We start from the raw sequence: 82,897 nt of genomic DNA on the forward strand, positions 1-82,897 counted from the left end.
GGGGTTGAGCACCACCACGTCCGCCGGCACCAGTTCGCCGTCGGCGGTGATCACGCCGGTGGCGCGGCCGTTCGCGGTCTCGACCCGGGTCACCGTGGTGCCGTACCGGATCTGCACGCCGTGCTTCTCGGCCGCGCCGGCCATCGCCTTGGAGACCGCGTGGATGCCGCCGCGCGGGAAGTAGACCCCGGCCACCGAGTCCAGGTACGCGATGACCGTGTAGATGGCCAGCGCGTCGTGCGGGGCGAGGCCGGCGTACATCGCCTGGAAGGAGAAGATCCGCTGGGTACGCGGGTCCCGGAAAAATTGGTTGATCTTCGTCTGGAGTCGCCGGAAGGCCCCGCTGGCAAGCAGCTTGAGGAGGTTGCCGGTGATCAGGTCGGTCGGCGCATCCAGGTTGCGCTCGATGAAGTCGGCGCGCTCCAGGCGCCACAGCTCCCGCGCGTAGTCGACGAAACGCAGGTAGCCGTCGGCCTCGCGCGGCCCACAGACCCGGGAGATCTCCGCCGCCATCCGGGTGGTGTCGGTGAGCACGTCGAGGGTGGAACCGTCCGGGTAGTACGCCCGGTAGGCCGGGTCGACCGGGGTCAGGTCGAGCCAGTCGTCCAGCTCCTCACCGACCGCGCCGAGCGCCTCGGCGATCAGGTCGGGCATGGTGAGCACGGTCGGGCCGGTGTCGAACTCGTAGCCGTCGACCCCGAGACGGCCGGCCCGCCCACCCGGCACCGGCTCGCGTTCCAGCACTGTCACCTGCCGGCCGCTGCCGGCCAGGTGCAGCGCGCAGGCGAGCCCGCCCAGCCCGGCCCCGACGACCACCACCCGGTCCGTCCGTCCTGTCACCGTCCGCACGTGACCACCTCTTCCAGAAAGTCGCTCATCAGGCCCGCCGGCTGGTGGCGGCGGTGGCCAGCCCGGTCAGCGCGGTCCGCGCCGTCCGTTCCACTGGTGCGGCGTCGAGCGCGGCCAGTGCGTCACTCACCCGCTCGGCGATCATCCGCTCCACCCGGGCCACCGCGCCGGTCTCCTCGACCAGCTCGGCGAGCCGGTCGACCGGCCCGTCGCCGGCCCGATCCATCGCCCGGAGCTGGGCCGGCGTGGCCAGCTCCCGGGCCAGCATGAGCAGCGTGGTCGGTTTGCCGGTGCGGAGGTCGTCGCCGGCCGGCTTGCCGGTGTCGGCGGGATCGCCGTAGACGCCGAGCAGGTCGTCGCGGAGCTGGAACGCCTCGCCGACGGCAAGGCCATAGCGGGTGTACGCGGAGACCAGCGCGTCGTCGACAGGCACGCCGGCCAGGCAGGCCCCGAAGAGCAGTGGCCGCTGGACGGTGTAGCTGGCGGTCTTGTAGCGGGCCACCCGCAGCGCCCGGTTGACCGACCAGCTCGCCGGGTCGTTCTCGCCGAGCACGTCGAGATATTGCCCGGCGACCGTCTCCACCCGCATCTGGTCATAGCAGCGCCGCACTTCGAACAGCCGGGCCGACGGCACTGTGGCCTGGGCCAGCAACCGGTCGGCCCACACCATGCAGAGGTCACCGATGAGCACGGCGACGGCTTCGCCGAATCGGCCGGGATCACCCCGGTGGCCTGCGGCGATGTGCTGTTCGGCGATCGCGATGTGTGCGGTGGGCCGGCCCCGGCGGGTGGTGGACGCGTCCATCACGTCGTCGTGCACCAGGGCGAAGGTGTGCAGCAGCTCCAGCGCGGCCAGCGCGGGCAGGACGGGTGGTAGCGCCTCGGTGCCACCGACCGCCCCGCGCCACCCCCAGTAGGCGAACGTGGAGCGGATCCGCTTGCCGCCCACGAGGACTGCTTCCCTCGCGGCGGCGGCGAAGCGGCCCATCGAGATGTCGATCTCGGCGAGGGAGTCGACCTCGGCGGTGAGGAAGGTAGCCAGGGTCTCGTCGACCGCGGTGATCAGGTCATGGGTGTACGCGGCCAGAACGGCGCGGACCGGATCGTCACCGTCCCCCGGCCCCCGCTGCGCCACACGGGTCGCATTGCCCGCAACTGCGTCGTTGGCCATGCGACTGAGCGTACCCTAGGCTACGAGTTGCGTCGATTGGTGCGTCGATAAATTAAGGAGGGCCGGTGGACACTGATCTCACCGCTGCCTATGACCGGTGTCGTGAGCTGCACAAACGCCACGGCCGCACCTACTATCTCGCCACCCGGCTGCTCCCCGCTTGGAAACGACGACATGTCCACGCCCTCTACGGGTTCACGCGGTACGCCGACGAGATCGTCGACCGCACCGAGGACCTACCGCAGGTCGAGCGTGCCGCCCGCCTCGACGACTGGGCCAGCCGATTCGTGTCCGGCCTGCACGGTGCGTCGGTCGACGACCCGCTGCTGCCGGCCGTGCTGCACACCATCGCCGTCTTCGACCTCGACCGGGACGACTTTGCGTCGTTTCTGAAGAGCATGGCGATGGACCTGACAGTCACCTCGTACCCGACGTACGACCACCTGCTCGACTACATGGAGGGCTCGGCGGCGGTCATCGGCACCATGATGCTGCCGATCCTGGGCACCTCCGACCCGGTGGCGGCACGGGAGCCGGCACGGCAGCTCGGCTTCGCGTTTCAACTCACCAACTTCATCCGTGACGTCGCCGAGGACCTCGACCGGGGCCGCACCTACCTGCCGGACGAGGACATGGCGAAGTTCGGCGTCACCCGCGAGGAGCTGGCCGAGGCCTGCGCCCGGGGCCGCGGCACGCCCCGGACCCGCGAGCTGATCGAGTACGAGGTGACCCGCGCCCAGGCGCACTACGCCGCCGCCGCGCCGGGCATCACCATGCTGGCGCCAGCCTCGCAGGCCTGCATGCGCACCGCGTACGCGTTGTATGGCGGCATCCTCGACGAGGTGGCCGCGCAGGACTACGACGTCTTCACCCGGCGGGCCCTGGTGCCGCAGCGGCGACGGATGGCGGTGGCCGCACGGGCTCTGCTCACCTCGACCGGTACGCCGGTCACCATCCCCGGGCCGACGGTCCACCCGCAGACCCGGTGACCGCAAGCACCGCGATCGTGCTCCTCACCCGCGACCTGCGGGTGCACGACCACCCGGCGCTGGCCACCACCTGCGCGGCCTTCGACCGGGTGGTTCCGCTGTACGTGCTCGACCCGGCGCTGGCCGGCCTGTCGGCCAACCGCACCCGGTTTCTGCACCAGGCGCTCGCCGAACTGCGGGCCGAGCTGCGCGAGCGCGGTGGTGACCTGGTGGTACGCCACGGCGACCCGGTGGCCGAGACGATCCGGTTGGCCGGCGAGGTCGACGCCACCGCCGTCGCGCTCTCCGCCGATGTCAGCAACTACGCCCGGCGCCGCGAACGACGACTGCGCGCGGAGTGTGAGCGGCACCGGCTGCACCTGCGACTGTTTCCCGGGCTGACAGTGGTCGAGCCGGGCGCGTTGCGGCCCGGTGGCGGGGGCGACCACTACCGGGTGTTCAGCCCCTACCACCGGGCCTGGGCGGCCAGTCAGTGGCGTGCGGAGTTGGCCGCGCCGCACCGGGTGGAGCTGCCCGGCGGGGTGAGCGTGGGCAGCCTGCCGAAGCCGCCGGCCGGGGACTCACCGGACGCGGCGGTCGGCGGCGAGCGGGTTGCCCGGCAGCGGCTCACCGACTGGCTGCCCGACCTGGACCGCTACGACGATCAGCACGACGACATGGCCGGCGACGACACGTCCCGGCTCAGTCCGTACCTGCGGTTCGGCTGCGTGTCCCCTTTGGCGGTGGCCAACCGGGCCGGGGACCGGTCCGGGCCGTTCGTCCGGCAGATCTGCTGGCGGGACTTCTACTACCAGGTCACGGCGGCCTTCCCGGAGATCTCGACGTCGGCGTACCGGCGGGGCGCCACCGAACAGTGGCGCTACGACGACGACGCGTTGGCGGCCTGGGCCGAGGGTCGGACCGGCATGCCCATCGTCGACGCCGGGATGCGGCAGATGCGTACGCAGGGCTGGATGCACAACCGGGCCCGGCTGATCACCGCCGGCTACCTGACCAAGCACCTCGGGCAGGACTGGCGGCCCGGGGTGGCCGTCTTCTTCCGCTGGCTGCTCGACGGGGACGTGGCCAACAACTCCGGCAACTGGCAGTGGGTCGCCGGCACCGGCAACGACACCAAGCCGTACCGGGGGTTCAACCCGGTCCGGCAGGCCGAACGGTACGACCCGGACGGCGACTACGTGCGCCGGTGGGTGCCGGAGCTGGCGAAGGTGCAGGGCAAGGCCGTGCACCAACCGTGGCGACTGCCCGACGCGCTCCGCCAGACGCTCGGCTATCCGCCGCCGCTCTCGGTGCCGGGCACCGACCCCGTCTGGCTGCGCTGATCAGAGGCAGGAGTGCAACACCTCGGCCAGTTCGTCCACCCGGTCGTGCTCGGCGAGGTGCGCCGTGGCGTACCCGAAGGCGTAACCGCGCTCCGGGTCGGCCCACGCGCTGCTGCCGCCGATGCCGCCCATGCCCCAACTGCCGTCCGGCTCCCACTGCATGCCCAGCGTCCATCGGACCTGGCGGTCCAGCAGCAGGTCCGGCCCGTCGTACTGGACCCGGGTCGCCTCCGCCAACAGCTCGGGGCTGAGCAGACGGACTCCGTCCAGGACACCCCCGGCGAGCAGACCGGCGTAGAGCCGGGCCAGGCCGGAGGCGGTGGCGTGCAGGTTGACCGCGGGCATCTCCGCAGCACGCCAGAGCGGGCTGTTCAGCACGGCCAGGTCCAGCCCTCCGGCCGGGTTGCCCAGCGCTCGTGCCCGCAGCGATCCCGGCTCACCGAGCTTGCGGGCCGGCCACTGCGGGTCGCCGTAGCGCAGGTCGGCGCAGCGCCGCTGATCCGCGGCGGCCAGCCCGAAGCTGAGGTCGAGCTGCCACCGGTCGGCGATCTCCTCGGCCAGGAACCGGCCCACCGACCGCCCGTCGACCCGGCGAACCACCTCGCCCACCAGGTGCCCGTACGTCCAGGCGTGTTCCGCGGCCACCGAGCCCGGTGACCACTCGGGGTCGGCGGCGGCCAGGTCGCTGGTGAGGAGCGTCCAGTCGGCGATCGCGGTTGCCGGTCGGGGTGCCGGAAAGGCCGGCAGCCCGGCGGTGTGCGACAACACCTGACGCATGGTGGCGGGTGTGCGGAACTCGGGCCAGTACCGGTCGACGGGGGCGTCGAGGTCCACCTGCCCCCGGTCGACGAGCATCAGCAGGCAGAGCGCGGCCACCGGCTTGCCGACCGAGTAGACGTTGACGAGCGTGTCCGGCCGCCACGGCTCGCCGTCCGACCCGGCAGCGGTCCGGGTTCCGCCGATCAGGTCGACGACGGGCTGACCGTCGTACCAGATGACCAGGCCGGCACCGGTCTCCCGGCCGGACGTGAGCAGGTCGTGGAAGCAGTCCCGGACCGGTGCGAAGCGTGCGTGCATCCCGCCACGGTAGGCGTCCCGGACCGGTGAGGGTGCCGACTTTTCTCCGACCCCGGTGGTCGGGCTGGTGTCGCTGGGGGATGCTGTCGGGGTGGCAGAGCCGGAGCTGGTGGATGTTGTCGTGGTCGGGCTCGGGGTCGGCGGCGAGGAGGTGGCCGAGCGGCTCGCCGAGGCCGGCCTGAGCGTCGTCGGCATCGAACGGGATCTGGTCGGCGGGGAGTGCCCCTACTGGGGCTGCATCCCGAGCAAGATGATGATCAGGGCGGCCAACGCCCTGGCCGAGGCGCGCCGGGTCGACGGGCTGGCCGGGACGGCGCAGGTCCAACCGGACTGGGCGCCGGTGGCCAAGCGCATCCGCGAGGAGGCCACCGACACCTGGGACGACACGGTTGCCGCCGACCGGTTCACGGGCCTGGGCGGCCGGCTCGTCCGGGGTAGTGGCCGCCTCGACGGCCCTGGCCGGGTCCGCGTCGGCGACCAGGTGTTCCAGGCTCGGCACGGGGTCGTGCTGGGCACCGGGACCCGTCCGTCGGTGCCACCGATCGACGGCCTGGCCGACACTCCGTACTGGACCAACCACCAGGCGATCGAGGTCGAGGAGTTGCCGGAGTCGCTGCTGGTGCTCGGCGGCGGCGCGATCGGTCTGGAACTGGCACAGGTCTTCGCCCGCTTCGGGGTCCGGGTCACGGTGGTGGAGGCGCTCGACCGGGTGCTGGCCGTCGAGGAACCGGAGGCGTCCGAGGTCGCCGCCGCGGCGCTGCGCGCCGACGGCGTGGAGATCCACACCGGGGTACGCGCCGAGCGGGTCGAGCACGACGGCACCCGGTTCACACTGCGCGGCAGCGGCGGTTCGGCGTTCACCGCCGACCGTCTGCTGGTGGTGACCGGGCGCAAGGCCCACCTGACCGAGCTGGGGTTGGACACGATCGGCCTGGACGCCAGCCAGCGTTACCTGCCGGTCGACGACCGGTTGCACGTCACCGACCAGGTCTGGGCGGTCGGCGACATCACCGGCGAGGGCGCCTTCACGCACATCGCCATGTACCAGGCCGGGATCGTGATCGCCGACATTCTGGCCCGTGCCCGGCAGGCGAGTGCGGGGGCGGACGCCAGCGGGACCTCCAGCGTGGTCGGCGGTGCGATGGGCGCGTCCAGCTCGCTGGCCGCCAGCGGGTCGAGTGGGTCGGCCGGCACCGTCCCGCGAGCGGACTACCGTGCACTGCCCCGGGTGACCTTCACCGATCCCGAGGTCGGAGCGGTCGGGCTCACCGAGCAGCAGGCGCGCGAGCGTGGCATCAACGTGCAGGTCGGTTTCACCAAGCTGGGCAGCTCGACCCGGGGCTGGATCCACCGGGTCGGTGACGACGGCTTCATCAAGCTCGTCGCGGACGCCGACCAGGGTGTGCTGATCGGCGCGACCTCGGTCGGCCCGGCCGGCGGCGAGGTGCTCTCCGCGCTGGTCGTGGCGGTGCACGCGGCCGTGCCGCTGAGCCAGCTCCGGCACATGATCTACGCGTACCCGACCTTCCACCGGGCCATCGAGTCCGCGTTGCACGACCTGTCCTGACGCCCGCCCCGGTGGTCGATGTCGGAAGAATCCGGCAGCAAGCCAGCAAACGACGGGCACTTTGCTGTTCATTTCTTTCATCCTGGTGACGTACGATTGCGACCGTGACCAAGCGGTTGACTGAAGTTGCCAAGAAGGCGGGCGTCAGCGAGGCCACCGTCAGCCGGGTGCTCAACGGCCGCGACGGGGTCTCCGAGACGACCCGCACCGCCGTGCTGACCGCGCTGGACGTGCTGGGCTACGAGCGGCCGACCAAACTGCGCGGCGAGCGCGCCCGGTTGGTCGGGCTGGTGCTGCCCGAGTTGCAGAACCCGATCTTCCCGGCGCTGGCCGAGGTCGTCACCGGGACACTGGCGCAGCGCGGCTACACCCCCGCCCTCTGTGCCCGCACCATCGGCGGTGTCTCCGAGATGGACTACGTGGAGATGCTGCTCGACCACCAGGTCTCCGGCGTGATCTTCGCGGGTGGTTCGTACGCGCTCGCCGACGCCCGACACGACCACTACCGTCGGCTGACCGATCGGGGTCTTCCGGTCGTTCTGGTCAACGCAGGCGTGGCCGAGCTGGGCTTCCCCCGGGTCTCCACTGACGACGCCGTGGCGGTGGAGCAGGCGTACGGGCACCTGCGCTCGCTCGGGCACGAACGGATCGGGATGGTGCTCGGCCCGGAGGGGCATGTGCCGTCCCGGCGCAAACTGGACGCGATGATCCGGGCCGCCGGCTGGGACGAGGGTGACGCCGAGTGCGTCGAGCGTTCCAGCTTCTCCATGGAGGGCGCGCGGGTCGCCGCGACGAAACTGGTCGAGCGTGGCGTGACCGGCATCATCTGCGCCAGCGACGTGCTCGCGTTGGGCACGATCCGTGCGGCCCGGCGGCTGGGTCGCTCGGTGCCGGCCGACGTGTCGGTGGTGGGCTACGACGACTCCGCGTTCATGACCTGCACCGACCCGCCGTTGACCACGGTCCGGCAGCCGATCGAGACGATGGGGCAGGCCGCGGTGGATCTGCTGGTCACCCAGATTGAAGGCGCCGGCGTCCTGCACGACGAGTTGCTGTTCGAGCCCGAGCTGGTGGTACGCGGTTCCACCGCTCCCGCCCCGGGTCGCTAGGCACCACACCAGACGACGCTCCGGCCGTCGACCGCTCCATGCGGTCGGCGGCCGTTTTCGTCGTTGCCTGTCGGGAGCGGCATCGATCTCGCCGAATGACCCGCCATAAGGGACCAAAACCCGCATATCTGGCTGCTTTCAAGCGCTTGCCAACATCTGCCGTAATCGCGTCGTGTCCTTTCGGAACAGGGTCGATACCTTGCCGAAATGAGTCCCCCTCGCTACAGTGACTCCACTCACACCTGGCTCCGACGCAGCTACTGGGCGTCAGGTCGCATCACCGCAGATCAGCGAAGGTCATTGGAGACACCCGTTCCCGAAGGGATGGACAGATGTCCGTACCGCAATACCGAAAGGCTGCGGCGGTTGCGCTCGTGGCCGGCCTGGGGCTCAGCCTCACGGCATGCTCCACGAAGAGTGACGACAAGGACGCGACCGCAGGCGGCAAGGTCACCATCACTGTCGACTGCCAGCCGGTCGGTGCGCAGAAAGAGCTGCTGAAGAACTGGAACGACGACGTCGCCGAGTTCCAGAAGCAGAACCCGGACATCGTCATCAAGAGCGTCAGCGTCGGTGAGCAGTGCAACAACCCGCCGGACTTCACCGCCCGCCTCGCCGGCGGCACCGTCACTGACGTGTTCTACGGATACATGACCGATCTCCAGCAGGTGCTCGACTCCGGTCAGGCCATGGACATCACCTCCCAGGTCAGCAAGGACACGATCCCCACCTGGGACAGCGTCGACCCGGCACTCAAGGGCGTCTTCACCGACGGCGGCAAGCTCTACGCCGTTCCGGTGAAGAACTACTCGATGGGTCTGGTCTACAACAAGGTCCTGTTCCAGCAGGCCGGGCTCGACGTCAACAACCCGCCGAAGACCTGGGCCGACGTCCGGGCCGCCGCCAAGAAGATCTCCGCACTCGGCAACGGCATCGCGGGCTACTCGGAATACAGCGCCGGCAACACCGGCGGCTGGCACTTCACCTCCCTGCTCTACTCGCAGGGCGGCCAGGTGCTGACCCCGGACGGCAAGAAGGCCGACTTCAACAACGCCATGGGTAAGCAGGTCCTGCAGAACATCAAGGACATGCGGTACGGCGACAACAGCATGGGCGCCCGTCAGCTGCTCCAGTGGGGCGACCTGCTGACCAACGCCGGCGCGGGCAAGGTCGGCATGTTCATCGGCGCGCCGGACGCCACCCAGGCGATCGTCAGCCAGTTCCAGGGCAAGTTCCAGGACTGGGCGATGGCCCCGCTGCCCGGCCAGGACGGCAAGGCGTTGGGGACGCTCGGTGGTGGCGAGGGCTACTTCTTCAAGAAGGACCTCACCCCCGAGCAGGTCAAGGCCGGCCTGAAGTGGATCGCGTACCAGAAGCTCACCCCGGGCAAGGGTCAGTTCGACTACGTCCGGGCCAAGCCGCAGAACTACCCGGTCGGTCTGCCCCAGCCGCTGCTCTTCGCCAACGGCAGCGACGCGCAGAAGCAGGAGCTCGAGCTGCGCAAGGCGAACGCGAACGTCGATACCACCAACTTCGCTCTCTTCGAGGCGACCCCGGTGCCGATCAAGGGTGAGCCGCGCAACGCACAGGCGATCTACGCAGTGCTCGACGCCGCGATGTCCGGTGTGCTGACCAACCCGAACTCGAACATCGACGCCCTGCTCAAGACCGCCGAGGAGAAGGTCAACCAGCTCCTCACCGCGGAGAGCTGACCTGAGCGTGTGGGGGCCGGTACGCCGACCCGGCCCCCACACCACCCGCGCCGCATCGTCGACGTCACCGACTCACCCAGGAGTTGCCTTGGCGATCACCACCGTCCCGGAGACCCCCAGGAAACCGGGCCGCCCGCCGTCGCCGTACTCGGCGAGGCCGCAGCGTACGAGCCTCGGCCGAAAGGTACGGGACAACCTCACCGGGCACGCGTTCCTGATCGGCGCGGTGCTCTGCTTCGTCGTCTTCTCCTGGTACCCGATGGTCCGCGGCATCGTCATGAGCTTCCAGCGGACCCGGCGCGGCGAGACCACCTGGGTGGGTTGGGACAACTACTCCCGCATCATCGCCGACCCCAGCTTCTGGACGGCCTGGCAGAACACCTTCTACTTCACGGTGCTCGCGCTCGTCCTCGGGTACGCGGTGCCGTTCTTCGTGGCGATCCTGCTCAACGAGTTCCGCCACGCCAAGGGCTACCTGCGGATCCTGGTCTACCTGCCGGTGATGCTGCCGCCGGCCTCGGCGCTGTTCCTCTTCAAGTTCTACGCGTACGACCCCAGTGAGGCCGGGCTCTTCAACGCGATCCTCAAGGCGCTGCACCTGCCCACCTCGCAGTGGATGCAGTCGCCCGAGATGACGATGCCGGCGATGGTGGTCGCGTCGACCTGGATGAACATGGGCGGCGCCGTGCTGATCTACCTGGCGTCGTTGCAGAACATCCCCGGCGAGTTGTACGAGGCGGCGGAGCTCGACGGCGCCGGGATCTGGCGCCGGATCCGGCACGTGACGATCCCGCAGACCCGGCTGATCCTCGCGCTCCTGGCGATGTTGCAGATCGTCGCCACGATGCAGCTCTTCATCGAGCCCCTGATCCTGGCCAACGGCGCGGGCGCGGAGGACTCGGCGACCTCGGTGGCGTACCTCATCTACCAGCACGGGTTCTTCCAGAACGACCTCAACGGCGCCGCCGCCCTGGGCGTGATCATGCTCGTGGTGCTGGCCGGCTTCTCCGCCGTGTACGTGCGGCTGACTGCGAAACAGGACTAGGACGGCGAGGAATGGCACAGGATTCCGGAACCCGGACCCTCATCTCCCACTCCCAGCTGAGCCGGGGGCGCGGCAAGGTCATCTACTGGACGCTGCTGATCGTCGTCGTGGCAGGGTTCACGCTCGTCTTCCTCGGGCCGCTCTACTGGATGGTCACCGGCGCGCTCAAGTCCGGCCAGGAGATCGCGCAGACCCCACCCTCGCTGTTCCCGAAGGATCCCCAGCCGCAGAACTACATCGACGCGTGGAACAACCTGGCCCTCGCCAAGCTGCTGTTCAACACGTTCTACTACGCCATCGGCGCGGTGCTGTTCCAACTGGTCTTCGACAGCGCGGCAGCGTACTCGCTGTCCAAGCTCCGACCGATCTTCGGCAACACGATCCTCGCCCTGATGCTGGGAACTCTGATGATCCCGGCGATGGTCCTCATCGTCCCGCAGTACGTGACAGTGCTGGACCTGCCGATCCTGCACATCAACCTGCTGGACTCGCCGTTCGCGATCTGGCTGCCGATGGTCGCCAACGCGTTCAACATCTTCCTGCTGAAGCGGTTCTTCGACTCGATTCCCGAGGAGCTGATGGCGGCGGCCCTCATGGACGGGGCGTCGTCGCTGCGCACGCTCTGGTCGATCATCCTGCCGCTGTCGCGCCCCATCCTCGGCGTCGTGTCGATCTTCGCGGTGACGGCGGTGTGGAAGGACTTCCTCTGGCCGAAGCTGGTCATGCCCTCGCCCGAGACCCGGACGGTCAGCGTCGGCATCTACACCTTTGCCGGCGGCACACCGATGAACGTGGTGATCGCCGCGTCGGTCATCGCCGCGATCCCGACTGTCATCATCTTCCTGATCTTCCAACGGAACATCATGTCCGGTCTGACCACGGGCAGCATCAAGGGATAGCCACCAGCGCATCCTCCCGCGCGGCGAACAACGACCGTTCGCCCGACACATATCTTCCTCCGGCGAACACGCCGACGTACTGACGCAGAAAGCAGGTGCTCGTGTCCACAGCTGACAGAAGTCCGTGGTGGCGTGGAGCCGTGATCTACCAGGTGTATCCCCGGAGCTTCGCCGACGGTAACGGTGACGGCATCGGTGACATCGCCGGCATCCGGTCCCGGCTGAACCACCTGTCCGCGCTCGGCGTCGACGCGATCTGGTTCAGTCCCTGGTATCCCTCGCCGATGGCCGACGCCGGCTACGACGTGTCCGACTACCGCGACATCGACCCGGTCTTCGGCAGCCTGGCGGAGGCGGAGGCGCTGATCGCCGAAGCACACGCGCTGGGCATCCGGACCATCGTCGACGTGGTGCCGAACCACTGCTCCGACGCGCACCCCTGGTTCCAGGCGGCGCTCGCTGGCGGGCCCGGCGCGCCCGAGCGGGACCTGTTCTGGTTCCGGCCGGGCCGGGGCCCGAACGGGGACCAGCGGCCCACCGACTGGATCGGCGAGTTCGGCGGCGAGACCTGGACCCGCACCACCAATCCGGACGGCACCCCCGGTGACTGGTACCTGCACCTGTTCGCCCCGCAGCAGCCGGACTTCAACTGGGACCACCCCCGGGTACGCGCGGAATTCGAGGACATCCTGCGGTTCTGGTTCGACCGGGGCGTGGACGGCATCCGGATCGACTCGGCCGGGCTCCTGGTCAAGGACGGGGAGCTGCCCGAGGTCCGACCGGACCACCCGCACCCCTTCCACGACCTCGACGGGGTGCACGACATCTACCGGGGCTGGCGGCGGGTCGCCGACTCCTACCCCGGCGAGCGGGCCCTGATCGGTGAGGTGTGGCTGCCGGACCGGCAGCGGTTCGCCAATTACCTGCGCCCGGACGAGCTGCACGCCGCGTTCAACTTCGACTTCCTCGGCTGCGCCTGGGACGCCTCGGCGCTGCGGGAGAGCATCGACGGGACGCTGAGCGCGCACGCGCCGGTCGGCGCGCCGGCCACCTGGGTGCTCTCGAACCACGACGTTACCCGGCACGTCACCCGCTACGGTCGGGCGGACACCCGGTTCAGCTTCGCCGCCAAGCGCGAGGGCACCCCCACCGACCTTGAGCTGGGCACCCGCCGGGCCCGCGCCGCCGCGCTGCTCTCGCTGTCGCTGCCCGGCGCCGCCTACGTCTACCAGGGCGAGGAACTGGGCCTCTACGAGGTCGAGGACATCCCGTACGCGTTGCGTCAGGACCCGATGTGGGAACGGTCCGGCCGGGTCGACCCGGGTCGGGACGGCTGCCGCGTGCCGCTGCCGTGGGCCGGGGACGAGCCGCCCTTCGAGTTCAGCCCCGCCGGTGCCGCGGCGCCCTGGCTGCCCCAGCCTGCCGACTGGAAGGACCGGACGGCCAGTGCGCAGACCGGCGACTCCGCCTCGATGCTGGAGCTGTACCGGGCGGCGATCCGGGCTCGAAAGGCCGACCCGGCGCTCGGTGACGGTGAGCTGACCTGGCTGCCCGCCCCGGACGGGGTGCTCGCCTTCAGCCGTGGCGGTGGCTTCACCTGCCTCGTCAACCTGTCCGACACGCCGGTTCCGATGCCGGCCCAGGGGCGGTTGCTGCTGGCCAGCGGGCCACTCGACGACGGGTTGCTGCCGTCCGACACAGCGGTCTGGCTGCGTACCACCGAATCGGCGGACGGACCGCGAGTGGCGGACGGCCCGGCCTGACCTGACTCTGCTCGCCGTGGTGGCGCCGGCCCCTACCCCCCCCCCGCCCCACCCCCCCCCCCCCCCCCCCCCCCCCCACGCCACCAAAGGAAAGGAGAAACGAGGGGGAGACGCGCCACGCCGCACCGACACGGGGGGATCTGGCCTGCCTGACGAAAGGGAGAGCGCAGCTCATGGCCAACCACACCACCGGCACCCCGCACCACCGACACCCGACCCGGGCAGGGCTGGCCGCCATTGCCGCCACCCTGCTCGCCGCCACAACGGTGACCGCTCTCGCGGTCACCGGCACCGCAACGCCGGCCTCGGCAGCCGGACTGTCCCCCTTCGACATACCCAATCGAGGCGCCACCGTCCCGTTCATCGAGCAGGAGGCGGAGGAGGCAGCCCACAACGGCTCGAAGATCGGCCCGGACCGGCGCTACGGCACGCTGCCGTCCGAGGCGTCCGGCCGGGAGGCGGTCACCCTCGACGCCGTCGGCGAGTACGTCGAGTTCACCCTCACCGCGCCGGCCAACGCGGTCACCTTCCGGTACAGCCTGCCCGACAGCCCGTCCGGCACCGGCCGGGACGCCGCCATCGACCTGCGGGCCAACGGGTCGCTGCTGAAGTCGGTCCCGGTGACGTCGAGGTACGGCTGGTACTACGGCGGATACCCGTTCAACAACAACCCGGGTGACACCAACCCGCACCACTTCTACGACGAGACCCGGGCGATGTTCGGCAGCACCCAGCCGGCCGGCACGAAGATCCGCTTCCAGGTTTCCTCGACCGCCCAGTCGCCCACGTTCACCATCGACCTGGCCGACTTCGAGCTGGTCGCCCCCGCGATCACGAAGCCCGCCGGTGTGCTCGACGTGGTCACCGACTTCGGCGCCGACCCGAGCGGCGCGACCGACTCGACCGCCAGGTTCCAGGCGGCGGTCGACGCCGGCAAGGCCCAGGGCAGGGCCGTCTGGATCCCGACCGGGACCTTCACCCTCTGGGATCACGTGGTGGTCGACGGGGTGACACTGCGCGGCGCCGGGCCCTGGTATTCGGTGCTCGGTGGCCGGCACCCCACTGACCGGAACAGGTCCGTCGGCATCTACGGCAAGTACGTGCCCGGTGGCGGCTACACCGGGCCGGTCCGCGCGCACGAGGCGAACGGGCCGAGCCGTAACGTCACGCTGCGGGACTTCGCCATCATCGGCGACATCCGCGAGCGGATCGACGACGACCAGGTCAACGCCCTCGGCGGGGCGATGACCAACTCGGTGGTCGACAACCTCTGGCTGGAGAACACCAAGGTCGGGGCGTGGATGGACGGCCCGATGGACAACTTCACCATCCGCAACAGCCGGATCCTGGACCAGACCGCGGACGGGGTGAACTTCCACACCGGCGTCACCAACTCGACGGTGACCAACACGTTCGTCCGCAACACCGGCGACGACGCGTTGGCGATGTGGGCGCAGAGCGTGCCGAACGTCAACAACTCCTTCACCCACAACACCATCGGTGTGACCCTGCTGGCGAACCACCTGGTCAGCTACGGCGGTCGGGACATCAAGATCACCGACAACGTGACGGCCGACTCGCTGACCAACGGCGGGGGCATCCACGTGGCCAACCGCTACCCGGGTGTGCAGGGCGACACCGCGGTCCGGGGCACCTGGACGATCGCCCGGAACACGTTGATCCGTAACGGCAACTCGGACTACAACTGGAACTTCGGAGTCGGGGCGATCTGGTTCTCCGCACTCAACGAGGCGTTCCAGCAGGCCACCATCAACATCACCGACACCGACATCCTGGACAGCTCGTACGCCGCGCTGCACTGGATCGAGGGTCAGACCAGCGGCATCAACCTGAGCAACGTGCGGATCGACGGCGCCGGCACGTACGCGCTCCAGGTGCAGGCACCCAGTCAGGTGTCGTTCACGAACGTGCGCGCCACCAACATCGCGCAGAGCAACCCGATGCACAACTGCGTGGGCGGTGGCTTCCAGATCACCCAGGGCAGCGGCAACTCCGGCTGGTACACGCCCACCCCGTACTGCGGTCCGTGGCCGAACCCGCAGTGGGGCGGTGGACCCACCACCCCGCCGCCCACCACTTTGCCCCCGACGACCCCGCCCCCGACCACCCCGCCCCCGACCAGCGGAAACCTCGCCCTGAACCGACCGGCGACCGCGACCAGCACCAACCAGAGCTACACGGCGGGCAACGCTGTGGACGGCAACGCGGCCAGCTACTGGGAGAGCGCCAACAACGCCTTCCCCCAGTCGGTCACCGTCGACCTGGGCTCGGCCCGGCCCGTCGACCGGGTGGTGCTCAAGCTGCCCGCCGGCTGGGAACGCCGTACCCAGACGGTGTCGGTCCTCGGCTCCACCGACGGATCGTCGTACGCCACGCTGGCGTCGTCCGCCGGTCGGGTCTTCGACCCGGGCGCCGGCAACGCCGTGTCGATCGGGCTGTCCTCCGGCGACCGCCGCTACATCCGGGTCACCGTCACCGGCAACACCGGATGGCCGGCCGCGCAACTCAGCGAGGTCGAGGTGTACGGCGGCACCCCCACCACGCCGCCGCCCACCACACCGCCCCCGACCACGCCGCCCCCGACCACCCCGCCGCCCAGCGGCAACCTGGCGGCCGGGCGGCCGGTGACCGAGACCAGCCACTCCGACGTGTACGCCGCCGCCAACACTGTGGACGGCAACCCGAACACCTACTGGGAGAGCGCCAACAACGCCTTCCCGCAGTCGCTGACCGTGGACCTGGGCACCAACCGGACGGTGTCCCGGGTCGTGCTCAAGCTCCCACCGTCATCGGCCTGGCAGACGCGCACCCAGACACTGGCGGTGCTCGGCTCCACCAACGGCTCGACGTTCGCCACAGTGAAGGCGTCCGCCGGCTACACCTTCAACCCGGGCAGCGGCAACACGGTCACCGTGACCTTCACGGCGACCAGCCAGCGGTACCTGCGGCTGACCGTCACCGGCAACACCGGTTGGCCAGCAGGTCAGCTCAGCGAGTTCGAGGTCTATTCCAGCTAGGCCAGGTGCCCCCGCCCGCCCAGGGTGGGGGCACCCGGTCCGGGCGGTCCGGCGCAACGCAGCGCCGGCCACCCACCCCGTCCCCCAACCCGCACCGTCCCCCACCTGTCGCGGAACGACGGGCGTACCCCTGCACCCGTCGCCGGGCAACGCACCCACACCCACCCCCGAAAGAGGTGTAGCGACCCCATGTCCAGAAACGGCACCAGACGAGGCACGCCGCCGACCGGCGCGCCCACTCCCGTCCCCGGCACCACCCGCTCCGGCCGTCGGCGGCTGCTCTCCAGCGTGCTCGCCGGGATGCTCCTCGTCACCGCACCGGTCGTCACCCCCGCGGCGGCCAGCGCGGCACCAGTTTCCGACCCGGTCGCGGCCGCCGCCCGCGTCGCCATGCTCGCCGGGCTCTCCGCCACCATGACCGCCAGCAGCTACAACCAGAACTACGTGGCGAGCAACGCCAACGACGGCAACGCGTCGACCTACTGGGAGAGCGCCAACAACGCGTTCCCGCAGTGGATCCAGGCCGACCTGGGCGCCACGGTCAGCGTGGACCGGGTGGTGCTCAAGCTGCCGCCCGCGTCGGACTGGCAGACCCGCACCCAGACGCTGGCGGTGCTCGGCTCCACCAACGGCTCGACGTTCACCACACTGAAGGCGTCCGCCGGCTACACCTTCAACCCGGCCAGCGGCAACACCGCGACGGTCAGCTTCACCGCCGCCAGCACCCGCTACGTACGGGTGCAGGTCACCGGCAACACCGGTTGGCCGGCCGCCCAGCTCTCCGAGGTCGAGGTCTACGGTGCTGCCGGCAACACCGACACCCAGGCTCCGAGCGTCCCCGGCAACCTGGCGTACACCGAGCCGGCCAGTGGACAGATCCGGCTCACCTGGTCGGCGTCGACCGACAACGTCGGGGTGACCGGGTACGACGTCTACGCCAACGGCGCGCTGCGCGGCAGCGTCAACGGCTCGACGCTCACGTACACCGACAGCCAGTCGGCCAGCACGACGGTCTCGTACTACGTGCGGGCCAAGGACGCGGCCGGCAACCAGTCGGCGAACAGCAACACCGTGACCCGGACCGGCACCGGCAACCCGCCGACCGGTTCCAACCTGGCGATCGGCAAGCCGATCACCGCCTCCGGGTACGTGCACACGTTCGTGGCCACCAACGCCAACGACAACAACGTGGCCACCTACTGGGAGGGCAACGGCAACCCGAGCACGCTGACCGTGCAGCTCGGCGCGAACGCCAGCCTCAGCCAGGTCGTGGTGAAGCTCAACCCGGACTCGGCGTGGGGTGCGCGTACGCAGAACATCACAGTGCTCGGCCGGGACCAGGGCTCGTCGAGCTTCACCACCCTGGTCGGCGCGGCGAACTACACCTTCAACCCAGGCAGCGGCAACACGGTGACCATCCCGGTCTCCGGTGCCGCAGCCGACGTACGGCTCTCGATCGCCTCGAACACCGGCGCTCCGGCCGGGCAGGTGGCCGAGTTCCAGGTCTTCGGCACCCCCGCGCCGAACCCGGACCTGACCGTGACCGGCATGTCGTTCAGCCCGTCCGCACCCGTGGAGACCAGCACCATCACGCTCTCCGCGACAGTGCGTAACGCGGGCTCGGCGGCCTCCGGCGCGACGAACGTCAACTTCTACCTGGGTGCCACCCGGGTCGGCACCGCGTCGGTCGGCGGCCTGGCGGCCGGCGCCTCGACCACTGTCAGCGCCAGCATCGGCACCCGTGACTCGGGCAGCTACCCGCTCAGCGCGAAGGTGGACGAGTCGAACACCGTCGTCGAGTCCGACGACACCAACAACAGCTACTCCAACCCCAGCCCGCTGGTGGTCAGCCCGGTCGCCACGTCGGACCTGGTCGCCTCGTCGGTGGCCTGGTCGCCGGGCAACCCGTCGGCCGGCAACACGGTCACCTTCTCGGTGTCGGTGCGCAACGCCGGCAGTGTGGCGTCCGCGTCCGGCGCGCACGGCATCACGCTCACCGTGCTCAACGAGTCCGGCACCGTGGTCCGTACGCTGACCGGCTCGTACTCCGGCGTGATCAACGCCGGTGCCACGGTCGGCCCGATCAACCTGGGCACCTGGACCGCCGCGAACGGTAAGTACACCGTCCGGGTGGTGCTCGCCGCCGACGGCAACGAGCTGCCGGTCAAGCAGGCCAACAACACCAGTGACCGCCCGCTCTTCGTCGGTCGCGGCGCCAACATGCCGTACGACATGTACGAGGCCGAGGACGGCGCGGTCGGCGGCGGCGCCAGCGTCGTCGGGCCGAATCGGGAGGTCGGAGACCTGGCCGGCGAGGCGTCCGGTCGGCGGGCGGTGACCCTCAACTCGACCGGCAGCTACGTCGAGTTCACCACCCGGGCCAGCACTAACACGCTGGTCACCCGCTTCTCCATCCCGGACGCCCCGGGCGGCGGGGGGATCAACTCCACGCTGAACGTCTACGTCAACGGCACGTTCCACAAGGCCATCGACCTGACGTCCCGGTACGCCTGGCTCTACGGCAACGAGACCAGCCCGGGCAACTCGCCGAGCGCCGGCGGGCCGCGGCACATCTACGACGAAGCCAACGTCATGCTCAACTCCACCGTCCCGGCCGGCAGCAAGATCCGCCTCCAGAAGGACCCGGCCAACACCACCACGTACGCCATCGACTTCATCAACACGGAGCAGGTGGCGCCGATCGCCAACCCGGACCCGGCGCGCTACACCACGCCGACCGGCTTCACCCACCAGGACGTGCAGAACGCCCTGGACCGGGTGCGGATGGACACCACCGGCAACCTGATCGGGGTGTACCTGCCGGCCGGCAACTACTCCACCTCGTCGAAGTTCCAGGTGTACGGCAAGGCGGTGCAGGTGACCGGCGCCGGCCCCTGGTACACCCGGTTCAACGCTCCGTCGGGCCAGGACAACACCGACATCGGCTTCCGGGCCGAGAACTCGGCGGCGAACTCGTCCTTCAAGAACTTTGCCTACTTCGGCAACTACACCTCGCGGATCGACGGTCCGGGCAAGGTGTTCGACTTCTCCAACGTGTCGAACATCGTGATCGACAACATCTGGAACGAGCACATGGTGTGCCTCTACTGGGGCGCGAACACCGACTACATGACGATCAAGAACTCCCGGATCCGCAACATGTTCGCCGACGGCATCAACATGACCAACGGCAGCACCAACAACCTGGTCAGCAACAACGACGCCCGGGCCACCGGCGACGACAGCTTCGCGCTGTTCTCGGCGATCGACGCGGGCGGCGCCGACATGAAGGACAACATCTACGAGAACCTGACGTCGACCCTGACCTGGCGTGCCGCCGGTGTGGCCGTCTACGGCGGCTACGGCAACACGTTCCGCAACATCTACATCGCGGACACCCTTGTCTACTCGGGCATCACCATCAGCTCGCTCGACTTCGGCTACCCGATGAACGGCTTCGGTGCCAACCCGCCGACCCGGTTCGAGAACATCTCGATCGTGCGGGCCGGTGGGCACTTCTGGGGCTCGCAGACCTTCCCGGCGATCTGGGTCTTCTCCGCCTCGAAGGTGTTCCAGGGCATCCGGGTCAGCGACGTCGACATCGTCGATCCGACCTACAGCGGCATCATGTTCCAGACCAACTACGTCGGCGGGCAGCCGCAGAACCCGATCACCGACACGGTCTTCACGAACATCTCGATCAGCGGGGCCCGTAAGAGCGGTGACGCCTACGACGCGAAGTCCGGCTTCGCCATCTGGGCCAACCCGATGCCGGAGGCCGGGCAGGGGCCGGCCGTCGGGTCCGTCACCTTCAACAACCTGCGGCTGAGCAACAACGCGGTGGACATCCAGAACCCCACATCAACCTTCACCATCAACCGCAACTGATTCAGCTCGCACCGGGTGCCGCCGGGAGGGTCCCCTCTCCCGGCGGCATCGTGCCGTGTCGGCCAGCGCCGGCCGCGAACCGGGCCGCGCCGGCCGCCGCGTCCGTGGCCAGCGAGTCCATCCCGTACGCCAACTCGGTCGCCAGCGCCTCCGGCTCTCCTCGCCCGCTGCCGGCCAGCAGCGCGGCCCGGTCGTTGCGCAGGCAGGTCTGCGGGTGCCGGGCGATCGCCGCCGCCAACTCCTCGGCCGCGGCCCGCGCCTGGCCGGGTGGCACCAACCGATTGACCAACCCCATCGCGTACGCCTCATCGGCCGGCACCGGGCGGCCGGTGAGGATCAGGTCCATCGCCCGGCTCTCGCCGATCAACCGGGGTAGCCGGACCGTTCCGCCGTCGATCAGCGGCACTCCCCAGCGGCGGCAGAACACCCCGAGCGTCGCGTCGGACTCGGCGACCCGCAGGTCGCACCAGAGCGCCAACTCCAGGCCGCCCGCCACCGCGTACCCGGAGATCGCCGCGATCACCGGTTTGCTGAGTGTCATCCGGGTCGGGCCCATCGGCCCGTCCCCTTCCGGCTCGACCCGGTTGCCGCTCGGCGTGCCGATCGCCTTGAGGTCCGCGCCGGCGCAGAACGTGCCACCGGCGCCCCAGAGCACTGCCACCGCCGCGTCGGGGTCGGCCTCGAAGGCCCGGAAGGCGTCGGCCAGCGCCCGAGCCGTCGGCCCGTCGACGGCGTTGCGAGCCGCCACCCGATCCAGCACGACTGTCGTCACCGGCCCGGCACGCTCCACCCGTACACCCATCGACTCAGCATGCCCGTACCGTCCCGCACTCACAATCCCCGTCGATCTTGCGGCCGGCGGCCTGGTTCGACCAGGTCTGGGCGGTTTCCCGGGGCAGCAACCGCAAGATCGCGCTCAGTGACGAATTTGTCGTCCGAGACCGGTTTGCGACCCCCTTCGCCGGGAAGTCGGTACGGGTGCGAGCACTTTTGACGAAAGTTGAGCAGGCATCCAGCCTCGACCGGACGGGTGACCGGTTGCAGCGAGTGGTCCTGAGCACGCTGCGTCCGCGGCGGCTGCGGGACCTGCTGCACGGGGTGACCCTCGGGCATCCACTGCACCCGGCGATGGTGCAGGTGCCGGTCGGCGCCTGGATCAGCGCCGCGGTGCTGGACCTGATGCCCGGGCAACGCCGGCCCGCCACCGTGCTTGTCGGCCTGGGCACCGTCAGCGCGGTGCCGGCGGCGATCGCCGGGTTGAACGACTGGGCGGCACTCGCCCGTGACCAGCGCCGGGTCGGCCTGGTGCACGCCGCGGCCAACACCGTCGGCTTGACGCTGTACGCCGGGTCACTGGCCGCGCGGCTGTCCGGCCGGCACGGCGTCGGCCGCGCTCTCGGTTTCCTCGGGCTCTCCACCGTCAGCCTGGGGGCTTACATCGGGGGCCACCTTGCGTACAAGCAGGGGGCGCAGGTCAACCAGAGCATCTCCGAGTTGCACCGGATGACCGACGGCTGGCACTCGCTGGCCGACATGGCGACGCTGCCGCAGCGCACCCTGATCACCCGAGAGGTGGACGACGACATCTCCGTGATCCTCTACCGGCACGGTGACGAGGTGACCGTGATGTTGGAGCGCTGCCCGCACCAGAGCGGCCCGCTCGGCGAGGGTGAGGTGCAGGAGATCGACGGCCACGCCTGCGTGGTCTGCCCGTGGCACGGCAGCGCGTTCCGGCTCAACGGCGGCGAGGTCGTGCAGGGGCCGTCCGGCAACGACCAGCAGATCCTGCCCACCCGGATCCAGGACGGCGTGCTCCAGACCCGCCTGCCCTGACCCAGCGGCACGGTGGCCGCGGTTCGCCCGACCGCCACCGGCTCCGTGGGGTGTTACTCGGCGCCGATGCCCGCGTCGTCAAGCGGTGCCGCCTTGGACGCTGAAGTTCGCGCGGTCAAGGCGCTGCCGCTTTCGACGCTGATGCCTGTGAGTCATCTTGATGACTCACAGGCATCACGCATTCTGGAGACCTGGTCCTCGGCGCGGAACGCTACCGACCAGACCCGCCCCTGCTGGCTGCTGCGGCCAGCCGAGTTGTGGTCGGTCAAGGCGGTGCCGGGCGGGCGGCGAGCCAGCTCACGCCCGCCCGTGGGGATCAGGTGCGTCGGTGGCGGCCGACCGGAGGTCCGTCCGGTACGGAGTCCAAGCCGTGCCCGCCCCCGAACAACCCGCCCTCAGCGCCATCGCCGGCCCAACTGTCGTCACCACCCCAGCCCGATGCGCCGGCCCCCGCCCCGCCGCCGGTACCTGTCGCACCACCGGAGAGCGCCATCCCACCACCGGGGAACGCCGTGCTACCGGGAGGAGCCATCCCACTGCCGGCGGGCCACACCCCGCCGTCGCGAGGTGTCATCCCATCGCCGGTAGGTGTCATCCCGCCGCCGGTGGACGTCATCCCACCTCCGCGCGGTGTCATCCCGTCGCGTGGTGCGAAGACGTCGCCGCTGGGTGCCGTGCCGTTGGCCCGGCCCGCACTGCTGGTTCGGCCCGCGCCACCGATGCTTCGGGCCGCGCCTCCACGGGGCTTGCGGGAGGACGCGGCCAACCGGGGAGCCGCCCCGGCGGTCGCCGGGCGTCGGCGCAGGCCCAGCACCGCACCGATCTGTGCTCCGACGATGCTCGCCACGGCCAGGACGGCGGAGACCGCCAGCGGTCGATTCACCCGGTCGGCCGTGCCTGCTCGGGCTGCGCCGACGGTCATGGCGGGCGGCTGGCCCGCTGACTGCGTACCGCTGGGGGGTGCCGGGTCCACCCGCTCCGGTGCGGCACGTTCGGGCGCCGGCCGGGGCGCGGGCGGTTTGGGCGCCGCAGGCCGGCCGACCAGGCGGCCGCTGGCGTGCTGCCGGGCCCCCTGGTCGGCGGCCTCGGTGGGGAGTCGGAGCAGTTGGCCGGGGCGGATCCGGTCCGGGTCGTCGAGCTTGTTCAGCTTGGCGAGCTGTCGGTAGTCGCCGAACTCGTCCAGGTAACGCTCGGCCACCTCACCGAGGTAGTCGCCCCGCGCCACCCGGTACACCGGCGCGGCCTCGTTGTTTGCCGCTGAGCCGCCGAATGCGGCCCGCTCTGTCCCGGCCAAGCCGAGTGGCCCACTGCGGGCCAGCGGAGCCGCCGTGTCGGGTGTCGCAGCCGCGCGGGCCGGAGCGGCCAGGGCACTGGCGCCTCGTGCGCCGGTGTACGCCGGCGCGCCGTAGACCGCAGCGGCGCTGGCGGCGGCCGGGCTGGCGACGAGGATCAGCGCGACCGAGCCGACCAGCGCGGCGGCGGCCTTCTGCTGGCGGCCCATCCCGGGCAACTTCGGCGCCGGTCGGCGCAGGCTCTGTGCCCCCAACTCGACGAGGACGGAGAAGGCGAACGTGGCCCAGCCGAACCACCCGGCCACAGCCAGGGCGCGCAGGAAGAGTTGGCCGTCGTCCCGGCTGGTCAGCGCGGTGCCCACCTCGCTGATCGTGGGGAGGTGATCGGGCAGCGGGTTTCCGGCGAAGGCCAGCAGCGCGATCGGCGCGCCGACCAGCAGAGCGCACAGCACGGCCAGGGCGCCGATGCCGGTGAGGATCCGTCCGGTCCGTCGTACGACGGACCCACCCGATACGGGCATGGCTGCCTTCCTTCCTACGGTGTTGCGGTGATGGCTCGCGCGGTCGCCTCGCCGGTGACGGTGACGGTCTTCTCGGGAACGAACAGCCCGAGCATCGTGCGGTGATAGGTGATCGGGACGGTCACCCGGATCAGGGTCTCCCCGCCGACCACGGGGAAGCTCACGGTGTGGCCGGAGACGCCAGCGGCAGCCAGGTACCTGTCGACCGCCACGCGGGCCTCGGACTCCTTGATCCGCTTCGGTCCGCCCTCGATGGCGACGGCCCGGTCGATGGCCTGACCGCCGGTCCGGGCCGCCTCGGCAGCCAGGTTCTCGGCAGTCTGCAGGGTGCGTAGCTGCCCGGCGCCGTCGTAGGTGAGGCCGATGATGGCCAGTACGCCGAACATCGTCACCGCGAGGAAGATGCTCACCCGGCCGTGCTCACCGTGCGAGTCTGCCCGGGCCCGTTGCCCTGACCCGCCCAGAGTCCTGTCGGCGTTCATCAGACGCCACCCGCACTCGCGCCCGGCGCGGAACCCACGCCCACCGCCCCGGGCCCGAGAGCCCTGCTGCGGTAACGGTCCAGCGGCGAGGTGAATTTCGACTTGATCTGCTTCCCGGATGTCATGCCGGGCAGGATGTCGAGCGAGATGTCCTTGAAGGACACCTCACAGATGATCTCGACCGTCACCGTGGCGTTCTCACCGACCGCGCTGCTGAAGGCGACGTCGAAGGTGGTGCGCTCGCCGGCCACCGTGCCGCTGAACGTGGGTGCCAGCTCGTTGGTGCAGGCCAGGCCGTACCAGTCCAGCTGCTGCCGGGCGGCTTCGAGCGCGGCGGTCTCGGCGGTGCTCGAGCTTCGCGAGATCGAGGCGGCGCGCGCGGCGTCGTGCGCGGCGGCATCGATGGCCTCCGCAGCCAGCGCGGTGCGCCCGACCACGCCGGCCAGCACCATCAGCGCGATGAAGGCGGGCGCGAGCACCGCCACCTCGATGGAGACCGAGCCACGCTCGGCGGTGCGGTTCATGGTGTGGTCACCCTCTCCACCGTCCCGTGGGCGGTCTGCTGCACGGCGAAGTCCACGCCCGGCACCACCGACAGGGATCGGCCACGCACCGTGCAGGTCACCTCGGTGTCGTCGTTGAGGACGACGCAGTTCGGGCCGGTCTTGTCCCAACCCACCAGCCAGCCGCCGGCGGCCTTCAGGAAGCGGGTGGCGCTGTCCACCCCGGCGCCGTCCCTGGCCTGGTAGGTCCGCTGGGCGTTGACGCCGCTCTGGGCGGCGTTCAACGCTGTGGAGCGGGCGAGGAAGACGGCCGCGATCTGGATCGAGGCGAAGAGCAGCACCAGGATCAGCGGCATCATCACGGCCAGCTCCACCGGGTTGGCACCTCGCTCCCGGTCGCCGGCCGCGAGGTGGCGCCGGACGGCGCTGATCGCCCGGTGCCACCTCGGGAACGCGGCTCGGCACATGCCGGTTACTGCGGGTTCTTGTTGTTCGGGATGGCGTTCATCCAGTTGTTGGCCTTGGCCAGGGCCAGGCCGGTGACGACCGTCGCAATGAAGACCAGACCGAAGATGATCACGGCGGTGGGGACCGGGCTGTCACCGCGCTCACCGTCGCGGCGCAGCTCGGCAAGGCGCGTCGTCAGCGCGACGTGCAGATAGCTGAGGATGGACATGGCGTTCTCCTTCAGGGGATGGGGTCAGACACGGGCGATGAACGGATAGACGACGAAGCCGAGCAGCACGAAGACGAGCAGTGCGCCCGGAATGTCGAGTTTGCTGGTCACTCCCTCGGCGCGAGCGAGGTTGTCGGTGCGGATCTGGTCGCGCAGCGAGTCGGCCCGGCTGCGCAGGGTCTCGTGCACCTGTGCGCCCTCACTGCCAGAGGAGCGCATGATCGCGCCGACGTCCCCCAGCTCCGGAATGCCGATCTTGTCGGCGAGGTCGCGCAGCTCGTCCCAGGGCGCGTGCATCTGCATCTGGGCGATCCGCAGCGACTCCTGGAGGCGATCGAAGACCCAGCCGTCGCACACCGCCGCCGCGCGCTCCAGCGACTGCACCGGGCCGTGTGCGGCGGAGAGCTGCAACGCCACCAGATCGAGGTACGTGCAGACCGCCTGGCGGAACTCGTCCCGGGCGGCGTCGGCCTTGGTCACCACGGCACGGTGCGCCAGCAGCGCGCCCAGCAGTGTCAGGCCGAGACTGCCGAGCACCGGTATGACGATCGGGAACGAGACGCCGAGCACCAGCAGTGCCACCCCGAGCAGGGTCGGCGTGGCCAGCCCGATCAGCGCGGAGAGCAGCACCGACAGGGCGTACTGCTCGGGGGTCTGCCCGATCAGGGCGAGCTGCCGATGCGGCGGACGCAGCCAACGGGACAACCCGGTCAGCGAGTCCAGCCGGCGGGAGGCGGGAGTGGCGACCAGACCGCTGCCCGGCGGCTGGTGCAGTCGACGCAGCGCCGGCCCCAGCGCCGGGGTCGCCGGCACCAGCTCCCGGACCACCAGGAACACGCCCAGCCCGACCCCGGCACCACCACAAACCGCGATGGCCAACTGCCAGTTCACGATCACGGGACCCGCCCTTCGTTCGCGACTGCGGGGCTCCGCTGCGCTGCACTCCTCGCGCTCACGCAATCACCTCGCTCGGGTCGGGCGCCGGTAGGAACCGGGCCGGCCGCTGCGGCTGACTCATCGACCGCACCCAGGCCAGCAGGGCGATGAAGGCGGCACCGAGGACTGCCATCACCACCTGGCCGACCGGAGTGCCGTACGGCTTGATGTACTCGGTGTTGATCAGCCCGTACGCGAGGGTCGCCAGGGTCATTCCGGTGAGGAAGCGGACCGCGAACCGGGGCTGGGTGCGCTTGGCCTCGATCTCCCGGCGGGTGGCGACCTCGGCGGACGCCGCGCCGGCGATCGAACCGAGCACGTCACCCAGTCGTTCGCCCCGGTCGGACAGGTGCAGGATCAGCGCCGCGACCACCTGGTCGCAGACCGGGTCGGCGATCTCGTCGGCGAACGCCAGCAGCGCCGTGCGGGCCACCCAGCCGGCCTGCAGACGGGCGGCGAGCAGTCGCACCTCGTCCTCGACGCCGGGTGGCACGCTGCCGATCGTGCCGATGATCGACTGCTGGAGGCCCTGCCCGGTGTTGGACACGTCCTTGAGGCGTCGGGTCCACTCGCCGACCGCCTCGATCCGGGCGATCGCCCGCTGTTCGGCCTTACCCACCCCGAACAGCCACGGGGTGCCGGGCACCGCCACCGCCACCAGCAGACCCACCACCGGCAGCCCGGTCAGCAGGAACGCCAACGCGCCCGCGACCAGCGCGGCGATCAGCAGCGCCTGGTAGGACCGCTGCTCGGAGGGCGTGCTGCCGGGCCCACGCCACAGTCGATCGAGACCCGAACCGCCACCGGGGCGGGACCCGGGAGGCCGTCGGGTGCCGACGAGGGCCACCACGGCCAGCAGCAATCCGGCCACGCAGGCGGCCCCGGAGACCACCGCGATCAACTCCAGGCTCAGCATCAGGTCACCGCCGGGCCAGTCGGGTCTGCCGGGGTCGCCGCCAGGCGCCTGCGCCGGCCTCGATCCACCGGGTCAGCAGCCGTACGTCGTAACCCACCCGCAGCAACTGGTCACGCACCCGCTCCGGCAGGTGCCGGGGGACCGCACGACCGTCCGGCCCGGGCCCGAAGACCGTGGTGGTGGTGATCCGGCCGCCCTCGCCGGCGCCGATCACCTCCTCCACGTGGGAGACGAACCGGTGTTTACGCCCGCCGATCGCGGTCTCGTCCTCGACGGTGACGTAGACGATCAGGTCGAGGGCGTTGCCGGCCATCCGGCGGGCCTGGTCGACTGTCATCTCACGGCCGTGCGCCAACGCCAGCTCGACGATCCGTTCACCCACCCCGGCAGCGGTGCGGGCGTGGATGGTGCACATCGAGCCCCGGCTGGTGGTCATCGCCTGGAGCATCGGCACGATCTCGCGGGACCGCACCTCACCCACGATGATCCGCAGTACGCCCATCCGCAGCGACAACGGGATCAGGTCGGCGATGGTCACCTCACCGGCCGGGCGGCCGTCGAAGCCGCGCTCCCCATGGCCCTCCCGGGCCTCGAAGCTCATCACCGCCCGGTGCCGTTCCCGACGGCGGGCCGGCAACAGCTCCCGGCTCTCCTCCAGCAGCACGTACGGCTCGTCCTGCGGGATCTCGTTCATCAACGCCCGGATGATCGTGGTCTTCCCGGCGCCGGCCAACCCGGCGACCATGATGTTCAGTCCGGCGCGCATGGCCGCGCGGAGGAAGTCGCGCAGGAGCGGGTCGATCATCTCGTCCAGGTCGCCCCGGGCACCGGCCACGTCGTCGAGGCTCACGTCCAGGGTGTTGTGCTTGCGGATCACCGCGTACGGGCGGTGGCTGACCAGGAACACGGCGGCCAGCCGGCTGCCGTCGGGCAGTTGCAGGTCGAGGGTGGGCTTCACTGTGGACAGGGACCGCTCGGTCGCGCCCGCCCGGCGGGCCGCCGCCTGGAGGATCTCCACCAGCTCGGCGTCGCTGTCGGCGATCGGCTCGGCCCAGTCCACCCCGCCGCCGTGCCGGGTGATGCGCACCTGGTCGCAGCCGAGGATGTGCACCTCCTCGATGGTCTCGTCGACCAGCAGGGTCTGTAGCCGGCCGAGCCCGACCAGCTCGGCGGTCACCTGGTCGAGCAGCAGGCGTTCCTCACCGGCGGCCATCGGCGTGCCGGCCCGGCGCACGGAGTCGGCGTACGCGGCGACCACCCCGACGGCGAGCCGCGCCCGTTCGGTGTCCTCCTCGTCGACGGTGAACTCCCGGCCGCGCTGCCACAGGGTGAGCCGTTCGGTGAGTTCCCGGCGCAACTCCCGGACCACCTGGAAGTCCATTCGGGGCCGGGGTGCCGCCTCCGGCTGCGCCGTGGCCGCGGGCGGTGCCTGCGGCATCGGCCCGGCCTGCTGGTGTCGCCCGTTCGACGGGGCCAGTGGCGGCACGGTCGAGGTGACGCCCGGCGGCTGCTGGCGCGGGTCGGTGGAGACCGGCTCAAACCGCATCCGGCACCCCCTGCTGCACGGGCCACGCCAGCCGGGCCCGTCGCCGTTCCAGCAGCGCGCCGATCGGCACCTCCAGCGCGGCCGCCGCGCGCATCAGCGGCCGTCCGGCGCGGACGGTGCCGCCCAGGGCGAGCACCCCGGCGGTACGCGGGTCGTGCGGCAGCCGTGCGATCACCGGCAGTTTCAGGGCTCGGCTGATCTCGGTGCGCCCGTGCCCGTCGCCGACCAGCAGCAGCCGCAGGGTGCCCGGCGGAACCCGGTGCTCGGCGAAGTCCCGTTCGATGGCGGTGACCACCGCCCGGGTGCCGGAGAGGTCCGGCAGCTGCGCCCCGGTCACCAGCAGCACCACCGACGCGGCCCGCAGCACCGGCCACGGTGGCCCGGTGACGTGCAGCCGGCCGCAGTCGACCAGGACGTCATAGCCGGGGGTGCCACGGTCCAGCGCGTCGAAGTAGTCGGCGAAGCGCTGCCAGAGCGGGGTGACGCTGCCACCTTGGGCTGGGTCGACGAGCCCGGGCAGCAGCAGCCGTTCCCGACGGGGCGCGTCCAGGTCGACCAGCTGGGACCAGAACGCGGTTTCCAGGTTGCCGTCGCGCAGCTCCCCGACGGCCAGTTCCCCGATGCCGCGCGGGCCGTCCAGCTGACCGCCCAGGTAGCCGGCGAGGATGGAGCCGCCGGCCGGGTCGCATTCGGCGAGCACCAGCCGCCGGTGCCAGGCCAGCGCGCAGGCCAGCGCCGAGGTCGTGACGCCGGGCGAACCCTTCGCGGACACCAGCGCGATGATCGCCATGCTCAGGCCGCTTCGGTCAGCACGACGGCGAGCCGTTCCTGTGCGGCGAGCGCCACCACCGCCGGGACATCGCGGGTGGGCAGCGCCAGGTACAGGACCTTGTCGTCGTTCGCCGGGCTGACCATGTCGATCACGGTGGCCGTGAACCGGGTGCTCGCTGCGGCCGCGTCCCCGGTGGCGTTGCTGTCCGGCGTGCTGACCAGCAGGACCTTGTCACCGGGGTGCAGTTCGCGGGCCGGCACCTGGGCGGTCTTCAGACCGAGCGCGATCTGCTGTTGGCCGGGGCCGAGCAGCGGGTCGTCGGTGACCTGCCCCAGCGTGAGCAGGGTGCCCGGGACCAGCGCCACCGCGGCCCGTTTGCCGATCACCTCGTCGAGCCGGCCGGCCGGCACCGGGCGCAACCCCTGACCGCCGGCGACCTGCACGCTGACCAGGTCAGCGGCGCTGATCTCGCGGCCCACCTCCACCGGCCGGGCCACCGCGAGGTAGCTACCGGTGGCACGGACCGAGGTGACCGCGAACGCCGCGCCCAACCCACCCAGGGCGATCAGGAGTACGGCGAGACCCAGTAACCCCGGGCGGACCCGGCGCTGCCGGACCACAGTCGGTGGGGTGACCGGCGCGTCGACCGACCCGGTTCCGTTGCGCGTCGCGAGGCTCACTGCGTCATCTCCGTTCGCGGGGCTCGCACACTGGGCTCACTCACCGGGTCACCACCTGAAGCTCGTTGATCTGGATCTGCACGACGCCGCTGCGGCGGGTCACCAGGATTTCTCCGGTCTGGCCACCGCCGCGCCAGGTCACCTTCCAGTGCGTGGTGGCGCTGATCCGGTACTTGCCGGCCTTCTGGTAGCCGTTGTCGTAGCCGCAGGTCGGGGAAGTGCCGCCCGCACGCTCGCCGTCGCGCTTGTACTCGGTGCCCGCGCTGTAGCAGGTGACCGTCTCCTTGTTGCCCATGTCCCACACGGTCCGGTCGACCTTCGCCGTGATCTCGACGGTCACGTCCCGGTCGGTCGCCTTGGCGGTCAACGGGCCGAAGTAGTTCTCGCCCGGGTCCGCCCACATCCAGACCGGCAGACCGACCAGGCCGGGGCCGATGCCCTTGCGAGGTGCGACCTTCAGCGGTGCCGGCAGCAGCTTGATCGACGCAAGGGCGCGACGGGCGAGTTCCTCCGGGTTGGGTGGCGCGCCGTATCCGGGTGGCGGCTCGGCCCGTAGAACCATGTTCCGATTGCCCACGTCGGCGCCGCCGTTGCAGGTCTGCACGTACCACTGCTGACCCTCGGGTGCCTCGTTCTGCGGCGAGGCCAGCTTGTAGTAGCAGCCGTCGCCGCTGTTGAACCAGCCCTTGAACTCGTCGTAGCAGGGGATGGTCCGCCCGTCCCACCGGCAGACGCCGCCGCCACCGCCACCGCCGCCTTCGTCCCCACCGTCGTCACCGCCGCCGCCCGGGTCACCCGGGTTGCCGGGTTCGTCGTCCCACACGCTGCAGTCGGGCTGGTCCGGTGGGCAGCCGGCCCCCGGGTCGGCGCGCCCAGCGGCGGCGGCCGGTGGGGTCGCGCCGGCCACCAGCAGGAGCGCGAGGCCGATCCCGGCGAGCGCGCGCCAGGTGGCGCCAGCCCGACGCGTACGGGCCGGAGCGCCTCCTTCCTGCCACGTCAGCACGGCTGATCCCGGTGCGTCGCGCCATAGTTGATCAGCCAGCGGCCGTCGGGATACCGGGTGGCGGTGGCGGTGGAGAGGTGCTTGCCGCCCCCGCTGCCCGGGACCACGCGCTTGTCCTTCGCGTAGACCAGTCGGTAGCCGGTCGTGTCCAGGCAGTCCTGGATCTCCACGGTCGCCGGCTTCGCGTCGAGGCTGACCGCGGTCACGGTCGGGTCGGACTTCACCGTCCCGGTACGCATAGCGCCGTGCTCCTTAGCATCGCGAATGGACAATTGGACCCGACTGAGAAGTGGGTCGGCGAGATACCGGGCGAGTTCCGGCGCGCGTGGGTCACTGCGCCCACTCGCCGTTCGTGAGGCCGCGAGATAACCGGAGTACGCGTCGAGGGCCGCCTTTTCGGCAGCTCTCCGTTCTGCGTCGGGATCGGCCCGTTGTCCGTCTTCACGGGCTGCCGCCGGTCGTCCGACCGACTCCTGTCCGCTGGCGCAGGCGGTGACCGGCACCGCCGCTACGACCGCCAGCAGGCAGATTGCCGCTCGTCTGAGCTGCCGTCCGCGCACCGTCGAGCCTCCTCGTGGTCGCCCCGCGCGGTGTCGGTCCACCGCCGCCGGGCATGCGGAAGCGCGCCCGGATCAGCACATCCGGAGCCGTTCATTGCGCTTCTGCATTCACCGTTACGGATCTTCTACAAATGCAAGGTCCTGTGTCTTCCGGTTGTCGAGGTGAGGCTTGCGTCACACCCAAGGGGCGAGCATAGGCTGACGTTCGCCGATGCAACAGAGGTAATTCAAGTGAACACTCTCAGTGATGACAGGTGGTGGTGGCGGGTGTCCGCACTGCGCCCGAGGCAGTGGCCGAGCAAGGGTTCGTTGAAGATCGGGCGTCGTTGGGACGGGTGGCGTCCGGTACGTCCGGTCGCCGGTCCCGGGAGTAGGACATCGCGCCCTCATCCCGGCATCCCAGCGGAGTTGCCGACCCGTCCGGGGGTCACCTCGTCCGACGGGATGCCCACTCGGAGGCCGGTCGAGAGCGCCGTCCCACGGCCGCTCGGCAAGGTCGCTTTCTGCGCCATTCGCTACACCACAGCGATCGTTCCGTCACGATGCGTGTTCACCTTCGCGGGGGACCACCCGGGCGTCACGGACGCGGCATGGCGCTGACCGGCCCCCCGGCAGCCGTCCCGGGGCGCGAAAACCTACCCGATCGGAGCCCGGCCTCCCCACCGATCGGCGACACGACGAACCCCGCTGACCGGGAAGCGCCCCCTCCGGATCGTCGACCAGACGCGGAGCGCGTTCCTGCTGTGGCCCGCACCCGACTCGCGACAGTGCTCGCGATCCTCGCCATCGGTCCACTGATGCGGATGGCCGCGCTGCGCTACGCCGTACCCCCGGGCATGCCCAGCCGCACCGGCTGCGACGCGTGCGGCGCGCCGCTCGGCCTGACCCGGCCCTGGCCGGCGCTCGGCCCGGCGGCCCGGTGCGGTCGCTGCCGGGCGCGGGTCGGGCCGCCACCGGGCACCGTCGAGTTGGCGCTGCTCGCCGCTATGGTGCTGCTGGCCCTGGTCGGTCCGTCGGACGGGGCGCTCCCGGCGCTGGCCTGGTGGCTCGGCTGGACGATCCCGGCGGTCTTCGTCGACCTGGCCGTGCACCGGCTGCCGGACCGGCTCACCCTGCCGGCGGCTGCCGGGACCTGGCTCCTGCTCGGCGTCGCCGCGCTCGACGCCGAGCCGGGGCACTGGCTGAGAGCCGTCATCGGCGGCGCGGGACTGGCGCTGTTCTTCGCCAGCACCACGTTGCTGCTCGGCCGTCGCGGCTTCGGGCTGGGCGACGCCAAGCTGGCGCTCAGTGTGGGAGCACTGCTCGGCTGGTACGGCTGGCCGGTGCTGCTCCTCGGGTTGCTGCTCGCCTTCGGGCTGTCCGCCCTGGTGAGTCTGGCTCTGCTCGCCACGCGGCGTGCCCGCTGGAGCACGCACCTGCCGTTCGGCCCGTTCCTGCTCCTCGGCACGGTAGGTGCCCTCGCACTGGCACTCTGACCGGGTCAGGGGCGGGAGCGGCTCGCCAGTTTGGGGACCGGGCTGTCGGCGCGGTCGGCTCGGCGGCGCAGCACCTCGGCGGTGGGTCGGGCCAGCAGCGGGGTTGCCACCACGACGACCAGGGCCCCGAACAGCACGCCCGCGACCACGTCGTGCGGGTAGTGCACTCCCACGAAGACCCGGGAGAAGGCGCCGAGCGCGGCCAGCGGCAGCGCGATCAGACCGAGCCGGCGGGAGAGCAGCAGCGTGGTGACCGCCAGCGCGCCGGCGACGGTGGCGTGGTTGCTGGGAAACGACCAGTCACCAGGGGGTGGGCAGGCACCCGCGATGATCGCCCGCCCGATCGTCCGGCAGGGGCGGTCCTCGTCCACCACGGTCTTGAAGAATTCGCTGCCCACGTACGCCAGGAGGGCCGGCACCGGCGCGATCAGCGCGAGTGCCCGGTCGTGCGGGCCGCCGCCGCGGCGGCTCAGCGCGGCCATCAGCAGCAGCACGCCGAGCAGCAGGATCACCCCCTCGGTGGCGTGTCCGACGAACCATTGCACCGGTTCTGGGCTGCGGGCGGCGGCGTCGACGACGTCGTCGTACCACTCAGCGCTGATCTCCGGAACGTCCATGCTGCCGTTGTGGACCATGCATCACCTCACTCCACGTTCATACCTTGTTCACCTTGGGGACACCCTAGGAACCGGCAGAGGGCATGGCAGCCGTCGAAGGTCAGGTCGGCTTCATGACCTTCGTCCAGGATTCGTTCAGCCGGCTCTGCTTGGCTGGTCAAGGACGTCGGCATCCACAGGAGGCTTCGTGCACACCAGTTCGGCCACCGACCAACCGCCGCCCGCTACCGGGGCGGCGGACGACGTGACCTGGCAGATTCGGCGTACGGAGGCCGATCTGGACCGGCTCGGCGAGACCGAATCGATCTTCGCGTTGGGTAACGGGTGGGTCGGTTGGCGTGGTGTGCTCGACGAGGGCGCACCCTGCGGGATGCCGGGCAGTTACGTCAACGGTCTGCACGAGCGGCGGGAGCTGACCTACCCCGAGGACGGGTACGCGTTCCCGCAGGCCAGCGACACCGCCATCAGTGCGCCGAACGCCGCGCTGATCCGGCTCTGGGTCGGCGACGAGCCGCTGGACATCCGGACCGGGACGCTGCGCCGCCACGAACGGGTGCTCGACCTGCGCAACGGTGTGCTGCGCCGGGAAACCGAGTGGATCTCGCCGGCGGGGCGGGCGGTGCGCATCCGCAGCACCCGACTGGTGTCCCTGCCGCGCCGCCCGGTGGCCGCCGTCCGGTACGAGGTCGAACCACTGGGCGCCCCCGTCGAGCTCCGGGTCTGCTCGGACCTGCTGGCCAACGAGACGGTGCCGGAGCGTTCCGACGACCCTCGGGCAGCCTCGGTGCCCACCGACCCGCTGACCGCCGAGTCGTACAGCGCGACCGGCCTCGACGGGATGCTGGTGCACCGCACCGAGCGCAGCGGTCAGCGCGTCGCTGTCGCCGTCAGTCACCTGCTGGACGGGCCGGACACCGTCACCACCACCGGTGACTGCACCCCGGACCGGGTCAGGCTGACCGTGACGGGTCGCCTGCACCCGGGGGAGCGCCTGCGGCTGACGAAGTTCGCCGCGTACGAGTGGGCATCGGTCGACGGGACACCGGCCGACGAGTTGGCGGCCCTGGTCGTCGCCGAGGCGGACGCGGCCCGCGCGGACGGCTTCGACGCCCTGCTCACCGACCAGCGTGCCGCTCTGGACGCGGCCTGGCAGGTCGCCGACGTGCAGCTCGACGGCGACCAGGATCTCCAGCAGGCGGTCCGCTTCGGGATGTTCCACCTGATCCAGGCCGGCCGCCCGGACTCGGGGCGGACCATCTCGGCGAAGGGGTTGACCGGCAACGGCTACGACGGGCACGTCCTCTGGGACACCGAGAGCTACGTCCTGCCGGTGCTCACCTACCTGGCCCCGGCGGTGGCCCGCTCGGCGCTGACCTGGCGGCACGCCCACCTGCCGGAGGCTCGGGAGCGGGCCCGCGAGCTGCGGCTGGCCGGCGCAACCTTCCCGTGGCGCACCATCGGCGGCCGGGAATCATCCGGCTACTGGCCGGCGGGCACCGCGGCGCTGCACGTCAACGCCGACATCGCCGACGCGGTGCTGCGCTACCTGGCGGCAACCGACGACCAGCGGTTCCTCGCTGAGGCGGGGCTGGAGTTGCTGGTGGAGACCGCACGGCTCTGGCACGGCTTCGGGCACTGGTCGGACGAGGGTGACTTCCACCTGCATGGCGTGACCGGCCCGGACGAGTACGCAGCGCTGGTCAACGACAACGTCTTCACCAACCTGATGGCCAAGCGCAACCTGCTGGGAGCGGCGGACGCCGCCGAGCGTCACCCCGACGTGGCCGGTCGGCTCGGCGTGGACCACGACGAGGTGACCGGCTGGCGGGCCGCCGCCGACGCCATGTTCATCCCGTACGACCACGAGCGCGGGGTGCACCAGCAGGCCGCCGGCTTCACCCAGCAGCCCGAGTGGGACTTCGCGAACACGAGCGAGGACGACTACCCGCTGCTGCTGCACTTCCCGTACCTGGAGTTGTACCGCAAACAGGTGGTCAAGCAGGCCGATCTGGTGCTCGCCATGCAGCTCTGCCCCGGTGAGTTCACCGCCGCCGAGAAGGCCCGCAACCTGGCCTACTACGAGGCCCGCACGGTCCGCGACTCGTCGCTGTCGGCCGCCCCGCAGGCGGTGCTGGCAGCCGAGGTCGGGCACCTGGATCTGGCGTACGACCTGTTCGCCGAGTCGGTCCTCCAGGACCTGGCGGATCTGGGGGACAAGACCGCCGACGGGCTGCACCTGGCCTCGCTGGCCGGTGCGTGGCTGGCACTCGTGCAGGGTTTCGGCGGGCTGCGCGACGACCGGGCGGTGCTCTCCTTCGACCCCCGGCTGCCGCGTCGGATCGACCGGTTGGCCTTCAGCCTGCGTTGGCGCGGCCACCGGCTGCGGGTCACGCTGACCCGCAGCGAGGCCTGCTACGAACTGCCCGACGCGGCCGCCGACACCGAGGTCGAGCTGTGGCACCACGGTGAGTCGGTGCGGGTAACCGGCGCGGAGCCGGTCACCCGGCCGATGCCCCCGGTGACCGACCCGGGGCCGGAGCCATCCTCCCCGCCCGGCCGCCGTCCCACCCGTCGCTCGGCCGGCTGAGCCGCCTCGACCGACTCCCGCATCAGCTCGGGACCGCCGGCCCGGTGGCGGCGGCCTGGGTCGGCCAGCGGGAGGGGCCGGCGGCCCGGTCAGGTCGGCGGGAGACCGCCGGCCATCCGTTCGCGCACGGCTTCCAACTCCTCGAAGGCGTACGCCCAGTTGTGGCACTTGAAGCTGCGCAGGCCGTCGATCGCGGTGTGGCAGTCGGCGCAGCGCACGCCGGCGATGGCGTCCGGGATCCCGGTGTTGACGTACTTGCGCTCGCCGAGGATGACGGTGGCGATCATGGTCTTGTCGTGCAGGCCGGAGAGCGCCGACGACACGATGTCGTACCAGGTGACCCGCCGGCCGCACTTCGGGCAGTCCGGTTCGTCGCCGCTGACCCAGAGCGGGGCGCCGATGCTGCGCGCCGGCATGCCGAGCAGCTTCTCCAACCGCCGGACGTCCGACTCCGGGGTGGTCCAGCGGTGTCGGCCGGGCAGTGATGCGGGTGAGTCGTACACGGCGCGGAACAGGTCGTGATCGACCTGCACGGTCTCCCGCTGAGCGGTCATCGGCGTCCCTCCTCGTTGAGTCGGTGCCCCCACCGTGGTCAGCGACGACCATGGGCGCTGCCGGATCAACGACACGAGGGGTCAGCGGGTCGTCGCCAGGGGTGCTGAACATCGAGATCCGCCGGCGAGCCGGAGACCGTGGATTCCCACGGTCGGCGTCCGCCGCCGACCCGTTTCCGCCTCCGGTGGCCACCTCGGGTGGTACGACGGACGCGGGGCGTGCGTGCCACCGGGGAGGAGCGCCGATGGCGAGCAGGCCCGAACGGCTGCTGCGGGGCAGCGACTCACCGCTGAGCGCCTCGTTCCTGGAGCTCTTCTTCGACCTGGCGTTCGTGCTCGCCCTCAGTCAACTGGCGGGGCACCTGCTGCACGACCTCACCCTGGCCGGCGCACTGCGTACCGCGGTGTTGTTGGCCGGGGTGTGGTGGATCTGGGTGACCACCACGTGGTTCGCCGACTGGTACGACCCGGAGAGCCCGTTGGTCCGGTGGCTGCTGGTCGTCGCCGCGCTGGGCAGCCTGTTGGCCGGGGTGGCGATCCCGCAGGCGTTGGACGGGCGCGGCCTGCTCTTCGCCGGCGCGTACGTCGCGGTCCACATCGCCCGGGGCGCGGTGACCGCGTTCGCGCTGCGCGGTCACCCCCGCCAGAAGAGGGCGGTGCGGATCCTCTGCTGGTTCGGTGTCTCCGCCGTACCGTGGCTGGTCGGTGGGTTCCTGCCGGAGTGGCGGGTGCCGCTCTGGGTGCTCGCCCTCGCCCTCGACTTCACCGGCCCACGAATCGGCTGGCCCACCCCACGGCTAGGACGGACGAGCGGGCAGGAGTTGCGCCTCGCCGGCGAGCACTTCGCCGAGCGGTACCAGCAGATCATGATCATTGCGCTGGGCGAACTCGTCCTGGTCGCCGGGCTCTCGTACGCCGGCACCCACCTCGACCTCCCGCAGACCGCCGCCTTCCTGCTGGTCTTCGCCACCGCCGTGCTGACCGGTCTGCTCTACGTGACGCCCGCCGGCCAGCGGCTGGCGCCGGCCATCGATGACGCCGACCCGTCCCGGCTCGGCGTCATCACCGGATACCTGCACCTCGTGATGATCGCCGGGCTGGTGGTCACCGCCGTCGGGGCGGAGTTGAGCATCGCCCACCCCACCAGGGCAGCCGACACGACCGCGGCCGTCGTCATCCTGGGCGGTCCGATGCTGTTCCTCGTCGGGCGGATCCTCTTCTCGCTGTCGATCCACCGACGGCTCTCCTGGCCGCGGGTGGTGGCCCTGCTCGTGCTGGCCGTCGGCGCGGCCGTCCTGCGACTGCCGCTGCTGGCGGTCACCGCGGTCGCCACCGGGGTGGTGCTCACTGTGGTCGTCCTGGACCACGCCGGCATCCTCTCCTACCACCGCATCCGGAATCCTGACTAAAGTCAGGCTTATGGACTCCGCGCTCATCGCCGCCGTACGGCGGTTCAACCGGACGGTCACCCAACGGGTGGGTGCGCTCGACGACGAGTACATGGCCCAGGGGCGACCCCTCGGGCAGGCCCGCCTGCTCTGGGAGATCGGCCCCACCGGTGCCGAGGTCGCCGCGCTGCGCGCCCGGCTCGGCCTGGACTCCGGATACCTCAGCCGACTCCTGCGCACGCTGGAGAACGACGGCCTGATCACCGTGGGACCGGCCGACCAGGCCGGCGACGGCCGGGTCCGCACCGCCGCGCTCACCGACGCCGGCCGTACGGCATGGGCCGACCTCGACGAGCGGTCGGACGACCTCGCCGCCTCGATCCTCGAACCACTCAGCGAGCACCGGCGCGAACGACTCGTCGCCGCCATGGCCGAGGTCGAACGCCTCCTCGTCGGGTCGATGGTCGTCATCGAGCCGTGCCCGCCGAGCGACCCGCGGGCCCGCGCCTGCCTGCGCGCGTACGCCCGGGACATCGCCAGTCGACTCGACGACGGGTTCGACCCGGCGCTGAGCAACCCCGTCCACGACGAGGCACTCGTCCCGCCCGCCGGCGTGCTCCTGCTCGCCACCCTCAACACCGAACCGATCGGCTGCGGCGCGGTCAAACTCCACCCCGACGCGCCCGCCGAGATCAAACGCGTCTGGGTGGCCGACACCGTACGCGGGCTCGGCGTCGGGCGGCGGCTGCTGGGCGAGCTGGAACGCTACGCCGCCGACCGTGGCGCGACGGCCGTCCGGCTGGACACCAACCGCAACCTCACCGAGGCGATCGCCCTGTACCGGGCGGCGGGTTACCGGGAGATCGGGGCGTACAACACCGAGCGCTACGCCCACCACTGGTTCGAAAAGCAGCTGCGACGGTGACGGCGTGGGTCCTGGCCGGCTATCCAGGTGGCGTTGGCACCTCAGATGGACGTCCTCTCGCGCGGGCGGCGTCCGAGATGGCGACCCCGGCCAGGACCGCGGCGGCGGCGAGGGCGGCCACGATCGGCGGTACGAGGAACATCAACGGCGTCAGGGCGGCCAGGGCGAGCAGCCCGATCGGCCGATCCTGGGACACCCGGCTGAAGACCACGTACTCGAAGCGGGAGCGCCCGGCCAGGAACAGCGCCGGTCCGCCGAGGATGATCGCGATCCAGGCCGGTTCAGGATGCCCGGACGGATGGGCGATGACGAGTTCGGCGCCGACCGCCGCGACGACGACACCGGCCACCATGACCAGGTGGGCGTAGAACGCCGACAGTCCGAGGCGGGCCGGATCGCGGGAGCCGGCGATGGCGGACGCCGACAGTTCCCCGGCACGGTAGATGTAGATGCGCCAGAGCAGCACCGTGGCGGCGATCGACACCAGGAACGCCGTGGTCCGGTCGGGCGCGAAGCCGCTGCCGCCGAGGGTCGACGCGGAGACCAGGATCATCTCGCCCAGCGCGATGATGAAGAACTGCCGGTGGCGCTCGGCCAGGTGTTCGGCCGCGCTCGGCAACTCCGAGGGCGGCGAGCGGCCCAGGCCGGGTGTCAGGTAGCGGAGTTTTCCGGCCAGATAGTCGATGGCCACCGCCAGCACCCACAGTGCCTCCCGGGCGGTGCCGTGCACCAGTGCCCCCGCGATCCACGGCACGGCGGACACGCAGAACCAGATGACCACCCGTAGGGCGCCGCGCTGCAGCTCGTGGCCCCGCAGGGCGATGAGAAGGCCGACGCTGCGACCGACCTGGACGGCGACGTACGCTCCCGCGAAGACCAGGCCCTGCGCTCCGAAGGCCTCCGGTAGCGCGACGGCCATCAGCAGACTGCCGACCAGGGTCGCGATGACCAGCAGTTGTATCGTCGGCCGCTGCGGGTCGAACCGGTCCGGGACCGTCGCCGTGCTGCACCAGACCCACCACACCGCCAACAGCAGCACCAGCGTGTGGAAGGCCCCACGCCAGGTGAGGTTCTGGCTGAGCACCTGCCCGAGCTGGATGAGCACGTAGACGAACGCCAGATCGAAGAAGAGCTCCAGGAAGGTGGCCCGTTGCGGGTCCCCGGGCTTCCGCAGCAGCTTGCCCGCCCTGCTCGTCGTCATCGGCTCGGCCCGTTCTGTGTTTTATGCGCGCTCTGCGGCATTCGTACCACGCGGCAGGGGTGAGCCAGCCGGGCTACTCGATGGAGGTGAGGTGGCGTGCGGCGCTGGCGAACGACCGGATGAGTTCGGTCTCGCTGCCGGTACGCCAGATCAGCCCCCACCGGCCCGGCGGGGCGTCATGGATGGGCACGTAGGCGAGGTCCGGCCGCGCGTAGTAGCGGGCGGCCTGGGCGTGGACCGGTGAGACGGCTTCGCCCGTGACGAGGATCGGGATCATCTCCTGGAAGTTGGAGACCGACGGGCCGATCCTGATCAACCGGCCGCTGGGTGTGCGTACGGGCACCAGGATCTCCCGCCAGTAGTCCGGCCGGGCCCCGCCCATGACCGTCTCGTCCGCCAGGTCCTCGTAGGAGACCGACTCACGGCCGGCCAGGCGGTGGGTCGCCCCGACGGCCAGCACGATGGGTTCGGTGTAGATGACCGGGCCGACGGTGAGGTCCGGCTCCTTGACGGGCAGCCACACGATCTGCACGTCGATGTCGCCGGCGCGCAGCTGACCGAAGGGGTCGCCGAAGTCGACATGCCGGAGTTGCACCTCGCACTCCGGGTGATCCTTTGCGAACCCGTCGAACAACTCGCGGAAATCGTGGAGGTTGACGGCGATCGACCCGACCCGCAGCACCCCGGTCCTGCCGCGGGCGGCGAGCCTGGCCCGGTCCATGCCCTCGTGCAGCCCTCGGTACATGGGCTGAATGTCGTCGAAGAGCCGTTGACCGATCGGTGTGAGTGCCACCTGCCGGTTGTTCCGCTCGAACAGCGCCGCGCCGATCCGACGTTCCTGCTTCCTGATCGCCTGGCTGACCCGGGCCTGGGTCACGTGCAGCCGCTCGGCGGTGCGGGTGAAGTGCAGTTCCTCCGCGAGGGTCAGAAATATTTCGATGTCGCGGAGTTCCATCACTGTCCCCGATCCACGCATTAGCGAAGGGTTATGGCACGTTGCCAGATGTGATCTTGTAGCCCGGGTCCTCGCCGGGCAGGCTGATGGGCGTCGTCGCTGAACAGCAGCCGGCAGCCTGAACGAGGAGATCGTCGTGCGCAAGCTCGTGTATTACATCGCCGCCACCCTGGACGGTTTCATCGCCGGTCCCGACGGCGCCGACCCCACCGGCCCCGACGGCTTCTGGCCCATCCCGGACGACTACCTGCGCCACCTCGTCGGCGAATACCCGGAGACCCTGCCCGGTCCGGCCCGGCAGGCGTTCGGCATCACCGACCAGGGCAGCCGGTTCGACACCGTGCTGGAAGGGCGCCACTCCTACGAGGTGGGCCTGAAGGCCGGCGTGACCGACGCGTACCCGCATCTGCGCCACCTGGTGTTCTCCCGCACGCTGGGCGCCAGCCCGGACCCGGCCGTCGAGGTCATCGCCGAGGACCCCATTGCCACCGTACGAGAGCTGAAGCGCCACGACGGCAGGGACGTCTGGGTGATCGGCGGCGGCGCCCTGGCCGGTGCCCTCTACCCCGAGATCGACCAGCTGATCATCAAGCTTGCCCCGTTGACCATCGGCGCCGGCATCCCGCTGTTCGGCCGCGACGCCGTCTTCGCGCCAACCACCTGGCGCCTGACCGACCACACCGTTCTGGACAGTGGCGCTCTCTTCCTCACCTACACGCGCGCACAGACCGGGAACGAGTCCGCATGAGCACATCCCCCGGCGGTGTCACGATCCGTCCCATCACCGGGCCGGACGAGATCGCCCTGTTCAACCGCCTGCCGTACACCATCAACCACGAGTTCGACGACGACCTCGCCGACAAGCGCCGCCGACCGGAGTGGATGTGGGTGGCCCTGCGCGGCGACCGCCTGCTGGCCAGGGTCGCCTGGTGGGGTCGCGGCGACGACACCGCTCCGCTGCTGCTGGACATCCTCGACGTCGACGACGGTGCCGAAGACCTCACCGAGGTGGCGCAGGCGTTGTACGAGACCGCCGCGAAGCAGGTCCTGGCACCCGGCGCTGTCCCTCCCGAATACGGCCGCTTCATCCCCGCCGACTGGCGGGAGGACCCGGACACGTACCGGGCGGTGCGTGCCAGGATGGGCGTCCTCGAGAGCGCCGGCGCACGCCTGACTGTCGAACGGCTACGCCTGGAGTGGCGCCCCGCGGCCGGCCTGCCCACGCCCGACCAGCGACTGGCCTTCCGCCCGGCCCTGGACACCGACGAGCTGGTCGCGCTGATGACCCGCGCCCTGGACGGGACCCTGGACGCACACAGCCGTACCGACCTGGCGCAGATGTCGCCCCACGAGGCCGCGCTCAAGCACTACGAGCAGGAACTCGCCACGTACTCCAGCCCTCGTGAGTGGTGGCGCATCGGCACGTTGGGCGAGAACGGCGACCCGGTCGGGTTCGTCATTCCGGCGCGCAACGCCTACCACCCGGTGATCGCCTATCTCGGCGTCGTCCCCGAACACCGGGGCCGCGGGTACGTCGACGGCCTCCTCGCCGAAGGCACCCGAACCCTGGCCGCCGAGGACGTCCCACGCATCCGCGCCGCCACCGACCTGGGCAACGTACCCATGGCAAAGGCCTTCGCCCGCGCCGGTTACGTCAACTTCGAGCGGGCCATCAACATGGCCTGGCACTGACCAGCGACCGCCGCGGTGAAGCCCATACGCCGAGGTCATGACCGGCTCGCGGCAACTACAGCCGTTCGAAGCTCTCCATGCCGGCGAGTTTCAGCACCTCGGTCCGGGTTGCCGGGCATTCCTGTCGGGTCTGGTCGTCGATCTGCCGGCCGGTCGGCACGGGGCCCTGCTTCTCGTACCAGGAATAGAGGTTCACGGTGAGGTTGGCCATGACGCCCGTCTCGGACCCGATTCCCTTCAGGGTCGGCAACTGGCCGTCCAGGTAGGCGCACACCTCCTTCGCCGACACCTGCGTGGAGCCGCCGTCCGGAGCGGATCCGGCCGCGCTGGACGCGGCGGCGGTTGTGGTGGGGCTGTCCGGCGCCGCAGCTCTGGGCTGGGGTGCGTCGGTTCCGGTGCACGCCGTCGCAGCCAGCACGAGGCAGACGGCCGGCGCGAGCAAACGGATCGTTTTCATCGGGTTTCGTCCTGACGTGGTTGTTGGTGGGTAGCGGCTGTGGCGGACGGGCTGTCAGCCCCGACGGAGGTTGCGGCGACGAGCCAGAGGCCGGTGGGCAGCCGGTAGCCGACGCCAGGCTCACGGAACCGGCCGAGCAGCCGGGCGACTCCCGCCCGGGCCGAAGCCTGCCCAGCCGGCGGAGCCGCCCGGTACGCCGCACCGGCCGGACCGACCTCGATAAGCCATTCGGCCACCGCGTCGGCGTCGTCCGGAGTTTCCAGGGCGACGTCGCACGGCGTGATCGTGACGGCGGTGAAGCCGGCGCTGGTGAGGATCCGGACGAGCCGGGCCGGGTCGGCGAACGCGAACGGACCGGGCTCGTCACCGACCGGGAGCGGTGGTAGCGGTCCGAGATGCGGTGCGGCACCGAGCATCGCCGCGGAGAGCCACGGGTTGACGCCGCTGTCGCGAAAGACCGTCGCGGCGAGGCGCCCTCCCGGGCGCAGTGATCGCCGGATGGTGCGGCACCCGGCAACCGGGTCCGCCAACAGCATCAGGGTCATTCGGGAGAACGCCGCGTCGAACGGGGCACCCGGCACGACATCGAGAGTCTCGATGTCGGCCAGGTGGAACTGGATGCCCGGGTGCCCGTCGGTGGGGAACCGGAGCCGTGCGGCGGTCACCATCGCCTCGTCGATGTCGACACCGATCGCCGCGCCGGTCTCGCCGACCGCGGCGGCGATCTCGGCCGTGGTGCCGCCGCAGCCGCAGCCCACATCGAGAATTCGTTCGGCGGGTCGTGCGGCCAGTCGATCCATGGCCGCTGCGCCCAGCGGTCGACCGGTCCCGTCCTGCCGATCGGCGTGGCGAATCCAGCCAGCTGCCGCTCCCGCCCAGAAAGCGGCGCTGCGGGCCCGCAGGCTGGCGGTGTCGGCCATCAGAACGGCATCTCGGTGCCGTCGACGCTCATCGAGCGGAAGTGAGCCGCCTTCGTCGGGTCGAAGCCGTCCTCCTGTGCCGCCAGGCCAGCGGCCCGGACCAGCCGTTCGGACTGGAACCGGCGGAATGCCGCCTCGTCCTGCCAGATGTTGATGATCCGCCAGCCGTCCTCTGTCGGCCCGGCGACATGGGCGAGGAGACCCGGGGGTCGGTCCGGCCCGAGGTGTCGTTCCACCTGCCGGTATTCCGCCTCGCTGACGCCGGGCATCTCCTGCAACACACCGAACGGCATGGCCGCCACCTCTCGATAGAGTTAGACTCTATCCAATAGAGCACTACACTTGAGAGGTGGTTGTCAAGAGACGTTATGACTCTTCCCGCCGACAGGAGCAGGCCCGACAGACCCGGCGAGCGATCCTCGAAGCGGCTGGCCGGCTGTTCGTCGACCCTGGCTACGCGGCCACACCACTGACCGCTGTCGCCGTGGAAGCCGGCGTCGCGGTCCAGACCCTGTACGCGGTGTTCGGCAGCAAGCGACAACTGCTCTCCCAACTGGTCGACGTCACCCTGGCCGGCGACGACGAACCGGTGGCCCTACCGGACCGGCCCTTCGTCGCGGAGATCCGCGCACTCGCCGAGCCCCGCGCCAAGCTCACCCGCTACGCCCGCCATCTGGCCGAGGTCAACGCACGACAGGCTCAGGTGATGCTCGCCCTGGCCGGGGCTGCCACGGCCGATCCGGACGCCGCCGAGATCTGGCGCAAGAACGTCGACGACCGCCGCCGCGGCATGGCCATGTTCGCCGCGGAACTCGTCGGCACGGGGGGCCTCCGCCCTGACCTGGACGTCGAACAGGTGGCCGACATCCTCTGGTTGGCCCAGGACGTCCGCAACTTCGACTGGCTCGTCCGGCAACGCGGCTGGCGGCTGGAGCAGTACCAGCGCTGGTATGTGGACACCGTGAGCGGCGCCCTGCTCGTCAGCGCCGACTAGCGGACAGGCCCGGCCCACCACCGCATCCCGACCGAGCGGCACTGGTCGAGATGCGGTGGCGGCGGCGAACGCTCGGACGGGTCCGTCTCGTTGCCGGCGCGACCCTCGTTGAGGTCAGCCCTTCACCGCGCCCGCGGTGAGCCCTTCGGTCAGGAAGCGCTGCCCGAAGGCGTACATGACGACCACGGGGATGCTGACGAGCAGCGACGCCGCGGCGAGTTGTCCCTGGGGCACGACGTCTCCGGCGATCATCGACTGCATCCCCACCGGCAGCGTCTTGTACTCGTCCTTCGTGATGAACACGAAGGCGAAGAGGAACTCGTTCCAGGCGTTGGTCAGGGTGAAGAGCGCGACCGCCAGCAGCCCTGGCTTGGCCAGCGGCAGCACCACCTTCCCGAACGCCTGGACGCGGCTGCAGCCGTCGACCAGCGCGGCCTCCTCCAACTCGACGGGGATCGACGAGAAATACCCCACCAGCAGCCACGTGGCGAACGGAAGCGTGAAGGTCGGGTACGTCACCACCAGGGACCACAACGAGTCGGTGAGCCGCGCGCCGATGAGCATCTGGTACAGCGGGATGAACAGCAGCGCACCCGGCATCACGTAGGTGAGCAGCACCGTGACGGTGAAGCCCTGCGCACCGCGGAACCGCAGCCGGGCCAGCGCGTAACCCGCCAGGGCGGCGCAGACCAGTGCCACCGCCGTGGACGCCGCGGACACCAGCAGCGTGTTGAGGTACCAGCGGCCGAAGGGCTGGTTGTCGAACAGGGCACCGAACTGCTCCAGAGTCCACGGCGTCGGCCACAGGTCGTCGGTGCGCATGACGACCTGGCCCTCGGACTTGAAGGCCGTGACGAAGATCCAGTACAGCGGGCCCAGCACGAAGAAGAGCAACCCGGCCAGCGCGACCCAGGACCCCAGACCCGACACCAGTGACGACGATCGCCGACCGCCCCGGGACTGGAGGGTCGAGACCACCCGGCCGACCGCCGCCGCGACCAGCAGGATCACCGCGAGGACCACCGCCGCCTTCCAGAAGATCTGTGGCGATGCCCAGGCCAGCAGACCGGTGACCACCGCGGCGACGACCCACGGCAGCGCCCTGCGCGCCGTCCCAGCCCACCGCCGCGCCCCGATCCGCCACGCCGCCTGGCGTCGCCGGGGCAGTCTGATGTTGGTGTCCTGGCGCAACAACCGGACCAGGACGAACACCAGCCCACCGATGACCGGCAGCATGACGAGCGTGACCGCCGCCCCCGCGCCGTACTGCAACTGCAAAATCGCCTTCGAGTACGCGACGAGCACGTACGGCGCGGTCACGTCGCCCGGGCCACCCTGGGTCAGCAACCAGACGAGGTCGAAGTTGTTGAACGTCCAGATCGACGACAGGGTCACCGTCACGGTGATCACGTGGCGCAGCCCGGGCAGCGTCACGTTGGTGAACCGCTGCAACGACGAAGCGCCGTCGATTGTCGCCGCCTCGTAGAGGTCCGCCGGGATGGCCTTCAACCCGGCGAGGAAACACACGGTGAAGAACGGCACCCCCTTCCAGACGTTGACCAGGATCACCGACGGCATGGCCAGTGACGGGTCGGACAGCCAGCCCGCGGGCCAGCTGTCGACCAGGTGCGCGCTGGCCAGCAGCGGCCCGATTCCGGTAGCGGTGAGCAGCGTGTTGACGCTGCCGAAGATCGGGTCGAGTAGCGCGCGCCAGCTGAACGCCGTCACCACCGTCGGCACCACCCACGGCACGAGCAGCAACCCGGTCAGCAGGGCCCGGCCGCGACGCCGATGATGCAGTAGCAGGGCCGCGGACAACCCCAGCACAACCTTGAAGATCTCGGCGTACGCGGTGAAGACGAACGAGTTCACGACGCCGGTGTGGAACTGCTCGTCGCCGACGAGCGCGAGGTAGTTGTCCAGGCCGACGAACACGGTGTCCTGCCCGTGCCGTTCGGTGGTGCTGGTGACGATCGACCGGGCGATCGGCACGAGGACGAGACTGCCGACCAGCACGGCCATGGGCGCCAGGAACAGTGCCCCCAGCCGCCAGTCACGACCCAGCCGCCGCTGGGTTGCCGTGAGAGAGCCGGGTCCCGGCGGCGGGGACTTCCTCGCCGCCGGGACCCGCGCAGGACGGACCGAGCTCACTGCGGCAGCCCCTGCTGGTTGAAGATCTGCACCATCTTCGCGTGGGCGCTCGTCACGGCCTGCGCCGGCGCCGTGCCCTGCACGACCTGCTGCATCATGTCGGTGAGGACGTAGGCCGACCCGACCGCCTGCTGGCCCGCGCTGGCCTTCTGCGGGAAGGCCAGGCCGTTCTTCGTGTTCAGCGGCAGCTTCAGCTCAGTGATCTTGCGCAGCATGGGGAACGCCTGGTCGCCGCTGGTGAAGAACGGGTCGGCGTCCCAGACCTTCTCCCAGGCGGGCATCACCAGGCCGGGCGCTTCCTTCGCGACCCCGAGCAGCGCGGGCGCGCTGACCAGGTACTGGGCCAGGAGCTTGGCGAGCGCGGGGTTCTTGGCACCCTTGAAGACGACGAAGCCCTGCGACTGGCCGAGCAGCAGGGGGTTGTTGGTCGCGGGCCCGATGCAGTCGGAGAACACGTGGGTGTTCGCGTGCACCGGGTTCTTCTTCGTCCTGGAGTCGGCGTAGACGCTGAACTGGTTGCGGGTGTAGCCGAGGACCCCGGCGAGCCAGTTCTCGTTGTTGCTGGTGTCGGTCCAGCTCGCCACCCCGGGCGGCAGCATCGGCTTGTACTTGGGGTTGGTGTAAATATCGCCCAGGAAGGTCACCGCCTGCACCGTCTCCGGGGAGTTGAACGTGACCTTCCGGCCGTCGTTGGAGGCGATCGACCCGCCGTAGGCGTTGATCAGTGCCTCGATCATGCCGTTGCCGTCACCGGACCGGTTCACCGTCATGCCCCAGCCGAATCGGCGTTTGGCGGGATCGGAGATCTCCAGGCACAGATCCCGCAACTCCTCCCAGCTGTAGATGTCCTTGGGGGAGATGCCCTTGTCCTTCATCCAGTCCTTGCGCAGGAACGACCCGATACCGATGAAGTGGTACGGGATCGCGAACCACTTGCCGTCGAAGACGCAGAAGTTCTTGGCCTCAGCGCAGGGTTCGCCGTACTTGGCGGTCAGCGCCTGGACGACGTCCGTCACGTCCTCCAGGTCGCCCAGCGCCTGGAACTGCGCGACGAACCGTGAGTCGGTCATGAACGCCAGATCGCGCGCCACCCCGCCCTTGACCTCGGCGTCGATCTTGGCCACCACGTCACCCGCGTCGGCCTGGACCAGACTGTTCTCGATCTTCGTGCCGGTGGTGTCGGCGAACTTCTTGATCGAGCTGTCGAGGGCGTCGTTCGCGGCCGTGGAATACAGCTTCTGCGACAGCATCCCCATCGAGGAGCCCTTCATCGCCGCCGCGGCGTCGATCAGCTCCTGCGGAACCTCCGCCTGCACCTTGGAGGGCGAGTCGGATTCGCCGCCACAGGCGGCCAGGCCGGCTGCGCCGAGAACCCCCACCCCCATCCCCAGAAAGCCGCGCCGTGACCAGGCTGGATTGTTGTCCATGGACTTTCGCCTCCTTCAAGTCCCCGCAGCACGGCACGCCGAGGGCGTAGCTCGTGCTTCAGGTGTGTCTTCATGACGGCGACCACGGACGAGTCGCCCGCATCGATCAGTGCGTTGAGGCGATCGGGGGCCGGGCCGAGAAAGCAGCGTTGACGTACCAGTTCGGTCGGGCCACGGGACCACCACCGTTCGAGATTTCGAACTGAGTTCGAGATACCGTATCGAGTGGTCGCGACGCTAGAGCAGCGCTCTGAGCGATGTCAATGTTTCGATGAGGTTTCGAGCCGAAAGCGGGAAGTCGGCTATCGAGACAGAGCCCGGTAGCCCATCCGGGCCGACAGCGCCGCAGCGCCCTCGCGAACCAATCCGGTCCACTCCACGTGCGCCTCGGGGGTCCAGCGAATGATCGGCGCGGACAGGCTCATGGCGGCGATGGTGGTGCCCGAGTGGTCTCGGATCGACGCGGCGACGCAACGCATGGCGCTGTCAGACTCACCAATGTCGACAGCGACGTCGTCAGCCCGGACACGGTCGAGATGCTCGCGGAGCCGGTCCGGGTCCGTGATGCTGTCCGGCGTCATGCCCGGCAGGTCGCCCTTCGTCAGGACGTCGTCCAGGCTCGCCTCATCAAGGGCGGACAACAGGATCTTGCCGACCGCCGTGCAGTGAGCCGGCAGCCGCCGCCCGACCGCCGAAACCATCCGAACCGGATGCGTGCTGTCGAACTTCACGAGGTAGATGACATCGGCGCCGTCGAGCACGGCCACGTGGACCGCCTCGTCGCAGGCGGCGGCCACGTCCCGCGCGACGCACTGCGCCTCGCGGACCAGGTCGAGCCGGCCAGCGAACGCCGCGCCAAGCTGGAACAGCGGCATGCCCAGCCGATACTGCACCGGCTGGCCCGGAACGGAGATCAGGTACGAGCGAGCCTCGAGCGTGACAAGCAGTTCGTGGACGGTGGTACGGGGCAGGTCGAGCCGCTCCATCACCTGACGGGCCGACAGTTGGGGGCAGTCCAGGAACAGTTCGAGGACGTCGAGTGCGCGGATGACCGCCGGTACCACACGGGGCATGTCGATAGTCCCTTCGCAGTGCCGGACCCCGCGTCAAAGATCTCCACGGGCCAGCACCTGAAGAGGATAACTGCGTCAGCTCCCGGCGCCAGGTTCCGGACCAGCGCTGCCGTCCGGTGGGCCTGGCGCCATCCCGCGCCATCGAGCTTGGTTCGGTGTCTATCGTCCCTCGGCACCGGGCGGGAGAGCGAGGAACTGCTCGATGTCGGCGATGGCGTCCTCCACCGTGCCACCGACCTCCGGGTCGCGCAGGCGGGCACGCAGGGCGGGCAGAACTCTGTCGGTATCGAGTTGGTGGTGGATGCGGGCAAGGTGGCCAAGGCAGATCGCTGCTGTGGCGCGGACGTCCTCCTCCGGATGATCCAGCACGCGTAGGTAGAAGTCCCGGCACCACCGCCAGTCCGCGTCGTGCAAGGCGAGCCCGACCATCGAGTCGGTGAGAGTGTCGATATCGCCCACCGCGAGTGCGGCTGTGGCCGTGTCGTGGGTCGCCGGAGCCGGTTCGTAGTAGCTGCGCTGTGTGCTCATGCCTCGTCCTTCGGCGGCGCGGTCGGCCTGCCCTTCTTGTCTACCAGCCCGGCACGCTTGAGGGCGTTGCGCATGTCGTCGTTCGGGCCGTCTTTGCTGTGGTCCTCCCAGTCGCGGACATGGCCGTGGTAGATCTCGACGACGTCGTCGCCAGGGTTGGATGGCTCGATGCGGCGGTGCCGGTCGAGAACGACGATCTCACCGGTCTGGTGATCGACGCCGATACGGCGACGCTCGTTGGTCTCCTTGATCTGCACCGACCGGTCCAGTGCGGTCTGCGCCGAGGAACTGGCCGTCGCGATGGTCTGGTTCGAGGAGCGCTACGGCGGCCTCTTCTACCCGGTCATGGACCGCTCGACACCGTTCCGGCACCTGCTCACCCGTCGTCTCGGGCTCTCATGGTTGTTCGCCGGTTGACGACGTCTCGCGATGTCTTGTGCCCCCTGCGGTGCCCCACAGGCCCTCCGCGCTACCACTTCCGCCGCCATTCGACGCGACCTCGGTGCGCCACAGCCGGGACATCCCCTCGCTGGACGTACAGCACCTCGTCCTCAACCCACCAGACGTCGCCGACACGAAGCAAGACTGGATCCTCCAACGTCAGGGCGAGAAGACAGCCGCCGGAACTGCCGGGCAGCCCTTCCAGGTCATCCACCAACTCCATCCGACCTGCGGTGACGGGCTCGGTCATCACGCCACCATTCTGCCGGTGTCGGTGCGGCCCCAACGACCTCTTGACCCCCAGGCAACCAACACCGCCTCGTGAGCTGCTGTTCCGTGGCCCTTGACCTGGGGAGGCGCTCCGCCATCGTCCGTGCATGTCCACTGGGGTCCGCACCGATCGTCGTTCGGTTAGTCGCCCAGCCGGCGATCGGACGCGATCGTGATCAGCTCAGCAAGCAGCTCCGGCGAGGGCCGCAACGGCGCGAGGATGTCTCGCACGTAGGCCGCGCGCTGCTCCCCGTTGGCGTCATGCCACCACTCTCCCGCTCCGGTCAGATGTGCACGAATGGCCTTGACCCGGCGAGGATGACCATCGGCGTTCCGCCAGTCATGCCACCCCTGGCCCGGGTCGGCGGCTTCAAGAGCATCGACTAAACGGTGCTGGATGGCGGCGATGAACGGGCTGCCAGCGTAGACACTCCCGAGGTCATCGGACTTGCACTCCATGAGCATCCGATGAAGCGCCAGAACCTCGTGATAACCCTCGACACGTACCGTCTCCACAACCACCGCTCAAGCTTGCCCGATGGTCTGCACCGTCACTGGACGTTCACCCCGGGTGGCGATGCAGATCTTCCGGTACGCGCCGTTCGCCATCACCATGGAGATCTACACGGTGGTGTCCTCGGCAGCCACCCGCGACGCCCTCAAGCGGCTCGGCAGGGCACTGGACCGGTAAGGCGCTACTGCTGTCTTCGCTGCTGCACCGCCCCGAACTACGGCAACAGCGGCCCCGCAAAGGGCCGCTGGGGAGGAGTGGGCCGCCAGGGACTCGAACCCTGAACCCCTCTCGCGGTCCGGGGACCATGCCGAATCGGGCGCAACGGCGTGCGGACCTGGGCCATGGCTTGCGCTGCCTTACAGCGGTTGACAGCCCTTGTCGGCCCCAGTTGTGCCCGGTGTGTGCCCGATGATCTTTTCATGCCATCGCTGGCTATCCATCGGCAGTTCTGCCTCCTTGTTCACAGGTCGGCCACGCTTGCATTGCCCACCTACGCTCCAGCCGTGGCGAAGACTCATCGTGTCTCACCGGAAGAGCCATCAAGAGCTGCCGACCGGCTCACCGACGAGTTGGAGGCTGTCGACCAAGAGCTATGGGACGCCTTTTCTCACGCCTCGATGTCGTGGGGCGCGGGCTACGGCAAGCGTCGTATTACGCGCCGGATGAGTTCAGGTGCGTGGGTCTCGCTTCTCGCGGCGCTGTGTCTGACCACGTTCAGTACTGGCGTGCCCCTAACGCTGATCGACCCAACGCGGGAGCTCGGCATCGCTCTTGTGGCCGGCTCCATCTTCGCCTGTGCCGCCTTTCTCGGGCAGGTCTGGACAGTTCAGTACCAGCGCGAGTCAACGCTCAAGAATCAACTCTTCGGCGCGGAGCAACAGCAGCAGCTTCACGACCTGCTAAAGGAGCGTGACCGCCTGATCGGCCAGTTGAACAGACTCACTGAGCAGGATGAAGGGCTCAGCGACTAGCGGTACCTGCCTGACGCCTTGCTTACAAGTTCTGCGTGCTCCGTCCGGCAAGGTCCATCCACGTCTGCGACCTCGGGCGGCTGTCCGTGATCGGCAGCCGGCGGTTGCCCTCGTCCCGGCCGGTTGCTGTCAGCGCTGCTGTCGGCGCCGGGCCCCATGCCGGTCAGGGTGTCCAACCTGCCGACGGTGTGGGCAAATCTATGCGTCGGCGGGCAAGAGCTTCAGCGCCGGGCGCGGTTCCGCCGAGAGCCCTGATCGAGCTGGCTCGGGCCACTCCGGGAGGTCGTTCAGGTCACCACCGAAGGCCAGCACCGTCTGGGCAGATAGATCGCAGGCGGCTTGAATGAAACCTTCTGCGCCCATGAGCCGCATCGAATGGCCCCCATTCGCCAGCGTCCACAGTGCACCCGAAGCGTTCGACGCCGCCCGTGGGTCCTGACCGTGGCTGAGCAGGTCGCGGAGTTTTTTCATGTCCGCCAGGTAAGCACCGAGGGACTGCTTGCCGGCGAACACGGCCCACCTGGATCGATTGCCAGCTCCGGTTCCCTGGACCCGCGTCCGCACACCCCAGTCGTTCGTGAAGAGCTTGACGCCATATAGTTCGCCAGCTTGGTGAAGCTTGTCCGGATTCAGCGGCAGCGCGCGCGGACTCGTGGGATCGCGGAGGACGTCGTTGAAGAACGCTTCGACGGCCGCATAGGACATGGTGAAGATCGCCCAGCGGAGCGCGTACTGCTTGGTGGAACGCCCCAGCCTGCAACCGTCGAGGCCGCTCAGCTCATCGATGTCGCGGTGCAGTGTGACGAGCAGCGTCGGATTCGTCAGGCCTGCGGCAAGCGACTCCGCGGCTTCGATCACGAGGGAAAGGCGCGCATGAGCAGGCACGCCTTAACACTATCAACGACACCGGCACCCAGCCGGAAGCGCAGTCTCACGGTGATGAGGAACTGTCGTCGGTCCTGCCTCCATAGCCTCAGGACGATGACGGTGATCTTGACTGGCTTCCCGGGTTCGGGCAACAACCGTCATAGTCCGGGGCACCAATCGCCATCCCGACGCTCCCATGGATGTCAAGCTTCGCCAGGCCGCTTGTCGGCGGACCTTGACCGCTTCTGTGTGGAGGAACCATCGCCGGCCGATGGCCTGCGCCAGTGGCAGGGTCGAGCTGGACGGACGGTCCACCACCGTCCATCTACGTCCACCCTGGCACGCCTTCGTCGTCACCCAGTTGGTCACCCGCCCCAAGCCTTGTGCGGCTCAGCCCGCTCGACTCGGACTGCCAAACTACGTTCATGGAGTTCAGCGAAGCGTCTGTTGTGGCTCTGGCCGCCATCGGCGGCAACATAGTCCTGACGTGGGCGACTCTTCGAGGTCAGCGCAAGTCGCTCCACCTTGATCGGCTCTGGGAGCGACGTACCGCTGCTTACGACATTGCACTTGCCTGCTGTACGGATATCAGGGGAGGGCGGGGAAAAGCCTTGCCACAACCCTGTGGCTGGTGATGATCATCGGCAACGCCATGGCGTAGGGCATCACCATGCTGGTCTTCGGGTGCGAGAACATATTCCGGACACGGCGGCCCGTCTCCACGATGTCTTCGTCCCCGTCTTCCTCGGGGGCTATCAACTTGAGCGACACCGCACGATCCCACAACGCTCTCCATGGCAGCGGTTGTCTGCCTCTACCTTCAGCGCTTCCGCCCGCGAGCTCGATCTTGGCCCGCAGAGCGGCCTCGATGGCATGCAGGGACGCAAGCACCCCGAACGGAAGCACGTTGTACGACACCAAGGAAGCTATACAGGCGTCTCGGGCTGCCTGGAGCAGCGCCTGTACGCCGTCCGGCGCGCGCTCTGTGGGCGGAAGGACAGCGAAGAGATTCCGAAGCGAGCTCTCAGTCACCGGCTGCGGCCGTCCGTGCACATCCCACCCAAAACACATACCGATCGTGCGGGGGTCTCGTCGAAGAACGATCAGGTCCACCGGCAGATGATGAACCTGCTTGGGACACGAGCAAAGTCGTTATGACGACATCTCGCTTACAAGCTCTGTGCACCGCGTACGCAGGCGTCCGGGAACGGCTGCACGCTCGGAGATTCGTCCGTGCCAGCGCTCGTCAGTGTGCCGCCGCCCGGCGGCGCTGCTGTCGACAGCCGTTCCGTCGAAGACCCAGGCCGACCCCCGCTGCGGGGATGCACGCTCGGGGTTTCGTCCGGTATAGCCGGAGCCTGGTTGGCGGTCGCTCGACAGTCCGGGCCTCAACCCACCTAGCCCATGTCATACAGCCGTCGTACTGTCGACCTCGTGCCCAATGCGTGCCGGTTCTGCGGGACCACAAACCGCCAGATCACCAAAGAGCACGTCTGGCCCGACTGGCTGCGGGAGTACCTTCCCGCGTTGAGGCAGCACGGCCACGTCGAACGCTGGAACAGCATCGCCGGTCGCCAGCAGTGGCAACAGCCGGTCCTCACCGCGACGGTGCGCGTCTTCTGCGACGCTTGCAACAACGGATGGATGAGCCGACTGGAGAACGCAGCGAAGCGAATTGTCGGCCCCATGGTCGTCGGCAAAGCCGTAGAACTCGATGCCGACGCTCAGCAGATCGTGGCCAACTGGGTCGCGCTCAAGGGTCTCGTTGCGGCACAGACCAGCAGCGTGGAGCAACCCATCCCAGAGTCGCATTACCGTCGGGTCTACCACTTCGAAGGGGCGCCACCGAACACGATGCGGGTCTGGATCGGACGGCGGCTGAATCTCGCCAACCCGAGTTGGCCCCGCAGGGCACAGCTCTTCGGTGCCCATTTCATGCCGGTGACGGATAAGCTCCCCGTCTTCCCGGCGCCGCCCGACCTTGAGAGGTACCGCAACGAGGGCGGCGTTCTCAACGCCACCGTCTTTCAGGCCGGCCACTTCTTCGCCCTGGCCCTGCAGCACGATTGGCCTGGACTACGGGCACGCCCCAACCCCGGGTCTGCCGCAGTCGAGGCCCTACGGCCCATCTGGCCAGCCGACCGCCCCGTCGAATGGCCGCCACCGCAGCCGGTCGACGATCTTGGAGACCCGCACAAGATGACGCGGTTTCTCCAGATCGCTCCGCCGCTTGTCCCGGTCTTCGACCCGTAGCGCGCCATACCGCCGCCCTGGTAGGGCGCGCTTGAGTGTCGATGGTGCCCGGGACGGTCTGGGGATGTTTCGGCCAACTCGTCGGCCGATCCGGGCGGCTGAACGCGAATCCGTCTGGCTTGCTCAGACTCTGGGGCCTCCTGCGTATGGGGTTCGCACAACTCAGGCGCGGTAAGTGGTGGGTCGCCAGAGACTTGAACCCTGAACCCCTCTCGCCTGGCATCGACCATGCCCAATCGGGCGGATCGGTCGGCTGACCTGGGCGAAGTCTTCCGTTGCCTTACAGCGGTTGACGGCACTTGTTGGTGTCAGTTGTGCCCGGATTGTGCCAGACGATCTTGGCGGTCGTTGTTCCTTGCCTCTGCCTGCACAGCAGACCGGCACCTACTTGAAAACCCCAATGATCCCGGTGATCGTGCCGACGAGGCCACTGATCGTCGCCAGCTTCGCAGACGCCCCGGTCCAGATGCCCTTCGATTTCTCGCGCCAGCCGAGAGACCACCAATCACGCCCGAACTTCTGCCACTTGTGCTGTCGAAGGTGACAGCCCATGACCAGGCCGGTCGAGTTGTTGCGGCAGAACTCCACAGCGCCGCCGCGCTTGCGGTTGATTGCGCCGCAGTACACCGGGGCCTGGAACAGCACGAACAGGATCAAGAGGCCGACGAGGACCGCGTAGATGCCGGGACCAAACGAGTTGCTACCAAGGGACAGGAGGAGCACAGCCAAGACGCCGTACCCCCAGTACCGCCAGAGGCTCGGCTTACTCCGGGACACCATGAGTGCGAAGAGTACCGATTAGATCGCCGTACGTGAAGGTCCCTCCACCCCCGAGCTTCGGACTTTCGATGCAACGTCCAGGCACTCTGACTCCGGCGAGGGTGTGTCCCAAGCTGTCATGGTGCGCGCTGCCTTCCCGCTCGTTGAGCTGCGGGGAGGTTCCGCTCACGTCCACTGTCGTCCGACGGTGTGTATCTCGGTTAGTCACTCAAGTCCGGCCGCTCAGGGTTTCTGGCGCGACCGGAGAGACGCCGTAGCCTGCGCTGGTACTAGCCTGCGTAGGAGCGTCGCGTCGATTCATTGCCCGTGCGTCTGGATCGCTGACCGTCTCGTAGTAGCCGACCTCTGCGGGTCCTGGTCCTCGTCGACCAGGCGCGCGAGCGCGTGGCGGTCAAGCTCGATTGAACCGGCAGTCCGTATGCGAGCCCGCCAGGCTGCGCCCGTGCGGTCTTCCGCGCCTACAACCCAATGGCCGTAACGCGCCAGAGGTGCCAGCGGCACCGCTCCTTGAGCGACGTTGACCGCTACGCCTACCTTTGGTAGCAAGGATTGGAGTGTAGCGTGGTGGATTCGTCATCTCCCAACGATCAGAACGAACTACTTCAAATCGCGTTCCAATCTTACTCAAGCACGCGAGCAGAAATATCACATAGAGTCGGCCTGCGAGACACTGTCTTATTTCTCTTCCTAGCCGGCAGTGCCAGCCTGTTCGGTGCGTCTCTCAACGATTCATACCGACCCGTTCTTTACGCAATACCGTTTCTCGGGTTAGGTGCGAGTCAGCTATACAGTCAGCACACGATCTTTATTGGGGCGTTGGCGCGGTATCTGGGAATCGAGCTTTCTGGCTGGCTGTACCGCAGCTATCCAGGGCGCGACTTGCCGGTCCAGTGGAATAACTCCCAATCCTATCTAAGCATTCGGAGCGGTGGATTTGCGCGCCCACTCCTCTTGTCTGGCCTCGTGTTGATCGTTCTGCCACAGGCGGCAGCTCTGGTGGTTGTCGCCTTTAGTGGCCCGATCAAGGCGCTTGATATCTTAGGCCTTGTCCTAGGTGTACTGGCGATGACGCTGTCCGCTACGGGGCTGCTATCTGCGCATAGGACGCGGGTTGGATACGCACGGGAGATTCGGGCTCTTGGTGTACCGCAATCGCCTATGCGGGGAAACGACCCCATCCCAGGGAGCAGCATTAGTGAGGCCACTTGACCCCCAGGAAACGATCAGGACTCGTCGACCTGCCCTAACCTACGCCCTAGGCTGGCATCCGCGTCCTTCATCGTCCGCCACCGTCCACGTGTGTACGCCGTGATCGTCACCTATTTAGTCACTCAGTCTGGCGGTCGGTCACGCTCGTGCGCGGGACGGGGCGCGTTTGCCGAACGAGGACTCAGCACGTGCCGCAGCACCTCGGGACTCGCTGCCAGGATGGCGACCTGATCGCATGCCAAGCCGGAACGGGTGCCGCGGATTGAGATGGCCTCGATTTCGGCACCCGAGTCAATCAGCTTCGCTAGCGTTCGCGCCTTCTGCTTGTTGATGTACGCGGCCATGTGCTTCCCCGTGGCGTCGTACACTGCCACCGCGTTTCGATCGTAGGGGTTTTCCGGCTCGCGAACGAGCCGCACCGGCTCGCCGGGATAGAAGTTGCCAGCCCGACACTCGGCCTGGTGGTGAGCCTCGCCGCGAAGCTGGGAAACGTAGATGCCTGCACGGGAAAGTCGGCGATCCGTCGGCCCGACGAGAAGGCCAGTACCGTCCTCGCAGAGCCGCAAGACGTGCTCACCGCCCGCGTCCCGGTACGGAATCAGGCGCAGCGTCGGCAGACCGGTTGCGCCGATGAATCGATCAGAGCTGCTGTCCTGCGGCACGTACCACTTGTCCGGCAGGCCGTCGCGCTCTCCCGCCTGGCTCGGTACAGCATCGACTGGCGTTACTCGCTGCGGGGCTTCCTGGCTCCCCTCATTCGGCCGGACGGTCTTCCGAAGCAGCTTGTCCATGAAACCCATCGGTTCACACTGCCAGTCGATGCCCCTGCCCTCTACCCCGAGCCCTCTGCCGCGTCGGATACCCGACGGTCACGCACACCCATCGGGCACCGAGGCCAGTCAGGCGGGGCCTTGAAGCCCTAACCCGAGAGGTCGCACGAGACCGGCCGAAATCAGTGGACGAGCGACGAGGCGCGGTGCTTCCTGGAGTCGGCCCGCGCCGACGAGGACCCGTTATACGCCGCGTACGTCCTGGTCCTGGTGCTCGGCCTGCGCAAGGGCGAGATGTTGGGGCTCACCTGGGCCGATATCGACCTCGACGCGGGGGAGTTGACCATCGACCGGCAGCTCCAGCGGGTCGGTGCCGAACTGCTGCACCGGGAGACCAAGACGGCCACCTCGGACGCCACCCTGCCGCTCCCGGACATCTGCGCCGTGGCGCTCGACCGCCGTCGCGCCGGGCAGACCGCCGCCCGGGACGCCGCCGGCTCGGCCTGGCACCCCTCGGACCTCATCTTCACCACCCGCTACGGCCGACCGGTCGAGCCACGCAACTTCAACCGTTTCTGGGACCGGCGCTGCGACGCGGCGGGACTCCGGCGCATCACCGTCCGGGATGCCCGGCGGACCTGCGCCTCGCTCCTGGCGGACCTGGATGTGCATCCCCGGGTGGCAATGCAGATCCTTCGGCACGCCCAGTTCGCCATCACCATGGAGATCTACACGGTGGTGTCCTCGGCGGCCACCCGCGACGCGCTCAAGCGGCTCGGCCAAGCGCTGGATCGGTAAGGACCCCTGACCGATCCGCTGTCGGTGGTTCCGTCGGTTCTCGTCGCTAGGGTGCTGCCGTGGATCACGATGGTCGTACCTTGCCGACTCCCCTGTCCGAAGCTCACGAGGCCGGCTTCGACTACAGGGACGGGGCCGGCGTTGACTTCGAGCCGTACCCCCACTTCCTCGACTCGGGCGAGATTGCCGAGTGGTGGAGGGCGTGGACGGGAAATGCGCAGCTTGATGGCTCCGACTTCCGGGTCTTCGGGCAGGACGGCACGGGTGGCCTCGCCGCCTTTTGGCTGGTGCGTCATGGTGAGCCGATCGAGGAGCAGCCGGTGGTGTTTCTCGGCTCGGAGGGCGAAACGGCCGTCGTGGCGCAGAACCTGTGGGACTACCTGTGGCTTCTCGCCGACGGCTTCGGTCCATGGGAAGCAACGGCCTATCCCGATCATGAACATGAGCCGCGCACGGATGAGCGCCTTGCCGAGATCGCCCAACGCTGGGCACCATCGCATCGCAGGTCGGGATGAGGTCATTACCGCAGGGCGGGAAGAGTTCCCCGGCTTCGAAGAGCTGATCGGCTCACTCTGCCGGTAGTTGGCGTGCGAGATGGGCAGCGGCTCGGCAAGAGTCGGGCAGGCGAGAGTCAACTGCTGTACTTCGCTGCTGTACCGGCCCGAATGACACCAACAGCGGCCCCGCAAAGGGCCGCTGAGCTGCGGAGGAGTGGGCCGCCAGGGACTCGAACCCTGAACCTATGGATTAAAAGTCCACAGCTCTGCCATTGAGCTAGCGGCCCGCGCGCTCAGGTTACCCGACGGTGAGCGCCGGCGACTCTCGGCTTCCGGCCGGCCGTCGATGCCTGCCTTCAGCCGGCGCTCGCCGTGTCTGATCATCGCCGGGTCAGCGAGAGGCCGGTGAGGTTGATCAGGCGACGCATGGGTGGGGGCGGGTGGGGAACCGGCATGGTCATGAGGGCGAGCAGCATCCCGGCCGTGGCGGCGTCGGGCGAGGAGACCGGGCCGGACGGCGTACGCCAGCCGGGTGGTGAGGTGCATGCCTGGCGGCCCGGTCAGAACCAGACCGTGTGCGGCCTCGCTCTGAGCCGGACCCGGCTGCGTCGTTTCCCGCATGTGCGCTTCGACTACTCGGGCACCGACGTGCTCACGGAGGCTGACGCGGTGGGCTGGATCTGCCCACGTTGCCTGGCCGCTACCACCGGCCGGCGGGGGACGGAGAAGCACGGCTGGGTCCGGGACTCTCCTCGCCCTTGATCGACTCGGGTTTCCGGAAGTCGGGCTGTCGTGCCCGCCGGGATACCGCGACTTTCAGGAAGCCGAGTGGATCAAGACCGCCGGGCACGCCGGGCACACGGTCCGCTCGGGTGGGTGGTTGAGCTGCTGCTGGGCGGGTACGGGGTCGGACATGCGGATCGTGGTGGTGGGGGCGAGCGGCAACGTCGGTACGGCGGTGCTGCGGCGGCTGCGCCGGGAGCGGGGCGTGGAGCTGGCCGGGGTTGCCCGGCGGTTGCCCGGCCCGGATGCCGGCGAGCCGTACGACCAGGTGGAGTGGCACTCCTGTGACATCGGCGCGCCGGGCGCGGCGGGGCAGCTCGCCGAGGTGTTCGCCGGTGCGGACGCGGTGGTGCACCTGGCCTGGCAGATCCAGCCCAGCCACGACCAGCGGGTGCTGCGGAGGACCAACGTCGACGGCAGTAGGGCGGTGATCGACGCGGTGGTCCGGGCCGGTGTGCCGGCTCTGGTGTACGCGTCGTCGGTCGGCGTCTACGCGTCCGGCCCGAAGGACCACCCGATCAGTGAGCGGTGGCCAGCCACAGGTGTGCCCGGCTCGTCGTACAGCGAGCACAAGGCCGAGGTGGAGGCGCTGCTGGACGGGGTGGAGCGCGAACACCCGGCGTTGCGGGTGGTGCGGATGCGACCCGGGTTGATCTTCCAGCGGGCCGCGGGCACGGAGATCACCCGCTACTTTCTCGGCCCGTTGGCGCCGGTGCGGCTGCTGCGCTTCGGCCGGATCCCGCTGGTGCCGACGAACCGCCGGTTGCGGATGCAGGCGGTGCACGCCGATGACGTGGCCGATGCGTACGCCCGGGCGGTGTTGGGTGATGCGCGCGGCGCCTTCAACCTCGCCGCGGACCCGGTGCTGACCCCGGAGTTGGTGGCCCGGCACTTCCACGGTTGGACGGTGCCGGTCGCCGCGCCGGTGCTACGGGTGGCGGCGGCGCTGACCTGGCGCGCGCGGCTGCAGCCGGTCGACGCGGGCTGGGTGGAGCTGGGTCTGAACGCCCCGCTGATGTCCAGCGAGCGGGCGGAGACCGAGCTGGGCTGGCAGCCCACGATCAGCGCGCTCACGGCGCTCAAGGAACTCTTCGCGGGAATGGCCGACGGTGCCCACACGGGAAGCCCGCCGATGTCCGGCGCACGGGACCTGCCGGGCCGCCCCGCAGCCCTGCTCGAAGCCCGCCCCCCAGGCCAGGGAAACCCCTACTGACCCCAACCCGCCGGCAGGCCCGGGTGATCAAGAGATTTCGGTCAGGAAAGGCGGCTCCGGTGACCGAAACCTCTTGATCACCGGGGCAGGCGCGCAGGCCGAGCCGGCGCGCAGGCGCCGGATCCGCAGGCTGGGTCAGCTCAGTTTGGATGCGGTTACCGTCGGGTTCTGGGCACCCAGGAAGAAGATGCCGGGGAAGCCGCGGGTCTCGAACTTGCCGCTCGGGTTGCGGCGCAGGGTCGAGTTTTCGATCTTCATCGTGCCGGTGCGGTTGTTGCTCACGAAGAAGACCGCACCACCGCCCTCGTTGGCCTTGTTGTTCTCGATGATCGTGCCGGCGATCCGTACGGTGAACTCGTTGCCGTCGCAGTAGATCGCGCCACCGCTGCCGCCACCCGGCGTGCCGGACTTGGCCGGGTTGGCGCCGCTGCCGATCGCCTCGTTGTGGCTGAGCACGCTGTTCAGCACCACCCAGGAAACCCCGATGCTGCTCAGCGCGCCCCCGTTGGAGCAGGAACCGCCGCCGAAGGTGCTGCCCACCACGTACACCGGCTTGTTCTCATGCTGGCTGAGCACCCGGATGGCCGCGCCGCCCAGGTCGGGGCCGGTGCGGTCGCAGCGGTTGCGGACGAAGCGCGAGTTGACCACCTTGAACCGCCCACCGCGGACGAAGATCGCCCCACCGCCGCCGCCCTCGGCCTTGTCGCCGGTGGAGTTGCCGTCGGCGAACGTCAGGTTCTGCACGGTCAGCTGCGGGTGGTCCTGGTTCTGGCAGTGCGAGGTGGTGAAGCCCTGGGCCTCGTCGCAGGTGTTCATGTAGAGGATGCGGCGTTGGCCCTGGCCGCTCAGCGTGACAATGCCGCCGCCGTCCAGCACTACCTTCGGCCCGTTGGCGTTGCGGACCTTCGCGGTGGCGGTCATCTTGATCGTCACCGGGGCCGGCCCGCAGTTGAACGTGATGACACCGCCGGCCGCGACGGCCTTCACGACCGCGGCGGAGGTGCAGCTCGCCGGGGTGCCGGTGCCGACGGTCCGGGTCGGCTTCGAGGTGTCCACCGCCCGGGCCTCCGCCGGCACGCTGGCCCTGCCGTTCGGGTTGCCGGCCGCGAGGACCTTCTCGGCGGGCTTCGGGCTCGCGCTGGCCCCTGGGCCACCGAGGCCGTCGCGGGCGACCGGCGCTTCGCCCTGGCCGGCGGTCGGCAGGGCTGTCGGCGAAGCGGACGAGCCGGCCTCGAAGGTGGGGGCCGGATCGTTGGGCGCGCAGGCGGGCAGGGTTGCGGCGGCGACACCGAGGACGACCAGAGCGGCAAGCGACGTCATGCGCACCCCGTGATGCTAGGAGCCGCGACGGCATCACGACGAATCCGCCGGGCCGGTTTAATGCACCGCTAAGCCACGCGCCCACCGTCGCCGCCCACCGCCCCCACCGCCGCCCGCCTGCAGACCGCCGCACCGCCCGCCGCCGCGCCGCTTGTGGCGGTGTGTCCGGTGGTCAGCTGTGGGACAGGGCGAACGCGGTCAGGAAGCCGGCGACCGTGACCAGACCGACGAGCAGGTGCGCGTCCTCGAACGCCTCGGGGACCATGGTGTCGGTGATCATCGCGAGGATCGCGCCGGCGGCCAGTGCGGTGATCCCGGCCAGCACCTCCGGCGGGGCGCCACCCAGCAACGTGTTGCCGAGCAGCGCCGCGACCCCGCTGATCAGGGCGATCCCGGTCCAGAGCAGGAAGACGTACCGCCGGGTCCGGCCGGCCTGACGCATGCCGGCCGCGCTGGACAGACCCTCCGGCACGTTGCTGAGGAAGACCGCGGCCACCGTGACCAGGCTGACCGTGCCACCACTGAGCAGGCTCGCGCCGATCACCACCGATTCCGGTATGCCGTCGAGCAGCGCGCCCACGGCTATCGCCGACCCGGAGCCGGGCTGCTCGTTCTCGGAGGGTTGCTGGTCGCCGGACCGCTTCCGGTGCCGGGCGCCGTGCCGGGCGAGAGCCACGTTGGCCAGTGTGTAGACGACAGCTCCGCCGGCAGCGCCGAGCACGGTGGGCAGCAGGCCGCCCTGCTCGTGTGCCTCGGCGATCAACTCGAACGACACGGCGGAGAGCAGCACCCCCGCCCCGAACGCCATGATCGACGCGGTGACGCGTTGCGGCACCCGGGCGAACCAGCCGACCGTCGCCCCGACCAGCAGAGCCGACCCGGCCAGCAGCCCCCACCCACCCGCCTGTAACCACTCCGGCATTCGCGGGACCCTACCCACGCCCGCCGGGGCGACAAACCCGGTCGTGAGGAAGGCTCAGAAGTCGGCGAAGAGATACGGCACCCGGCGGGGGAAGATGCCGCGCAGCTCCGCGGCGGCGTCCACCGGCACCTCACCCAGACCGCGCAACGGCAGCTCGGCCGGGTCCAGCACCCCGTACGCGAGGGCGGAGAGCCCGGCCGCGGTGAGGGTGGCGGTCGGCGTGCGGTCGGCGGTGTCGCCGACCAGCTCCAGCACGCCGGTTGTGCCGTCCAGCAGGTGCGTGCCGGCGAGCCATCGGTCCCCGGTCAGCTCGACCCGTACACGGCCGGGGCCGGCGGGCAGCCCACGCAACGCGTCCAGCGACAGCAGCCGGGCCATCGGAGCCGACGAACCCGGCACTGCCGTCCGCGCCTCGACGTGCACGTCCAGGTCGGTCAGCCACAGCTCCGGCAACTCGTCGGGCGGGACCTGGACGGTGATCCGGTCGATCTGGTCGACGTGCCGGGCGAGGAACTGCAACAGCAACGCCCGCGCGAGCGGGTCGGCGACCAGCAGCTCGTTGCCGTGCAGCGTGCCGCCGTGCTCGTCGATCCGGTACGTCAACGCGCCGGTGACCTCGCCGGCCACCCGGGCGGTGATCAGCCAGTATTCGTCCCGGTCGCGCATCCCGACCGCCCGGTAGTCCGGGAAGATCGAGAAGCCGTGTCGTTCCTGGAGGTTGCGCTCGGTGAACGCCCGCCACGCCGGATAGCCGGCGGCGATGCGTTCCCAACTCACCTCGCCGGGCAGGTCCACCCGGAGCAGTGACCCCAGGTTGGCCGGGGTGAAGGTGACCCGGCGCGGCTTGGGCAGCCCCGTGTAGCCGAACCGGGCGTAGAAGCTGGGACGGAACGGATAGAGCGCACTGAGCGAGTGCCCCTCGTCGCGCATCTCGTCGAGGAGTTGATGCAGCAGCGTCCGGACGTGCCCCTGCCGGCGGGCCAGCGGGTGGGTCGCCACCCCGGCGACACCGGCCATCGGCAGCACCACCCCGCGCAGGTTCTGCCGCATCGGAATGGCCGACGCGGCGGCCAGCGTTGCGCCGCTCTCCTCGGCGATCAGCGTCCGGTTGCCCTCCTGGTAGGGCAGGTAGTCGCGGAACTCGTCGATCCGGGCCGCACTGAGCGGCGAGGACTCGAAGGCGTACGCGGCCAGCGGGAAGCTGGTGGTGAGACGGTCGTCGGCGGTCACCCGGCGGATGGTCATTCGCCCATCTCAGCCTGCCGTACAGGTCGCAGCAACCCGATTGGCGGGATCCGTGCCACCGGCACGGCGCTCGACGCCGGCCGGCGCACCGGTCATCCGACCGGCAGGTGCCGCAGGTGCCGGCGGCGGCGCAGGCGGACGCTGACCACGGCGGCCACACCGACGACCAGCAGGACGGTCACGGCGAGCCCGTGCAGCACGCCACGCGAGAGGTAGCCCTGGTCGGTGTGGTCCACCGCCCAGGTGGCGATCTCCCGGGTCGACCAGAACGGCGTCAACTTCGCCCCGGACCCGGCCGGGTCGATCAACATCTGCACCGTGACCACGGTGAGCAGCAGCAGCGTCCCCTCCATCTCGCGGGGCAGCAGCGCGCCGATCAGCATCCCGAACGGCGCCGCCACCGCGACGGAGCAGAGCAGCGCGGCGGCCAGGCCGCCGTACCGCAGGTCCGCGCCGTCGATCATGGGGAGCAGGAAGAACGGTACGGAGATGACCAGCCCCACCGTCCACAGGCCCAGCACCCGACCGAGGTAGAGGTGATGTGGACGGTAACCGGCCAGCCGCAGCCTCGGCTCCAACTCCCGAGCCGCTGTGGTGGCGAACAGCGCGGCGGTGCTCACCGCCCAACCCACGCCGAGGAGCAGCGACCGGACCGACTGCCCGAGGTAGGCGTCCCGCCGGATCAGGTAGAAGGTCAACGGCATCAACAACAACAGCAGGAGTACGCCCCGACGCCGCAGCAGCTCCCGCAGTGTCATCTCGGCGACGGTCAGGAGCCGGTTCACGGGTGGCCTCCCTGGACGCCGGGGGCGTGCCACCCGGCGTCCTGTGCAGGTGTCAGGTCGAGCACGATGTCCACCCGGTCGAGTTGGTTGAGCAGGTGGGTCACCACGACGATCGCCGCGCCGCCGTCGCGCAGTCGGCTGAGCTGGTCCCAGAAGTTGACGTAGGTGCCCTGGTCGAAGCCCTGGTACGGCTCGTCGAGCAGCAGCACGTCCGGGGCGCTGAGCGTGGACATGGTCAGGTTGAGCTTCTGCCGGGTGCCGCCGGACAGGTGGCGGGCCTGCACGTCCCCGCCCGCCTCCCAACCGAGCTGGCGTGCTGCCGACCGACCGGCCCGGCGGGCGGGACCCCGGGCCACGCCCTGACCGGCGCCGACCAGCACGAAGTGCTCGTCGGGGAGCAGGAAGTCGGCGGTGCCGCCGGACTGTGGGCAGTAGCCGAGCCGCCCGGAGACGGTCACCTCACCGGCGTCGGGTGAGATCAGTCCGGCGCAGATCCGCAGGAAGGTGCTCTTGCCACAGCCGTTCGCGCCGATGACGGCGGCGATCTGTCCGGCCCGGACGGTCAACGTGGCGTCGTGCAGCACCGTTCGCCGCCCGTACCGCTTGGTGATGCCCGCCGCGTGCAGCCGCACCGGCCCGGGGCGCGGTCCGGGCGCGGTGCCGATGCTCTCCACGACGGCGCCCGCGTACTGCTGGGGTGGACCGAAGACGACCCAGGGGTCGCCACCACCCTCGCGCAGGTGGGTGGCCGCCTCGGCGACCACGTGCCGGGCGGCGTCCGCCGCGACCCGGCGCTGGTGCAGCTCGGCCGTGAGCGTTCGCAGCCAATCGTCGGCGTTCACCGGGTGACCCCCTTCGTGACGATGTCGTTCACCGGCTGGACGAAGGTGAGCCAGGCGCTGCCGCCCGCGCGGAGTGCCGCGTACCCGTCATCGGTGAGCCGGTAGTACTTACGGGCCGGCCCGGCGCTGCCCTCCCGCCACTGCGCGGTGACCAGGCCGGTCTTCTGCAGGCGCAGCAGCACGGGATAGAGCGTGCCGCCCTGGATGGGCCCGACACCCGCGGCGTCGAGCGCCTGGGCGAGCTGGTAGCCGTAGGACTCGCGGTCGGACAGCAGGGCCAGCACGCAGATGTCGAGCACCCCCCGCAGCCACTGCCCGCGCCGGTCGGAATCCACGCGTCGGACAGTAGCGGCGCAACCTAGATGGCACAACTACCTACTGGGTCGACCGGATCCGGTCCGGCCGGTTCCGCGAAACCGTCGAACAGGTCCGGCGAGGTCAGCGGGCGACGACGTCGGAGACGACGACTGTCACGTTGTCCGGTGCGCCGGCGTGGTGCGCGAGCTTCACCAACTGCTCACCACACTGCTGGCGGTCGGCGTACATGCCCAGCGCCGCCGCGATGGCCTCGTCCTCGACGTAGTCGGAGAGCCCGTCGCTGCACAGCAGCAGTCGGTCGCCGGGGACCACGGTGAGCACCCCGATCGCCGGTGGGGTGTCGGCACCCTGCACGGCCCGGGTCACCAGGGACCGCTGCGGGTGGTGGCGGGCCTGGTCGGGGGAGAGCGTGCCCTGGTCGACCAGCGCCTGCACGAAGGTGTCGTCCCGGGTGAGCTGGGTCAGCTCCGCGTCGCGCAGCAGGTAGCAGCGGGAGTCGCCGACCTGGGCCAGCACCAGCGTCTCCCCGGCCAGCAGCGCCGCGGTGAGCGTCGTGCCCATCCCGTCACGGGTCGGGTCGACGGTGATGGCGGCGTGGATGCGCTGGTTGGCGGTGCTGACCACGGCACGCAGGGCGTCGGCGGCGGCGTCGGGCTCGGTGGGCGGGGCCAGCTCGTCCAGGATCCGGATCACGATCTCGCTCGCCACCTCGCCCGCGGGCAGCCCGCCCATGCCGTCGGCGACGGCGATCAGGCGGTCACCGGCGAGGGCGGAGTCCTCGTTGTTGGTGCGCACCAAGCCGATGTCGTTGAGGATGACCGAGCGGAGGATCAGCGTCATGGGGTCAAGCTTGCCAAGAAGACCCTGCCTTCGTCTCTACGCACTACTGCGTAGGGTTGAGAAATGATGCCGGTGTCCATGGTCGGACGCGCCGGCGAGCTCGCCGAGCTCGACCGCGCGTGGTCCGTCGTGTCGGCGGCCGGCCGCTCGGCGCCGACCGTCGCGGTGATCACCGGCGTGGCGGGAGTGGGCAAGAGTCTGCTGGTCGCCGCCGCTGTGGACGCCCTCACGCCTCGTCCCGCGATGATCCTCTCCGGGGCCGCCCGGGTGCACGGCCCGGCCCCGTACGACTGGTTGGCCGCCGTGCTCACCGGGCGCGACACCGGTCGACTCGCCCTGCCGTCGGACGCGCTGGCGTGGCTGGCCCAGCAGCCCACCGCACCCCGGGAGCGGTACGCGCCCGGCACCCTGCTGCGACTCGCCGTGCGTACCGTCCAGTTGTTGGTCGGCGCCGGCCCGGCCGTTCTCGTGGTGGAGGACCTGCACGCGCTCGACCCGGCCAGCGTCAACCTGATCGGCGAACTGGCCACCGTGGCAGAGCTGCCCGCCCTGCTGGTGGTGGCCAGCCGGCCGGCCGCCGACGCGGTGGCGCCGGAGCTGACCCGTCGTGCGCTCGCCCGGCTCAGTGGGGTCCGGGGAGCCGTCCGTCAGCACCTCGGCCCGCTGCGCCAGGCCGAGGTCGCCGAGGTCCTCACCCAGGTGTACGAGGGCTGCGACCCGTCCGACCGGCTGGTCGCCTCGCTGTGGCGGTGCACCGGCGGCAACCCGTACGCGCTGACCGAGTTGCTGGCCGCGCACGCCGGAGACGGGCCTGAGGCATTGCTCAGGCGACTGCCCGAGCCGCGCCCACCGGTCGAACCGATGGCGACGGTCGACCCGGTGGCGGCGATCGACCCGGAGTTGACCGCCCGGGAGGTCGAGGTGCTGGGCTGCCTGGTCGACGGGATGTCGAACAAGCAGGTCGCGAAGGCGCTCGGCATCTCGGTGCGCACGGTCACCGTGCACGTGTCGAACCTGCTGCGCAAGACCGGCTCGGCGTCGCGGACCGAGGTGGCGCTCTGGGCGGTACGCCGCCGGCCGCCGGTGCCCGCCCCGGTGGACTGAGGCGGTCAGCGGCGCGGATAGCGCAGCAGCAGGCTGGCGGCGACCTCCTCGTCACCCACCGCCGCGTACGTGTGCGGCACGTCCGACACCCAGCGGAGGTGACCACCGGCCGAGGCGGTCAGCGGCGCGTCGGCCGGGCCTGCGCGCAGCACCCCGGCGAAGACGGTGACGTGTTCGGTGACGCCTGCCTGGTGGGCGGGGGAGAGCTGCCCGGGCCCGGGTGCGACCCGCATCCGGTACAGCTCGTAGGTCGCGTCGGTGTCGGTGAAGACCTCCAGCAGCGTGGCGCTGACCGCGGTGCCGTGCACCGTGGGCTCGTCGGACGGCTCGGCCAGCACACCGGTCAGCGGTACGCCGAGTTGCACGGTGACCGCCCAGAGCGTCTCCAGGGTCGGGTTGCGGGTGCCGTGCTCCAGGCCGGAGAGGGTGGCCTTCCCGACGCCGGCGAGTCGGGCGAGTGCGGACAGCGAGATCCCCCGCTCCTCGCGCAACGCGCGGACCCGGCGACCGACGACGGCGGGGTCGACATCGAGGTTCGGGCGGCGGGCTGGTGGTGGGTGCGGCACCCGGCTATCGTCCTACACGCTGTCGTTCCGTAAATGGAACGGCCGGGGGAGGGTGGGGATGGCCGGACGTGTGCAACCGGTGCTGGCCGGCGTGGTCACCGCGCTGGTCGGCTTCGCCAGCTCGTTCACCGTCGTGCTGGCCGGGCTCCGTGCGGCCGGCGCGTCGGACGCGCAGGCCGCCTCCGGGCTGCTGGCCCTCTGCGTGGCGTGCGGGCTCGCCGCCGCCTGGCTGGGCTGGCGACACCGGATACCGATGAGCGTCGCCTGGTCCACGCCGGGTGCCGCGTTGCTGGTCGCGACCGGGCCGCCCCCGGGCGGATGGCCGGTCGCGGTGGGCGCCTTCCTCGTCTCCGGTGCGCTGATCGTCGCGGCCGGACTGTTCCCACCACTCGGCCGCGCGGTGGCCGCCATCCCCAAGCCGGTGGCCGGCGCGATGCTCGCCGGGGTGCTGTTGCCGCTGTGCACAGCCCCGGTCCGCGCGCTGGTCGAGCTGCCCCTGGTGGCCGGGCCGGTGGTGGTCGGCTGGCTGCTCCTGCACCGGTTCGCCCGCCGCTGGGCGGTGCCCGGCGCGCTGGTCGTGGCGGTGGCGGCGATCGCGCTGACCACCCCGCCGGCCGGTCTGACCGGTGCCGCGCTGGTCCCGTCGGTCACGCTGACCGCGCCGGCCTGGAACGTGTCCGCGCTGGTCGGGCTGGCCCTCCCGCTGTTCCTGGTCACCATGGCCGCGCAGAACGTACCCGGCATGGCCGTGCTGGTCGGCTACGGCTACCGGCCGCCGTTCGGCGCCGCGCTGCGGGCCACCGGCCTGGCCAGCCTGCTCGCCGCCCCGGCCGGTGGGCACGCCGTGAACCTCGCGGCGATCACCGCCGCGCTCGCCGCCGGCCCCGACGCGCACCCCGACCCGGAGCGCCGGTGGGTCGCCTCGGTCACCGCCGGCGTCGGGTTGGCCCTGCTCGGGTTGGGTGCCGGCGTGGCCACCGCACTGGTCGCGGTCGCCCCACCCATCCTCATCGAGGCGGTCGCCGGGCTGGCCCTGCTGGGCGCCCTCGCGACCGCGCTCGCCTCGGCGGTGACCGACCCGGAGACCAGGGAGGCCGCAGTGGTCACCTTCGTGGTGACCGCCTCCGGGGTGACGCTGATCGGTGTGGGCGGCGCGTTCTGGGGTTTGGTCGCGGGCTGCCTGATGCTGCTGCTCTTCCGCCGCCGCCCGCCCGCCGCCGGGCCGGAGCAACCCGCCTCCGCTGCGCCGGACCAGCCCGCCCTCGCGGCGCCGGACCAGCCCGCGCTCGCCGCGCCGGAGAGATCCACTCGGGGTTCATGAAATCGGGGTGTCCTAAGGCTCCGGACGCCCCGATTTCCTTGAACCCGAGTCGATCAGGGTGGTGCGGCTACTCCTCTGGCGGCAGGTCGGCCACACCCACGGCGAGGAGGACCCGGCCGTCGGCCACCGACCCGATCCGGTCGGCCGGCACGTACACCGCGCCCGTGCGGGTCAACTCGGTCGAGACCTTCAGGTAGCCGCTGTGCAGCAGCCGCGCCGCCAGGTCGGCCGGGACGTCCGGCTCCTCGACGGCGGTCGCCTCGATCAGCTCGTCCAGGCTGCTGCCCGGGTCGGCGGTCGATGTCTGGACGGTCACCGCGTTGGGGTCGCCCCGCTGGACGAGGTCCACCGTCCCGACCTCGGTGCCGGCTGAGTCGATCACCGGCATCCCGGTGGTGATCCGCGAGATGGTCGCCTGCTGCTCGTCCTGCTGGTCCATCCCACCGCGGTTCCCAGGGCGATACGCCGCTAAACGCCGTCACCGCCCGACCCGCCGCCCGGGCAGCGGAGGTCGCGGGCGGCTGAGGCAGCCCACGAGTGGCAGTCGCGGGCGGCGCATGAGGGTGATGGGCATGATCGTCACCGACCTGCGGGTGCCGGCGCGCGGCCCACCCTGGAGAGCGTGATGACTATGCGGCATAAATATGCCTGTGAGTCATCACCGTCGAAAGCGGCACCGCCGCCAGGTCCTGCGGCGGCGGTGGGGACGACGGACCGCGGCGGGTTGCTCAGCTGTTCGGGAGGGTCCAACCGCCCGGCGGGCGTGGAGACAGCTCCCGCCAGGTGTCCGGGCCGTCGAGAAGCGCCCGGACGGTGTCCTCGGCCTCGTCCGCACTGCCGTACTCGTAGAACCGGGAGATGCCCTCCGCGCCGCCGGCCCGCTGCTCGACGTGCCACCGGTCGGCGTCCACCCGCAGGAAGACGTCCCGCCGGGCCAGCCGCCCCCACTTCCCGTTCCACCAGTGCTTTCGCTGCTCCATGGCGGGACTCTATCGAACACACGTACGAGAAGATGCGGCCCCTGCGGGAATCCCGCAGGGGCCGATGTGCATCTCGTTCAGGTCAGCGCGGTGCCGGGGGTTCGGTCCGGCGGCCCAGCACGTCGTCCAGTGCCCCGCGCTGCTGGCCGGGGGTGGTGTGACCGGCGGAGACCAGCGCGTCCCGGATCTCGGTGAGCAGCTTGACCTCCTCGCTCGGCGCCGCCGGCGGCGGCTCCTCGCCCCGCTGCCGACGCTCGGCAAGCTTGTTCATGGGGAACACCACGAAGAAGTAGAGCACCGCGGCGGTGAGCAGGAACGTGATCAGGGCGTTGATGAACCCCGCCCAGTCCATGTAGTTGCCCTTGGTGATCTCCCACCTCCCGGCCGACAGGCCAGTGCCCCCGCCGAGTGCCTTGATCAGTGGTTCGAGGAACGACTTGGTGAGCTGGGTGACCACGCCGGTGAACGCGGCACCGATCACGATGCCGACCGCCAGGTCGACGACGTTGCCGCGCATGATGAAGTCTTTGAAGCCCTTGAGCATTCGTACTCCTGAAGTGTCCGCTTTTCTGTCCGGCACAACCTATGCCCGTTCGGCGGGTTCCAGAAAAGCGCCGGCTTCGAGCGCGGCCCGGCCGGGATCGCCGGCCCGGATCGCCTCGACCAGTCGGGTGTGGTCGACGTAGCGCTCGGGGGTGAGCGCGCCTCCCATCGCCTCGGCGACCGTGCTGCGCAGGGCGGTGCCGACCGAGGCGTACAGCTCGGCGAGCATGGCGTTGTGCGCGGCGGCGACCACCGCTGTGTGCAGCGCCGCATCGGCCTCGACGAACGCGTCGACCCGGCCGCCGTGCCAGGCGGCCTCGCGCTCGGCGAGCGCGCCGTCGAGCGCCGCCAGGTCCTCCGGTGTACGCCTCAGCGCGGCGAGCCGGGCGGCCTCCACCTCGAAGGCCCGGCGCACCTCGATGACCTCGGTCATCCGGTCGTCGCCGAGGCGGCGGGCCACCACGGGTGCCAGCTCGTCGGTGGACACCACGTACGTGCCGGAGCCCTGCCGGCACTCCAGCACGCCGGCGTGCACCAGGGCTCGGACCGCCTCGCGGACCGTGTTGCGCCCCACGCCCAGCGCGGCGACGAGCTGTGGCTCGGTGGGGATGCGCCCGCCGACCGGCCACTCACCGCCCAGGATCCGGGCGCGGAGCTGCTCGGTCGTCTGCCGGACGCGGTGGCCGCGAGGCGGCACGGCGGGCTGGCCGTGGGGCGGCACCGGCGGGGCGGAGGGGAAATCAACCGACGGTGGCACTGGTTACATCACCGGTCCCAAATTCATCCCATGATTGTAGGTTAGAGGCCATGACCCCGCCACCAACCGCCGCTCCGGCGCCGCCCGCTCCCGTCACCGCCCGCCCGACGCGGGACCCGGACACGGGTCGACGGACGCACCCGGCGACCGGTGGCGCGCTCGTGCTGGTCGGGATGCTGCTGGTCGCGCTCAACCTGCGGGCCGTGGTGACGAGCCTCGGCGCGCTGCTCGACGAGGTCCGCGACGGGCTGGGTCTCTCCGGCGCCACCGCCGGTCTGGTCACCACCCTGCCGACCATCGCGTTCGCCGGCCTCGGCGCGCTCACCCCGTGGCTGGTCCGCCGGGTGGCGCCGGCCCGGGTGCTGGTGGTCGCCATGCTCGCCCTCGCCGTCGGGCAGGTGCTCCGGGTCATCACCGACTCGACCTTGGTGTTCGTGCTCACCAGCGCGCTCGCGCTGTCCGGCATCGCGGTCGCCAACATCCTGCTGCCGATGCTCGTCAAGCAGCACTTCCCGCACCGCACCGGCCTGGTCACCGGCGCGTACACGATGGCGTTGACAGTGGGCACGACGGTGGCCGCCGCCTCCGCGGTGCCGATCGCGCACGCCTTCGGGTCGTGGCGGGCCGGGCTCGGCGTCTGGGCCGCGATGGCCGCGGTGGCCGTACTCCCGTGGGTGCCGCTGGCGCTGCGGACCCGGGCGGGCGCGCGGCGGGCGACCCCGACGGCGGTCGCCGCAGCGCCGGTGCGGGTTCGGCCGGCGCGCACCCGGCTCGGCTGGGCGATGGCCGTCTACTTCGGGGCGCAGTCGCTCAGTGGGTACGCGATCATGGGCTGGCTGGCCCAGTTGTTCCGCGACGCCGGCTACCAGCCGGAGTCGGCCGGGCTGCTGCTCGCCGGGGTGACCGCGCTCGGCGTGCCGATCGCGCTGGTGATGCCCACCCTGGCCGGCCGACTGGGGAGCCTCCGCCCGCTGGTGCTCGGGCTGACCACCGCGTCGACGCTGGCCTACCTGGGTCTGGCCCTCGCGCCGAACCGCGCCGCGCTGCTCTGGGTCGCCCTGCTGGCGATCGGGCAGGGCGCGTTCCCGATGATCCTGACCGCCATCGGTCTACGTGCCCGCACCGCCGAGGGCACCGTCGCGCTCTCCGCGTTCGCGCAGAGCACCGGGTACGTGATCGCCGCTCTCGGCCCGCTGATGGTCGGCATCCTCTACGAGGTGACCGGGGGCTGGACCGCGCCGATCGGGTTCCTGCTGGGCGCACTCGCCGTGCAGACCATGGCGGGCCTGGCGATCGCTCGTCCCCGCTACGTCGAGGACGAGTGAGACCGCAACGGTCAGGAGGAAGCCGGCGTCGGTTCGCCGGCGACTGCCTCATCCACCGTGGGGTAGGTGTGCAGCACCTCGACCAGCCCGCTCACCTCGAGGATGCGCAGCACCCCGCGCTGTGGTGCGGCCAGCCGGACCACGCCGCCAGCCTCGTCGCAGCTGTTCTTGGCGCGGACGAAGACCGACAACCCGGTCGAGTCGCAGAACGAGACGTCCGCCAGGTCGAACACCAGCCGGCTACGGCCCTTGTCGAGCAGGTCGGTGATCTGGTCCTGAAGCTGCGGTGCGGTGGCCATGTCCAGCTCGCCCGCCACCGACACGACGACCACGTCGCCGCGCTGTTCCGTGTGCACCGTCAAGGACATTCGCCAGACCTCCTGTTATCGGGGGAACGGTATCCCACGACCGGGGTCGTACGCAGAACGGGAGGCAGGATCCGGTGGCCGTCGTCATTCCGTTGCTACGGGGCAAGTAGTTGATCAGGCCCCGGTGATAGAGTCCGCCCGGTCCAGGTCAAGGGGGTTCCAAATGGCGTTGAGCACCGAAGAAAGTCGCCGTCTCGCCGCGCTGCTCAGCGGGCAGGCAGAACGGGTCACGACTCGGTGGACCGAGATCGTCACCAGTTCGTTGCGCGGCCGGCTGAGTCAGGCCGAGTTGCGCCGTCAGGTCCAGGATCTGCACAACGCCATCGTCGCCACCGGCGAGCAGGGTGACATCGACCTGACGGGCGAGAACGCGGCCGAGTTGCGGGCCGCGCTCTCCGAGTTGTCCCGTGGTCGGGCCCGGCAGGGCTTCTCGGCCACCGAGACCACGATCAGCATCTTCGCGCTCAAGGACGTGCTGGCCGAGTTGGTGCAGGAGGCCGGCGGCCCTACCGCGCTGCACGACTTCGTCGCCTTCTCCAAGCTGGTCGACGAGATGGGCCTGTTCACCTTCGAGAGCTTCGTCCGCACCCGGGAGAGCCTGATCGCCGACCAGGCCGAGCAGTTGCTCGAGCTCTCCACGCCGGTGGTCAAGCTCTGGGAAGGCGTGGTCGCCGTCCCGCTGGTCGGCACCCTGGACTCGGCCCGGGCCCAGGTGGTGATGGAGCGGCTGCTCCAGACCCTGGTCGACACCGGCTCCCCGTACGCGATCATCGACATCACCGGCGTCCCGGCGGTGGACACCCAGGTCGCCCAGCACATCCTGAAGACCGTGGTGGCCGCCCGGCTGATGGGTGCCGACTGCATCATCTCCGGCATCCGCCCGCAGATCGCGCAGACCATCGTCGCGCTCGGCATCGAGTTCGGCGACATCGCCACCAAGGCGAGCCTCGCCGACGCGCTGCGTCACGTGCTGCGGCTCAGCGGGGTGGAAACCGCCCGTCGCCAGCCGCGTCGGGGCGTCTGATGGAGCGCGTTCCGATCCTCAAGATCGGCGACATCCTGCTCGTCTCGATCCAACTGGACATGTCCGACCAGACGGCCGTCCAGCTCCAGGAGGATCTCGCCGAGCGGATCGTGGACACCGGCTGCCACGGCGTCATCATCGACATCACCGCGCTGGACATCGTCGACTCCTTCGTCGGGCGCATGCTCTCCACCATCGCCTCGATCTCCAAGGTGCTCGACGCGGAGACGGTGGTGGTCGGGATGCGCCCAGCCGTCGCCATCACCCTTGTCGAACTGGGGCTGTCGCTGAACGGCATCCGTACCGCGCTGAACGTCGAGCGCGGCATGGAACTGATCGCGGCCGCCCACGCCGACGAGCTCGATGACCAGCTCGACGACGATCCGGACGCCGAGACGGCTACGACGTGACCGCGGACATCGACCTGGGCCACCCGCAGGCGCAGGCGATCCAGAGCGATGAGGACGTGGTGCGCGTCCGGCAGTTGGTTCGCGCCGTTGCGGTGGCCGTCAAGCTGTCCCTCGTCGACCAGACCAAGGTGGTCACCGCGGCGAGCGAGTTGGCCCGCAACACCCTTGTGTACGGCGGTGGCGGCTCGGTCGAGGTGACGACCGTGGACAACGGCCGACGCAAGGGCGTCCGGATCGTCTTCGCCGACTCCGGGCCCGGCATCGCCGACCTGAATCTGGCCATGACCGACGGCTACACCAGCGGCGGAGGGCTCGGCCTCGGGCTGAGCGGGTCCCGCCGGCTGGTCGACGAGTTCGAGATCGAGACCTCTCCGGAAACCGGCACGCGGATCACGGTCACCAAGTGGTCCCGGTGAACGCCGAGGCGGTTACCGACAGTGGCATCTGGTTCCGGGTGGAGGCCAGCAGTGCGGCGAGCGCCGTCCGGCGCGCCGCCGAGCGCCTCGGTGCGCAGGTCGAAATGGGTGCGGCGCGCATCGCCGACCTGGCCATCGTCGCCGCCGAGCTGACCAGCAACCTGGTCAAGCACGCCGACGAGGGTGTGCTGCTGCTCCGGCCGGTGCGCCGCGCCGGGCAGGCCGGTGTGGAACTGATCGCCATCGACTCCGGGCCCGGCATGGCCGACCTGACCGTCTCGTCCCAGGACGGGCACTCCACCACCGGCACCCTCGGCATCGGTCTGGGTGCCATCGTGCGGCAGGCCAGCTGGTTCGACGGATATTCGCTGCCCGGCAAGGGCACCGTCCTCGCCGTGCAGGTCTGGCCGGCGGAGCCGGCCCAGCCGTCCTGGGCCGGCGCCCTCACCCGGCCACTGACCGGCGAGACGGTAAGCGGCGACGGTTACGCCGTCCGGATCGCCGACGGACGGCACCAGGTGCTGGTCAGCGACGGGCTCGGGCACGGCCCGCTGGCCGCTGCCGCCACCGACGCGGCACTGGCCGCGTTCCGGGACGCCCCGGCCGGCCCACCGGCGGTGGTGGTCGGTCACCTGCACCGAAGCATGTCGCACACCCGTGGCGCGGCGCTCGCGGTCGCCGAGCTGGCGCCGACGGCCGGTGTGCTGCGCTACGCCGGCCTGGGCAACATTTCCGGCGTCGTAGTCGAGGGCGACGGTCACCGGCGAGGGCTGGTGTCGCTGCCCGGCATCGCCGGTCACCAGCGGCCGACGATCCGGGAGTACGACTACCCACTCGCTCCGGGTGCCCGGCTGGTGATGCACAGCGACGGGGTGGTCGACCGTTGGCGGTTGGCCGACTACCCGGGCCTGGCGGAGCGATCCCCGCTGGTCATGGCGGCGACCCTCCTGCGCGACGCGGGTGTGCGACGTGACGACGCCTGCGTACTGGTCGCGAGGTCCTGGACATGACCGGCGAGCCGGCCGCGCTGCCGCTGTTGCAGATGGCGCTGCGGGTCGAGCAGGACATCTTCGTGATCCGCCAGCGGGGCCGCGAGGTGGCGGCGGTGGTCGGTCTGGAACACCAGGACCAGGTTCGGATCGCCACCGCGCTCAGCGAGGTCGCCCGGGACCTGTTGCGGACGACCGGCGGCGCGGACATCTCCTTCCACATCGACGCGGGCGTCGACGGCCGGTTCCACCTGCGCGCCGACCTGGCCCCGGTGGCTCCGCTGCCGGACGGCCGCTACCAGCCGCAGTCCGGCGCGGTGTCCCGACTGGTCGACACGTTGAGCGTGTCGACCGTCGGTGGGGTTACGGTCGTGAGGATGTCCCGACGAGTTCCGGCCAGCGCGCCGACGCCAACCCCGGAGCGGCTCGCCGAGTTCCGCGCCGAACTCGGTCGTACCGCGCCGGGCAGTGCGCTGGACGAGTTGACAGTGCAGAACGGGCAGCTCATCGCCGCCCTCGACGAGGTGCGCAGCCAGCGCGACGAGCTGGCCGTCCTCAACGAGGAGCTGGCCGAGACCAACCGGGGTGTGCTGGCGCTCTACAACCAGCTCACCGAGGAGTTGGAGGAGACCAACCGCGGTGTCGTCGCCCTCTACGCCGAGCTGGACGAGAAGTCGGCCCAGCTCCGTGCGGCGAGCGAGTCGAAGAGCCGGTTCCTCGCCAACGTGAGCCACGAGCTGCGCGCACCGGTCACCGCGATCATCGGGTTGGGGCGGCTGCTCACCGACTCCGCCTCCGATCCGCTCACCGACGAGCAGGGCCGCCAGGTCGATCTGATCCGCTCGTCGGCGGCGGATCTGCTCAATCTGGTCAACGAGTTGCTGGACCTGGCCAAGGCGGAGTCCGGCCGGATCGAGCCGGCCCTGACGGACGTCGACCTGCGGTCGGTCTTCGGTCAACTGCGCGGCACGATGCGTGCGCTCGCCACCCGTCCGGAGGTCGAGCTGGTGGTTGAGGAGCCGTCCGCGCCCAGCCTGCTGCGCACCGACGAGGTGCTGCTCGGCCAGGTGCTGCGCAACCTGCTGCACAACGGGTTGAAGTTCACCGAGCGCGGTGAGGTGCGGCTGCGGGCCCGCCAGCACGGCGAGCGTTGGACCTTCGAGGTCACCGACACCGGGCCGGGCATCGCCCCCGAACTGCACGACCGGATCTTCGAGGAGTTCTACCAGGTGCCGGGCGCCACCCGGGTCGGCGGCACCGGCCTCGGCCTGCCGTACGCCCGGCGGTTGGTGACGCTCCTCGGCGGGACGCTGGAGCTGACCAGCGAGCCGGGCCGGGGCAGCACATTCACCGTCTCCCTGCCCACCGGCGGGGCGTGACAGCATGGACGGCATGCCGGCAACCATCCTGGTCGTCGACGACAGTCGTACCAAGCGTTACCTGCTGGTCAGCTGGCTGACCCGGGCCGGGTTCACAGTGCTGGAGGCCGAGAACGGCGCCGAGGCGCTGGCTCGGGTCGAGGTGGACCGCATCGACCTGGTCGTCCTCGACGTCCGATTGCCGGACCTGAGCGGGTTCGAAGTCTGCGAACAGATCAAGATCCGGCGTCCGGCGATGCCGGTGATCCACGTGTCGGCGCACGCCGTGGACGTGGCCGACCGTGCCCAGGGGCTGACCCGGGGTGCCGACGCGTACCTGACCGAGCCGATCGAGCCGGAAGAGCTGATCGCCACCACGCGGGCGGTCCTGCGCTACTACCAGGCCCGGCAGCGCGCCGAGCTGCTCGCCGAGCGGCTGCTCGGGCTGGCCGACACGACAGTGGCGGTGCACGCCGCACCAACCTTCGCGCGTCTGCTGGAGGCCGCCGCCGAGGGCGCCGCGCAGATCTTCAAGAGCCCGGCGGCGGTGATCGCCGAGACCTTCGACGGTGACTGCATCGCGGGGATCTGCACCGGCCCCGGCTCGGTGGCCACTGTGGTTCCGTGGGTTGTCGACGACACCGGGGTGCCGACCGGCGCCACGGTCCGGGTGCAGACCCCGGAGAGCTGGGCGCTGGTCGAGTGGCCGACGGACGACACGGTGACAGTCGCCGCCGCCCGGCTGCGCGAGGACCGGGCCCCGCTGTACGTGGTGGTCCCGACCGCCACCCAGACCGCTCGGACCCCGGTGCTCAAGCAGCTCGCTCAGGCGGTGGCGGCGGCCGTGGAGGGGCAGCGCTCGTTCGACGAGGAGCACCGGATCGCGGTCACCCTCCAACGCAGCCTGCTCCCGCGCGGCCTGCCCACCGTCGCCGGACTGGACCTCGCGGTGCGCTACGAGCCGGCCAGCGCACAGACCGAGGTGGGCGGCGACTTCTACGAACTGGTGATGCTCGACGGGCACCTGCTGCTGGCGATCGGAGACGTGGCCGGCCACTCTTTGCACGCGGCGACCGTGATGGCCGAGCTGCGGCACGCGGTGCGGGCGTACGCGGTCGAGGGGCACCAGCCCGGCGAGATCCTGCACCGGGTCAACGAGCTGATGCGGACCCTGCTGCCCAACGAGATCGCCACACTCTGCGTGCTGCTGCTGCACCCACCGACCGGGCGGGTCCGGCTGGCCAGCGCCGGGCATCTTCCGCCAGTGCTCAGCATGGACGGCAAGGTCGAGTTCGTGCAGCACTCCGCGCCGCTGCTCGGCGTCCGCGCACCTCGCCCGGACGACCTGGAGTTCGTGGTGCCGGCCGGGGCCACGCTGGTGTTCTACACCGACGGGCTGATCGAGCGGCGGGACGCGACCATCGACGAGGGGCTGGCAGCGCTCGCCGGGGTCTGTGCCACCGTCGACGACGACCTGGACCGCTTCTGCGCCCGGCTGCTGGTGGAGTTGGCCCCACCGGAGATCCAGGACGACGTCGCCGTGGTCGTCCTGCGCCGCCGCTGAGCCGGTGCGGCCTCAGTGCACCGAGCGGGCGTACGCGGCGGGTGACACCCCGGCCACGGCGGTGAAGTCGCGAACCAGGTGGGCCTGGTCGCTGTAACCGAGGTCGGCGGCGAGGGCCGCCCATTTCAGTGGGCCACCGGCGGCCTGCTCGACAGCCTCCTGGAGCCGGTAGCGGCGGATCACCCACTTCGGCCCGACCCCCACGTGCTCCAGGAAGAGTCGCTGCAACCGGCGGACCGGAAGGTCGTGCCGTGCCGCGAAGTCGTCGACCCGCAGCACCGTCCGGTCGGTGCGGATCGCCTCGGCCAGCCGGATGGCCTCGTCGGCCATCGGGTCCGGCGTTGGGTCCCACGCGGTGAGCAGGGCGTCGAGGGCGCGGCAACGCTCGTCGTCAGATGCCGCGCACACCGGGAAGTCGGGGCGTGCCAGCCGGCCCGTGGGAAGTGGCACCCGGCGGCCGGTCAGCTCGCTGATCGGCTGGCGCCAGAACGCGTGGAAGCCACCGGGACGGAACTGCACCCCGCCCACCCGGCCGGTGCCGGTGAGCGTGATCCGGAACAGGTCGCGGCCCACCCCTGCCACCTCGCCGGACTCGGGCCCGTCGCCGTCCCGCCGGAACACCACGTTGACCGCCGGGTGCGGCACTACCCGCTGCTCGAACGGTGTGCTCAACTCCCAGTCGATCAACCAGTAGTGCTCGACCCACCGGCGTAGCGGCTCCGCCGGCAGGTGCCGACGGAAGCGCACCTCGCGCAGCATCCGCCCGGGGTCGAGAATCCCCCGGCTGTCGCCACGCGGTCGCTGTCGCATTTGTTCAAGACCACCCTCATACGCTGGCCCTATGACCACTCAGACTAGCGACCTGCTGGCGGCTGCCGCGCCGCGAACCGTCGACGTGGTGCGTGGCATCGCCGACGACCAGTTCGATCTGCCCACCCCGTGCCGCGACTACGTGGTCCGTGATCTGCTCAACCACCTCTTCGAGGTGGTGGTCAACTTCCAGGAGTTGGCAGTGAAGCGGCCGGTGGAGTGGGCCGAGAAGCCCGACCACCTGGGCGACGGCTGGCGGGACCGGTTCGAGGCGGAGACGGGCCGTCTGGTCGCCGCCTGGTCGGACCCGTCCACCCTGGAGGGTGTGTCACCGGGCATGGGCATGCCGCAGACCGTCATCGGCGGCATGGCCCTGCTGGACCTGACCGTGCACGGCTGGGACCTCGCCGTCGCCACCGGCCAGCCCTACCAGCCGGCCCCGGAGGCAGTCGCCGAGCTGCACGGGTTGGTCGAGCAGTTGGGCCCCACCGCCCGCAAGATGGGCGTCTTCGCCGATCCACTGCCCACCCCAACCCCCACCCCCGACCTGGCCCCGACGCCCGACCTGGCCCACCTCCTGACCCAGACCGGCCGCACCCCCACCTGGCCCCAAACCCCCTAACCAACCGCC

81 protein-coding genes, 1 tRNA gene and 4 pseudogenes (1 of these 86 cut by a window edge) are annotated in these 82,897 nt (G+C 70.3%); 36 read left to right on the forward strand and 50 right to left on the reverse strand.

From position 1 onward, the window contains the following. Window positions 1-849 carry the 5' portion of a phytoene desaturase family protein gene (gene crtI / locus KBX46_RS08350; RefSeq protein WP_088950964.1) on the reverse strand. Its footprint begins 633 nt before the window's first position, so the window shows 849 of its 1,482 coding nt (coding positions 1-849); it begins with the start codon at window positions 847-849; its stop codon lies off the left edge, out of view. Between the two features lie 28 nt (window positions 850-877). Next, window positions 878-2,020, reverse strand: coding sequence for a polyprenyl synthetase family protein (locus tag KBX46_RS08355; protein WP_210791980.1), 1,143 nt, complete (start codon window positions 2,018-2,020; stop codon window positions 878-880). A 65-nt stretch (window positions 2,021-2,085) separates the two neighbouring features. On the opposite strand from KBX46_RS08355, the gene KBX46_RS08360 reads away from it, so the two are divergent. Together KBX46_RS08360 and KBX46_RS08365 are read left to right on the forward strand one after the other, a co-directional pair. Then, on the forward strand, window positions 2,086-3,009 hold the full coding sequence (locus tag KBX46_RS08360) for a phytoene/squalene synthase family protein (protein ID WP_210791981.1): 924 nt from the start codon (window positions 2,086-2,088) through the stop codon (window positions 3,007-3,009). Next, a complete protein-coding gene (locus KBX46_RS08365) occupies window positions 3,006-4,331 on the forward strand; it encodes a deoxyribodipyrimidine photo-lyase (RefSeq protein ID WP_210791982.1) in 1,326 nt (441 codons plus the stop codon). The genes KBX46_RS08360 and KBX46_RS08365 overlap by 4 nt, the downstream gene beginning before the upstream one ends. Here KBX46_RS08365 and KBX46_RS08370 read toward each other — a convergent pair whose 3' ends face one another. Beyond that, window positions 4,332-5,408 (reverse strand): serine hydrolase, encoded by a 1,077-nt coding sequence (locus tag KBX46_RS08370; protein WP_210791983.1) that lies wholly within the window; start codon window positions 5,406-5,408, stop codon window positions 4,332-4,334. A 91-nt stretch (window positions 5,409-5,499) separates the two neighbouring features. Between KBX46_RS08370 and KBX46_RS08375 the strand changes: the two genes are divergently transcribed. The 8 genes from KBX46_RS08375 (at window position 5,500) to KBX46_RS08410 (ending at window position 20,429) form a co-directional block, all read left to right on the forward strand. Further along, window positions 5,500-6,975, forward strand: coding sequence for an NAD(P)/FAD-dependent oxidoreductase (locus tag KBX46_RS08375; RefSeq protein ID WP_210791984.1), 1,476 nt, complete (start codon window positions 5,500-5,502; stop codon window positions 6,973-6,975). A 104-nt stretch (window positions 6,976-7,079) separates the two neighbouring features. Then, window positions 7,080-8,084: a LacI family DNA-binding transcriptional regulator gene (locus KBX46_RS08380; protein ID WP_088950969.1), complete on the forward strand. Its 1,005-nt coding sequence runs from the start codon at window positions 7,080-7,082 to the stop codon at window positions 8,082-8,084. Window positions 8,085-8,416: 332 nt separating this feature from the next. Then, complete coding sequence (locus KBX46_RS08385) at window positions 8,417-9,796, forward strand: ABC transporter substrate-binding protein (protein ID WP_099849730.1); 1,380 nt, start codon at window positions 8,417-8,419, stop codon at window positions 9,794-9,796. Window positions 9,797-9,884: 88 nt separating this feature from the next. Next, on the forward strand, window positions 9,885-10,841 hold the full coding sequence (locus KBX46_RS08390) for a carbohydrate ABC transporter permease (protein ID WP_088950971.1): 957 nt from the start codon (window positions 9,885-9,887) through the stop codon (window positions 10,839-10,841). An 11-nt stretch (window positions 10,842-10,852) separates the two neighbouring features. After that, window positions 10,853-11,740 carry a carbohydrate ABC transporter permease gene (locus KBX46_RS08395; protein WP_088950972.1) on the forward strand — a complete coding sequence of 296 codons (888 nt, stop codon included), beginning with the start codon at window positions 10,853-10,855 and terminating at the stop codon, window positions 11,738-11,740. Window positions 11,741-11,880: 140 nt separating this feature from the next. Continuing rightward, the gene (locus tag KBX46_RS08400; RefSeq protein ID WP_307871548.1) at window positions 11,881-13,503 is read left to right on the forward strand and encodes a glycoside hydrolase family 13 protein; all 1,623 of its coding nucleotides are present in this window, start codon (window positions 11,881-11,883) and stop codon (window positions 13,501-13,503) included. A 173-nt stretch (window positions 13,504-13,676) separates the two neighbouring features. Beyond that, entirely contained in the window at window positions 13,677-16,541 is a 2,865-nt protein-coding gene (locus KBX46_RS08405) for a discoidin domain-containing protein (RefSeq protein WP_210791986.1), read from the forward strand. Window positions 16,542-16,730: 189 nt separating this feature from the next. After that, window positions 16,731-20,429, forward strand: a complete 3,699-nt coding sequence (locus tag KBX46_RS08410; RefSeq protein WP_210791987.1) for a discoidin domain-containing protein — start codon at window positions 16,731-16,733, stop codon at window positions 20,427-20,429. Between the two features lies 1 nt (window position 20,430). Here the strand turns inward: KBX46_RS08410 and KBX46_RS08415 are convergent, their stop codons facing one another. Then, the gene (locus KBX46_RS08415; RefSeq protein ID WP_141912197.1) at window positions 20,431-21,231 is read right to left on the reverse strand and encodes a crotonase/enoyl-CoA hydratase family protein; all 801 of its coding nucleotides are present in this window, start codon (window positions 21,229-21,231) and stop codon (window positions 20,431-20,433) included. Between the two features lie 176 nt (window positions 21,232-21,407). On the opposite strand from KBX46_RS08415, the gene KBX46_RS08420 reads away from it, so the two are divergent. Continuing rightward, complete coding sequence (locus KBX46_RS08420) at window positions 21,408-22,262, forward strand: Rieske 2Fe-2S domain-containing protein (RefSeq protein ID WP_099856886.1); 855 nt, start codon at window positions 21,408-21,410, stop codon at window positions 22,260-22,262. 751 nt (window positions 22,263-23,013) lie between these two features. Here the strand turns inward: KBX46_RS08420 and KBX46_RS08425 are convergent. The 12 genes and pseudogenes from KBX46_RS08425 to KBX46_RS08480 all read right to left on the reverse strand — a co-directional run. Beyond that, window positions 23,014-24,075 (reverse strand): annotated as a pseudogene (locus KBX46_RS08425) (LysM peptidoglycan-binding domain-containing protein); the annotation flags it as partial. Between the two features lie 14 nt (window positions 24,076-24,089). Beyond that, a complete protein-coding gene (locus KBX46_RS08430) occupies window positions 24,090-24,461 on the reverse strand; it encodes a hypothetical protein (RefSeq protein ID WP_374224950.1) in 372 nt (123 codons plus the stop codon). Window positions 24,462-24,556: 95 nt separating this feature from the next. Next, window positions 24,557-25,081: a TadE/TadG family type IV pilus assembly protein gene (locus KBX46_RS08435; RefSeq protein WP_210791989.1), complete on the reverse strand. Its 525-nt coding sequence runs from the start codon at window positions 25,079-25,081 to the stop codon at window positions 24,557-24,559. Next, window positions 25,078-25,527, reverse strand: coding sequence for a TadE/TadG family type IV pilus assembly protein (locus KBX46_RS08440; RefSeq protein ID WP_210791990.1), 450 nt, complete (start codon window positions 25,525-25,527; stop codon window positions 25,078-25,080). Before KBX46_RS08440 ends, KBX46_RS08435 begins: the two co-directional genes overlap by 4 nt. Window positions 25,528-25,532: 5 nt before the next feature. Beyond that, complete coding sequence (locus KBX46_RS08445; RefSeq protein ID WP_088950980.1) at window positions 25,533-25,736, reverse strand: hypothetical protein; 204 nt, start codon at window positions 25,734-25,736, stop codon at window positions 25,533-25,535. Window positions 25,737-25,760: 24 nt separating this feature from the next. After that, a complete protein-coding gene (locus KBX46_RS08450) occupies window positions 25,761-26,630 on the reverse strand; it encodes a type II secretion system F family protein (RefSeq protein WP_099856887.1) in 870 nt (289 codons plus the stop codon). A gap of 58 nt (window positions 26,631-26,688) precedes the next feature. Beyond that, window positions 26,689-27,632: pseudogene (locus KBX46_RS08455) on the reverse strand (type II secretion system F family protein). Next, entirely contained in the window at window positions 27,593-29,134 is a 1,542-nt protein-coding gene (locus KBX46_RS08460; RefSeq protein ID WP_210791991.1) for a CpaF family protein, read from the reverse strand. Before KBX46_RS08460 ends, KBX46_RS08455 begins: the two are co-directional and overlap by 40 nt. Then, window positions 29,124-29,924: a hypothetical protein gene (locus tag KBX46_RS08465; RefSeq protein ID WP_088950983.1), complete on the reverse strand. Its 801-nt coding sequence runs from the start codon at window positions 29,922-29,924 to the stop codon at window positions 29,124-29,126. Before KBX46_RS08465 ends, KBX46_RS08460 begins: the two co-directional genes overlap by 11 nt. Before the next feature lie 2 nt (window positions 29,925-29,926). Continuing rightward, complete coding sequence (locus KBX46_RS08470; RefSeq protein WP_210791992.1) at window positions 29,927-30,586, reverse strand: SAF domain-containing protein; 660 nt, start codon at window positions 30,584-30,586, stop codon at window positions 29,927-29,929. A gap of 40 nt (window positions 30,587-30,626) precedes the next feature. After that, window positions 30,627-31,589: a hypothetical protein gene (locus tag KBX46_RS08475; protein ID WP_374224946.1), complete on the reverse strand. Its 963-nt coding sequence runs from the start codon at window positions 31,587-31,589 to the stop codon at window positions 30,627-30,629. Continuing rightward, on the reverse strand, window positions 31,583-32,149 hold the full coding sequence (locus KBX46_RS08480; RefSeq protein WP_088950986.1) for a hypothetical protein: 567 nt from the start codon (window positions 32,147-32,149) through the stop codon (window positions 31,583-31,585). The genes KBX46_RS08475 and KBX46_RS08480 overlap by 7 nt, the downstream gene beginning before the upstream one ends. A 797-nt stretch (window positions 32,150-32,946) precedes the next feature. Here KBX46_RS08480 and KBX46_RS08485 point away from each other — a divergent pair. Beyond that, window positions 32,947-33,624, forward strand: a complete 678-nt coding sequence (locus KBX46_RS08485) for an A24 family peptidase (RefSeq protein WP_210792044.1) — start codon at window positions 32,947-32,949, stop codon at window positions 33,622-33,624. A gap of 5 nt (window positions 33,625-33,629) precedes the next feature. On the opposite strand, the gene KBX46_RS08490 is transcribed toward KBX46_RS08485, so the two are convergent. After that, window positions 33,630-34,259, reverse strand: coding sequence for a phosphatase PAP2 family protein (locus KBX46_RS08490; RefSeq protein WP_210791993.1), 630 nt, complete (start codon window positions 34,257-34,259; stop codon window positions 33,630-33,632). Between the two features lie 169 nt (window positions 34,260-34,428). Between KBX46_RS08490 and KBX46_RS08495 the strand changes: the two genes are divergently transcribed. Continuing rightward, window positions 34,429-36,828 (forward strand): glycoside hydrolase family 65 protein, encoded by a 2,400-nt coding sequence (locus tag KBX46_RS08495; protein ID WP_210791994.1) that lies wholly within the window; start codon window positions 34,429-34,431, stop codon window positions 36,826-36,828. A gap of 89 nt (window positions 36,829-36,917) precedes the next feature. Here KBX46_RS08495 and KBX46_RS08500 read toward each other — a convergent pair whose 3' ends face one another. After that, the gene (locus KBX46_RS08500; protein ID WP_210791995.1) at window positions 36,918-37,382 is read right to left on the reverse strand and encodes a hypothetical protein; all 465 of its coding nucleotides are present in this window, start codon (window positions 37,380-37,382) and stop codon (window positions 36,918-36,920) included. Between the two features lie 245 nt (window positions 37,383-37,627). Here KBX46_RS08500 and KBX46_RS08505 point away from each other — a divergent pair, with 245 nt between their 5' ends. Together KBX46_RS08505 and KBX46_RS08510 are read left to right on the forward strand one after the other, a co-directional pair. After that, the gene (locus KBX46_RS08505; RefSeq protein ID WP_210791996.1) at window positions 37,628-38,791 is read left to right on the forward strand and encodes a low temperature requirement protein A; all 1,164 of its coding nucleotides are present in this window, start codon (window positions 37,628-37,630) and stop codon (window positions 38,789-38,791) included. Window positions 38,792-38,801: 10 nt separating this feature from the next. Beyond that, complete coding sequence (locus tag KBX46_RS08510) at window positions 38,802-39,695, forward strand: helix-turn-helix domain-containing GNAT family N-acetyltransferase (protein WP_210791997.1); 894 nt, start codon at window positions 38,802-38,804, stop codon at window positions 39,693-39,695. Window positions 39,696-39,714: 19 nt separating this feature from the next. Here KBX46_RS08510 and KBX46_RS08515 read toward each other — a convergent pair whose 3' ends face one another. Beyond that, window positions 39,715-40,896, reverse strand: a complete 1,182-nt coding sequence (locus KBX46_RS08515; RefSeq protein WP_210791998.1) for a low temperature requirement protein A — start codon at window positions 40,894-40,896, stop codon at window positions 39,715-39,717. Between the two features lie 73 nt (window positions 40,897-40,969). Beyond that, a complete protein-coding gene (locus KBX46_RS08520) occupies window positions 40,970-41,872 on the reverse strand; it encodes a LysR family transcriptional regulator (RefSeq protein ID WP_247667115.1) in 903 nt (300 codons plus the stop codon). 115 nt (window positions 41,873-41,987) lie between these two features. Here KBX46_RS08520 and KBX46_RS08525 point away from each other — a divergent pair, with 115 nt between their 5' ends. Then, the gene (locus KBX46_RS08525) at window positions 41,988-42,599 is read left to right on the forward strand and encodes a dihydrofolate reductase family protein (RefSeq protein WP_210791999.1); all 612 of its coding nucleotides are present in this window, start codon (window positions 41,988-41,990) and stop codon (window positions 42,597-42,599) included. Beyond that, a complete protein-coding gene (locus KBX46_RS08530; RefSeq protein WP_210792000.1) occupies window positions 42,596-43,543 on the forward strand; it encodes a GNAT family N-acetyltransferase in 948 nt (315 codons plus the stop codon). The genes KBX46_RS08525 and KBX46_RS08530 overlap by 4 nt, the downstream gene beginning before the upstream one ends. A 55-nt stretch (window positions 43,544-43,598) precedes the next feature. On the opposite strand, the gene KBX46_RS08535 is transcribed toward KBX46_RS08530, so the two are convergent. Genes KBX46_RS08535 through KBX46_RS08545 form a run of 3 tightly spaced genes read right to left on the reverse strand, consistent with a single transcriptional unit; the run spans window position 43,599 to window position 45,213 of the window. Next, window positions 43,599-44,000 carry a hypothetical protein gene (locus tag KBX46_RS08535; RefSeq protein WP_210792001.1) on the reverse strand — a complete coding sequence of 134 codons (402 nt, stop codon included), beginning with the start codon at window positions 43,998-44,000 and terminating at the stop codon, window positions 43,599-43,601. After that, window positions 43,997-44,920 (reverse strand): methyltransferase domain-containing protein, encoded by a 924-nt coding sequence (locus KBX46_RS08540; protein ID WP_210792002.1) that lies wholly within the window; start codon window positions 44,918-44,920, stop codon window positions 43,997-43,999. Before KBX46_RS08540 ends, KBX46_RS08535 begins: the two co-directional genes overlap by 4 nt. Beyond that, complete coding sequence (locus tag KBX46_RS08545; protein WP_088950997.1) at window positions 44,920-45,213, reverse strand: hypothetical protein; 294 nt, start codon at window positions 45,211-45,213, stop codon at window positions 44,920-44,922. The genes KBX46_RS08540 and KBX46_RS08545 overlap by 1 nt, the downstream gene beginning before the upstream one ends. 56 nt (window positions 45,214-45,269) lie before the next feature. Here KBX46_RS08545 and KBX46_RS08550 point away from each other — a divergent pair, with 56 nt between their 5' ends. Further along, on the forward strand, window positions 45,270-45,914 hold the full coding sequence (locus KBX46_RS08550) for a TetR/AcrR family transcriptional regulator (protein ID WP_308159423.1): 645 nt from the start codon (window positions 45,270-45,272) through the stop codon (window positions 45,912-45,914). Between the two features lie 114 nt (window positions 45,915-46,028). Here the strand turns inward: KBX46_RS08550 and KBX46_RS08555 are convergent, their stop codons facing one another. From KBX46_RS08555 to KBX46_RS08575, 5 genes are all read right to left on the reverse strand, one after another. Next, window positions 46,029-47,936: an ABC transporter permease subunit gene (locus KBX46_RS08555; protein ID WP_247667116.1), complete on the reverse strand. Its 1,908-nt coding sequence runs from the start codon at window positions 47,934-47,936 to the stop codon at window positions 46,029-46,031. Between the two features lie 125 nt (window positions 47,937-48,061). Continuing rightward, the gene (locus tag KBX46_RS08560) at window positions 48,062-49,492 is read right to left on the reverse strand and encodes an extracellular solute-binding protein (protein WP_210792004.1); all 1,431 of its coding nucleotides are present in this window, start codon (window positions 49,490-49,492) and stop codon (window positions 48,062-48,064) included. A gap of 302 nt (window positions 49,493-49,794) precedes the next feature. After that, the gene (locus tag KBX46_RS08565; RefSeq protein WP_088951000.1) at window positions 49,795-50,565 is read right to left on the reverse strand and encodes an IclR family transcriptional regulator; all 771 of its coding nucleotides are present in this window, start codon (window positions 50,563-50,565) and stop codon (window positions 49,795-49,797) included. 159 nt (window positions 50,566-50,724) lie between these two features. Then, complete coding sequence (locus KBX46_RS08570) at window positions 50,725-51,093, reverse strand: hypothetical protein (protein WP_210792005.1); 369 nt, start codon at window positions 51,091-51,093, stop codon at window positions 50,725-50,727. Beyond that, the gene (locus KBX46_RS08575) at window positions 51,090-51,350 is read right to left on the reverse strand and encodes a hypothetical protein (protein ID WP_210792006.1); all 261 of its coding nucleotides are present in this window, start codon (window positions 51,348-51,350) and stop codon (window positions 51,090-51,092) included. Before KBX46_RS08575 ends, KBX46_RS08570 begins: the two co-directional genes overlap by 4 nt. Between KBX46_RS08575 and KBX46_RS08580 the strand changes: the two genes are divergently transcribed. Then, on the forward strand, window positions 51,340-51,510 hold the full coding sequence (locus tag KBX46_RS08580; RefSeq protein ID WP_210792007.1) for a hypothetical protein: 171 nt from the start codon (window positions 51,340-51,342) through the stop codon (window positions 51,508-51,510). The two genes, KBX46_RS08575 and KBX46_RS08580, sit on opposite strands and share 11 nt — an antisense overlap. A 52-nt stretch (window positions 51,511-51,562) precedes the next feature. Here the strand turns inward: KBX46_RS08580 and KBX46_RS08585 are convergent, their stop codons facing one another. Next, on the reverse strand, window positions 51,563-51,784 hold the full coding sequence (locus KBX46_RS08585; protein WP_210792008.1) for a hypothetical protein: 222 nt from the start codon (window positions 51,782-51,784) through the stop codon (window positions 51,563-51,565). 161 nt (window positions 51,785-51,945) lie between these two features. After that, a complete protein-coding gene (locus tag KBX46_RS08590) occupies window positions 51,946-52,326 on the reverse strand; it encodes a hypothetical protein (protein ID WP_210792009.1) in 381 nt (126 codons plus the stop codon). Window positions 52,327-52,342: 16 nt separating this feature from the next. On the opposite strand from KBX46_RS08590, the gene KBX46_RS08595 reads away from it, so the two are divergent. Then, window positions 52,343-52,495, forward strand: coding sequence for a hypothetical protein (locus KBX46_RS08595; protein WP_210792052.1), 153 nt, complete (start codon window positions 52,343-52,345; stop codon window positions 52,493-52,495). Window positions 52,496-52,821: 326 nt separating this feature from the next. Beyond that, window positions 52,822-53,289, forward strand: a complete 468-nt coding sequence (locus KBX46_RS08600) for a hypothetical protein (protein ID WP_210792010.1) — start codon at window positions 52,822-52,824, stop codon at window positions 53,287-53,289. Window positions 53,290-53,487: 198 nt separating this feature from the next. On the opposite strand, the gene KBX46_RS08605 is transcribed toward KBX46_RS08600, so the two are convergent. Together KBX46_RS08605 and KBX46_RS08610 are read right to left on the reverse strand one after the other, a co-directional pair. Next, the gene (locus KBX46_RS08605) at window positions 53,488-54,174 is read right to left on the reverse strand and encodes a hypothetical protein (protein ID WP_146766273.1); all 687 of its coding nucleotides are present in this window, start codon (window positions 54,172-54,174) and stop codon (window positions 53,488-53,490) included. A 570-nt stretch (window positions 54,175-54,744) separates the two neighbouring features. Then, window positions 54,745-55,269: a hypothetical protein gene (locus KBX46_RS08610; protein WP_210792011.1), complete on the reverse strand. Its 525-nt coding sequence runs from the start codon at window positions 55,267-55,269 to the stop codon at window positions 54,745-54,747. Window positions 55,270-55,590: 321 nt separating this feature from the next. Here KBX46_RS08610 and KBX46_RS08615 point away from each other — a divergent pair, with 321 nt between their 5' ends. Further along, a complete protein-coding gene (locus KBX46_RS08615; RefSeq protein WP_210792012.1) occupies window positions 55,591-56,409 on the forward strand; it encodes a hypothetical protein in 819 nt (272 codons plus the stop codon). A gap of 384 nt (window positions 56,410-56,793) precedes the next feature. Here KBX46_RS08615 and KBX46_RS08620 read toward each other — a convergent pair whose 3' ends face one another. The 3 genes and pseudogenes from KBX46_RS08620 to KBX46_RS08625 form a co-directional block, all read right to left on the reverse strand. Then, window positions 56,794-57,132 carry a hypothetical protein gene (locus KBX46_RS08620; protein WP_308159429.1) on the reverse strand — a complete coding sequence of 113 codons (339 nt, stop codon included), beginning with the start codon at window positions 57,130-57,132 and terminating at the stop codon, window positions 56,794-56,796. A 326-nt stretch (window positions 57,133-57,458) separates the two neighbouring features. After that, window positions 57,459-57,675: pseudogene (locus KBX46_RS32435) on the reverse strand (hypothetical protein). Between the two features lie 845 nt (window positions 57,676-58,520). Further along, entirely contained in the window at window positions 58,521-59,198 is a 678-nt protein-coding gene (locus KBX46_RS08625; protein ID WP_210792014.1) for an HIRAN domain-containing protein, read from the reverse strand. 156 nt (window positions 59,199-59,354) lie between these two features. Between KBX46_RS08625 and KBX46_RS08630 the strand changes: the two are divergent. Then, window positions 59,355-59,966 (forward strand): annotated as a pseudogene (locus KBX46_RS08630) (site-specific integrase); the annotation flags it as partial. Between the two features lie 59 nt (window positions 59,967-60,025). Then, window positions 60,026-60,481 carry an SMI1/KNR4 family protein gene (locus KBX46_RS08635; RefSeq protein ID WP_210792015.1) on the forward strand — a complete coding sequence of 152 codons (456 nt, stop codon included), beginning with the start codon at window positions 60,026-60,028 and terminating at the stop codon, window positions 60,479-60,481. A gap of 197 nt (window positions 60,482-60,678) precedes the next feature. Here the strand turns inward: KBX46_RS08635 and KBX46_RS08640 are convergent. After that, window positions 60,679-60,750, reverse strand: a tRNA-Lys gene (locus KBX46_RS08640). A gap of 166 nt (window positions 60,751-60,916) precedes the next feature. Between KBX46_RS08640 and KBX46_RS08645 the strand changes: the two genes are divergently transcribed. Both KBX46_RS08645 and KBX46_RS08650 read left to right on the forward strand, forming a co-directional pair. Then, the gene (locus KBX46_RS08645; protein ID WP_247667118.1) at window positions 60,917-61,225 is read left to right on the forward strand and encodes a hypothetical protein; all 309 of its coding nucleotides are present in this window, start codon (window positions 60,917-60,919) and stop codon (window positions 61,223-61,225) included. Between the two features lie 151 nt (window positions 61,226-61,376). Beyond that, window positions 61,377-62,459 (forward strand): NAD-dependent epimerase/dehydratase family protein, encoded by a 1,083-nt coding sequence (locus KBX46_RS08650; RefSeq protein WP_088951039.1) that lies wholly within the window; start codon window positions 61,377-61,379, stop codon window positions 62,457-62,459. 135 nt (window positions 62,460-62,594) lie between these two features. Here the strand turns inward: KBX46_RS08650 and KBX46_RS08655 are convergent, their stop codons facing one another. The 7 genes from KBX46_RS08655 to KBX46_RS08685 form a co-directional block, all read right to left on the reverse strand. Then, on the reverse strand, window positions 62,595-63,779 hold the full coding sequence (locus tag KBX46_RS08655; RefSeq protein ID WP_210792049.1) for a hypothetical protein: 1,185 nt from the start codon (window positions 63,777-63,779) through the stop codon (window positions 62,595-62,597). Window positions 63,780-63,951: 172 nt separating this feature from the next. Next, a complete protein-coding gene (locus KBX46_RS08660; RefSeq protein WP_210792016.1) occupies window positions 63,952-64,701 on the reverse strand; it encodes a ZIP family metal transporter in 750 nt (249 codons plus the stop codon). Between the two features lie 54 nt (window positions 64,702-64,755). Further along, the gene (eis, locus tag KBX46_RS08665) at window positions 64,756-65,946 is read right to left on the reverse strand and encodes an enhanced intracellular survival protein Eis (protein WP_210792017.1); all 1,191 of its coding nucleotides are present in this window, start codon (window positions 65,944-65,946) and stop codon (window positions 64,756-64,758) included. 92 nt (window positions 65,947-66,038) lie between these two features. Then, window positions 66,039-66,731, reverse strand: coding sequence for a hypothetical protein (locus KBX46_RS08670; protein ID WP_179781707.1), 693 nt, complete (start codon window positions 66,729-66,731; stop codon window positions 66,039-66,041). Continuing rightward, window positions 66,728-67,573 (reverse strand): ATP-binding cassette domain-containing protein, encoded by an 846-nt coding sequence (locus tag KBX46_RS08675; RefSeq protein ID WP_210792018.1) that lies wholly within the window; start codon window positions 67,571-67,573, stop codon window positions 66,728-66,730. The genes KBX46_RS08670 and KBX46_RS08675 overlap by 4 nt, the downstream gene beginning before the upstream one ends. Next, window positions 67,570-67,908 (reverse strand): PadR family transcriptional regulator, encoded by a 339-nt coding sequence (locus KBX46_RS08680; protein WP_179781709.1) that lies wholly within the window; start codon window positions 67,906-67,908, stop codon window positions 67,570-67,572. The genes KBX46_RS08675 and KBX46_RS08680 overlap by 4 nt, the downstream gene beginning before the upstream one ends. A 103-nt stretch (window positions 67,909-68,011) precedes the next feature. Further along, window positions 68,012-68,731: a PP2C family serine/threonine-protein phosphatase gene (locus KBX46_RS08685; protein ID WP_099849794.1), complete on the reverse strand. Its 720-nt coding sequence runs from the start codon at window positions 68,729-68,731 to the stop codon at window positions 68,012-68,014. Between the two features lie 63 nt (window positions 68,732-68,794). Here KBX46_RS08685 and KBX46_RS08690 point away from each other — a divergent pair, with 63 nt between their 5' ends. Beyond that, window positions 68,795-69,835: a response regulator transcription factor gene (locus KBX46_RS08690; protein ID WP_210792019.1), complete on the forward strand. Its 1,041-nt coding sequence runs from the start codon at window positions 68,795-68,797 to the stop codon at window positions 69,833-69,835. A gap of 5 nt (window positions 69,836-69,840) precedes the next feature. On the opposite strand, the gene KBX46_RS08695 is transcribed toward KBX46_RS08690, so the two are convergent. Continuing rightward, window positions 69,841-70,401 carry an XRE family transcriptional regulator gene (locus tag KBX46_RS08695; protein WP_088951048.1) on the reverse strand — a complete coding sequence of 187 codons (561 nt, stop codon included), beginning with the start codon at window positions 70,399-70,401 and terminating at the stop codon, window positions 69,841-69,843. A gap of 58 nt (window positions 70,402-70,459) precedes the next feature. Here KBX46_RS08695 and KBX46_RS08700 point away from each other — a divergent pair, with 58 nt between their 5' ends. Beyond that, complete coding sequence (locus KBX46_RS08700; RefSeq protein WP_210792020.1) at window positions 70,460-71,722, forward strand: benzoate/H(+) symporter BenE family transporter; 1,263 nt, start codon at window positions 70,460-70,462, stop codon at window positions 71,720-71,722. A 67-nt stretch (window positions 71,723-71,789) separates the two neighbouring features. On the opposite strand, the gene KBX46_RS08705 is transcribed toward KBX46_RS08700, so the two are convergent. From KBX46_RS08705 to KBX46_RS08720, 4 genes are all read right to left on the reverse strand, one after another. Next, window positions 71,790-72,161 (reverse strand): hypothetical protein, encoded by a 372-nt coding sequence (locus tag KBX46_RS08705; protein WP_088951050.1) that lies wholly within the window; start codon window positions 72,159-72,161, stop codon window positions 71,790-71,792. 289 nt (window positions 72,162-72,450) lie between these two features. Further along, on the reverse strand, window positions 72,451-72,702 hold the full coding sequence (locus KBX46_RS08710) for a hypothetical protein (RefSeq protein ID WP_030486188.1): 252 nt from the start codon (window positions 72,700-72,702) through the stop codon (window positions 72,451-72,453). Window positions 72,703-72,784: 82 nt separating this feature from the next. Beyond that, entirely contained in the window at window positions 72,785-73,246 is a 462-nt protein-coding gene (mscL, locus tag KBX46_RS08715) for a large conductance mechanosensitive channel protein MscL (RefSeq protein ID WP_088951052.1), read from the reverse strand. A 39-nt stretch (window positions 73,247-73,285) separates the two neighbouring features. Next, the gene (locus tag KBX46_RS08720; RefSeq protein WP_210792050.1) at window positions 73,286-73,966 is read right to left on the reverse strand and encodes a FadR/GntR family transcriptional regulator; all 681 of its coding nucleotides are present in this window, start codon (window positions 73,964-73,966) and stop codon (window positions 73,286-73,288) included. A gap of 86 nt (window positions 73,967-74,052) precedes the next feature. Between KBX46_RS08720 and KBX46_RS08725 the strand changes: the two genes are divergently transcribed. Further along, a complete protein-coding gene (locus KBX46_RS08725) occupies window positions 74,053-75,327 on the forward strand; it encodes an MFS transporter (RefSeq protein WP_210792021.1) in 1,275 nt (424 codons plus the stop codon). A gap of 11 nt (window positions 75,328-75,338) precedes the next feature. Here the strand turns inward: KBX46_RS08725 and KBX46_RS08730 are convergent, their stop codons facing one another. Continuing rightward, window positions 75,339-75,695, reverse strand: a complete 357-nt coding sequence (locus tag KBX46_RS08730; protein WP_088951054.1) for an STAS domain-containing protein — start codon at window positions 75,693-75,695, stop codon at window positions 75,339-75,341. Between the two features lie 163 nt (window positions 75,696-75,858). On the opposite strand from KBX46_RS08730, the gene KBX46_RS08735 reads away from it, so the two are divergent. From KBX46_RS08735 to KBX46_RS08760, 6 genes are read left to right on the forward strand one after another with little or no spacing between them, the layout of a single operon-like run. Then, window positions 75,859-76,719: an STAS domain-containing protein gene (locus KBX46_RS08735; RefSeq protein ID WP_088951055.1), complete on the forward strand. Its 861-nt coding sequence runs from the start codon at window positions 75,859-75,861 to the stop codon at window positions 76,717-76,719. Further along, window positions 76,719-77,129: an STAS domain-containing protein gene (locus KBX46_RS08740; RefSeq protein ID WP_088951056.1), complete on the forward strand. Its 411-nt coding sequence runs from the start codon at window positions 76,719-76,721 to the stop codon at window positions 77,127-77,129. The genes KBX46_RS08735 and KBX46_RS08740 overlap by 1 nt, the downstream gene beginning before the upstream one ends. Beyond that, window positions 77,126-77,545 (forward strand): anti-sigma regulatory factor, encoded by a 420-nt coding sequence (locus KBX46_RS08745; RefSeq protein WP_088951057.1) that lies wholly within the window; start codon window positions 77,126-77,128, stop codon window positions 77,543-77,545. The genes KBX46_RS08740 and KBX46_RS08745 overlap by 4 nt, the downstream gene beginning before the upstream one ends. Further along, complete coding sequence (locus tag KBX46_RS08750; protein ID WP_374223731.1) at window positions 77,533-78,555, forward strand: SpoIIE family protein phosphatase; 1,023 nt, start codon at window positions 77,533-77,535, stop codon at window positions 78,553-78,555. Before KBX46_RS08745 ends, KBX46_RS08750 begins: the two co-directional genes overlap by 13 nt. Beyond that, window positions 78,552-79,913, forward strand: coding sequence for a sensor histidine kinase (locus KBX46_RS08755; RefSeq protein WP_210792022.1), 1,362 nt, complete (start codon window positions 78,552-78,554; stop codon window positions 79,911-79,913). The genes KBX46_RS08750 and KBX46_RS08755 overlap by 4 nt, the downstream gene beginning before the upstream one ends. 4 nt (window positions 79,914-79,917) lie before the next feature. Then, on the forward strand, window positions 79,918-81,456 hold the full coding sequence (locus tag KBX46_RS08760; protein WP_210792023.1) for a SpoIIE family protein phosphatase: 1,539 nt from the start codon (window positions 79,918-79,920) through the stop codon (window positions 81,454-81,456). Window positions 81,457-81,468: 12 nt separating this feature from the next. Here KBX46_RS08760 and KBX46_RS08765 read toward each other — a convergent pair whose 3' ends face one another. Then, complete coding sequence (locus KBX46_RS08765) at window positions 81,469-82,266, reverse strand: AraC family transcriptional regulator (protein ID WP_210792024.1); 798 nt, start codon at window positions 82,264-82,266, stop codon at window positions 81,469-81,471. 31 nt (window positions 82,267-82,297) lie between these two features. Here KBX46_RS08765 and KBX46_RS08770 point away from each other — a divergent pair, with 31 nt between their 5' ends. After that, window positions 82,298-82,888: a TIGR03086 family metal-binding protein gene (locus tag KBX46_RS08770; protein WP_088951061.1), complete on the forward strand. Its 591-nt coding sequence runs from the start codon at window positions 82,298-82,300 to the stop codon at window positions 82,886-82,888. Window positions 82,889-82,897: the final 9 nt, after the last annotated feature.

Origin of the sequence: Micromonospora sp. C81 (assembly GCF_018070425.1) — a bacterium.
Classification (GTDB): Bacteria; Actinomycetota; Actinomycetes; order Mycobacteriales; family Micromonosporaceae; genus Micromonospora; species Micromonospora zamorensis.

Excerpts from the sequence above, each read along its gene's own strand:
- KBX46_RS08355 (WP_210791980.1), bottom strand. The coding sequence starts at position 2,020 with ATGGCCAACGACGCAGTTGCGGGCAATGCGACCCGTGTGGCGCAGCGG.
- KBX46_RS08370 (WP_210791983.1), bottom strand. The coding sequence starts at position 5,408 with ATGCACGCACGCTTCGCACCGGTCCGGGACTGCTTCCACGACCTGCTC.
- KBX46_RS08385 (WP_099849730.1), top strand. The coding sequence starts at position 8,417 with ATGTCCGTACCGCAATACCGAAAGGCTGCGGCGGTTGCGCTCGTGGCC.
- KBX46_RS08395 (WP_088950972.1), top strand. The coding sequence starts at position 10,853 with ATGGCACAGGATTCCGGAACCCGGACCCTCATCTCCCACTCCCAGCTG.
- KBX46_RS08405 (WP_210791986.1), top strand. The coding sequence starts at position 13,677 with ATGGCCAACCACACCACCGGCACCCCGCACCACCGACACCCGACCCGG.
- KBX46_RS08410 (WP_210791987.1), top strand. The coding sequence starts at position 16,731 with ATGTCCAGAAACGGCACCAGACGAGGCACGCCGCCGACCGGCGCGCCC.
- KBX46_RS08415 (WP_141912197.1), bottom strand. The coding sequence starts at position 21,231 with ATGGGTGTACGGGTGGAGCGTGCCGGGCCGGTGACGACAGTCGTGCTG.
- KBX46_RS08430 (WP_374224950.1), bottom strand. The coding sequence starts at position 24,461 with ATGTTCGGCGTACTGGCCATCATCGGCCTCACCTACGACGGCGCCGGG.
- KBX46_RS08435 (WP_210791989.1), bottom strand. The coding sequence starts at position 25,081 with ATGAACCGCACCGCCGAGCGTGGCTCGGTCTCCATCGAGGTGGCGGTG.
- KBX46_RS08440 (WP_210791990.1), bottom strand. The coding sequence starts at position 25,527 with ATGTGCCGAGCCGCGTTCCCGAGGTGGCACCGGGCGATCAGCGCCGTC.
- KBX46_RS08445 (WP_088950980.1), bottom strand. The coding sequence starts at position 25,736 with ATGTCCATCCTCAGCTATCTGCACGTCGCGCTGACGACGCGCCTTGCC.
- KBX46_RS08460 (WP_210791991.1), bottom strand. The coding sequence starts at position 29,134 with ATGCGGTTTGAGCCGGTCTCCACCGACCCGCGCCAGCAGCCGCCGGGC.
- KBX46_RS08465 (WP_088950983.1), bottom strand. The coding sequence starts at position 29,924 with ATGGCGATCATCGCGCTGGTGTCCGCGAAGGGTTCGCCCGGCGTCACG.
- KBX46_RS08485 (WP_210792044.1), top strand. The coding sequence starts at position 32,947 with ATGCGGATGGCCGCGCTGCGCTACGCCGTACCCCCGGGCATGCCCAGC.
- KBX46_RS08490 (WP_210791993.1), bottom strand. The coding sequence starts at position 34,259 with ATGGTCCACAACGGCAGCATGGACGTTCCGGAGATCAGCGCTGAGTGG.
- KBX46_RS08500 (WP_210791995.1), bottom strand. The coding sequence starts at position 37,382 with ATGACCGCTCAGCGGGAGACCGTGCAGGTCGATCACGACCTGTTCCGC.
- KBX46_RS08505 (WP_210791996.1), top strand. The coding sequence starts at position 37,628 with ATGGCGAGCAGGCCCGAACGGCTGCTGCGGGGCAGCGACTCACCGCTG.
- KBX46_RS08510 (WP_210791997.1), top strand. The coding sequence starts at position 38,802 with ATGGACTCCGCGCTCATCGCCGCCGTACGGCGGTTCAACCGGACGGTC.
- KBX46_RS08515 (WP_210791998.1), bottom strand. The coding sequence starts at position 40,896 with ATGACGACGAGCAGGGCGGGCAAGCTGCTGCGGAAGCCCGGGGACCCG.
- KBX46_RS08520 (WP_247667115.1), bottom strand. The coding sequence starts at position 41,872 with ATGCGTGGATCGGGGACAGTGATGGAACTCCGCGACATCGAAATATTT.
- KBX46_RS08530 (WP_210792000.1), top strand. The coding sequence starts at position 42,596 with ATGAGCACATCCCCCGGCGGTGTCACGATCCGTCCCATCACCGGGCCG.
- KBX46_RS08535 (WP_210792001.1), bottom strand. The coding sequence starts at position 44,000 with ATGAAAACGATCCGTTTGCTCGCGCCGGCCGTCTGCCTCGTGCTGGCT.
- KBX46_RS08540 (WP_210792002.1), bottom strand. The coding sequence starts at position 44,920 with ATGGCCGACACCGCCAGCCTGCGGGCCCGCAGCGCCGCTTTCTGGGCG.
- KBX46_RS08545 (WP_088950997.1), bottom strand. The coding sequence starts at position 45,213 with ATGCCGTTCGGTGTGTTGCAGGAGATGCCCGGCGTCAGCGAGGCGGAA.
- KBX46_RS08555 (WP_247667116.1), bottom strand. The coding sequence starts at position 47,936 with ATGGCCGTGCTGGTCGGCAGTCTCGTCCTCGTGCCGATCGCCCGGTCG.
- KBX46_RS08560 (WP_210792004.1), bottom strand. The coding sequence starts at position 49,492 with ATGGACAACAATCCAGCCTGGTCACGGCGCGGCTTTCTGGGGATGGGG.
- KBX46_RS08565 (WP_088951000.1), bottom strand. The coding sequence starts at position 50,565 with ATGCCCCGTGTGGTACCGGCGGTCATCCGCGCACTCGACGTCCTCGAA.
- KBX46_RS08570 (WP_210792005.1), bottom strand. The coding sequence starts at position 51,093 with ATGAGCACACAGCGCAGCTACTACGAACCGGCTCCGGCGACCCACGAC.
- KBX46_RS08585 (WP_210792008.1), bottom strand. The coding sequence starts at position 51,784 with ATGACCGAGCCCGTCACCGCAGGTCGGATGGAGTTGGTGGATGACCTG.
- KBX46_RS08595 (WP_210792052.1), top strand. The coding sequence starts at position 52,343 with ATGGTCTGCACCGTCACTGGACGTTCACCCCGGGTGGCGATGCAGATC.
- KBX46_RS08625 (WP_210792014.1), bottom strand. The coding sequence starts at position 59,198 with ATGGGTTTCATGGACAAGCTGCTTCGGAAGACCGTCCGGCCGAATGAG.
- KBX46_RS08645 (WP_247667118.1), top strand. The coding sequence starts at position 60,917 with ATGGTCATGAGGGCGAGCAGCATCCCGGCCGTGGCGGCGTCGGGCGAG.
- KBX46_RS08650 (WP_088951039.1), top strand. The coding sequence starts at position 61,377 with ATGCGGATCGTGGTGGTGGGGGCGAGCGGCAACGTCGGTACGGCGGTG.
- KBX46_RS08655 (WP_210792049.1), bottom strand. The coding sequence starts at position 63,779 with ATGACGTCGCTTGCCGCTCTGGTCGTCCTCGGTGTCGCCGCCGCAACC.
- KBX46_RS08660 (WP_210792016.1), bottom strand. The coding sequence starts at position 64,701 with ATGCCGGAGTGGTTACAGGCGGGTGGGTGGGGGCTGCTGGCCGGGTCG.
- eis (WP_210792017.1), bottom strand. The coding sequence starts at position 65,946 with ATGACCATCCGCCGGGTGACCGCCGACGACCGTCTCACCACCAGCTTC.
- KBX46_RS08685 (WP_099849794.1), bottom strand. The coding sequence starts at position 68,731 with ATGACGCTGATCCTCCGCTCGGTCATCCTCAACGACATCGGCTTGGTG.
- KBX46_RS08690 (WP_210792019.1), top strand. The coding sequence starts at position 68,795 with ATGATGCCGGTGTCCATGGTCGGACGCGCCGGCGAGCTCGCCGAGCTC.
- KBX46_RS08700 (WP_210792020.1), top strand. The coding sequence starts at position 70,460 with ATGGCCGGACGTGTGCAACCGGTGCTGGCCGGCGTGGTCACCGCGCTG.
- KBX46_RS08705 (WP_088951050.1), bottom strand. The coding sequence starts at position 72,161 with ATGGACCAGCAGGACGAGCAGCAGGCGACCATCTCGCGGATCACCACC.
- KBX46_RS08710 (WP_030486188.1), bottom strand. The coding sequence starts at position 72,702 with ATGGAGCAGCGAAAGCACTGGTGGAACGGGAAGTGGGGGCGGCTGGCC.
- mscL (WP_088951052.1), bottom strand. The coding sequence starts at position 73,246 with ATGCTCAAGGGCTTCAAAGACTTCATCATGCGCGGCAACGTCGTCGAC.
- KBX46_RS08725 (WP_210792021.1), top strand. The coding sequence starts at position 74,053 with ATGACCCCGCCACCAACCGCCGCTCCGGCGCCGCCCGCTCCCGTCACC.
- KBX46_RS08730 (WP_088951054.1), bottom strand. The coding sequence starts at position 75,695 with ATGTCCTTGACGGTGCACACGGAACAGCGCGGCGACGTGGTCGTCGTG.
- KBX46_RS08735 (WP_088951055.1), top strand. The coding sequence starts at position 75,859 with ATGGCGTTGAGCACCGAAGAAAGTCGCCGTCTCGCCGCGCTGCTCAGC.
- KBX46_RS08740 (WP_088951056.1), top strand. The coding sequence starts at position 76,719 with ATGGAGCGCGTTCCGATCCTCAAGATCGGCGACATCCTGCTCGTCTCG.
- KBX46_RS08755 (WP_210792022.1), top strand. The coding sequence starts at position 78,552 with ATGACCGGCGAGCCGGCCGCGCTGCCGCTGTTGCAGATGGCGCTGCGG.
- KBX46_RS08760 (WP_210792023.1), top strand. The coding sequence starts at position 79,918 with ATGGACGGCATGCCGGCAACCATCCTGGTCGTCGACGACAGTCGTACC.
- KBX46_RS08765 (WP_210792024.1), bottom strand. The coding sequence starts at position 82,266 with ATGCGACAGCGACCGCGTGGCGACAGCCGGGGGATTCTCGACCCCGGG.
- KBX46_RS08770 (WP_088951061.1), top strand. The coding sequence starts at position 82,298 with ATGACCACTCAGACTAGCGACCTGCTGGCGGCTGCCGCGCCGCGAACC.